General features: G+C 44.1%; 81 protein-coding genes, 1 tRNA gene and 1 pseudogene (1 of these 83 only partly in view). 42 read left to right on the top strand and 41 right to left on the bottom strand.

Annotation, left to right across the window (positions count from 1 at the left end; all coding sequences use genetic code 11):
* Positions 1–592: 592 nt before the first annotated feature.
* The 4 genes from L3V23_RS14945 to L3V23_RS14930 all read right to left on the bottom strand — a co-directional run bounded on the left by L3V23_RS14945 (position 593) and on the right by L3V23_RS14930 (position 6,051).
* Positions 593–1,858 carry an HD-GYP domain-containing protein gene (locus L3V23_RS14945; RefSeq protein ID WP_042490313.1) on the bottom strand — a complete coding sequence of 422 codons (1,266 nt, stop codon included), beginning with the start codon at positions 1,856–1,858 and terminating at the stop codon, positions 593–595.
* Positions 1,859–2,114: 256 nt separating this feature from the next.
* A complete protein-coding gene (locus L3V23_RS14940) occupies positions 2,115–4,523 on the bottom strand; it encodes an EAL domain-containing protein (protein ID WP_237292445.1) in 2,409 nt (802 codons plus the stop codon).
* A gap of 155 nt (positions 4,524–4,678) precedes the next feature.
* The gene (locus L3V23_RS14935) at positions 4,679–5,647 is read right to left on the bottom strand and encodes a 2-oxoglutarate and iron-dependent oxygenase domain-containing protein (RefSeq protein ID WP_102954036.1); all 969 of its coding nucleotides are present in this window, start codon (positions 5,645–5,647) and stop codon (positions 4,679–4,681) included.
* A 319-nt stretch (positions 5,648–5,966) separates the two neighbouring features.
* Positions 5,967–6,051 (bottom strand) — tRNA-Leu (locus tag L3V23_RS14930).
* A 727-nt stretch (positions 6,052–6,778) separates the two neighbouring features.
* On the opposite strand from L3V23_RS14930, the gene L3V23_RS14925 reads away from it, so the two are divergent.
* The 4 genes and pseudogenes from L3V23_RS14925 to L3V23_RS14910 all read left to right on the top strand — a co-directional run bounded on the left by L3V23_RS14925 (position 6,779) and on the right by L3V23_RS14910 (position 8,949).
* Positions 6,779–7,531 carry an EAL domain-containing protein gene (locus L3V23_RS14925; RefSeq protein WP_180980318.1) on the top strand — a complete coding sequence of 251 codons (753 nt, stop codon included), beginning with the start codon at positions 6,779–6,781 and terminating at the stop codon, positions 7,529–7,531.
* Positions 7,518–8,222 (top strand): helix-turn-helix transcriptional regulator, encoded by a 705-nt coding sequence (locus tag L3V23_RS14920; protein ID WP_102954034.1) that lies wholly within the window; start codon positions 7,518–7,520, stop codon positions 8,220–8,222. The genes L3V23_RS14925 and L3V23_RS14920 overlap by 14 nt, the downstream gene beginning before the upstream one ends.
* Positions 8,223–8,280: 58 nt before the next feature.
* A pseudogene (locus tag L3V23_RS14915) lies at positions 8,281–8,415 on the top strand (IS3 family transposase); the annotation flags it as partial.
* A gap of 63 nt (positions 8,416–8,478) precedes the next feature.
* Positions 8,479–8,949, top strand: a complete 471-nt coding sequence (locus L3V23_RS14910; protein WP_042485412.1) for an RDD family protein — start codon at positions 8,479–8,481, stop codon at positions 8,947–8,949.
* A gap of 54 nt (positions 8,950–9,003) precedes the next feature.
* On the opposite strand, the gene lptG is transcribed toward L3V23_RS14910, so the two are convergent.
* Entirely contained in the window at positions 9,004–10,074 is a 1,071-nt protein-coding gene (gene lptG / locus L3V23_RS14905; protein ID WP_102962916.1) for an LPS export ABC transporter permease LptG, read from the bottom strand.
* A gap of 3 nt (positions 10,075–10,077) precedes the next feature.
* Positions 10,078–11,181, bottom strand: a complete 1,104-nt coding sequence (gene lptF / locus L3V23_RS14900) for an LPS export ABC transporter permease LptF (RefSeq protein WP_042485407.1) — start codon at positions 11,179–11,181, stop codon at positions 10,078–10,080.
* A 191-nt stretch (positions 11,182–11,372) separates the two neighbouring features.
* Here lptF and pepA point away from each other — a divergent pair, with 191 nt between their 5' ends.
* From pepA to L3V23_RS14885, 3 genes are all read left to right on the top strand, one after another.
* Positions 11,373–12,881 (top strand): leucyl aminopeptidase, encoded by a 1,509-nt coding sequence (pepA, locus tag L3V23_RS14895; RefSeq protein ID WP_042485404.1) that lies wholly within the window; start codon positions 11,373–11,375, stop codon positions 12,879–12,881.
* A 65-nt stretch (positions 12,882–12,946) separates the two neighbouring features.
* Complete coding sequence (locus L3V23_RS14890; protein WP_102966272.1) at positions 12,947–13,396, top strand: DNA polymerase III subunit chi; 450 nt, start codon at positions 12,947–12,949, stop codon at positions 13,394–13,396.
* A gap of 114 nt (positions 13,397–13,510) precedes the next feature.
* Positions 13,511–16,372: a valine--tRNA ligase gene (locus L3V23_RS14885; RefSeq protein ID WP_237292443.1), complete on the top strand. Its 2,862-nt coding sequence runs from the start codon at positions 13,511–13,513 to the stop codon at positions 16,370–16,372.
* A 63-nt stretch (positions 16,373–16,435) separates the two neighbouring features.
* Here L3V23_RS14885 and L3V23_RS14880 read toward each other — a convergent pair whose 3' ends face one another.
* Both L3V23_RS14880 and L3V23_RS14875 read right to left on the bottom strand, forming a co-directional pair.
* Positions 16,436–17,398 carry a D-2-hydroxyacid dehydrogenase gene (locus L3V23_RS14880; protein WP_102954031.1) on the bottom strand — a complete coding sequence of 321 codons (963 nt, stop codon included), beginning with the start codon at positions 17,396–17,398 and terminating at the stop codon, positions 16,436–16,438.
* Positions 17,399–17,479: 81 nt separating this feature from the next.
* Positions 17,480–18,217, bottom strand: a complete 738-nt coding sequence (locus L3V23_RS14875; RefSeq protein WP_102954030.1) for a pseudouridine synthase — start codon at positions 18,215–18,217, stop codon at positions 17,480–17,482.
* Positions 18,218–18,484: 267 nt separating this feature from the next.
* On the opposite strand from L3V23_RS14875, the gene L3V23_RS14870 reads away from it, so the two are divergent.
* Entirely contained in the window at positions 18,485–19,759 is a 1,275-nt protein-coding gene (locus L3V23_RS14870) for an Nramp family divalent metal transporter (RefSeq protein ID WP_042485388.1), read from the top strand.
* A gap of 125 nt (positions 19,760–19,884) precedes the next feature.
* Here the strand turns inward: L3V23_RS14870 and rapA are convergent, their stop codons facing one another.
* Positions 19,885–22,794 (bottom strand): RNA polymerase-associated protein RapA, encoded by a 2,910-nt coding sequence (gene rapA / locus L3V23_RS14865; protein WP_102966275.1) that lies wholly within the window; start codon positions 22,792–22,794, stop codon positions 19,885–19,887.
* Positions 22,795–23,216: 422 nt separating this feature from the next.
* Here rapA and L3V23_RS14860 point away from each other — a divergent pair, with 422 nt between their 5' ends.
* The 5 genes from L3V23_RS14860 to L3V23_RS14840 all read left to right on the top strand — a co-directional run bounded on the left by L3V23_RS14860 (position 23,217) and on the right by L3V23_RS14840 (position 28,026).
* Positions 23,217–24,593: a PhoH family protein gene (locus L3V23_RS14860; protein ID WP_042485383.1), complete on the top strand. Its 1,377-nt coding sequence runs from the start codon at positions 23,217–23,219 to the stop codon at positions 24,591–24,593.
* Positions 24,594–24,709: 116 nt separating this feature from the next.
* Positions 24,710–25,714, top strand: a complete 1,005-nt coding sequence (argF, locus tag L3V23_RS14855; protein ID WP_042485381.1) for an ornithine carbamoyltransferase — start codon at positions 24,710–24,712, stop codon at positions 25,712–25,714.
* 395 nt (positions 25,715–26,109) lie between these two features.
* The gene (gene pyrB, locus L3V23_RS14850; protein WP_042485378.1) at positions 26,110–27,039 is read left to right on the top strand and encodes an aspartate carbamoyltransferase; all 930 of its coding nucleotides are present in this window, start codon (positions 26,110–26,112) and stop codon (positions 27,037–27,039) included.
* A 12-nt stretch (positions 27,040–27,051) separates the two neighbouring features.
* Positions 27,052–27,519 (top strand): aspartate carbamoyltransferase regulatory subunit, encoded by a 468-nt coding sequence (gene pyrI / locus L3V23_RS14845; RefSeq protein WP_237292441.1) that lies wholly within the window; start codon positions 27,052–27,054, stop codon positions 27,517–27,519.
* A 117-nt stretch (positions 27,520–27,636) separates the two neighbouring features.
* Positions 27,637–28,026 carry a RidA family protein gene (locus tag L3V23_RS14840; protein WP_042485372.1) on the top strand — a complete coding sequence of 130 codons (390 nt, stop codon included), beginning with the start codon at positions 27,637–27,639 and terminating at the stop codon, positions 28,024–28,026.
* A 95-nt stretch (positions 28,027–28,121) separates the two neighbouring features.
* Here L3V23_RS14840 and L3V23_RS14835 read toward each other — a convergent pair whose 3' ends face one another.
* The 8 genes from L3V23_RS14835 to mlaF form a co-directional block, all read right to left on the bottom strand.
* Positions 28,122–28,850: a 1-acylglycerol-3-phosphate O-acyltransferase gene (locus tag L3V23_RS14835; RefSeq protein WP_102962908.1), complete on the bottom strand. Its 729-nt coding sequence runs from the start codon at positions 28,848–28,850 to the stop codon at positions 28,122–28,124.
* 109 nt (positions 28,851–28,959) lie between these two features.
* Positions 28,960–30,225, bottom strand: coding sequence for a UDP-N-acetylglucosamine 1-carboxyvinyltransferase (murA, locus tag L3V23_RS14830; protein WP_042485368.1), 1,266 nt, complete (start codon positions 30,223–30,225; stop codon positions 28,960–28,962).
* Positions 30,226–30,234: 9 nt separating this feature from the next.
* The gene (ibaG, locus tag L3V23_RS14825) at positions 30,235–30,489 is read right to left on the bottom strand and encodes a BolA family iron metabolism protein IbaG (RefSeq protein ID WP_042485365.1); all 255 of its coding nucleotides are present in this window, start codon (positions 30,487–30,489) and stop codon (positions 30,235–30,237) included.
* Positions 30,482–30,811, bottom strand: coding sequence for a lipid asymmetry maintenance protein MlaB (locus L3V23_RS14820; protein ID WP_102962906.1), 330 nt, complete (start codon positions 30,809–30,811; stop codon positions 30,482–30,484). The genes ibaG and L3V23_RS14820 overlap by 8 nt, the downstream gene beginning before the upstream one ends.
* Positions 30,808–31,446 (bottom strand): phospholipid-binding protein MlaC, encoded by a 639-nt coding sequence (gene mlaC / locus L3V23_RS14815; protein WP_102962905.1) that lies wholly within the window; start codon positions 31,444–31,446, stop codon positions 30,808–30,810. The genes L3V23_RS14820 and mlaC overlap by 4 nt, the downstream gene beginning before the upstream one ends.
* A 3-nt stretch (positions 31,447–31,449) precedes the next feature.
* Complete coding sequence (gene mlaD, locus L3V23_RS14810; RefSeq protein ID WP_042485358.1) at positions 31,450–31,941, bottom strand: outer membrane lipid asymmetry maintenance protein MlaD; 492 nt, start codon at positions 31,939–31,941, stop codon at positions 31,450–31,452.
* A 2-nt stretch (positions 31,942–31,943) separates the two neighbouring features.
* Complete coding sequence (mlaE, locus tag L3V23_RS14805; protein ID WP_042485357.1) at positions 31,944–32,735, bottom strand: lipid asymmetry maintenance ABC transporter permease subunit MlaE; 792 nt, start codon at positions 32,733–32,735, stop codon at positions 31,944–31,946.
* Entirely contained in the window at positions 32,725–33,528 is an 804-nt protein-coding gene (mlaF, locus tag L3V23_RS14800) for a phospholipid ABC transporter ATP-binding protein MlaF (RefSeq protein WP_042485354.1), read from the bottom strand. Before mlaF ends, mlaE begins: the two co-directional genes overlap by 11 nt.
* 328 nt (positions 33,529–33,856) lie before the next feature.
* On the opposite strand from mlaF, the gene L3V23_RS14795 reads away from it, so the two are divergent.
* The 12 genes from L3V23_RS14795 to mgtE all read left to right on the top strand — a co-directional run bounded on the left by L3V23_RS14795 (position 33,857) and on the right by mgtE (position 43,162).
* On the top strand, positions 33,857–34,822 hold the full coding sequence (locus L3V23_RS14795) for a calcium/sodium antiporter (RefSeq protein ID WP_102954019.1): 966 nt from the start codon (positions 33,857–33,859) through the stop codon (positions 34,820–34,822).
* 12 nt (positions 34,823–34,834) lie between these two features.
* Positions 34,835–35,809: a KpsF/GutQ family sugar-phosphate isomerase gene (locus L3V23_RS14790; protein ID WP_102962902.1), complete on the top strand. Its 975-nt coding sequence runs from the start codon at positions 34,835–34,837 to the stop codon at positions 35,807–35,809.
* A complete protein-coding gene (gene kdsC / locus L3V23_RS14785) occupies positions 35,809–36,366 on the top strand; it encodes a 3-deoxy-manno-octulosonate-8-phosphatase KdsC (protein ID WP_102954017.1) in 558 nt (185 codons plus the stop codon). Before L3V23_RS14790 ends, kdsC begins: the two co-directional genes overlap by 1 nt.
* Positions 36,363–36,926 carry an LPS export ABC transporter periplasmic protein LptC gene (gene lptC, locus L3V23_RS14780; protein WP_042485343.1) on the top strand — a complete coding sequence of 188 codons (564 nt, stop codon included), beginning with the start codon at positions 36,363–36,365 and terminating at the stop codon, positions 36,924–36,926. Before kdsC ends, lptC begins: the two co-directional genes overlap by 4 nt.
* Positions 36,907–37,404 (top strand): lipopolysaccharide transport periplasmic protein LptA, encoded by a 498-nt coding sequence (gene lptA, locus L3V23_RS14775; RefSeq protein ID WP_102941123.1) that lies wholly within the window; start codon positions 36,907–36,909, stop codon positions 37,402–37,404. The genes lptC and lptA overlap by 20 nt, the downstream gene beginning before the upstream one ends.
* A 2-nt stretch (positions 37,405–37,406) precedes the next feature.
* On the top strand, positions 37,407–38,132 hold the full coding sequence (gene lptB / locus L3V23_RS14770) for an LPS export ABC transporter ATP-binding protein (protein WP_042485337.1): 726 nt from the start codon (positions 37,407–37,409) through the stop codon (positions 38,130–38,132).
* Between the two features lie 43 nt (positions 38,133–38,175).
* Positions 38,176–39,639 (top strand): RNA polymerase factor sigma-54, encoded by a 1,464-nt coding sequence (locus L3V23_RS14765; RefSeq protein ID WP_042485335.1) that lies wholly within the window; start codon positions 38,176–38,178, stop codon positions 39,637–39,639.
* Positions 39,640–39,662: 23 nt separating this feature from the next.
* Positions 39,663–39,950 (top strand): ribosome hibernation promoting factor, encoded by a 288-nt coding sequence (gene hpf, locus L3V23_RS14760; protein ID WP_042485332.1) that lies wholly within the window; start codon positions 39,663–39,665, stop codon positions 39,948–39,950.
* A 2-nt stretch (positions 39,951–39,952) separates the two neighbouring features.
* Positions 39,953–40,411 carry a PTS IIA-like nitrogen regulatory protein PtsN gene (gene ptsN / locus L3V23_RS14755; protein ID WP_042485329.1) on the top strand — a complete coding sequence of 153 codons (459 nt, stop codon included), beginning with the start codon at positions 39,953–39,955 and terminating at the stop codon, positions 40,409–40,411.
* 19 nt (positions 40,412–40,430) lie between these two features.
* On the top strand, positions 40,431–41,291 hold the full coding sequence (gene rapZ / locus L3V23_RS14750) for an RNase adapter RapZ (protein WP_102954016.1): 861 nt from the start codon (positions 40,431–40,433) through the stop codon (positions 41,289–41,291).
* Between the two features lie 10 nt (positions 41,292–41,301).
* A complete protein-coding gene (locus tag L3V23_RS14745) occupies positions 41,302–41,580 on the top strand; it encodes an HPr family phosphocarrier protein (RefSeq protein WP_042485320.1) in 279 nt (92 codons plus the stop codon).
* A 226-nt stretch (positions 41,581–41,806) separates the two neighbouring features.
* Entirely contained in the window at positions 41,807–43,162 is a 1,356-nt protein-coding gene (gene mgtE / locus L3V23_RS14740; RefSeq protein ID WP_102966279.1) for a magnesium transporter, read from the top strand.
* Between the two features lie 56 nt (positions 43,163–43,218).
* Here the strand turns inward: mgtE and pmbA are convergent, their stop codons facing one another.
* Positions 43,219–44,562: a metalloprotease PmbA gene (pmbA, locus tag L3V23_RS14735; RefSeq protein ID WP_102966280.1), complete on the bottom strand. Its 1,344-nt coding sequence runs from the start codon at positions 44,560–44,562 to the stop codon at positions 43,219–43,221.
* 120 nt (positions 44,563–44,682) lie between these two features.
* On the opposite strand from pmbA, the gene yjgA reads away from it, so the two are divergent.
* Positions 44,683–45,213, top strand: a complete 531-nt coding sequence (gene yjgA, locus L3V23_RS14730; RefSeq protein WP_042485309.1) for a ribosome biogenesis factor YjgA — start codon at positions 44,683–44,685, stop codon at positions 45,211–45,213.
* A 46-nt stretch (positions 45,214–45,259) separates the two neighbouring features.
* On the opposite strand, the gene thiQ is transcribed toward yjgA, so the two are convergent.
* The 5 genes from thiQ to mpl form a co-directional block, all read right to left on the bottom strand.
* A complete protein-coding gene (thiQ, locus tag L3V23_RS14725; protein WP_102966281.1) occupies positions 45,260–45,964 on the bottom strand; it encodes a thiamine ABC transporter ATP-binding protein in 705 nt (234 codons plus the stop codon).
* Positions 45,958–47,556 carry a thiamine/thiamine pyrophosphate ABC transporter permease ThiP gene (thiP, locus tag L3V23_RS14720; protein ID WP_102966363.1) on the bottom strand — a complete coding sequence of 533 codons (1,599 nt, stop codon included), beginning with the start codon at positions 47,554–47,556 and terminating at the stop codon, positions 45,958–45,960. Before thiP ends, thiQ begins: the two co-directional genes overlap by 7 nt.
* Positions 47,557–47,576: 20 nt before the next feature.
* Positions 47,577–48,563 (bottom strand): thiamine ABC transporter substrate binding subunit, encoded by a 987-nt coding sequence (gene thiB, locus L3V23_RS14715; protein WP_237292449.1) that lies wholly within the window; start codon positions 48,561–48,563, stop codon positions 47,577–47,579.
* A gap of 267 nt (positions 48,564–48,830) precedes the next feature.
* Positions 48,831–49,451, bottom strand: coding sequence for a flavin prenyltransferase UbiX (locus L3V23_RS14710; RefSeq protein ID WP_102966283.1), 621 nt, complete (start codon positions 49,449–49,451; stop codon positions 48,831–48,833).
* Between the two features lie 14 nt (positions 49,452–49,465).
* A complete protein-coding gene (mpl, locus tag L3V23_RS14705) occupies positions 49,466–50,824 on the bottom strand; it encodes a UDP-N-acetylmuramate:L-alanyl-gamma-D-glutamyl-meso-diaminopimelate ligase (RefSeq protein WP_102966284.1) in 1,359 nt (452 codons plus the stop codon).
* Positions 50,825–51,084: 260 nt separating this feature from the next.
* Between mpl and fbp the strand changes: the two genes are divergently transcribed.
* Positions 51,085–52,095 (top strand): class 1 fructose-bisphosphatase, encoded by a 1,011-nt coding sequence (gene fbp, locus L3V23_RS14700; RefSeq protein WP_042485297.1) that lies wholly within the window; start codon positions 51,085–51,087, stop codon positions 52,093–52,095.
* 259 nt (positions 52,096–52,354) lie between these two features.
* Positions 52,355–52,885: an inorganic diphosphatase gene (gene ppa, locus L3V23_RS14695; protein ID WP_042485295.1), complete on the top strand. Its 531-nt coding sequence runs from the start codon at positions 52,355–52,357 to the stop codon at positions 52,883–52,885.
* Between the two features lie 91 nt (positions 52,886–52,976).
* Here ppa and L3V23_RS14690 read toward each other — a convergent pair whose 3' ends face one another.
* From L3V23_RS14690 to L3V23_RS14680, 3 genes are read right to left on the bottom strand one after another with little or no spacing between them, the layout of a single operon-like run.
* Positions 52,977–53,324 (bottom strand): gamma-glutamylcyclotransferase, encoded by a 348-nt coding sequence (locus tag L3V23_RS14690; RefSeq protein ID WP_042485292.1) that lies wholly within the window; start codon positions 53,322–53,324, stop codon positions 52,977–52,979.
* A 57-nt stretch (positions 53,325–53,381) separates the two neighbouring features.
* Positions 53,382–57,164: a translocation/assembly module TamB domain-containing protein gene (locus tag L3V23_RS14685; RefSeq protein ID WP_102966285.1), complete on the bottom strand. Its 3,783-nt coding sequence runs from the start codon at positions 57,162–57,164 to the stop codon at positions 53,382–53,384.
* Complete coding sequence (locus tag L3V23_RS14680) at positions 57,161–58,876, bottom strand: autotransporter assembly complex family protein (RefSeq protein WP_102966286.1); 1,716 nt, start codon at positions 58,874–58,876, stop codon at positions 57,161–57,163. The genes L3V23_RS14685 and L3V23_RS14680 overlap by 4 nt, the downstream gene beginning before the upstream one ends.
* Before the next feature lie 178 nt (positions 58,877–59,054).
* Between L3V23_RS14680 and msrA the strand changes: the two genes are divergently transcribed.
* From msrA to L3V23_RS14640, 8 genes are all read left to right on the top strand, one after another.
* Positions 59,055–59,693: a peptide-methionine (S)-S-oxide reductase MsrA gene (msrA, locus tag L3V23_RS14675; protein WP_102966287.1), complete on the top strand. Its 639-nt coding sequence runs from the start codon at positions 59,055–59,057 to the stop codon at positions 59,691–59,693.
* A gap of 116 nt (positions 59,694–59,809) precedes the next feature.
* Positions 59,810–60,361, top strand: coding sequence for a YtfJ family protein (locus L3V23_RS14670; RefSeq protein WP_042485280.1), 552 nt, complete (start codon positions 59,810–59,812; stop codon positions 60,359–60,361).
* A 126-nt stretch (positions 60,362–60,487) separates the two neighbouring features.
* A complete protein-coding gene (locus tag L3V23_RS14665) occupies positions 60,488–60,784 on the top strand; it encodes a DUF2607 family protein (protein WP_102966288.1) in 297 nt (98 codons plus the stop codon).
* 57 nt (positions 60,785–60,841) lie between these two features.
* Positions 60,842–61,498, top strand: a complete 657-nt coding sequence (locus L3V23_RS14660; protein ID WP_102966289.1) for a DUF2796 domain-containing protein — start codon at positions 60,842–60,844, stop codon at positions 61,496–61,498.
* A gap of 65 nt (positions 61,499–61,563) precedes the next feature.
* Entirely contained in the window at positions 61,564–62,280 is a 717-nt protein-coding gene (locus L3V23_RS14655; protein WP_102966290.1) for an ABC transporter ATP-binding protein, read from the top strand.
* A complete protein-coding gene (locus L3V23_RS14650) occupies positions 62,277–63,536 on the top strand; it encodes an ABC transporter permease (RefSeq protein WP_102966291.1) in 1,260 nt (419 codons plus the stop codon). Before L3V23_RS14655 ends, L3V23_RS14650 begins: the two co-directional genes overlap by 4 nt.
* 13 nt (positions 63,537–63,549) lie before the next feature.
* Positions 63,550–64,050 (top strand): DUF3299 domain-containing protein, encoded by a 501-nt coding sequence (locus L3V23_RS14645; RefSeq protein WP_102954002.1) that lies wholly within the window; start codon positions 63,550–63,552, stop codon positions 64,048–64,050.
* A gap of 298 nt (positions 64,051–64,348) precedes the next feature.
* A complete protein-coding gene (locus L3V23_RS14640; protein WP_102966292.1) occupies positions 64,349–65,245 on the top strand; it encodes a TIGR03899 family protein in 897 nt (298 codons plus the stop codon).
* Between the two features lie 46 nt (positions 65,246–65,291).
* Here L3V23_RS14640 and cysC read toward each other — a convergent pair whose 3' ends face one another.
* From cysC to cobA, 4 genes are all read right to left on the bottom strand, one after another.
* Positions 65,292–65,912: an adenylyl-sulfate kinase gene (gene cysC, locus L3V23_RS14635; protein ID WP_102966293.1), complete on the bottom strand. Its 621-nt coding sequence runs from the start codon at positions 65,910–65,912 to the stop codon at positions 65,292–65,294.
* Positions 65,913–65,937: 25 nt separating this feature from the next.
* Entirely contained in the window at positions 65,938–67,368 is a 1,431-nt protein-coding gene (cysN, locus tag L3V23_RS14630) for a sulfate adenylyltransferase subunit CysN (protein ID WP_237292439.1), read from the bottom strand.
* Positions 67,369–67,385: 17 nt separating this feature from the next.
* Positions 67,386–68,294: a sulfate adenylyltransferase subunit CysD gene (gene cysD / locus L3V23_RS14625; protein WP_042485256.1), complete on the bottom strand. Its 909-nt coding sequence runs from the start codon at positions 68,292–68,294 to the stop codon at positions 67,386–67,388.
* Between the two features lie 81 nt (positions 68,295–68,375).
* The gene (cobA, locus tag L3V23_RS14620) at positions 68,376–69,257 is read right to left on the bottom strand and encodes a uroporphyrinogen-III C-methyltransferase (protein WP_237292437.1); all 882 of its coding nucleotides are present in this window, start codon (positions 69,255–69,257) and stop codon (positions 68,376–68,378) included.
* A 361-nt stretch (positions 69,258–69,618) separates the two neighbouring features.
* On the opposite strand from cobA, the gene cpdB reads away from it, so the two are divergent.
* Both cpdB and L3V23_RS14610 read left to right on the top strand, forming a co-directional pair.
* A complete protein-coding gene (gene cpdB / locus L3V23_RS14615) occupies positions 69,619–71,526 on the top strand; it encodes a 2',3'-cyclic-nucleotide 2'-phosphodiesterase (protein WP_237292448.1) in 1,908 nt (635 codons plus the stop codon).
* An 87-nt stretch (positions 71,527–71,613) separates the two neighbouring features.
* On the top strand, positions 71,614–72,186 hold the full coding sequence (locus L3V23_RS14610) for a Crp/Fnr family transcriptional regulator (RefSeq protein ID WP_102966298.1): 573 nt from the start codon (positions 71,614–71,616) through the stop codon (positions 72,184–72,186).
* Between the two features lie 16 nt (positions 72,187–72,202).
* Here the strand turns inward: L3V23_RS14610 and dbpA are convergent, their stop codons facing one another.
* Positions 72,203–73,585, bottom strand: coding sequence for an ATP-dependent RNA helicase DbpA (gene dbpA / locus L3V23_RS14605; RefSeq protein WP_102966299.1), 1,383 nt, complete (start codon positions 73,583–73,585; stop codon positions 72,203–72,205).
* Positions 73,586–73,759: 174 nt separating this feature from the next.
* On the opposite strand from dbpA, the gene L3V23_RS14600 reads away from it, so the two are divergent.
* Complete coding sequence (locus tag L3V23_RS14600; RefSeq protein WP_102966300.1) at positions 73,760–74,221, top strand: GNAT family N-acetyltransferase; 462 nt, start codon at positions 73,760–73,762, stop codon at positions 74,219–74,221.
* Positions 74,222–74,243: 22 nt separating this feature from the next.
* On the opposite strand, the gene L3V23_RS14595 is transcribed toward L3V23_RS14600, so the two are convergent.
* On the bottom strand, positions 74,244–74,807 hold the full coding sequence (locus tag L3V23_RS14595) for a LysM-like peptidoglycan-binding domain-containing protein (RefSeq protein ID WP_102966301.1): 564 nt from the start codon (positions 74,805–74,807) through the stop codon (positions 74,244–74,246).
* A 265-nt stretch (positions 74,808–75,072) separates the two neighbouring features.
* On the opposite strand from L3V23_RS14595, the gene L3V23_RS14590 reads away from it, so the two are divergent.
* The 3 genes from L3V23_RS14590 (at position 75,073) to L3V23_RS14580 (ending at position 77,678) form a co-directional block, all read left to right on the top strand.
* A complete protein-coding gene (locus L3V23_RS14590; protein WP_042485236.1) occupies positions 75,073–75,693 on the top strand; it encodes an FKBP-type peptidyl-prolyl cis-trans isomerase in 621 nt (206 codons plus the stop codon).
* Positions 75,694–75,792: 99 nt separating this feature from the next.
* Entirely contained in the window at positions 75,793–76,272 is a 480-nt protein-coding gene (locus L3V23_RS14585; RefSeq protein WP_102953991.1) for a DUF2780 domain-containing protein, read from the top strand.
* 137 nt (positions 76,273–76,409) lie between these two features.
* On the top strand, positions 76,410–77,678 hold the full coding sequence (locus tag L3V23_RS14580; RefSeq protein WP_102966302.1) for an O-acetylhomoserine aminocarboxypropyltransferase/cysteine synthase: 1,269 nt from the start codon (positions 76,410–76,412) through the stop codon (positions 77,676–77,678).
* A gap of 226 nt (positions 77,679–77,904) precedes the next feature.
* Here L3V23_RS14580 and rplQ read toward each other — a convergent pair whose 3' ends face one another.
* The 9 genes from rplQ to rpmD form a co-directional block, all read right to left on the bottom strand.
* Complete coding sequence (gene rplQ / locus L3V23_RS14575; RefSeq protein WP_042485229.1) at positions 77,905–78,285, bottom strand: 50S ribosomal protein L17; 381 nt, start codon at positions 78,283–78,285, stop codon at positions 77,905–77,907.
* A gap of 26 nt (positions 78,286–78,311) precedes the next feature.
* Positions 78,312–79,304, bottom strand: a complete 993-nt coding sequence (gene rpoA / locus L3V23_RS14570) for a DNA-directed RNA polymerase subunit alpha (RefSeq protein WP_102941158.1) — start codon at positions 79,302–79,304, stop codon at positions 78,312–78,314.
* A gap of 24 nt (positions 79,305–79,328) precedes the next feature.
* Positions 79,329–79,949, bottom strand: a complete 621-nt coding sequence (gene rpsD / locus L3V23_RS14565; RefSeq protein WP_042485224.1) for a 30S ribosomal protein S4 — start codon at positions 79,947–79,949, stop codon at positions 79,329–79,331.
* A gap of 27 nt (positions 79,950–79,976) precedes the next feature.
* Positions 79,977–80,366 (bottom strand): 30S ribosomal protein S11, encoded by a 390-nt coding sequence (rpsK, locus tag L3V23_RS14560; RefSeq protein ID WP_001118870.1) that lies wholly within the window; start codon positions 80,364–80,366, stop codon positions 79,977–79,979.
* Between the two features lie 18 nt (positions 80,367–80,384).
* Positions 80,385–80,741 (bottom strand): 30S ribosomal protein S13, encoded by a 357-nt coding sequence (gene rpsM / locus L3V23_RS14555; protein WP_005450559.1) that lies wholly within the window; start codon positions 80,739–80,741, stop codon positions 80,385–80,387.
* Between the two features lie 149 nt (positions 80,742–80,890).
* Positions 80,891–81,004 carry a 50S ribosomal protein L36 gene (rpmJ, locus tag L3V23_RS14550; protein ID WP_000868186.1) on the bottom strand — a complete coding sequence of 38 codons (114 nt, stop codon included), beginning with the start codon at positions 81,002–81,004 and terminating at the stop codon, positions 80,891–80,893.
* A 42-nt stretch (positions 81,005–81,046) separates the two neighbouring features.
* On the bottom strand, positions 81,047–82,381 hold the full coding sequence (gene secY, locus L3V23_RS14545; RefSeq protein WP_042485221.1) for a preprotein translocase subunit SecY: 1,335 nt from the start codon (positions 82,379–82,381) through the stop codon (positions 81,047–81,049).
* A 20-nt stretch (positions 82,382–82,401) separates the two neighbouring features.
* Positions 82,402–82,836 (bottom strand): 50S ribosomal protein L15, encoded by a 435-nt coding sequence (rplO, locus tag L3V23_RS14540; RefSeq protein ID WP_042485219.1) that lies wholly within the window; start codon positions 82,834–82,836, stop codon positions 82,402–82,404.
* Positions 82,837–82,841: 5 nt separating this feature from the next.
* Positions 82,842–82,871, bottom strand: the end of a protein-coding gene (gene rpmD, locus L3V23_RS14535) for a 50S ribosomal protein L30 (RefSeq protein WP_000201159.1). Its footprint extends 147 nt past the window's final position; only the last 30 of its 177 coding nucleotides appear in the window; its start codon lies beyond the right edge, outside the window; the stop codon is at positions 82,842–82,844.

Here is an 82,871-nt window from a genome sequence, read left to right as displayed (position 1 = left end):
GGCCTGCCGCCAGCGTTCAATCTGAGCCATGATCAAACTCTTCAATTTAAGATTTTGTCGGCTCAACGAATACTGACTTCAAAACTGCTCTTACTCGAAAGTAAGACGTAATTTTAAAGCTATTACCATTCCAACAGAATGATAATGAATTGACTGTGCCAAGACCGAAGTCTTGATTGGTCACTCAGTTCATTGAAACCTAAGTTGCTTTGTTACTAGAACAAAGACTTAACTTTGATTTTCATCAACGAGTGCCCACACAGATTGATAGGTTTAAATTGTTAAAGAGCGTTGCTTTGCAGAAACTTTCTTCTCAAAGCGGAGGTGCATTCTAGCTAGATAACTGTCAGTGTCAAACACTTTTTCAATTTTTCTTTTTAGAAGTCTTATCCTCTACCAACACCTGCTGAAGCCTTGCGACGTCTGCCGTGTCAGTGAGGCGGCATTATAGGGAGATGGATAAACTTAGCAAGCGAAAAAGGTGAATTTATTTAAAAAAAACGTTCGTTTGTTTAAATAAACAACGAACGTCATTTTATGTACTCTTCACCCTCAAGAAAGGAACAGGTTACTCACAAAATGCTGTGGATAACTATTCTTCACTATCAAAGAAGTAAGAGATCCTTGAGCGTGGATTTAAATACTCTCTCACTTTATCGGGAAGTTTATGAGGCAGAATAGCATTAACGATTTTTATATCTTTATCTGCTAAGTCAATAATAGGTGCTTGAGTTCTAGGTACCGACGGATCGTAAATAAGGACATTAGGATATAAAAGGCTGTTCGCATTCACTGAAATTACCAGACCAACCATTTCATTAGACAACTGCACTACTGTCCCCGGCGGGAACACACCCATAAACTTAACTAAAATGTTCAAGTTCTCATTGTTATAAATGTGCTTACAGTTCTTATATAGATAAGAAAGAGCGACATAAGGGATTTTTTGCTCACTTGGTACATTAGGGTGACACAAGTTATCAAAGGCATTAGCAACAGCAATAACTTGAGCGAGTTCGTCAATATCATCCCCTTTCAAACCTAGAGGGTACCCAGAGCCATCAAGCAGCTCGTGATGCTGTTCAATCACTCTTCTTGCACTATCAGGAAACTCTTTAATGTTCTGAGAGATTTCCAATCCGTATTTGGTGTGCATTTTTAGGTAGTTTTTTTCAGGCTCAGTTAAAGGTGTTTGTTTACGAACGATAGCTGTAGGAATTCGGATTTTACCGATATCGTGAAAGAGAGAGGCAAAAGCTATCTCTTTTATCTTATCTGCAGGATATCCTTTCGCTCTGCCTATCATCATCGCGATTACTGATACGTTTAACGAATGGAAGTAAATATCTTCAAACTCACTTTTACCATTCATTAAATGTAAGGTGACGCTATCATCACCGAGCAGCTTATCAACAATATCATCGACCAACTGAGCAGCCTCATCGACAGCATCCATTGGTCGGTTGCGAATCTTGTTCATTACCGCACGCATGCGAGCAAGTGAACGTTCGAATTCTTTTTCACAACTGATCACCCGACGACGATAGGCACTGAGTTTTTCAATTCTGTTTTGTTTTTCTTGCCACAATTTATCAGCTTCACTATTGATATCGCTTTCGACTTCATTTTCTTGATCATCAACAGGAGCAGTATTCGTTACAGGTGGAAGTGGTTGGGTATCACTTTGGCTAGGATTGAGAAACACATGTTGTATTCCCAAGTGTTTAATCAAGCGAATTTGTTCTTGGTCTTTAATCTTAAAACTATTGAATAAAAATGGATGCTCGTTCCACTTTACTGGCAAGCGTATATGTAACCCTGGTTGTAATCTATCGACCGTAATTTTTATGCTCGCCACAATTTACTAAAACCTCTGATAACTTCAGGTACTCTTACTTAGAAGTTGATATTTGAACAACGTCTATAAAGGTACAACTTTTAACACTATTTATTAGCGACAATTATAGACACTATCCTTAGCGAGAGAAAATAGTCACAAGATAGTGGTATCAGCCTTTGTGACTACTTTTGCCTAAATTTGCGAGCTCTTTATGCAATATTGAGCGATAGAAACTCAAATAAATGCGCTATTGCATTGCAAAAACGAACATTCATTAGGAATTACGCTTTAAATATGAAGAAGCAAAATGCTGAATAACACAGTTTGGAGTAACAATACCTTTAAAGATTTTACCTTCAGTAAGAACCCATGGAAATGCCAGTTCCTCTTCTTCAATCAAAGAACTCACGTTACTGATATCCATTTTTGCGTCCAATTTGGTGAATGAGAGCTGCATAATTTGACTAACTGGTCGATGCCACATTAAGTTTTCCTGAGTAGTTTCAAGATCAGTCCCCATGCGTGGCGTAAGGTGTAGGTTCAAGCAGGCCCGGTCAATAATACCGACACATTCTCGGTGGTTAATGACCGGAAGGACTTCAATTTCTGATGACAAAAAATACTGCTGTGCTGCAGCTACGGTATCACTTGGGTCTAGGTGTGGCATCTGTGCATGACACAGGTTTTGTAAGGTGCTGATATTTTTCCCAACAACACCCTCATCCTTAAGTAATGATGGCTTTAACGATTCAATCTTCTTAATCACTGTCGGAATAGCATCCACGCTTTCTGGACCAGAAAAGCATCCACCACTCATATAATCAAGACCCAAATAAGCCAGCAATTTTGCATCATTAATGGCTGCAACTGTGTCTATTGCTACAGACACATTCAGCGAATGACATTCATCCACCAAGGTTTTAATGACTTTATGAATCATTTGTGAGTGAGCCAGTGACTCTAGATAGTTAGGATTGATTTTGAACAAATTATAACGTTCGGTTGGTAGGCTAGTTGAGATAGTGTTACTTATCTCAACATTATCCATCACAAATTTGATTCCTAACTGCTGCCACATATTTATATCTTGAGTAGCTATAGAACGAAGTGCATCAGGAGCAACTTGCAAATAAAACTGATGGGGGTCCACTTTATAATCCCGCATCTGGCGAACCAAGCAGTACAAGACATCGACAAAATTTTTAGCTTCGTGCTGGCACAGAATGTTTAAAGTTACCGTTATTGGTGACGAATGATAAGACTGAAGCAACGCCTGTTCTTTAAATACCTTTTCCTGAACGATGACATCTAACTCTGCCGACAAATTTAGGTCCTGAATAATACTTTCTAATTCCACACGAGTTGAAGATAGAGCCGGAGGTAAAGGAAGTTCAAATCGAGCTTCGTATCCGGAGATGTTCCATGATTGAGTATCTAGTATAGGTTGATATTTTATTTCTACTTGCTTTGTTTCAATAAGATCAGAGATCAATTCTTCCAGTAGCTTCCTTTTCTTTATTTGACGATGTAAATCACTATCAAAAAAACGAATATGCTGTCCGCGATCCTCTGAATGCTGTTCTAGTATCGCCTGAACAGAATGAGTAACAGCCATTTTTGCATTGCTGGCGTCTACGCCAAGAACAGAAATACCAACTCTACCTTTTGCAACAGATTGATAAATTTCTGAATGTGACGATTTCAATTCCTGAAAGAAATAGTTTATCTGTCGATGAAGGTAGCGATATGGCTTTTCGTTCACAGGCGCAGAGCACTCAATACAAGCCAAATAGAAATTGTCTTTTATTTTGCCAAACATCCGACACTTTTTGAGTCGAGCCATAACATCATTAAGTGTGTTTTCGAAATTGGAAATGCGGCTTTCAATACTCAACGTCATTACCACATAGATAGTATTGGCGATTTGTCGCTGATAAATAACATCCAATTGATCACCAAATGCTTTTTTCGTCAGTATACTGCTTTCAATTGAATGCTTAATGCTAGGCAACAAAGAGAATATCGTAAAAGAAATATCAGGATGCTGTAAAAAGGCGAGCGAAATAGATGCAGCTCTGCACTGTCTAAGCTCCCCTGACGAATGCTTAATTAAGAAATTTCTGCTAGCTGAAGGTTTAGGTGTTTTTAGTGAGCTAGGATCTTCTTCAAACAGCAGAATACTATTCAAACTCACAAGATCGCCCAAACCAAACCCAGATAATTGCTCGAACTTTTTATTACAGGCTAAGATCTTGTTTTCACTATTGGTAATCAATACCCCGCAATTATCCTGCCTCAACATAAAATCAAACCAATGCATGGTCTGTCGATCTTGCTTCACTTCAAAAATTAGTTGCGTTTCTCCCTGAACAACATACTGAGAGAGTTTTTCAGCAGAAAACGAGGCATAAAAACCATGATGCCTATCTTCCCAAAGAGCAACAACACACGTACGTTTGTGTTGGTCTTGACACACAGATTCAAGCAGTTGCTCAATATCGTGCCGATAAGAAGGACTCATTAATGCAAGCCATTCACCAAAGCTATTTATAGAATGATTGGGGAATAAAAAAGGATGAGTTGCCTCTCTGTCGTAACTAAACTCCTGAGTAGCAATATTTAAAGTCCAATTAAAAGGCACCGCTTTTCTTTGCTCAGCCGCTGAACCAAGACCTTCTTGCATACATTCACCTTAAGTTGCAAAAACTTCAGCCAAGATAGCCACTCATAATCTGAGTGGCTTTACTTAACTATAGTTGACCAGCGCTTTAGATTGATTGAGCAAATTCAATTTCGTGACATTAAACTCTGCTTCAAAAGAACAAAGAAGCTTGCAAATCAAACCTCGACTACACCGTCTTCGACTTGTCGACGATACGAATAGGTATCTTCAAAGCGGGATAATATCCAGTCCCCTGCTGTAATCGGTGGATATCCACCTTGTCCTTGTTTTTCAGCCAAACATGAATCTAAAGTTACAATAGGAGTGTCATAGTTAGGCTCAACAAAAAAAGGCATAGAAAAGCGTGTCTTACCTGAAGTAGGACTAGCCACCCTATGTTTTGTCGAACGGTATATATCATTCGTCCAACGCTGCATTAAATCACCGATATTAACAACGAAAGATCCCTCAACAGGAGTTGCGTCAACCCACTTTTCTTGCTTATTCAAGACTTGTAAACCACCACTCTGATCTTGATACAGCAACGTAATACATCCGTAATCAGTATGAGCTCCCGCTCCATTCGTCTCCTCAGTTTGACTGGGGTAATGGAGCATTCTTAACACTGAAATTGGCAAACTGAAGCTTTGAGAAAAGAAGTTTTCCTTTTCACCTAATGCCAATGCCATCGCTTTCAAGATTTTTAATCCTACATCAAGAGTGAGGGAATAATGCTGTCCCACAGCCTGAGCAAAACCCTCAATATTAGGATATTGGTTTGGACCATATAATTTGGCACAACGGCCTACTTGAGAATGATATGGGGAAAGATCCAAAGCCATATCAAATGATTCTTTGCAATCCAGTTCTCCTAACGGATCAAGTTTTTCTGCACTCAGCCGTCCCCAACCTCGGTGGTTAGAACTCTTTTCGATAGAAATTTTTTGTTTCTCTTCCTCGGGCAAACTAAACAATAAATTGGCCATTGATTGAATATGGTCGAACTGCTGTTGAGGGATGCCGTGACCAATAACATAGAAAAAGCCAAGTTCACGGCAAGCACTGTCTATCTGTTGAATAACAGGCTGCCAATCTTTTTTATTGTCAGAATTCAGTGGGGAAATATCGATAATCGGTAGCGTCATACTTTCTCCTTGTAGACAACTCTCTTCTACGAGCAACTTTCTAATTTGTAACCAAATAAGCAAAAAGCCGACCAAGTAGACAAGTAGACAAGTAGACAAGTAGACAAGTAGACAAGTAGACAAGTAGTATCAATCGAGAACCAATAAAGCTTGGAGTAAATATTGAGTAGTGAGAAGAGGGAATACTGCACTAGATTAATGCAAGTGAATGAAGGGATGCACCAACCTAGCCTGTAGAGAGCGAATGAGTAGGGATGAGACTTTCCTGAACCAGATACAACAAAGCCCCGACTTTCGTCGAGGCTTTGTTGTTTAAATATGGTACCGGTAGGCGGACTTGAACCGCCACGCCCGAAGGCAACGGATTTTGAATCCGTCGTGTATACCAATTTCACCATACCGGCATCTAGGCTATCGCCTTTGATGGTTGGATTATACGGAAGAAACTAACGGGTGCAATAGCAATATACTGAAAACAAAATCGTTTGCTGAATATTTCGCCATATAGTGTGACAAAGCTAAGCTCAGAAGAGAAAATTAAATCCATATCCCCAAAAAGCCTCCCATCTAGAAAGTTTTAAAGGCTATTCACCGTAATATCCGAAGCCTAGCCGTTAACAATGTTAGCTAGAACACCATATATCATTTCTGCTCGTCTTCTGCGTTCATGAAGCTGCCAGTATCCAAAATCTTCCAACTCGCTTCTCTGAACTCACCAAAGATCCGTAGATTTCATCCAGTTGTTAGATACGACACCAGTAACATACAAGAATCAATTAAAGAGACAAAAATCACATTTAATACAATCCTCTACTGCTTTAAAAAAAATATTCGTGATATTCTGCGCAAAATTTTCAACAAAGCATTGCAGTTTTAAGTTTTGACCTAAACCTCATCTGACACGATATGAGACAAAACTCATAAAAGAATGGAGAGATGCTCACACTACGAAGTCGGATTCGAGTCGCAATACAATTACCGGAGTATTAACAATACAGAATATTGACACTTTTATTGTGTGTATAAAAAAATATCCAATTTATTGTAATTTTGTTGTGTTTTGTAGATGTACGCTTGTTTGAGGGTTAGTATTGGTCACTCTGATAACATCTAATGATAATGGAGCTCATCATGTTTTCAGTTGAAAATGTAAAAAGTGGAATAATAATAAAAAAAGGCTCTACTTATGCAGAATTAGATTTTTTAGTACAACCAATCGTTGATACCGAAAGTTCAGAGATTAAATATTTTGAAGTTTTATCTCGAGTAAGTAAACATTCGGGGGAACAGTTAAATAGCGAAGACTTCTTTAGTGAAATTGATGATGAATTTATAAAGCTAGTATCCATTCATCAGATTTATTACTTTCAGAGACATGGTATAGGTAAAGAATTTTCTATTAACTTAACAATGTCAACCCTACTTGACGAACAGTTTATATTGAGCTTGTTGAGTTTCAAAAAGAAGAACTTCATTTTAGAAATAAATGACGTAAACCATGATGTTAGATGTACCATCCTACTTAACAATATCGCTAAACTACAGAGATCTGGAATAAAGATATGGTTAGATGATTATTACCATGAGTACAATAGTGCAAATCTCACATTTGGTTTAATTACGTGGGATAGAATTAAAATCGACAAAAGTGTTTTACATCATAACTCAGACGTTAGTTTATTGGCCGATTCTATATACTATGTATTGCAGCCATACTGCAAAGATGGCTTGATTTTTGAAGGGATCGAGAGCTCATTTCAACACAATGTTGTCAAAGGAGAGAATATTTTAGGTCAGGGGTATTATTACGCCTATCCTGATACATTGAACTCATTCGAAGATAATACATTTCAGCTGAAAAAAGATAAAAATGCTACTTACTAGAAAAATCAAAATATATAACAGCAATTTTAAAGTTAGATTTTTTTCAAAGCATTATCACATAGTGTCAATTCAAGGTGCTATAGGATACATCTCTTATATAGGGAATGTAATAAAAATCCCTAATAATGGATGTGTACTTGTTCCTAAAAACAGTTTAGTTAATTGCGCTATTGTACCTATAAATGGGTGTGAGTTTTATATAAACATTTATAAAATACATAGAGTCCGACGAGACATATTTTTAAAAATAAACTTTGAAAACATATCTGCATTAGCTGAGGTTGAAAATTCAAATTTATTATCAAAGTCAGTTTTAATAGATGCTCTACATGAAAAAATTTATCATTCACTATCTAATGAAAACCGGATATCTGACCGTTCTTATTCTGGAAAAGTATTTAGTGTTATTCGAAAGGATTTATGTAGGCGTTGGGAGCTTGAAGATATATGTTGTATTCTCTATCTATCTAAAACAACTTTATGTAGAAGATTAAAAGAAGAAAATACTTCTCTTTCACAACTTCTAACGACAGCAAGGATGGCTAAAGCAGCGCATTTATTGAAACATAGCTATTTACCTATATCTACCATATCGGATAAGTGCGGGTTCAATAGTAGCTCGTATTTTTGCAAAAAGTTTAAAGACTCTTATGGGTTCCCTCCAAAAGTGTATCGAACTCTAGATGATTAAATACTCTTGACCAACTCCTTTTAATCTAGACTAGTCTGCACTTACCGTTGACCTTGCCGAGGATATGAAGACCAGAGACGATATGTATCAAACGATATTTTAGTATATTGAGGTTGATTATCATCGGACGAGAAGGCAAAGTGCTGTTGGATATCCAAGCCCTGTTAACTTTGAAAAACAAAATGACGCTTAATGAAGTGTCCAATCTGGCTGGATCAATATCCTGCGGCTATCTAATAAGGAATACTCGTTCGCTATGAATACTACTTTGCCACCCGCTGGCTTTTTTCGCCGTTTAGGCGCTTTAATTTATGACTCGTTGATCGTGCTGGCCATTCTAATGATAGCAGGTGGCGTTGTCGTGGCCTTGATGGAAGCTTTGGTTGCCGCTGGTTTAGTGAGCTACGCACCCTATCAAGATGCCAGTGATCTATTAACAGGCCATCCCATTTGGAGCCCTGTTTATACACTTTACCTTGCGCTAGCTTGGTTATCTTTCTTTGTTTATTTTTGGACTCGAGCTGGACAAACACTCGGAATGAGAGCTTGGAAAATTGTTGTTCGAAATACTGACGGCAATAGAATCACGGTCACGCAAGCGCTAATTCGTCTAGCGACGGCATGTTTTGGTTTAGGCAATCTGACGGTATTAATTGACCCACAGAAACGCAGTTTCCAAGATATGTGGGCAAAGACAGAAGTGGTGGTGTTACCAAAGGTTCGCTAATACCAATTCACGATTTACAGACAATAAAAAGGAAGGCTTAGCCTTCCTTTTTATTTAGAGTTTTCTTCTTAACAACAACAGAGCAATGGTCAAGAACACCAAACTTGGAGCTATAGCGCCAAACACAGGCGGTATGTTGTATACCAAGCTAAGAGGTCCAAAGAATTCGCTGGAAATGTAGAAGGTGAAACCTGCAATTACACCAGACAAAATTCGAGCCCCCATTGTCACACTTCGTAGTGGACCAAAAATAAATGAGAGCGCCATCAGCATCATTACTGCAATAGAAAACGGCTGAGAAATCTTACGCCAGAACGCCAGCTCATAACGGGATGAGTCTTGTTCTGATGCTTTAAGGTAGTGAACATAATCATAAAGCCCACTTAACGCTAACTCTTCTGGTTTTACCGTCACCACAGCCAACTTATCCGGTGCTAAAGCGGTTTTCCAGCGGTATTCCGGCAATGAGTGTTTTGAAATCACGATGTCGTCATTCATATCTGTCACAACAACATCTTTCATTAACCAGTTATTTTCACCAATATAGTCCACTTGCTTTGCGTTATACACCTGACGCAGATGCTTGTTCTCATCAAAACGCCACATGTTCATACCGTAAAGTCGGTTGTCATTGATCTTACCAATAAAGATAAAATCATTGGCATCTCTAGCCCAGACACCCGTTCGAACAGATAAAATCTGTCCACCTGACGTCGCAAAAGAACGTAAATCACGAGCCATTTTCTGCGCTTGTGGAGCACCCCACTCCCCTAAAAGAGTAATGATGATCATGAGAGGGACTGCTGTCTTAAGAACAGATAAACCGATATCCAGCTTAGAGAAACCCGCCGCTTGCATAACTACAAGCTCCGAACTTGCCGCTAATGCACCTAAACCAATCAAAGCACCGAGCAAGGCAGCCATCGGGAAGAACATCTCAATGTCGCGAGGTACGCTAAGCAGGACGAAAATCAGTGCCTGAATCAAATCATACGTTCCTTCACCAACTTTACGCAGCTGTTCAACGTATTTGATAATTCCAGACAAACCGACAAAAGTAATCAGTACCAAGGTGCTCGTGGCTATGATTGTTCGTCCGATATACCAATCTAAAATCTTAAACACGACTTAAGCTACCCTTTTCTTTTGTTTGAATTTGTCTTTCAATCTTCTCACTGCAACACTGTCCATCAGGTTGGCCATAATCGCTGCTAATAACAGAGCTGCATTTATCGGCCACATACCGACAATGGTAGGAATGCTGCCATCTTCAATCGCCGATTTCGTTGCACTGATTGCCAAGAAGTAAGTGAGATAAATTAATATTGCTGGCCCCATCTTGGCAAAACGTCCTTGGCGCGGGTTAACTGCAGATAAAGGAACAACCAACATAGTTAGCAATGGAATACAGACAACCAGAGAAATACGCCACTGAAGCTCGGCTTGTGCTTGTCTGCTTGAATTCTTCACCAGTTCAAGAGTCGGTATCGCTTCCCAGTCTCGACCACGATCTTTGACTTCGCGTTGTCCAATCAAACCTTCATATTCATCAAACTTGGTCACCATATAATCGACGCGAGTTGGCACACCTTCGTAACGGGTACCTTCGTACATGGTGATCACTTGTCGACCATCACTTAACTCTTTCACATTTCCATAATTTGAAAACATCACACTTGGAAGAATCGACTCACGCGGCGCCAATTGTGCTACAAACACATTTGAGAGTTTACGGTTTTCAATATTATCAATGAAAACAACCGAAGAACCGTCTGGTGAACGTTGAAACTGTCCTTTTTGCAACAAATCAACACTATTTTCAGACGCAAGTTTCTCCATCAAATGTGCTTCTCTATCTTGACTCCAAGGAGATAACCACATCGAGTTAAAAGCAGCCACACTTGCGGTAATAACAGCAAGATACAAGGCAGCGCGTACCAAGAACTTATTCCCGATACCCGTTGCATTCATGACTGTTATTTCACTTTCAGCGTATAAACGGCCAAAAGTAAGCAAAATCCCGATATAGAGACTTAAAGGCAGCATTAATAAACCCATTGCCGGCATGTTTAGACCAACAATGGATAAAATCATTCGAGCTGGAATTTCACCGTCGGAAGCATCAGCCAAAACGCGAATAAACTTTTGGCTTAAAAACACTAAAAAAAGTACGAAAAATATCGCAAATTGGCTCTTTAGTGTCTCGCGGATCAAATATCTAACAATAATCACGCTGAAATTACCTATACAAAACTTGTTTTTTTGATGGAATCACTATAATTTCTCGTTGAATCTTTTATTTTTTTAATTTTTGACTAACTGTTAGTACACTTAACAAAGATGTAATCCTGATAAGGATTCAACAAGTGTAGATGCATTATCTAACATTTAGTTCTATTTGTCTTCAAGATGTAGGAGTACGCATGGAGTTCAGTGTTAAAAGTGGTAGCCCTGAAAAACAACGCAGTGCATGTATTGTTGTTGGGGTATTCGAACCACGTCGCCTTTCTCCAGTCGCAGAACAGCTCGATAAAATCAGCGACGGCTATATTAGTTCACTACTTCGTCGTGGTGACCTAGAAGGTAAACCAGGTCAGATGCTTCTTCTGCATCAAGTACCAGGTGTTCTTTCTGAGCGCGTATTACTAGTTGGTTGCGGTAAAGAGCGCGAACTAGGTGAGCGACAATACAAAGAAATCATCCAAAAAACCATCAGTACTTTGAACGAAACAGGTTCAATGGAAGCGGTGTGCTTTTTGACTGAGTTACACGTAAAAGGTCGTGATACTTACTGGAAAGTTCGTCAAGCTGTTGAAGCAACCAAAGACGGCCTATACACCTTTGATCAGTTCAAAACCATCAAGCCTGAAACTCGCCGTCCACTGCGTAAATTGGTATTTAACGTACCAACTCGTCGTGAATTAAGCCTAGGTGAACGCGCAATTTCTCACGGTTTGGCTGTTTCATCGGGTGTTAAAGCTTGTAAAGATTTGGGTAACATGCCGCCAAACGTAGCAAACCCAGCTTACTTAGCTTCTCAAGCACGTCGCCTTGCGGATGATTACCAAACCGTAACCACCAAGATTATTGGTGAAGAAGAGATGGAAAAACTGGGTATGAGTTCATACCTAGCGGTTGGTCGTGGTTCGAAAAACGAATCCATGATGTCCATCATTGAGTACAAGGGTAATCCTGACTCAGAAGCAAAACCGATCGTTCTTGTTGGTAAAGGTCTGACTTTCGATTCAGGCGGTATTTCTCTTAAACCAGGCGAAGGCATGGATGAGATGAAATACGACATGTGTGGTGCAGCTTCAGTATTCGGCACTATGAAAGCATTGGCGAAACTGAACCTACCACTAAACGTTATCGGTGTTCTGGCTGGCTGTGAAAACATGCCGGGTAGCAACGCTTACCGCCCTGGCGACATCCTAACAACCATGTCTGGTCAAACCGTTGAAGTACTGAACACAGATGCTGAAGGCCGTTTGGTTCTTTGTGATGCACTGACTTATGTTGAGCGCTTCGAACCAGACTGTGTTGTTGATGTAGCAACGCTAACTGGCGCATGTGTTATCGCATTGGGTCACCACATCAGTGGCGTGGTTTCTAACCACAACCCTCTAGCTCATGAACTTGTGAATGCTTCCGAGCAAGCAAGTGACCGTGCATGGCGTCTACCAATGGCTGACGAATACCACGAACAGCTAAAGAGCCCATTTGCTGACATGGCAAACATCGGTGGTCGCCCTGGTGGCGCAATTACCGCAGGTTGTTTCCTGTCTAAATTCGCTAAGAAATATAACTGGGCACACCTAGATATCGCTGGTACCGCTTGGAAATCTGGCGCAGCGAAAGGTTCAACGGGCCGTCCGGTCTCAATGCTTGTCCAATTCTTGCTAAACCGCAGTGGCCAAGAGACCGAGGAATAATCCTCATAGATAAAAAGGGCCGAAAGGCCCTTTTTTAGTAATACGGTTCGATATACAGAAACACTATGTCTACAGCAACGTTCTACATCGTCAAAGAAGATAGCCCGCAAAGCTCTGCACAAGGGTTCAATGATTACGTGGTTTATCTCTGCCAGCACTTTTCCCGTCAAGGCGCAAAAGTGTACCTACAATGTGGCGATAAAGCGCATGCCGAAAGAATTGCGGAATGTTTTTGGCAAGTGGAAGCGAATGATTTTGTTGCACATAATCTAGTGGGAGAAGGTCCGAAATACGGCACTCACATTGAAATTGGCCATGTAGGAGTGAAACCTTCTTGGAACCGCCAACTGGTAATAAATTTGGCCGATAATCATACAACCTTTGCGAACGCCTTCACAGAGGTGGTAGACTTCGTCCCCTGCGAAGAAAAAGCAAAACAATTGGCGCGTGAACGTTACAAAATGTACCGCCAAGCCGGTTATCAGTTGCAGACAATTGAAATCCAGTATCCTTAACACCAACTGGATAAGAACACATGTTCATCCTTATAGTTAAGCTCTCTTGCAAAAGAGAACTCACTTATAGCGATAGACTTAAATTAACCATCAAAGTATCCATTTAAGAGCACTATGGAAAAGACATACAACCCAACATCAATCGAACAAGATCTGTATAAGACTTGGGAAGAAAAAGGCTACTTTAAGCCTCACGGTGACACATCAAAAGACGCATACAGCATCATGATCCCGCCACCGAACGTCACTGGTAGCCTTCACATGGGTCACGCATTCCAAGATACCATTATGGATACCTTGATTCGTTGCCAACGCATGAAGGGCAAAAACACCCTTTGGCAAGTGGGTACTGACCACGCAGGTATCGCAACTCAAATGGTTGTTGAGCGTAAGATCGCTGCAGAAGAAGGCAAAACTAAGCACGATTACGGCCGTGATGCATTCATCGATAAAATTTGGGAATGGAAAAACGAGTCTGGTGGCACCATCACTAAGCAGCTTCGTCGCTTAGGTGCATCGGTTGACTGGGATCGTGAACGTTTCACTATGGATGACGGCTTCTACAAAGCGGTTCAGGAAGTGTTCGTTCGTCTATACAAAGATGATCTTATCTATCGTGGTAAACGTCTTGTTAACTGGGATCCAAAACTGCACACAGCAATTTCTGATCTTGAAGTTGAAAACAAAGATGTTAAAGGCAACATGTGGCACTTCCGCTACCCTCTAGCTGATGGTGTTAAGACTGCTGACGGTAAAGACTATATTGTTGTAGCAACCACTCGTCCAGAAACCATGCTTGGTGATACGGGTGTTGCGGTAAACCCAGAAGATCCTCGTTACAAAGATCTTATCGGTAAAGAAATTATCCTTCCTATCGTTGGTCGTCGCATCCTTATCGTGGGTGACGAGCACGCCGATATGGAAAAAGGTACAGGTTGTGTGAAAATCACACCTGCGCACGACTTCAACGACTATGAAGTTGGTAAGCGCCACCAGCTACCAATGATCAACATATTCACTTTTGATGCTAACGTGCGTAATGCTGCGGAAGTATTCAACTCAAACGGTGAAGCGAGCGAAGCATACAGCACAGAACTTCCGGCTAAATACCAAGGTATGGAGCGTTTTGCTGCACGTAAAGCTATCATTGCTGAATTTGAAGAGCTTGGCTTACTAGACGAAATCAAAGATCACGATCTAACTGTTCCTTACGGTGACCGTGGTGGTGTGGTTATCGAACCAATGCTGACAGACCAATGGTACGTGCGCGCAGGTATTCTTGCCAAGCCAGCGGTTGAAGCGGTTGAAAACGGAGACATTCAGTTCGTACCTAAGCAATACGAAAACATGTACTTCTCTTGGATGCGTGATATTCAAGACTGGTGTATCTCTCGCCAACTATGGTGGGGTCACCGTATCCCTGCTTGGTATGACGCTGAAGGCAACGTATACGTAGGTCGTACTGAAGAAGAAGTTCGCGCAGACAACAATATTCCTGCTGAAGTAGCACTAAACCAAGATGAAGACGTTCTGGATACTTGGTTCTCTTCTGCGCTTTGGACGTTCGGCACTCTTGGCTGGCCAGAGAAAACAGACGCACTGAAAGTATTCCACCCATCAGAAGTATTGGTGACAGGCTTTGACATCATCTTCTTCTGGGTTGCTCGTATGATCATGATGACCATGCACTTCATCAAAGATGAAGACGGCAAACCTCAAGTACCATTTAAGACTGTTTACGTTACCGGTCTAATTCGTGACGAAAACGGCGACAAGATGTCGAAATCGAAAGGTAACGTACTGGATCCTATCGATATGATCGATGGTATTGATCTTGAGTCACTAGTAACTAAGCGTACTGGTAACATGATGCAGCCGCAACTTGCTGCGAAGATCGAGAAAAACACACGTAAAACATTCGAAAACGGTATCGAACCATACGGTACTGACGCACTACGCTTTACTCTAGCAGCAATGGCTTCAACAGGTCGCGATATCAACTGGGATATGAAGCGTCTTGAAGGTTACCGCAACTTCTGTAACAAACTATGGAACGCAAGCCGTTACGTAATGATGAATACAGAAGAGCAAGATTGTGGTTTCGCAGCAGGTGCAGAGCTTGAATACTCTCTAGCGGATAAGTGGATCGAGTCTCAATTTGAACTAGCAGCAAAAGCGTTCAACGAGCACATCGACAACTACCGTCTAGATATGGCAGCAAACACGCTGTACGAATTCATCTGGAACCAATTCTGTGACTGGTACCTAGAGCTAACCAAACCTGTATTGTGGAAAGGTACTGAAGCACAGCAACGCGCAACACGTCGCACGCTAATCACAGTACTAGAGAAAACGCTTCGTCTGGCTCACCCAGTATTGCCATACATCACTGAAACTATCTGGCAAAGCATCAAGCCGCTAGTAGACGGTGTTGAAGGCGACACTATCATGCTACAGGCGCTACCTCAGTACGATGCTGCGAACTTCAACCAAGAAGCGCTAGATGATATCGAATGGGTGAAAACCTTTATTACTGCGATTCGTAACCTACGTGCAGAGTACGACATCAACCCAGGTAAACCACTTGAAGTGATGTTGAAAGTTGCTAACGAGCAAGATGCTGCGCGTCTTGAAGCGAACAAACAAGTACTGGTTTCTCTAGCGAAACTGGAAAGTGTTCGCGTGCTTGCAGCGGGTGAAACCACACCTGCATGTGCAACGGCACTGGTAGCGAAATCTGAGCTGATGATCCCAATGGCTGGTCTAATCGATAAAGATGCAGAATTGGCTCGTCTAGCGAAAGAAGTGGCGAAAACCGAAGGCGAAATCAAACGCATCGAAGGTAAGCTAGGTAACGAAGGCTTCGTTGCTAAAGCGCCTGAAGCAGTTATCGCGAAAGAGCGTGAAAAGCTTGAAGGTTACAAAGACACTCTAGCGAAGTTAGAAGAGCAGAAAGCAACAATTGCTGCGCTTTAATCTAAGCTAACAACCAAACTAAAAAGGCAGCCTAGGCTGCCTTTTGTTTCTCTGGTAACGATATCAAACCACTCTGTTTTGCTCTTTGCCAGCCACAAACGCTTCAATGTTGCTGATCAGAATCTGTGCAAGCTGGCTGATTGCGGAATCACTGCCCCACGCGACATGAGGGGTCAGTAGCAAGTTTGGCAGATCCATATTCGCTAACAGCGGATTATCAATATCGGCAGGCTCTTGGGTAAAGACATCCACGCCTGCCCCTGCAATTTGACGCTTCTTCAGCGCATCCACCAGCGCAATTTCATCAACCAATCCACCACGACCAGTATTAATAAGAATCGCGTTAGGCTTCATCAGGGCAAATTCTTGCTCAGCAACCATATTGCGCGTCTCTTCACTTAACGGGCAATGCAGTGATATCACATCCGCCTGCTTTAAAACCGTTTCAAATGGCAGGTAGCCATCTCGGCATTCTGCTGTACCTTTACGCTCTGCAAATACAACATTCATACCCAAGGCTTTAGCCAACTCAGCCGTTGCTCGACCTAAGGCTCCACCACCAATAATGCCCATTGTTGAGCCCGCAATATCACCAATAGGATGGGTAAAGAAACAGAACTGCTTATTACGCTGCCATTCTCCAGCAGCAATATCATGGTGATAGCCCATCAGATTACGACGAAGGGCAAACATCATTCCAATGACATGCTCTGGTACAGAACGAGTGGCATATCCTTGAACATTACTAACCGCGATGTTGTTGGCTCGGCAATGCTCAAGATCTACGTTATTCACACCTGTGGCTGAAACCGCAATCAGCTTAATATTTGGCAGCTGCGCCAATACATCACCAGTGAGGACGACTTTGTTAGTTATAACGATATCTGCGTTGTAAATGCGCTCAAATACCTGTTCTGGGCTGGTAAAGTCGTATTCTTGCCACTCATGTTCTACGGTAAGGCGAGGTAACTCGATATGCTTGGGAATGGTTGCACGATCTAGGAAGACAATTTTTGGGGCTGACATAGTTTCTCCTTTATTACCCTTTCTCGTTGAACTGCAGCAATCGAGCCTGCAACGCCAACGAGTTAGGGTAGCTACCTAGATTCAAGTTTTAGGTAGCGTTTTATAATCCGGCAATTTTCTCTCAGGATCGAAGTGCTGCAAAATTTCTTCCTGTGCTTCGGGATAAAAGTCACAAGGTACAAAAATACTTCGTAGCCAGTGGCTGCGAGGGTGATAGAAACTCAACTCAGCAGCGTGTAGCTCCAAGCGGTCGGTATAATCAATGGCTTCTTGAGGCGCGTAAAACTCGTCGCCAACAATAGGGTGACCTAATGCCATCATATGAACGCGCAATTGATGAGAACGACCAGTGATAGGAAGCAAACGCACAACTGTGGTTTTTTCTTCACGCTTAACCACATGGAACATAGTTTGTGACGGTTTACCATTTTCAAAGCAAACCATCTGTTTAGGACGATTTGGCCAGTCGCAAATTAATGGAAGGTCAATCATACCTTCGTCCTGCTCAACAATACCCCACACGCGGGCATAATAGATTTTATGCGTAAGGCGATATTGGAACTGCTTTTTCAATGCCGATTCCATATAGGTGTTTTTGCCAAACAGCATCAAACCGGATGTCGACATATCTAAACGATGTACGACTTTCACGTCTGGGTATTGTTCAACTAGGCGACTCCACATGCTGTCATAGTGCTCTTCCAGTCTCCCCGGAACAGACAGCAATCCAGACGGTTTATTAACCGCAATAATGTAGTCATCCTCATATACCACATCAATCCACGGATCCCTTGGTGGGTGGTACTCAGTCATCGCCATGAAAGTCATCTCAAATAAAAAAATCGCCGCATTATAGCAGCTAAACAGCCCACTGTTAGCTGCAAAATGGAGTAACAATTTTCACGCAAGATATCTCACCCATACGGAATCCGAAAAAAGATCAGAATGATTTGTAAATATAAATTGACACAATAAGCAACTATGATATTGATGTGTAGTATTGACATTAAAGTCATCCTGACCGGTTCAGCTGGCAGGCTATAAAAAATATTGAACACAACATCATAATTCGAAGGAATAACAAGAATGGAAAACGCCGTATCATATCCATCAGAACAACGGCTATCTTTATCTCAATTACTACGCTCTTTAGGGCCTGGGATAATGATGGCTGCAGCGGCTGTTGGTGGCTCACATCTCGTTGCATCAACCAAAGCTGGCGCTATTTATGGCTGGCAATTAGCGATACTGATTCTGCTGGTAAACTTATTTAAATACCCATTTTTTAAAGCAGGTGTTCAGTACACCATGGGCACAGGTGAAAGCCTTGTCGAAGGTTATGCAAAGCTCGGTAAACCTTACCTATGGGTATTCACAATCCTTGCTGTATTCTCCGCAGTAGTAAACACAGCAGCACTTCTGATGTTCAGCGCGAGTTTACTTGGCTACTTCGTACCGTTTGATCTTTCGCTTCCTGTGTTATGCGGCATTGTATTAGTCACCTGCTTAGTGATTCTATTTGCTGGTCATTACAAGGCTTTGGACACGTTATCTAAAGTGATCATGGCAGTGCTGACCATTGCAACATTGCTGGCTGTCGTTATTGCGGCGGCAAACGCTGCACCAGTAAGCTCTGTAGCCGCAGAAACACCTTCTCCATGGACGATCGCTGCGATTGGTTTCCTAGTAGTAACAATGGGTTGGATGCCTGCACCTATTGAAATATCTAGCCTGACTTCTGTATGGCTAAAATCTCAATGCCGCCATCAAAAAGTAACAGCTCAATCTGCATTGTTTGACTTCAATGTTGGTTATATCGGTACAGCAATTCTAGCGATAGTTTTCCTAGCATTGGGTGCATTGGTATTGAACGGTACAGGTGTGGAACTATCAAAATCAGGTATTGGTTTCTCGCATCAGCTTGTGGGTCTTTACGCGTCAACCATCGGTGAATGGTCTCGCTACCTAATCGCGGTTATCGCCTTCTTCTGTATCTTCGGTAGTACGATTACGGTTATTGATGGCTACTCACGTGTAATCGCAGAATCACAACGCTTGATCAAAGAAGACAAAGAGCAAAACCCGAAAGTACTTCAAACTTGGATGATTGTGGTTTCTGCAGCTTCGTTAGCAATTATTGTGTTCTACGCGTCAGCGCTATTACCAATGCTGGACTTCGCTATGGTCATGGCGTTTATGACGACACCAATTTTCGCTCTACTGAACTACATCCTAGTCACTAAAACTGTACTGCCAAAAGAGCTAGCGGTTGGTCCGAAACTGAAAGCACTGTCTATCCTAGGTCTGGTGTACTTGTTTGGTTTCCTAGCACTGTTCATCTGGTGGAAGTGGATTATGTAATTTAGCCTGCGCCTTGAATTTCAAGTCGTTTGGATGTACCAATAGATAAACAAAAGGCCTTCAGATGAAGGCCTTTTTACTATTTAGTGTTTTACTACTCAGCTTTTTACTACTGAAAATGCTGCTTAGTTGTGTGCAACCACAATCAGACGAAGCGAATCTAGCTGATATTGCGCTTGTGTGATGTAGCCAGAAAGCTCATTAACTTGCTGCTCTATGACTTCAATCTCTTCATCACGAATGTTCGGGTTGACCGCTTTCAGCGCCTGCAAACGCTCTAGTTCAGAGTTTAAGCTGTGCTCCATCTCTTTCTGTGCTTGTTCACGAATCGCTTTCACTTCTTCAACAGCAAAAACTTCACTTGCTGTGATCAGGCGATGTACATCGTTTTGTACACTGCTAACCAGTTTGCTCGCCAAATGACGATTCACAGGGCTTAACTGACGGTTAAAGCCTTCAAACTCAACTTGGCTTGAAAGGTTATTACCACGAGCATCCAATAGAATACGAATCGGTGTTTGCGGTAAGAAACGAGAAATGCCGCTGCGCTTAGGTGCTTGAGCATCCACTAGGTACACCAGCTCCAACAAAATCGTACCTACTGGCAAAGATTTGTTCTTCAGCAGAGATACCGCAGACGTACCCACACCTTCACTCATCAGCAGATCAATACCACCTTGGATCATTGGGTGTTCCCAACTGATAAAGTGCATATCTTCACGCGACAAAGCAGTATCGCGATCAAAAGTGATCGTCGCGCCCTCGTAAGGTAAACCTGGATAGCTTGGCACCATCATATGTTCGGATGGCGTCACAACAAGCGCATTTTCACCGTGGTCATCTTGGTTCAAACCAATGGTATCAAACAGGCTTAAAGCAAAAGTCACTAGGTTAGTATCACCGTCTGTCGAAGCAATCTTCTCTGCGATTTCCAACGCTTTTTCACCGCCATTCGAATGCATTTCTAGCAGACGATCGCGCCCATGCTCTAATTGAGATTTTAGCGTTTTGTTCATCTTTGCTGACTCTTCGATGATCTCTTCCAGATCATCACCGCCACCAGCAGCCAACACAGGAACTAAGCGTGATACAAATGCATCATAAACCGCTCGACCCGTCGGACAAGTTTCAGCAAAAGCATTCAGACCTTCATCGTACCAACGAGCCAGAATGCCTTGAGATGTGCCTTCAAGATAAGGAACAAAAATATCAATGTCGCGCTGTTGACCAATACGATCCAAACGACCAATACGTTGCTCAAGCAAGTCAGGGTTAAATGGCAAATCAAACATCACCAGCTGACTAGCAAACTGGAAGTTACGACCTTCAGAGCCGATTTCGCTACAGATAAGAACCTGAGCCCCACCCTCTTCCTGTGCAAAATACGCAGCCGCTTTATCTCGCTCAATGATCGACATTCCTTCATGGAATACCGTTGCGCGGATGCCTTCGCGTTCACGAAGCGCTTGCTCTAGTTGCAATGCGGTACTCGCGCGTGAAGCAATCACTAGGATCTTCTCGCTGCGTTTTTCTTTTACTTTTTCAATCAGCCAGTTCACACGTGAATCAAACTGCCACCAGCTTGAGTTCTCACCTTCAAACTCTTGGAAGATCTCTTCTGGATAAAGCATTTTCATCGCGCGAGCTTCAGGAGTGATCTTGCCGCCAATCAGTCCAGACACACGCATAGACGTTTCATACTGAGATGGAATTTGCATCGGCATCAAATGCACATTACGCGTTGGGAAACCTTTCACCGCTGCACGTGTATTTCTAAACAGAACACGCCCCGTTCCGTGACGATCCATTAAGTTATCAACCAACTCTTGGCTGGCAGAAGCTTTCTCTTCATCGCTTGCCTGACTTTCCAGAACGCGGAATAGCGGTTCTACGTCTTGTTCAGATAGCAGTTCGGTGATTTGGTTTTTCGCTTCATCACTGAGCTTTTGCCCTGAAAGCAGTGCGCTTACCGCATCGGCAACAGGCGCATACTGCTCTTCTTCTTGAACAAAAGCGTCATAATCGTAAAAACGGTCAGAATCCAGCAGACGTAGACGTGCAAAGTGACTCTCACGACCAAGCTGCTCAGGTGTTGCGGTTAGAAGAAGCACACCCGGTGTACGTTCAGCTAAACCTTCAATTACCTGATATTCACGGCTTGGGTTATCCTGAGACCACTCAAGGTGGTGCGCTTCATCGACAACCAGTAAATCCCACTCAGCTTCTAATGCTTGTTCAAAACGCTGACGGCTCTTACGTAAAAAGCCCAACGAACATAATACGTATTGTTGCGTTTCGAATGGGTTGTCAGCTTCCGCGAAAGCTTCAACGCAACGCTCTTCATCAAAGATAGAGAAATGCAGGTTAAAGCGGCGCATCATCTCTACCAGCCATTGGTGCTGCAGTGTTTCAGGAACCACAATCAGAATGCGTTCCGCGCGACCAGAAAGTACCTGTTGGTGGGTGATCATGCCTGCTTCGATGGTTTTACCCAAACCCACCTCATCAGCCAACAAAACACGCGGCGCATAGCGGCGACCCACTTCATGAGCAATATAAAGCTGGTGAGGAATCAAACCTGCACGCATACCACACAAGCCACGCATTGGGCTCTTGTGTTGCTGAAATTGGTTAGTCAAAGAACGGTAGCGCAACACGAAGTTATCCATGCGATCAATCTGACCTGCGAACAACTTGTCTTGTGGCTTGTTGAATCGAATTTGGTTGCTCAGGAAGATTTCACGTAGAGCCACACCTGACTCTTGCGAATCTTCACGAGTTCCGAGGTAGGTAAGCAAGCCCTGATCTTCAACCACTTGCTCAACTTTGAGTGACCAGCCTTCTTGGCTATCAATAACGTCGCCGACATTAAATGTCACTCGTGTTACCGGAGCGTCATTGCGAGCGTACACTCGGTTTTCTTCTGACGCTGCAAACATAAGAGTAACAGTTCGCGCATCCATTGCTACGACGGTACCTAAACCTAAATCGCTTTCCGTATCGCTAATCCAGCGTTGCCCCAAAGCAAAAGTCATTAATCGACTACCTCATCAATTTGGATTGGATAATTATAAGTAGAAATCTGCCGCATAGAGAATTCAGCTCCTAATTATGATCGCTTTAGGAGGGTGCAGCAGAAAAAGGTCGCTAATCTTACTTGATGGCGTGATACAGGTCACGTTGATTCCCAGCATTTTTTCTTCAAATGTCAGATGACATCAAACTGTAAGAAACCAGTGGCATTTCTTAGATAAGACGTTGCTATACTCAACTCAGATAAACAGATAAAACCGAGTGAAAATTTGGCACAAAGTCTGCTTATCAAAACAGTGAGTATCAACTCGGGTTTGCAGTAAGTCGCAATAGATCGAAAGCCTACCCAAAGCGTACGATTCGTTGCGACCTCTGGCTGCAGACATCCTCTGATAGCAAGCTATGCGATAGCAAGGAGACGCTTATGGGCGATACCGATCGGAAACTGTTTGTACTGGATACCAATATCCTACTTCATGAACCTCTAGCCATTTACTCCTTCCAAGAACATGATGTGGTCATCCCCATGACCGTCCTCGAAGAGCTCGACCGAATCAAAGACAGCAAACGCGACGTTGCGCGTGATGCTCGTGTGGCGATTCGTGCGTTAGAGAATTTGTTTCACGATGCAACACCAGATGAGATATCAGAAGGGATCCCTTTTACCAAACAAAGCAGTGCGACCGGCACCATTTCAATCTTAGCCGACTATGATGTCCACGAAAGCGTAAAAGCTTTCACCGACAAAGAAGGCGACAACCGTATACTTAACGCTGTGCTCCACTTGCAGAACAAACGTGCTCCTCGCTCGGTTGTGCTGATCACCAAAGACATCAACATGCGTCTGCGTGCCAAAGGCGCTGGCGTACGTTATGTTGAAGACTATCGTACCGACCAACTGATCGATGACGTCCAGTACCTCACCAAAGGTTTCCAAACTCGACCGGGAAACTTCTGGGATGACATTGAGAATGTAGATAGTTATGCACTCGAAGGCAAAACCTACCACAAACTCGACCGTGAACCATTTGAACCCACTTACATCAACCAATATGTGATTGACGAAGAGAGTGATTTTGCTGCGCGAGTAGAAACCATCTCAGAAGACAAAATTACCCTGCGAGACCTGAGCCGAGAGCGCATGATGCACCGCAAAGCTTGGGATATCACACCAAAGAATATCTATCAGGCCATGGCGTTAGATGCTCTACTCGACCCTGAAATTGATTTGGTAATTCTCACCGGTGCTGCCGGTAGTGGTAAAACCTTGCTCGCGATGGCGGCAGCACTAGAGCAAACCGTAGAGAAAAAGATGTTCGATAAGATCATCGTCACTCGTAACACACCAGATATCGGTGAGTCTATTGGTTTCCTTCCGGGTACGGAAGAAGAAAAAATGATGCCTTGGCTGGCAGCCGTTACAGATACACTGGAAGCTCTACATAAGAACGACCACTGCACTGAAGGCTCTTTGAAATACATCGTCGATAAGGCCAATATTCAGTTCAAATCGATTAACTTTATGCGTGGACGCTCAATACAAGACGCCTTTGTGTTGCTTGATGAGTGTCAGAACCTGACGGCTTCACAAATCAAAACCATCATCACACGCTGTGGTGAAGGCACCAAGATTGTGTGTTCAGGTAACCTTGCACAGATCGATTCACCATACCTAACTCCTGTTACATCTGGTTTAACCTATATGGTTGAGCGCTTCAAAAACTTTGAAGGCAGCGCCAACATCCATCTCAACGGTGTGGTTCGCAGTCGCTTGGCTGAATTCGCCGAAGAGAATTTATAAGCACATTTGGCGAGATGTTAAGCACATCTCGCCTTTTATTTAAAATAATTATTCACTTTCATAGCATTTCTATGTTTAACTAGCCCTACTCGTTATTTGTATTTAAGGACTGAGTCATGGCTTTCAATTTACGTCACCGCAATTATCTAAAACTGCTTGATTTTACGCAGAAAGAAATCCAATTCTTACTGGATCTCTCTGCTGATTTAAAACGAGCAAAAAAAGCGGGCACTGAGCAAAAAAAACTAATCGGTAAAAACATCGCGCTCATTTTTGAAAAAGCCTCTACTCGTACCCGCTGTGCCTTTGAAGTGGCCGCTTTTGATCAAGGCGCACAGGTCAGCTACCTTGGCCCTTCAGGCTCGCAAATTGGCGACAAAGAATCGATGAAAGATACCGCACGCGTATTGGGCCGTATGTACGATGGCATTCAATATCGCGGCTTCGGCCAGGAAATAGTAGAAGAATTGGGTAAATATGCTGGCGTACCAGTCTGGAACGGCTTAACTGATGAATTTCACCCAACTCAAATTCTGGCAGACTTCTTAACCATGCAAGAATACTCTCGCGGCAAACCACTCAGCGAAGTTAAGTTCGCTTACCTAGGAGATGCCCGTAACAACATGGGTAATTCCCTCATGGTTGGCGCGGCGAAGATGGGTATGGATATCCGCTTGGTTGCACCAAAAGCGTACTGGCCGGATGCCGAGTTGGTGCAAACATGCCAAGAATTAGCCAAAGAGAGCGGCGCAAAAATCACCCTCACGGAAAATGTTGCGGAGGGCGTCACAGGTTGTGATTTTCTTTACACCGACGTTTGGGTCTCTATGGGTGAAGCACCAGAAGCTTGGGATGAGCGTGTTGCTCTAATGAAGCCTTATCAGGTCAATATGGATGTGATCAAAGCCACTGGTAACCCACATGTGAAGTTCATGCACTGCTTACCAGCGTTCCATAACGATGAAACCACTATTGGTAAGCAAGTGGCTGAAAAGTTTGGTATGAAAGGCTTGGAAGTGACAGAAGATGTGTTTGAATCCGACTATTCAATTGTGTTTGATGAAGCAGAAAACCGCATGCACACCATTAAAGCAGTGATGGTTGCAACGCTGGGCGATTAGCGAGGAGATAAATTACGTAATCGCTTGCGTCACTAAAAACAAAGCGTATAATTCCCAGCAATTTGTCTAGGGGGGCCCAATGAAATTGATGCATATTGACTATCGTGCAGCTAAAAATTTCGGTAAGCAATTACGCTTACAGGGTAAACTGTTTTCCCCCGTTGTTGAATTTTAAAGCCTCCCTTATTGGGGGGCTTTTTTGTACCAATACCGATAATTAGATATTCAAAATATTGCGCAGATAAAATCACTGAGAGCAAGGCAGAATTTGTGTAACTAGTCATGCTAATTACACAAATTCTAACGTAGCTATCGGTGATTTTAGCAAGTAAGAATGATTAGATAATTGTTGGTATTGGTACCGTCACTTTAAGAAAATGATAGGGAAGAAGATCATGGCTAACTCGCTTTATAAAAAGCACATCATCTCCATTTCTGAGCTTTCAAGACAAGAATTGGAATTGATTGTTCAAACTGCCGGCCAGCTTAAAGCTGAACCAAAACCTGAGCTGATAAAGAACAAAGTCGTTGCAAGCTGTTTCTTTGAGCCGTCGACTCGTACGCGCTTATCATTTGAGACGGCGATTCAGCGTATCGGTGGCAGCGTCATTGGCTTTGATAATGGCGGTAACACCTCGTTAGCAAACAAAGGGGAAACACTGGCGGATTCCGTTCAGATTATTACCTCTTATGTGGATGCGTTTGTTATGCGTCACCCACAAGAAGGTGCAGCACGTCTTGCTTCTGAGTTTTCGAATGGCGTTCCTGTCATCAATGCGGGCGACGGTTCAAACCAACACCCGACTCAAACTCTTCTCGATTTGTTTACTCTGTATGAAACTCAAGGTCGACTAGACAATCTGAACGTTGCTTTTGTCGGTGACTTAAAATACGGACGCACCGTGCATTCACTTGCTCAAGCTTTGGCTAAGTTTGATAACAACCGTTTCTTCTTTGTTGCTCCAGACGCATTAGCAATGCCTGATTACATCTGTGAAGAACTGGATGAAGCGGGTGTGGAATACAGCTTACACAGTGATATGGAAAGCGTGATCCCAGAACTCGATATCCTGTACATGACTCGCGTACAGAAAGAACGTTTTGACCCATCTGAATACTTACATATTAAGTCAGCTTTCGTTCTGACCGCTTCTATGCTTGAAAATGCCCGTGAAAATATGAAGGTTCTTCACCCGCTTCCTCGTGTTGACGAAATCACTACCGACGTTGATAAAACACCTCACGCTTACTTCTTCCAGCAAGCGAACAACGGTGTTTATGCACGTGAAGCACTGTTAGCCCTAGTTTTAAACGAATCACTGTAATCGGAGACTGTCATGAGTAAAGAAACCAAACTACAAGTCGAAGCCATCAAAAACGGCACAGTGATTGACCATATTCCGGCACAAGTGGGCATCAAAGTTCTCAAACTGTTTGATATGCACAATACCCAGCAGCGAGTGACTATTGGTTTAAATTTGCCATCGTCTGCTCTTGGGCATAAAGATCTGCTAAAGATTGAAAACGTGTTCATCAACGAAGAACAAGCGAACAAGCTTGCACTTTACGCTCCACACGCAACGGTAAACCAAATCGAAAACTACGAAGTGGTGAAAAAGCTTGCTCTGGAGCTGCCTGAGAAGATCAACAGCGTGTTTGCTTGTCCAAACAGCAACTGTATTTCTCACGATGAACCTGTAGAAAGCAGCTTCCGTATTGTCGAAAAAAATAACGATATTCGCCTGAAATGTAAGTACTGTGAGAAAGTGTTCTCCCGCGAAATCGTGACCGAACGCGAGAGCTAATCAAGGCTTTACGTTCTAGGGTATAAAAGGCAAACTGCTAGGGTCTGTTATTTGAGTGTTGATCGCACCGCAAGTAAACAGACCTTTTTAATTCGAATAATGAATGGAATAAGAACCATGACAAAAGTTTTGCACACAGAATCTGCTCCAGCGGCAATTGGTCCATACATTCAAGGTGTTGACCTTGGCAATATGGTTTTAACTTCTGGTCAAATCCCAGTAAACCCAGTAACTGGTGAAGTTTCTGACGATATCGCAGTCCAAGCGCGTCAATCTCTAGACAACGTAAAAGCTGTGGTTGAAGCTTCTGGCTTAACTGTTGGCGATATCGTAAAAATGACTGTATTCGTAAAAGACCTAAACGACTTCGGTACAGTGAACGAAGTTTACGGTAAATTCTTTGACGAGCACAATGTCGCTCACTACCCAGCACGTTCATGTGTGGAAGTGGCACGCCTACCAAAAGATGTAGGTATCGAAATCGAAGCGATTGCTGTTCGTAAATAATTTGATTTGAGCAATCAGAGCTGCTCTATAGCGTATGATTGAACAAACAAAAAGGGTTGCCTCAGCAACCCTTTTTTATTCCCAAAGAATAAACGCTATTTTTTCGCGTTGCGCTGAGCGACTTCTTTATCAAGCTCTTCCAGCTTCACTTTCATCGCTTCATGACACTGATTTGAAAGTTCACGTACTGACTTATCTTTGTATTCTTCTACAGATACAGGAGGCAGCATTTCAACAATCACGTGGCCGTTATTCCAACGATTTAAGCGTAGCTTATAGGTTGAACTACAAACGATAGGAATAACAGGAACTTGAGCGCCCATTGCTGCATGGAAAGCGCCGGTTTTAAATGGTAATAAGCCTCGACCACGAGAACGAGTACCTTCAGGGAACATCCACACTGATACATCACTGTTTTTAATGCTATCAACGACTTGGTTGATTGTACCTTTCGCTTTTGTTTTGTTTGCTCGGTCAATCAGAATGTTACCCGTCAACCAGTACAACTGACCAAACAGTGGCATCCACGCTAAGCTTTTCTTACCTACAGTAACCACTTTCGGTGTCACTGCTGCCGACACAGTGAAAAGGTCCCAGTTGTTTTGGTGGTTCGCAATGTAAATCGCCTGTCCACGCTTGTAAGCATCTTCTGGAATACGAAGTTCCAACTTAATGCCAAACACTTTCGACATCGCTGCAAACATGCGACCAAAAGTGAATACATGCTTCGGGTTACGCGGGCTTAACAAGCAGTAACCACATCCGAATACAAACATCACCACCGCAAAGATAGCGACAGCAATGATACGAAATAATGCAATCATCTGTTTTCTCCAAAGGAGCTTTACAACCCTAGTTCAGACAAAAATCAAAACTCAGGTCAAAATAAAAAGCCGAAATCAAGAGACTTCGGCCTATATACCAAATTAAAAATTAACTTGCTGCATGCACGCGCTGAATATTTGCGCCAAGTGCCGAAAGCTTATCTTCAATACGCTCGTAACCACGATCAATATGGTAAATACGGTCAACAATGGTTTCGCCGTGAGCAATGCAGCCAGCAATCACTAAGCTTGCAGACGCGCGTAGATCTGTCGCCATCACTTGTGCACCACTTAATGATTCCACATCACCGCAAATTACTGTATTACCTTCGATTTCCGCTTTCGCACCCATACGCATAAGTTCTGGAACGTGCATAAATCGGTTTTCAAAAATGGTTTCAGTAATCACACCGCCACCTTTTGCCATCATATTAAGCAAGGTGAACTGAGCTTGCATATCGGTTGGGAAACCCGGATGCGGAGCCGTGCGAATAGATACCGCTTTCAACTCACGTTCCGTCATATCCAAGCTGATCCAATCTTCACCAGTTTCGATATCTGCACCTGCTTCTTCAAGCTTAGCGATAACTGCTTCCAGTAATTTGGCGTTGGTTTTGCGACAAACGATTTTGCCTTTAGAAACCGCAGCAGCCACTAGGAAAGTACCGGTTTCAATTCGGTCTGCCACAACCGTATGCTTACCACCACCAAGAGACTCAACGCCTTCGATAGTAATAGTGTCAGTACCTGCGCCCGAAATTTTCGCACCAAGTTGGTTTAAGAACTTAGCGGTATCGACGATTTCTGGCTCACGCGCTGCGTTATCTAGAATAGTTTTACCTTCAGCTAATGTAGCTGCACACATGATAGTGATCGTTGCACCAACACTCACTTTGTCCATCACAATGTGCGCACCTTTAAGGCGACCATCAACGCTGGCTTTTACATAACCGTCTTCTAAAACAATCGTTGCACCTAACTGCTCTAGACCGTGAATATGAAGATCCACAGGACGAGCACCGATAGCACAACCGCCAGGTAGCGATACCTGACCTTCACCAAAACGAGCAACCAGTGGACCTAAAGCCCAAATAGAAGCGCGCATTGTTTTTACTAAATCGTATGGAGCACAGAATTGATTTATCTGGCTAGGATCAACGTGAACTGAACCATTACGTTCTACCTTTGCACCTAAGCGCTTAAGCAATTCCATTGTGGTATCAATATCACGCAGGTGAGGAACATTGCCCACCTCTACTGGCTCAGTTGCCAGAATAGACGCAAATAAAATTGGTAGTGCTGCGTTTTTAGCACCAGAAATGGTCACTTCACCTTGTAGCGGCTTGTCTGACCCAATTACTCGAAACTTATCCATTCACTAACCTTAAAGTGACATCAATTTTTTATCGCGAGCCCACTCTGCAGGCGTGAACGCTTTAATAGAAACGGCATGAACATCGTTGCGCTTAATATATTCCATTAATGGGCCGTATATTAGCTGTTGTTTCTTCACACGGCTCATTGATTCAAAGCATTCATCCACAGCGATAACTTCGTAGTGGCTACCTTCACCTTTACAATGGATCTCTTGAAGGTTGAGTGCTTGATCTAAGATTTCTTTAAGTTGTGTGCTATCCACAATTCACCCCGTTGGAAATTTGTATATGTTGAGACATCAACTCTTCAATATTGCTCAACTGAATTAGTGTGCGCAGCTCTTCTGGCACAAAGCTGAGCATTATATGGCAATTTCGTTTTTTTGCATGCTCTATTAGGTGAATCAACATCACCATACCAGCAGAATCAATACGTTCAACGTTCTGTAAAGAGACTTCAAACTGTTCTGTTTCCGGCTGCCATTGCTGCAACGTTTGCCACAAGAGCGGCACCTTATCACGATCCAGCGCTCCGGTCAGCTTCGCTATCGCGGAATTAACCATCTGCCATTGCGGATGCGTCATTGGGTTTTGCTCTCAAATCGAATCGGTTGTTTCGACAAATCCTGCAATTCTTTTGCAACAGCCAAAATGCCTTCTTGGCGAATTTTGCCATTCCATTCAGATTGTTTACTCGTCAGGAAACTGATGCCTTCGGCTATCATGTCGAACGCTTTCCAATCACCGGATTTTTCTTTGCGTAACTTAAATTCCAGCTTAATGTTTGGACGAGGTGAATCAATGATGTCCACCTTAATGCTCGAAATTCGGCGGTCATCTTCAAGCAAAGGCTCTGGACCAAACTCGATTTCTTGGTTGGTGTACTGAGTCAAAACTTGCGCGTAGTTTGTTACTAAATAAGCACGGAATGCTGAAACAAACTCACCCACATCTTCTCTTTTTGCACCTTTCAAATTTGAGCCAAGCAGTTTTAGTGCCGCATATTGATCATTGACGTAAGGCATTAGCTCTTCTTCAACGATCACTTTTAAGTAATCTGGGTTTTCTTGAATTTTGGGTTGCTCTGCTTTCAAACGCTTAAATGATCGCTCTGCAACTTGCTTCATCATTTTGTACGGGTCAGTGCGGTCAATTTCTTGTGCGTTCACTGTCCATGAAAAAAGCAATACCAACAATATGGTGACATAACGTTTCAACATGGTTTACTCCTTACTAGCCTTACTTTCTGAACCGCCCACGCTATACAGCACCTGACCAATCAAATCTTCTAAAATGAGTGCTGATTTCGTATCTTCAATGAGATCGCCATCTTTCAGCATCTCTTCATCTTCAAACACAAAGCCAGGAATAAGGCTGATGTACTGTTCACCGATCAATCCAGCAGTTAAAATGTGTAAGCTCGAATTGTCAGGAAACTGATTGTATTGGCTATCAATAGCCATAGTTACAACCGGAAGTAAGCTATTCTTGTTCAAAACGATGGATGAGACTCGTCCCACCACGACCCCACCAACTTTGACTGGTGCTCGGACTTTTAAGCTACCAATGTTGTCAAACTCTGCTCGGAGTGAGTAAGTATCGTTTGTTCCCAACCCTTTCACGTCAGCGACTTGAAAAATCATTACCAGAATTGCGCAAATCCCCGCTAGCACAAAACTGCCTACCCAAAATTCTAGTTTACGTGTCTGTTGCATGATTAGTTCCCAAACATCAATGCAGTCAATACAAAGTCTAGCCCCAACACAGCTAGAGACGAATGCACAACAGTTCTTGTCGTTGCTCGACTGATCCCTTCCGAAGTTGGAACCGCGTCATAACCATTAAACAGTGAGATCCAAGTGACAGTGATGGCAAACACCACGCATTTAATCAAACTGTTACCAATATCTTCACCCAGTTCCACCGATGCCTGCATCGTGGACCAGAAGCTACCGTGATCGATGCCTTTCCAGTCAACACCAACCAACTGACCGCCCCATATGCCTACGGCCATAAAAATCATGGCGAGTAGCGGCATAGAAATCAAACCAGCCCATAATCTTGGCGCAATAACGCGCTTTAGAGGATCTACGGCCATCATTTCCAAGCTGGAAATTTGTTCTGTGGCTTTCATCAATCCGATTTCAGCCGTTAGCGCTGAGCCCGCTCGACCAGCAAATAAAAGTGCGGTCACCACTGGCCCAAGCTCACGTAATAATGAAAGAGCGACCATTTGCCCTAAGCTGGTTTCGGCCCCGTAATCAACAAGGATCACGTAGCCTTGCAGACTCAGAACCATGCCAATAAACAACCCTGATACGATAATGATCGCTAAAGATTGGACACCAATGCTGTAGAGCTGTTTAACGAGAAGAGGAAAATTTTTGATGGGATGAGGAGGCCCAAACAGCGCCCCAGAAACCATTAAGCTTGCTCGGCCAAATGATTCACAAATGGCAAAAAAGCGACGCCCTAATAGGCTAACCCGTTGTAATAAATCAGCCAACATGGAAAAGATCCTTTTCGATTGGTTGAACAGGATAACGAAACGGCACAGGGCCATCCGCTTCACCTTTTAAGAATTGTTGAACGCGAGGATCTTCAGTCTTATACAAATCTTGTGGTGTACCTTGAGCGATCACTTTACCTTCCGCCAATAAGTACACCCAGTCAGCAATGCTCATGACTTCCGGCACATCATGGGAAACCACAACAGAAGTGACACCGAGTGCTTGGTTTAAGTTTCGAATCAATTCAACCAATACACCCATAGTGATAGGGTCCTGACCAACAAAAGGTTCGTCATACATGATAAGTTCAGGATCGAGAGCAATCGCGCGAGCCAGTGCTGCTCGTCTTGCCATACCACCGGAAAGTTCACTAGGCATCAAATAAGCGGCGCCACGGAGTCCTACCGCTTCAAGCTTTAAAAGTACTAAAGTGCGGATCAAAGACTCATCAAGGTCAGTGTGTTCTCGGATAGGAAAAGCAACGTTGTCGAATACGTTGAGATCTGTAAACAGAGCACCAGACTGAAAAAGCATGCTCATTTTTTTGCGCGCTTTATATAACTTGTTTCGACTTAACGCTGGAATATTACTGCCATCAAACCAGATCTCCCCTGTTTCAGGATACAGCTGACCACCAATAAGTCGTAAAAGCGTCGTTTTACCAATTCCAGATGGTCCCATGATGGCGGTAATTTTACCTTTAGGGACACGAAGGCTGATGTCATCAAAAATGATTCGGTTAGATCGGGAAAAGGTTAGATTATTTATAGTGACTAAGTCAGTGTCAGACATACTGGCTATTCGCTGCTGTAAGATTCTCATCCATGTGATAGGCCATAATAAGCATATTCATCCCAAATTAAAAGCACTGTTCAATTGCAGCCACATTGAAACTAAAATCTGACTTTAGTTCCAGTTTTATCGGTCAATTTATTGATAAAAGGCCCATCTTTACGTTTTACATCAAGCGTAGGCGCATTTTTTCATTACCTCTACATTTGTATACAAATTTGCCCAAGACTAAAAACAATAAATTGGAACTTCGACTTCCCTTTTCCCTATCAAAGCGTCAAAATCGGCGGTTAAACATTTTAGTCGCTGATTAAGTATAGGAATCACCATGATCGAAGCTGTTGCGTTTCTAATTGTAGGTCTCATTATTTTAGTTTGGAGTGCCGATAAACTTGTCTTCGGTTCTGCAGCTTTAGCACGCAACTTCGGAATCTCACCACTTGTTATCGGTATGACAATTCTGGCCATGGGCTCTTCTGCTCCTGAAATGATGGTTTCAGCAACAGCAGCACTCGATGGCAAAACAGATACCGCCGTGGGCAACGTACTGGGTTCCAATATTGCGAACATCGCCCTTATTTTAGGTATTACAGCATTGATTAAACCACTTGCTATCAGTTCTCCAGTGCTTCGCAGAGAGTTCCCTCTGATGATCGCTGTGACTCTGTTAGCGGGTGTGATTATGTGGAATAACCACCTAGGCTTCTATGAAGGCGTATTGCTGTTCGCTCTGTTCGGGGTATTTATCCTCGCAATGCTAAAAATCAGCCGCAACGAACAGACAAATGACGATCTTCTATTAAAAGAGCAAGAGTCGGAAATACCAGATGGCGTAAGCAATTCTAAAGCAGCCATTTGGATCGCGGTTGGTTTGATTCTGCTCCCAGTCTCTGCTGGTTTGCTTGTCGACAATGCCGTCATTATCGCTAAGTATTTCGGAATGAGCGATCTTGTGATCGGTTTGACGATTATCGCAGTCGGTACCAGTCTTCCTGAACTTGCCGCTTCTGTTGCTGGTGTTCTAAAAGGTGAAGATGACATGGCGGTTGGTAATATTGTCGGTTCAAACGTATTTAATATCTTAGCCGTGATGGGTATTCCGGGTATTTTGAACCCTTCGATCCTGAGTGAACACGCGATGGGACGAGACTTTTGGGTCATGCTTGGCGTCTCTCTTCTGCTAGTGGTGATGGCGTTGGGTAAATCGCGCAGCATAAATCGCATTGAAGGTGCGATTCTGTGCATCACCTTTTTGGCGTACCAAACTTATCTATTTATGAATATGGCAGCGTAATTGGAGCGTAATATGTCTAATAACTTTGACTACCGCAGTGTTGCTCAGCAAGTGCTGACAACGGAAATCGAAGCATTACAGCAGCTAGACCAATATATCAATGACGACTTTGTCCACGCCTGTGAAATGATGCTGGATAACAAAAATGGCAAAGTTGTAGTTATGGGTATTGGTAAATCGGGCCATATTGGTAAAAAAATAGCGGCGACACTGGCCAGTACTGGCACTTCAGCATTTTTTGTTCATCCCGGGGAAGCGTCTCACGGCGATTTGGGTATGATCGAACACGGTGACATCGTTTTAGCAATATCGAACTCAGGAGAATCAGCTGAAATTCTCTCTCTATTTCCAGTATTGAAACGATTAAACAATCGCATTATCAGTATGACTGGCAACCCTCAGTCAAACATGGCAAAACTGTCCGATATCCATTTACAAATTACGGTTCCGAAAGAGGCTTGCCCTCTTGGTCTAGCTCCGACATCCAGTACCACAGCAACCTTGGTAATGGGTGATGCATTAGCTGTCGCATTATTGCAGGCTCGTGGATTTACTGCGGAAGACTTTGCGCTTTCTCACCCGGGTGGTGCCTTAGGCCGTAAACTGCTAATGAAACTCGCCGACATCATGCATTTCGGTGAAGCTCTGCCAAAAGTAAAACCAACAGCATTGGTCAGAGAAGCACTGTTAGAAATTAGCCAGAAAGGCTTAGGAATGACAGCGGTAACCGATGAAGACGATCATCTGATCGGCATTTTTACTGATGGCGATTTACGTCGAATTCTTGATAAACGCATTGATATCCATACCGCAACCATCAGTGAAGTAATGACGAAGAACCCGACTGTGGCTTCACCAAACTTGCTGGCTGTTGAAGGTCTAAACCTGATGCAGGAAAAGCGCATTAACGGCTTAATGCTGGTGGAAGATGGTAAAGTGGTGGGCGCATTAAACATGCATGACTTGCTTAAAGCAGGGGTGATGTAATGGCTCAGACTGTCGAAACGCTTTATGGCGAGGTTGACACTTCTATTCTTGCTATCGCAAAAGAGATAAAACTGCTAATTTGCGATGTTGATGGTGTGTTTTCCGATGGCTTAGTCTACATGGGCAATGACGGCGAAGAACTGAAGACATTCCACACCCGTGATGGCTATGGCGTAAAATCACTGATGAATGCGGGAATTGAAGTCGCCATCATCACTGGTCGCCAATCAAAAATCGTTGAAAACCGCATGAATGCGCTTGGTATAAAACTTATTTACCAAGGCCAAGACGATAAAGTGAAAGCGTACAACGATATTTGCCAAAAATTAGCCATAGAACCGCAACATACAGGCTATATTGGTGATGACTTAATCGATTGGCCAGTAATGGAAAAAGTAGCGCTTAAAGTCTGTGTTGCAGACGGGCATCCGCTGCTTGCCAAACGCGCTAACTATGTAACAACAATTAACGGTGGACGTGGCGCAGTACGTGAAGTGTGTGATTTGATTCTACAAGCACGTAACGAGTTGGACGTTCATAAAGGCTTAAGTATATGAGTTTGTCTCGTATTCTTTATACGATACTTCTGTTTGTCGCTTCATGGTCAGCTTATTACCTGTTCGACAAAGAACAAACGGCTGACATCCAAGTAGCTCCTAATTTGGAACTACCGATGTTTAGCGGAATCAATTTAGATAACGTCTCTTACAACGAGAGTGGCGTAAGAAGTTATGTGATCACATCGACACATTTGGATCACTATGCCAAGAGTGGCAATACCATTTTTGATACTCCGATATTAAAAATCTATCGAGAAGGAAGCAATCAAGAGTGGGAGATCACAGCAAAGCGCGGTATTTTAGCTAAAGATAACGTCTTAACGCTGTATGATGACGTTATCGTGAAGAATTTACTCGATGATTCTGGTTTTGATAAGCTCACGACAACAAGAATGAGCATTCATCTCAAGAACCGTGATTTTTGGGCTGATAATCCAGTAGATTTGAACGGTCCGCAATTTGAAACAAATGGACAGGCGATGAAAGGTAACTTTGGTGACCATTCGGCTGTTCTTTATAACCATGTACAAGGTAGATATGAAACTCTCACACCTTAGTCTTATTGCTTGCTTACTGACTTCTGGTCAGGCTCTTGCTCTATCAACCGATAGCCAGCAACCTGTGTACATTGACTCTGACAGCCAACAGTTAGATATGAAAAGTAACCGAGTTACTTTCCTTGGCGATGTAAAGCTGAAGCAGGGCAGCATTAATATCAACGCTGATAAGTTGATCGTCATTCGTAATGCAAAAACCGGACAAATTGAAGAAATAGAAGGCTATGGTGATGTAGCTACTTTTTCTCAACTGACTGACGATGGAAAAACACTGTACGGTGAAGCAAAAGAGCTGTATTACAAAATGGCTGCCGATGAGTTGACCATGGTAGATAAAGCCTTACTGTCTCAAGATGACAGTGAAATTCGTGGTAACAAAATTCGCTACCAAATTTCATCGCAAAAACTTATTGCTGACGGCAATGGCGGTGGCCGAGTATCCACTGTTCTTCAGCCACAAGCAGCACCAAAAGAATAACTATGGCGATCCTAAAAGCAGAACATTTAGCGAAAAGCTACAAAAAAAGAAAAGTCGTCTCTGACGTAAGCCTAAAAGTAGAATCAGGCCAGATTGTTGGATTACTAGGGCCAAACGGCGCAGGAAAAACCACCTCTTTCTACATGATTGTAGGCTTGGTAGCTCGTGACGAAGGTACCATCAGTATTGATGATAAAGACATCAGTATTTTACCAATGCATAGCCGTTCTCGTATGGGGATTGGTTATTTGCCACAAGAAGCGTCCATCTTCCGCAAACTTTCAGTGGAAGATAACATCATGGCCGTACTGCAAACACGTGAAGAATTAAGCCGAGAAGAACGTCAAGACAAGCTTGAAGATCTGCTCGACGAATTCCACATTCAGCATATCCGAAGCAGTGCAGGTATGGCATTGTCTGGTGGTGAGCGTCGTCGTGTTGAAATTGCCCGTGCTTTGGCTGCGAATCCGCAATTTATTTTGCTGGATGAACCCTTCGCCGGTGTTGACCCTATTTCCGTTATCGACATTAAAAAAATCATTGAACACTTAAGAGATCGTGGACTGGGAGTCCTGATCACTGACCACAACGTACGGGAAACTCTGGACGTATGTGAAAAGGCTTATATTGTAAGTCAAGGGCAGCTCATCGCTGAAGGAACGCCGCAGGAAGTGCTGAACAACGAACAAGTTAAGCAGGTATATCTCGGTGAACAATTCCGTCTATGATTAATATCATGGGCAATTCTAACAACAAGGTAGTCGTTACTGAATGAAACCCTCATTACAGCTTAAGTTAGGCCAACAGTTAGCTATGACACCACAGTTGCAGCAAGCCATTCGCTTATTGCAACTGTCAACACTCGATCTGCAACAAGAGATCCAAGAGGCGTTGGATTCAAATCCCCTATTGGATGTTGAAGAACCAGGAGATGAGCTGTCATCGGTTGAAAGCTTGACGAACAGTCATGAGGAAAAAGATAACAGTGCCGATATCTTAGAGATTGAACCTCAAGATAGTTCTGAACTGATTGAAAAATCCGAAATCAGCGCAGAATTGGAAATCGACACTACGTGGGATGACGTATACAGCGCGAATACAGGTAGCACAGGTATCGCATTAGATGATGATATGCCTGTGTACCAAGGTGAAACGACACAAACACTGCAAGACTATCTTTTGTGGCAACTTGACCTTACCCCTTTTAGCGAAAACGATCACTCAATTGCTCTCGCGTTAATCGATGCCATTGACGACTACGGTTATCTCACCGTTTCTTTAGAAGATATCCAAGAGAACTTCCACAGCGAAGAAATTGAACTAGACGAAATTGAAGCAGTACGAAAGCGTATTCAACAGTTTGATCCACTCGGCGTTGCTTCTCTAAACCTCCAAGATTGCCTACTCTTACAATTGGCAACCTACCCTAAAGATACTCCTTGGTTAGACAGTGCTAAACAAATATTGGCTAATCATATCGATCAACTTGGTAATCGCGATTACAAACTCATATTGAAAGAGACTAAACTCAAAGAAGAGGACTTACGCGAAGTGCTTCAACTGATTCAACAGTTGGATCCACGACCAGGTAGCCGCATTGCCACTGAGCACGCAGAGTACGTAATTCCAGACGTTTCAGTGTACAAAGAGCATGGCAAATGGATTGTCACCATCAATCCAGACAGCGTTCCAAAATTGAAAGTGAACCAGCAGTACGCAAACCTTGGACGCGGTAACAGTGCAGACAGCAACTATATCCGCACCAATTTGCAAGAGGCAAAATGGTTAATCAAAAGCTTAGAAAGTCGAAACGAGACTTTGCTCAAAGTTGCCAAATGCATAGTTGAACACCAGCGTGATTTCTTTGAATATGGCGAAGAAGCCATGAAGCCGATGGTCCTAAATGACGTCGCTTTAGCCGTGGAAATGCATGAATCAACCATTTCTCGTGTTACGACACAGAAATACATGCATACCCCACGAGGTATATTTGAACTGAAGTACTTTTTCTCTAGTCACGTCAGCACTGACAATGGTGGAGAATGTTCATCTACCGCGATTCGTGCACTGATCAAAAAACTGGTTGCTGCGGAAACCCCAGCAAAACCGTTGAGTGACAGTAAGATCGCGGCTCTACTTGCTGATCAGGGGATTCAGGTCGCAAGACGAACGATTGCGAAATACCGTGAATCTTTGGGAATAGCCCCCTCTAGTCAGCGTAAACGCCTGCTTTAAGGCCAAACAGAGAAGGAAAGTCTATGCAAATCAATATCCAAGGCCATCACATTGATCTTACCGATTCAATGCAAGACTATGTTCACTCCAAATTCGAAAAACTAGAACGCTTTTTTGATCATATAAACAGCATTCAAGTGATTTTACGTGTTGAAAAATTGCACCAGATCGCCGAAGCTACGCTCCACGTAAATCAAGGGGAAATCCACGCCACTGCGGACAACGAAAATATGTACGCAGCGATAGATGGCCTGGTGGATAAACTCGTTAGACAACTCAACAAGCATAAAGAAAAGCTAAGTAGCCATTAATCATGCAATTAAGCGAAGTACTTTCATTGAGCTGCACAAAAAGTGCAGTTCAATGCTCTAGTAAAAAAAGAGCCCTAGAAATCATCAGCGAAATCGCTGCAGAATACACCGGACAAAATGCAACTGAACTATTCGAATGCATGCTCAGCCGTGAAAAGATGGGCAGTACCGGTATTGGTAATGGCATAGCTATTCCACATGCCCGAATGGCATCAAGTGATAACGCTGTTGCGGTATTACTTCAATGTGAAGAACCTATCGAATTTGATTCTATCGATAATCGTCCTGTTGACCTTCTATTTGCACTACTTGTTCCTGAAGAACAATGCAAAGAGCATTTGAAAACCCTTTCCTGCATGGCGGAGCGCTTGAACGACAAACAAACGTTAAAGCAGCTTCGCAACGCTCAAAGCGACGAAGAGCTGTACAACATAATGGTTCAGCCACCAATGGTTCAATAACCACCCTAAGGTATGCCTTATGCGTTTAATCGTTGTTAGTGGTCAATCCGGCGCAGGCAAAAGCGTTGCGCTGAGAGTTCTGGAAGATTTGGGTTATTACTGCGTTGATAACCTGCCTGTGGTGCTGTTGGACTCATTTATCCAATCGGTCAAAGGCAGTAAACAAAACGTTGCCGTCAGTATCGACATTCGTAACCTGCCAAAAGAACCAACACTGGTTGAAGATATCCTTCAGCAACTCAAGCAAAACAACGATGTGAGCGTATTGTTTCTTGATGCAAGCAAAGAGACGTTACTCAAACGCTATAGCGAAACTCGCCGTATCCATCCCCTTTCACTCAGTGACAAGAAGCCAACATTAGAACAAGCCATTGAGCTTGAAAAACGCTTGTTGGAGCCTCTGAAAGAACAAGCAGATTTACTGTTAGACAGCACAGGTAAATCGCTGCACGATCTGAGTGAAACGGTCAGAATGCGTATCGAAGGCCGAGGTCGTAAAGACCTAGTGATGGTGTTTGAGTCTTTTGGCTTTAAATACGGCTTACCGAGTGATGCCGATTACGTGTTCGACGTTCGCTTTTTACCGAACCCTCATTGGCAGCCTGAGCTTCGCCCGTTGACAGGGTTAGATGCTCCGATTAAATCTTTTTTAGAGAGCCATAAAGAAGTGATTGAACTAAAACAGCAGATTCAGCACTTCTTTGAGTATTGGCTTCCACTGTTAGAGAAAAATAACCGCAGTTACCTAACCATTGCCATTGGTTGTACTGGCGGTAAACACCGCTCCGTTTATTTGACGCAACAACTGGGAGAATACTTCTCACTGTTGGGTCATCAAGTACAAATTCGCCATACTTCACTGGAAAAAAATCACTCATAGAGGATGCCCTATGCCGCAATCTAGCCGTACTGTTCTTATCCAGAATCGCCTTGGTTTACACGCACGAGCGGCAGTCAAGCTAGTAGAGTTGGCGCAGTCCTTTGATGCAATTCTGACCATTCAAAGCCAAGAAGGTAAAGAAGCGACAGCAGACAGCGTCATGGGTCTACTAATGCTCGAATCGGCTCAAGGGCAGAACGTAACCATTTCAGCCGAAGGTTCACAAGCAGAACAAGCCCTCGATGCCGTTTGCCATCTAATTGAAGATAAATTCGACGAAGACGAATAACACGCCACAATGAATGTTATCTGCACAAGTGCAGGAGTATTCAGTCAAGACACCGATAAGTGAATGCAATTCATGATCGCGATGAATAGAATTACCCCATCGAATGTCATCGTTAAGTTATGGAGAGACAAATAATTAATCTTTGCCAACAAGTTACTATTAAATAAGGCATAGAATTAAGTTACTATGCTGCGCATTGTAAGTATTCATTCACGAGGAGGAAGCCATGGCCGAGCAAATCGAGTTTGACCAAGCACATAACACCCTCCAAGAAATCACAGAAGCATTAGAAAATGGTCGCTTCGTCCATGTCCGTAGACAACTACAAGACATGGAGCCAGAAGACATTGCACATCTACTTGAAGCCTCGCCTCGCAAAGCACGTAACGTACTGTGGCAACTGACCGATCCTGAAGATTACGGTGAAATTCTTGATGAACTAAACGAAGACGTCAAAGATGCCCTCGTATCGAAAATGGCGCCTGAGAAACTGGCAGAAGCAACCGAAGGCATGGACACTGATGATGTTGCCTATGTTCTTCGTAGCTTACCTGACGATCTCTCTCGCGAAGTTCTCGATCAGATGGACTCCGCTGACCGTCTGCGTGTAGAAACGGCGCTGTCCTATCCTGAAGATACCGCTGGCGGCTTGATGAACACCGACGTTATCACCATCCGTGGTGATGTTGATGTCGATGTTGTATTACGTTACCTGAGAATGAAAGGTGAACTTCCAGAAGCCACCGATGCTCTTTATGTTATCGACGCGGAAAGCCGTCTGATTGGTCATCTATCGTTAACAGCGCTGATCACCGCTCAGGTGGATGTTTCTGTCAGCGACATCATGGAAGACGCAGACGAAGCAATTAAAGTCGATACCAAAGACTCAGACGTTGCTAGCCTGTTCGAACGTCGTAACTGGATCTCAGCACCTGTAGTTGATGAAAACCAGCATCTTGTTGGCCGTATCACTATCGATGACGTGGTTGACGTTATCCGTGAAGATGCAGAACACTCGATGATGAGTATGGCCGGTATGGATGATGACGAAGATACCTTCGCTCCTGTTGTTCAATCCGCTCGTAAACGCAGTATATGGCTTGGTGCGAACGTGTTAGCGGCATTAGCGGCCGCTTCTGTATCAAACATGTTTGAAGCCACTCTGGACCAAATGGCGGCGATTGCCGTGTTGATGACCATTGTGCCCTCAATGGGCGGTGTAGCTGGTAACCAGACAGTCGCACTGGTCATTCGAGGCTTAGCTTTAGGTCATATCGGTGACAGTAACAAACGCGAGTTGTTACTCAAAGAAGCCTCTATCGGATTTCTAAACGGTATCCTTTGGGCTCTGATCATTGGTGCTATTGTCGTTGCTTGGAAAGGTGAATGGATGTTGGGTGGCATTATCTCAGCAGCTATGATGACCAATCTCTTCGTGGCAGGTGTCGCAGGTGTAATGATTCCAGTCATACTGAAGAAAATGAACATCGACCCCGCACTGGCTGGCGGTATGGCACTGACTACCATTACCGATGTGGTTGGCTTATCGGTATTTTTAGGTTTAGCTACCCTTTTTATCTGAAAAACAAGCATAAAAAAAGCGCTGAAATTTCATCAGCGCTTTTTTGTTCTCGCAATTTACTCGCCTGCGACTTTCATCGACTCCAGCAAAATAGAACCCGTCTGGATTTGCGAACGCGTTTCTACATCGCTACCGACAGCCACAATCTGATTGAACATATCTTTCAGATTGCCAGCGATGGTGATTTCCGATACCGGATACTGAATCACTCCGTTTTCAACCCAAAAACCCGCCGCACCGCGAGAATAGTCACCAGTGACAACATTCACGCCTTGCCCCATGACTTCTGTCACTAGCAGACCGGTACCAAGCTCTTTCAGCATTTGCTCGAAATTCTGCCCTGTCGATTTCACAAAGCAGTTGTGAATGCCACCAGCATGCCCTGTTGGTGTCATACCCATTTTTCTCGCCGCATAGCTGGTAAGAAGATAAGTTGAAAGCACACCGTCAGTAATGATTTCAGTATCAACGGTTCTCACCCCTTCACTGTCAAACGGACTCGACGCAAGGCCTCGCAGAATATGAGGGCGTTCTGAAACGTTAAACCAGCTAGGAAGAATTTGTTTACCTAAGTGATCAAGTAAGAATGATGACTTACGGTATAGATTGCCGCCGCTGATGGCCATCACTAAGTGGCCAAGCAGTCCCGTAGCCACATCGGCTGCAAACATCACAGGGAACTTACCTGTTTTCAATTTCTGCGCATCTAGTCGGCTTACGGTTTTCTCAGCTGCGTCTTTACCCACGACTTCTGGAGACCACAAATCATCGCAATGACGAGCTACGGTGTAGCTGTAATCGCGTTCCATCTCACCATTTTTGCCTTCACCAATCACACAGCAACTAATACTGTGACGACTGGACGCATAACTACCCAGCAGGCCGTGACTGTTTCCGTACACTTTAACGCCGTAATGGCTGTCATAACTTGCACCATCACTTTGTTTGATTCTGTCGCTAACATTCAGTGCGGCTTGCTCAGCGGCTATTGCAATCTTAGCTGCGCTGTCTGGATCAATCGCATTGGGGTAAAACAGATCTAAATCCGGGATCTCTTTTACCATCAGCTCTTTAGGCGCTGGTCCAGCGAATGGATCTTCCGACGTGTATTTCGCGATATCTAACGCTGCCATTACCGTCTGCTGAATCGCTTTTTCACTTAAGTCAGAAGTTGAGGCGCTGCCTTTACGTTGCCCACGATATACAGTGATACCTAAAGCACCATCACTATTAAATTCAACATTCTCTACTTCGCACATGCGAGTAGAAACACTTAAACCAGTGCTCTTGGTAATGGCAACTTCAGCTGCATCTGCACTGGCTGATGCCATCTCTAGCGCTTTCGCAACTGCGGCTTCAAGTTCGGTACGCTGCATAGCGACTTGCTGTTTTACATCCATATCTCATCCAACTATTGAGCTTTCGAAATAATTACTTAGCTATAGAGTAACAAGAATTTCGCTTTCTCCCCACGATTCTTGCTAAAATAGCTGACATATACACCTCAATAGTTGAAGAAAATGGCACGTAAAAACCAAAAAGCTCCTTGGGAAGAAGAAGAGGAGATCATTTGGGTTAGTAAAACCGAAATGAAAAATGACATGACTGCGCTGCAAAAGCTCGGTGAAGAACTGGTTGGTTTGAAATCATCACAGTTATCAAAAATACCGATGCCTGAAGATTTGCTACTGGCAATCAAAGATGCGCAACGTTTCAACATGGAAGCTAGACGTCGTCAACTGCAATACATCGGTAAAATGATGCGTACTATCGATCCTGAGCCAATCCAAGCGGCGCTGGACAAATTACGCAACAAACACTCACAAAATACGGCGGTATTACACAAGCTTGAACAGATGCGTGACCGTATCGTTGAGCAAGGTGATGATGCTATTAACGACGCAATGGTTTTATATCCAGAAATGGATCGCCAACGCTTACGTCAACTTGCTCGCCAAGCGAAGAAAGAGAAAGAAGCGAATAAGCCACCAAAAGCGTCTCGTGAAATCTTCCAAGTATTGAAAGAACATAACGACGCATCAATTTTGTAACGCGATTTCTTGCATTAAAAAAGCCTCACCAATGTGAGGCTTTTTATTATTCTCCGGCTCTGACGAAGTCACTGAGCAATGGATGCGAATGCGAAGATGACAACGCATCAACCTCATCAAACACTTGCACCTGTCCCTCAGCCAGAAATGCAAAATGTGAAGCTATCGCTTTCGCATCACTCAGATGGTGAGTCACCATCACCACGGTAATATTGCGCTCTGTTGCTAAGCGTTTGACTAAGCTGAGCATCTCCTCTCGTAGCAGAGGATCCAACGCTGAAAACGGTTCATCAAGCAACCAAATGGGATGCGACTGAACAAAACATCGAGCGAGAGCCACTCTCTGACGCTGACCACCTGAAAGACTTTGAGGCAGACGATTCATGAACTCCTCTACCCCTACCTGTTTTGCCGCAATATCAACTTGTTCTTTTTGCTGCGCGGTTAACTTCAGGCTTGGATTCAAACCCAACGCGATGTTTTCTCGTACAGTCAAATGGGCAAACAAGTTGTGCTCTTGGAACAACATTGAGAATGGGCGCTGATAGGGTTCTTTACCCAGAAGTGACTCGCCTGCAACACTCACGTTTCCACTGTCCGGCTCAATGAATCCAGCCACCAAACTGAGCAAAGTCGATTTGCCTGCACCACTTGGTCCCATCAAAGAAACAATCATGCCTTGAGTGATATTCAAACAAAACTCAAACCACTCATTTTGATATTCATAGCGTACGTTTTCTAAAACTAACATTCACGACCTCTGGAAGAATGAGCAATAAAGAGTTTTTCGATCACAACAAAACAGCCGACACTCATAAGTAACAAGGTGAGTGATACCACCGCAGCAGACTCCATTTGGTAACTGCCGAGTAGCTGGAATAAATACAGTGGCAGAGTTCGGAAATCTTGGCTGCCAAATAAAGCTATCGCGCTGAGATCACCCATAGAGAGCAAGAAGCTGATTGCAAACGCATGCGCCATCGGCTTACTCAACGCTTTTCCTTCAATTAATCTGATTCGATGCCAGCCGCGAATACCCAACGACGCACAAAGAAACTGATACTGTTGCTCAATATGCAGCATAGGCTGAGCCAGTGTTTTCAACACATAAGGTAAAGCCATCAGAGCATTAACGGCCACTACAACCCAAAATGCAAAACTGAACGCATCGGTAAAACTGCGCAGCAACAAAAACAACCCTGTACTGACGACTAATCCCGGAGTAACAAGAATGATGGTTCCGGTTAGTTCAAGCGTGGTCGCTTTTGCTGTTTGATATCGGATACGCCAAAAACGAGTAGTCATCAGAATAGCAATGCCCGCAACCAAAGCGAATGAAGACGCAAGAGCCGCCACCTGTATGGATGCAGAAAACGCATTCCAGAACAGGCTATCCGATAACACTGAGAGAGCCTGCCAGTTAATACCACTTAACACCACCATCAATAGCGGCGGTACCACAAGCACAATAACGAACAGAATCCAGAACCCGTCCCAACAACGTGCCTTGGTTGAATCTCTACTAACCACGGTGTGCGTTGCCACATTACCCGCGGTTACGGCTACCGGCTTGGCGAGTTTCTGAATCGACAAATACAAAACGCTGCAAAGAATGATCTGCCATAACGCCAATAGAGCACCAGCTTGCAGGTCGAAATCAAACTTAATCGCTTGGTAGATAGCAAGCTCTATGGTGGTTGACTTAGGTCCTCCTCCCAGTGCCATTACGGTGGCAAAACTGGTGAAGCACAACATAAACACTAATCCACAAACATGAGGTAATTGCTGACGAATTCGTGGCCACTCCACCCAACGAAACTTATGCCAGTGGCTCATCCCCAAATGCGCGCACAACTTATGCTGCTCATCAGGAATGGATTCTAATGCTTGCAGTAACAAACGACTGGCGTAGGGAAGGTTAAAGAAAAAATGTGCCAGTAAAATGCCGTTCAATCCGTAGATAGAAAAAGGCAGGTTCAGTTCAAACCAACTCAGTACTTCCGCCAGCAATCCACTGTTGCCGTATATTGCCAACAGGCCAAACACACCCACCAGCACCGGAAGCACCAGTGTTGTGGCAAACAGTTTGATCAGCAGGCTTCTCCCCCAGAATCGCCGTCTGTATAACGCATGGGCGACCGGAACCGCGAAGCCGACACTGAGCAACATCGATAGGCTGGCTTGATAAAAGCTAAACTGAGTGACGTGGCGATAATACGGATCCTGCCAGACCTGAGCGAAGTTCAGGCTAGGTGCGTGAAGAAGTAACGCGCACAATGCAGAAATGACAAAGGTCGCGACCAGTATCGCGACCCCAATGCCTATTTTAGGTACAGAGTTCAAACTCACTTAAACCTTAGACGTTAAAAAGTTAAGGCGTTTTGCCATTCACGAACCCAAGCTTTACGCTCTTTTGCCACTTCGTCTGCGGTGAAAGTTAACGATTTTTGCGGTACTGAAAGTGAATCAAACCCTTCTGGTAGTTCCGTGTTTGTCACCGGATACATCCAGTTGCCTGTTGGAATCACAGACTGAAAATCATTGCTAAGAATAAAGCTCATAAACTCATCAGCGAGTTTTTGATGCTGGCTGGTTTTCACCTTCGCAGCAACTTCAACTTGCATATAATGGCCTTCAGAGAAATCAGCTGTTGCAAAGCGAGCGTCATTTTCAGCAATCAGGTGGTATGCAGGAGAAGTAGTGTAGGAAAGAACTAAGTCCGACTCGCCTTTCAAGAACATAGAATAAGACTCAGACCAACCTTTAGTCACAGTCACCGTTTTCTTCGCTAAGCTCTTCCATGCTTCTGTGGCGTTGTCGCCATAAACAGACTTAATCCAAAGCAACAGGCCTTGACCCGGTGTCGAAGTACGTGGGTCTTGATAAATCACTTTCAGATCATCACGGCTTTCAACCAGTTCTTTTAGGCTTTTCGGTGGATTGGCCAATTTTTCTTTGTTGTAAACAAAAGCAAAGTAGCCATAGTCGTAAGGAACGAAAGTGTCATCGCTCCAGCCGTTCGGCACTTGAAGAGACTGTGTATCAACAGAGTGTGGTGCCAACAAACCGGTTTGCTTCGCTTCTACCATAAGGTTGTTGTCTAAACCTAATACGATGTCTGCTTTGGTTTTATCGCCCTCTAGACGCAGGCGGTTCAAGATAGACACACCGTCATCCAGAGCGACAAAATTCAAATCACAGCCACATTGAGCTTCAAATGCTTTCTCAATAGCAGGACCAGGCCCCCACTCAGCAGCAAATGAGTCATAGGTATAGACAGTTAGAGTGTTATCGGCAGCGAAAGCTGTACTAGATGATGTTGCAATAAACGATAAAGTTGCCAAAGCAATGGCAGAAAATTTGGTGTTCAAGGCTCGCTCTCCTCAGAGCTGACAGGCTTGAGGGAGGACAGGAATAATCGGATGTTTGATTATCACATTCCCAACTCAATTCCTACGCCAGCATTATCTGGTTCAGGTAAATACCACTATTAAAATAATAATGGACTGCGGGTCCCAAGCTCAGCTTGATCTCAGCGCCATTCATCTGGTGAATGGTTAGCCCCCCGTGAGTAAAGTGGATTGTAAATGTAAATGAAAATAGATGCTACTTATACGTTACTTGCGCGAATCATAGCCCCAGCGTGGCACTAAAGTTTGCTCAATGCCCAGATGATCCAATATACGAGCGACCATAAAATCAACCAGATCATCAATCGATTTAGGCTGATGATAGAAACCCGGAGCAGCAGGCATAATCGTGACGCCCATTTGCGAAAGCTTATGCATGTTCTCCAGATGCAACGTCGAAAATGGCGTTTCTCGCACCACCAGCAGAAGCTGACCACGCTCTTTCATCACCACGTCCGCAGCACGCTCAATAAGATTGTCCGACATGCCATGAGCAATAGCGGCCACACTACCTGTAGAGCAAGGACAAACGATCATCTGTTTTGGTGCCGCAGAGCCTGACGCGACAGGAGAGAACCAATCTTCCTTACCACAAACGATCAACTTCTCAGCATCGCACTGAAGATGTTCGACTAGTGCCGCTTTCGCTGCATCAGGACCACTTGGCAGTTTCAGATCGTGCTCTGTCGCCAACACCACGCGTGCCGCAGACGAAATCAACAGATACACGGTGTAATCCGCAGCGAGTAGACATTGCAACAGACGCAGCCCGTACGGAGCACCTGATGCCCCTGTCCACGCTAAGGTAATCGCTTTGCTTTGATTCATATCGTTCTCATATTCTACTGTTTAGCTTTGAGTGCTGTGAGTAACTTATCGTGAATACCGTTAAAACCACCGTTACTCATCACCAGAATCTGATCGCCGGCTTGTGCTTCAGAACAGATCATTGCAACGAATTCATCAATATTATCGCTGACCTGAGCCGGTTGTGCACACTGCTCAGCCACATCCTGAACAGACCAAGGGATCGTTGCTGGCTGGAACAAGTAAACCGAATCTGCCGCGTGAAGTGACTGAGCCAAGGTTTCTTTATGTACACCCAGCTTCATTGTCGCTGAACGAGGTTCCAATACCGCGATGATTTTCTTGTCACCCACTTTATTGCGCAGACCATCTAAAGTCAGTTCAATCGCCGTTGGATGATGAGCAAAATCGTCATACACAGTCACCCCCGCAGCTTCGCCTTTGAGCTCTAGGCGGCGTTTGGTGTTGATAAAAGACCCTAAGGCTTCACAAGCCAGATCAGGCGTGACTCCCACATGACGTGCCGCTGCTACAGCCATCAGAGCATTGCTGACGTTATGATCACCCACTAAATCCCACTTAACCGTTCCAACACGTGTATTTTTAAACAGAATATGGAATTGAGAACCATCTTTAGTGATTTTTTCTGCTTGCCAGTCAGCATTATCACCACTGAACTCAGTTTCACTCCAACAACCACGCTGTAAAACATCTTGTAATGCTTCATCTTGCATTGGTGCGAAGATACGACCGTTGCCCGGCACAGTTCTGACTAAATGATGGAATTGACGCTTGATCGCTTCAAGATTATCGAAGATATCTGCATGATCAAACTCCAGATTATTCATCACCAATGTTCTAGGATGGTAATGAACAAACTTAGAACGCTTGTCGAAAAAAGCACTGTCATATTCATCAGCTTCCACTACAAAAAACATGCTTTCGCCCAAACGCGCTGAAATTCCGAAATTACCCAGTACTCCGCCAACCAAAAAACCCGGTTGGTAGCCACAGTGCTCAAGCACCCATGTCAGCATACTGGACGTGGTCGTTTTACCGTGTGTTCCTGAAACAGCCAGTATCCAACGATCATGCAAAAGAAACTCTTGTAACCACTGCGGTCCTGAAACATAACGTAAATTGTTGTTCAGCACATATTCAACACATGGATTACCACGACTCATCGCGTTACCAATCACCACCAAGTCAGGCTTCGGCTCAAACTGGGTAGTGTCAAAACCTTCAATTATTTCGATCCCTTGCGACTCGAGCATGGTGCTCATTGGCGGATAAACATTGGCATCGCTACCGGTAACTTTGTGACCCAACTGACGCGCCAACATCGCAACGCCCCCCATGAATGTGCCACAAATTCCTAAGATATGAATATGCATAGAGCTTAATCTCTTCACGCTTTACTGTATTGGCTCCCATTATCCTCATTCGCATCGTAAAAGCGAGCATCGAAGATCAGAGCAATGTAATTTGTAATAAGTCGACATAAAAAATGAGATATCAAACAGTTAGTTCAGTACCCGTAAAAAGATAAAAGACCTAAACTCTTTGCGGGCGCGCGTGTCAAAAAAGTTCCAACAGAGAACACCTCACAGCCCCACTAAAAATCCCCCCGAAAATATAGTGTTAAGGAAATAACATGTCTGAGATGCGCACCCTTGGTGAGTTCATTGTTGAGAAACAACACGACTTCCCCCATGCAAGTGGTGAACTATCGTCCCTACTGGCTTCTATTCGTCTTGCCGCGAAGATTGTAAACCGTGAAATCAACAAGGCTGGCCTTGCTGATATCACAGGTGCATCTGGTCAGGATAATGTGCAAGGTGAAGAGCAGCAAAAACTGGATGTTTATGCCAACGACAAATTTAAAGCCGCGCTTGAAGCGCGTGACCAAGTTTGTGGCGTAGCCAGTGAAGAGGAAGATGAAGCTGTAGCCTTTAATAAAGACCTCAACAAAAATGCGAAATACGTTGTCTTGATGGATCCGCTTGATGGCTCGTCAAACATTGATGTGAACGTGTCAGTTGGCACAATTTTCTCCATTTATCGTCGTATTTCTCCGGTCGGCGCTCCACCGACAGCAGAAGACTTCTTACAACCGGGCCACAAACAAGTTGCCGCAGGGTATGTGATTTACGGCTCTTCGACCATGTTGGTTTACACCACAGGTAACGGTGTCAATGGCTTTACCTATGATCCTTCGATTGGTTCTTTCTGTTTATCGCATGAAAATATGCGTATTCCAGAAAGCGGTAAGATTTACTCGATTAACGAAGGTAACTACATCCGCTTCCCGACTGGCGTGAAGAAATACATCAAATTCTGCCAAGAGAATGTGCCTGAAGATAATCGTCCTTATACATCACGTTATATCGGCTCTTTGGTTGCTGACTTCCACCGCAATCTGCTCAAAGGCGGCATCTACATGTACCCGAGCACAGAGAGCCATCCAAATGGAAAATTACGCCTGCTGTACGAGTGCAACCCAATGGCATTTTTGATGGAACAGGCTGGCGGTATTGCCTCTGATGGTAAGAATCGTATTCTGGATATCAAACCAACCGAACTGCACCAACGTGTGCCTTTCTTTGTTGGTAGCCCAACCATGGTCGACAAAGTCGAAGAGTTCTTAGAGAACTACCCAGACTAAGAACTATCCTGATGAATAGTAATGACTGACTGACGAGAAAGCGCCTTACAGAGGCGCTTTTTTTATCTCTCTTTCATCAATCAATTACGCATTTTTTGACCTACAATTGCATCAATTAGACTTAGGTTTGCTTGGGGATCGACTCATTTACGGGTAAACTCTAGCCTTTGCTATGTAGCGGCCCTTTGATGCCCATACATAACATGTATAACAATAAGTCTTGATTCTTGAAGTCCGGCTAACGAAAAGGAAACCTTTAATGAGCTTAAACAATGTGCCAGCAGGCAAATCTCTTCCAGACGATATCTACGTTATCATCGAAATTCCAGCTAACGCAGACCCAATCAAATACGAAGTAGACAAAGATTCTGGCGCTGTATTCGTAGACCGTTTCATGTCTGCTCCTATGTTCTACCCATGTAACTACGGTTACGTGAACCACACTCTATCTCTAGACGGTGACCCAGTAGACGTATTAGTACCAACGCCATTCCCACTAATGCCTGGTTCAGTAATTCGCTGTCGTCCAGTTGGCGTACTAAAAATGAGCGATGAGTCTGGTGAAGATGCGAAAGTTATCGCTGTACCACACGAGAAACTTTCTAAAGAATACAACCACATTCAAGATGTGAACGACCTTCCAGAGCTTCTAAAAGCACAAATCACTCACTTCTTCGAGCGTTACAAAGACCTTGAAGCTGGCAAATGGGTAAAAGTTGAAGGTTGGGAAGACGCAGCTGCAGCTCGCGAAGAGATCAAAACTTCATACGAGCGCGCACAACAAAAATAAGCGTACCGAACGAATGGAAAAGCCAGCATTTCGCTGGCTTTTTTTTGAGCTAAAACATGGCTGAGGTAAACATCTCCAAAGGTGAAGAAGCTTACACTCGTTGACACCAGTCTCCAGAATCAATCAGAGCTTCTTGTGACGTTACTTCTTGGTAAATGTATATCCATGCAGTGCCAAAAGGAGTTTCAATGGTATCTCGGCGATATTCCACTGGAACGTCTTCCAAAATATCCAACTTAGCCAACGTCTCTTCATCCACCAAATACACTTCTCCAGAAATGGTATGGTGCCCCTCGATTAAGCCCGGATAAGGACCTAAGTCATAAAGAGCATACTCTGGCTTGGTAACGTATTGCCCCAGCAATTGACTACTTTCCAAAAAGCTATGATTGCTTTCTCCTTGGCGTAAAGTGCCATAAACAAAAACTAAATGTTGCACTTACTTCTCCTTTAGATATACACCCGAGTCATCGCAAGACTCATGGGCATAACAGCCTCAATTCAATTCAAATTGATACAGCAGATCAACCGCACTATCTAAGCCAGATACCGCTTCCACATACAAATCTGTCATTAAACGATAGCGGACTGTAAATTCCCCTACCGAGTTAAAAATACCTACGCCGTATTTTACTTGCAGCCCCGGCCGAATGTAACCACTCACCGTCACCTGAGATTCATCACCGGATCCAGCGGTGTCCAGCTTCAAGTCTTGTACACCAAAAGCACTACCGATTTCACTCACTACTTTACCGCTTTTCGCAAGGCTCAAACCTATCAATGTGGTGGTCATGGCATCACCACTTGTTTCACTGTCGATATCTTGCCCGCGTAGCAAGTATGACAGAGCATTTGCTTGAGGCATGCTCGGTTCTGAGAATATCGAAACAAGAGGCTCGTTCGCAGGGCCGGTAACCTGTACACCTGCTATCACATTATCCTGAGTATTCTCTGGATTTCGAATCGCTTTGATCGACAGATAAGGCTGATCGACAGGGCCATTCATTAAAATCTTCCCTTCTTGAATAACCAGATCCTGACCAAAGGAGCGATATTTACCGTTCAGGATATTGATCTCACCGTTTACCAGTGGCCCCTTATCCTTTTGAACAACGTTGACACGGCCAACCAAATCGCCTTCCAGACCAAACGCCTCTAGCTTGAAGTCGTCGCCAATAGTAATCGACACATCTGTTTCAATATCAAACGGCAGCGTATTCTGATCACTCACTGGCGTTAAGTCCTCGTTCAGTAATACCTGATCTTTTGACACACTCACCGCACTTGGTGGTAGTTCTTCGACAACAATGCGTCCCCAAGGCAACGCGATATTCCCAGTAACTTTAGCCAACTTTGGCTGCATGTTCAGTGTCAGATCTGGTACAACTTTAACTTTGACTATCGGTGGTAAATCCACCAGCAATGATTTGGCAAATACGTGGCTATTCACTCTCCAATCATCGATGTTTTGCCAGTCTGCATCCCCTGTGATCTCAAGTTCACCATCTTGTGTCAGCACATTGGCATTTAAACTTGCCTGATAACCTTTGAAAGTCAAAGTGACGAGACCTGATTCAACTTCTACCGGAGAGATATCCCCTTTCACCTGAATACCATTGACGCTGACCACACCATCCACCTGCGGATGAAGCATGTCGCCTTTAAATTTGAGGTCAGATTCAATATTCGATTTCAGAGAGCTGTATTCACCCACCAAAGGTGCAAGAAAATCTAAGTTAAACGTGGATAGCTTAAGATCCCCTTCCATGCGTTTGTTTTCTTTGGTGACGTCCGCAATGATAACTTTCCCAGACAAGTCGCCATTATCCGTCATATCGACATTCCAATAAGCTTGCAGACGATTACGAATCAGAGAGGCTTGCAGGGAAACTTTATCCCACCCCACCGTTAACGGCTGATCTAGATTTTGTCTTACAGAGCCCTTAGGTAAATTCAATTCTAGCTTAGCCTGAGGAGGCTGGTTTGCTTGCCATTTTGCCCAAACTTTCGCATTCGCCTCGCCATCAATCTCGGTATCTGGCGGCATGAATGCTTTCACTTGAGAGAAATTAAACTGATTTACAGAAAGCTGAACTTCACCGCTTTCACCAACGGTAGATGGCTTGTCGAGACATACTGACGCGCCAGACTGAATCCAGCAGTGAGCAGCAAGAGTGGCGTTTTGTTTATCAACATCCACATTAATGCTCATCGGTTTATCCAATGCCCAGACACCTTGCTCAGTTTCCAGCGTCATACGGTTTAACTGACCATCCCACAACAATGAGGGCTTATCTTTAAGACCGCCTTGAATGTTTAAACTGGTCGATACAATGTCAGACTGCACGTCCAGAGTGAGTTCATGCTCTTTCTGCTCACCGCTAAAACGCATCACAACGGAATTGATCAATTGATCTTGATAAGACGCTTCAGTCACCTTTAGGCGTAAGTCAGCTTGCGGCTTAGGCAATGGCGTCACATTGCCCGTTAAAGTAACGTGCTTCACCTTGGCGTCTTTCTGCCAAGCGATAGAGTCTGCATCCAAAGAGAGTTTGATTTGCGGCTCGCTCATTGCGCCACGCAGCAATACATCACCAATCACTTTGCCTTTAAGATCCGGCACGCTTTTAGACAAATCCGGTAAATTAAGTGACAAAGACATTCGCCACTCTTTATCTAGCTTACCCTTAGCCGTGACCTTATTTGGACCATGAGCAAGATTGATTCCCTGCGTAGTAACCTCATATCGCCCTTTACCTGAAATATCAGAAGCATCAATCTGACCATTTAAATGCAACGGATAATCACGCACTAAACCATTGACGGAGAGTTGCGGAACTTTCACTATCCAACCGCCTTGGCTAGTCAATTCGCCTGAGGTTTCGATTTCACCACTGACAATGCCTTCCGCTTCTGGCCATTGCAGACCAGGCTGAATTAGATTCATGTCCAGCTTTGCTTGCCAGTTAATCGGCTCGTTCCAATTGGCTTTTATCTCTCCGAGAATACGTCCGCCGAGTGTATCAATCTGGATATCACTTAAGGCGATTTCACTTAGATTCCCCTCACCTTTGGTGTCAATCGCAACATCTGGCAGATCTTTCCCTTTCAGTTGCCCGACTAAGCCAAGCTGATAGTGCTTTAGCGAACCTTTACCATAGAAATGGGAAGCATCAATAAAGTAATCCCCTTTGCCAACCAGCGGCCATTGTCCGTGCAGATCTTTTATGTCGATATCAAACGGAAATTGAGGATCAAGCGGCTGCAATTTGGCTTTAATGCTAGCTTTTGCCAGATCGGTCAGTTCAGCTTGTACACTTAAATCCGCCACACTGCCTGATGCATTCAAACTGAGCGCTTGCCCCTTGGCTTCAGCTAACTTGACTTTCGAGGTCAAATCTAACGACAGAGGATAGTTATCTTTGAGTTTTACTTTGGTTTTTAGCAGAGCATCCACTTCTGGGGTATCAAGTTCCAGCGTATCAACCGACACATCGTATTGATAAGCCTTAGCTGTGAGGCCGAGATGATTTACCACCACAGGTGTTTCTTGGTGAAGCGTGAAGTCATTGATATCTAGCCGTGCTAAATTAATTCTCAGCGGAATCAATACATCCGGTAACACTATCGCCTGAGGTTCACTTTGGGCTATAGGCTCTGCTTTTTGTTGGGGTTCAGCTTTTTCAGCCTGAGACTCGTCTTGGCTTTGCTCCAACGTGACTTCAATCTTATTCCATAAGGTTTTCCCTATAGTGAGGTTGTTGCCTTGAAACGAAGCTTGAGTAGAGAAATGCTGCCAAACCACACGATTGCCTAAGATATCGAGATCAATGTCATTTAGCGTTAGACGATTGAGACGGATAGGCACTGGTGTCGTAATGCTGGTCAGTGGCTCTGAACTTGGTTCATCTGTTGTGGTTGTCGTTTCTGGAAGAGACGGCAAAGAGAACTTCAGCCCCGAAAGACTAATGTCATTAATACAAACTGAAGGTTCTAAAAAGCAGTTGCCATTGATCGCCAGAGTTGCACTTTGCAACTGCATATCAACATTCAAAGAAGGATCAACAAAGCTCACTTCATTTAAAGTGAATCTTGGGAACAAAGAGCCTTGGGTTGATTTCACTTCGAGCTGTGGAACAAATTGATTCACACCCCACAAGGCAAAATTAAGCCCTGTATTGGTAAACAAAAGCCCAGCAACAGACAACACTAAGACGACCAGCAGTGCTATCACCCCCAGAGAAATCCATTTGCTCCATTTCAAAGCCAGCTTAATCATAGCTCTGGCCCTAATGAGAAGTGAATTCGGAAACGCTCACCGGGGTCAGACTCCAGTCCCCATGCAAAATCAAGACGAAGTGGCCCCACTGGAGATACCCAGCGAACACCAAAACCCGTACCCGTTTTCCATCTGGGCGTGTAATCAAACGCATCACCGCCATCGACGAATACCGCTCCCCACCAGTTTCCCGCGAGACGATATTGATATTCCACCGAGCCAGTTGCCATATATTTCGCACCAGCCAATGCACCACTGGAGTCCCGAGGTGAAATCGACTCATATTCATAACCACGTAAGTTGTTGTCACCACCCGCGAAGAAACGTAAAGAAGGCGGCAGTTTATCGAAGTCCTCGACAAAGTTAGCCCCCCCACCCATTCGGAACACGCCACGATGATTTTCACCAGCGGTACGAATCCAAGACGTTCCCGCTAAAACACGTACCACATTCGTTTCTGACACAAACGAGTCTGAGCCATATTCAATAGTAACGGTTTGCTTGTCACCCCAAGTAATCAGTGAACCACTATTTCGGGCTCTGGTACGACTAAAGGTAAAACCGGGCAACACGAATTGGCCAACATCATCAAGCACACCTTGTTCATAGCTTTCGATAAGATAACGAACAAACATGGTTCGGTGCCAACCGCTGTCCACTAACCAATGCCTTTCTACAGATAGATTGGACTCCAGACTTTGCGTATCGCGGTTATCGACTTTCTTCAAGCCATACTGAACTCGGTAATACTCATGCAGAACATCTTCCAACGGAATTTTATAGCCGGCAGTAATGTACTGCTCAGGCTCTGAAATAGAAAAGCTGCTGTCAAAGCTGTGTCCGCGCGAGTTGATCCAAGGTTTCTTCCATTTAAACGTGCCTCGGGGCCCAACGTCTGTGGAATAGCCAAGACCCGTTTCAAATTTATTGCGCGCCTGTGGTGCCACAGAGACTTTCATCGGCAGCTCACGACCACCGTCCAAGTTGTTTAAGTCCGGCTCGACAAATACTGAAGAAAACCATTCGGTACTCGACAGGTTCTGGTTATGTTCGCCGACTTTAGACACCAAATATGGGTCGCCTTCTTTATATGGCTGCAACGAAGCAACACGATTCTCATCAATTTGACTTCCTTCTACGCTCGTCGCGCCAAATTGATATCGAATGCCACTGTCGTAATGAAGTCGCACAAAGGCTTGATTGAGTTCAGGTGCAACTTCAAGGCGGCTAGTTATATACGTACCGTTAAAATAGCCTTTTTGCAGAGCAAGATTACGTAACGACGATTTTAAGCTGTCGTATTGACCGTGATTGAGCGGCTCGCCCTGTTTAAGACCACTTTGACCAATCACTCGGATAAAATCGGGGTCATTTTCAGCTTCACCTGTGATCACTATGTCAACCAGCTCTAGTCGCGTCACTTCACCAGCATCGACATGAACAGCCAGAACATCTCCGGACTCTTTCACTTCAAAATCAATTTGCGGATGGTAATAGCCAAGGGCATTGAGCGCTTCAACGATATTTTTTTGCAAACGCGATTGAAAGCGTAACTGAGTGGAATAATCAGATTCGGGAATCGAAGAGAGGTAAGCATCGACGTTATCTTTCAGCTCTTTTTCTAAACCATCAATCTCCAAGCTAACCTTGGCGAAAGAAGCAGCAGAAAAGAGTAAAGCGGCGAATAGCACTGGTAATGATTTTCGTCTCATGCTTAATTATGGCGTCGTTATACTAGGCTTATTGTTGAGAGTTAGTGAAATCATAACGCCAATGCTCATAATAGTCTGTACGAAATCAGTCAATTATCAGGTCTATAGCTATTAATTAAAAAAATAATCATCGCAAGCCTGTATTTTCAAACCCAGCTTTTAAAACAAAGGAAGTTCCATGTTAGATAAACAAACTATGGTTACGGCAGACTCCGCACTGCCTGGACGTGATACTCCAATGGCTATCGAAGACACTCACTTTGTCAATCAATCAAGCCTGAGCGCAGCGCCAAAAAACGGTGAAGAGCAAATCTTAATTGGTATGGGCTGCTTTTGGGGCGCTGAACGCCTGTTTTGGGGACTGGAAGGTGTCGTTTCGACTTCCGTGGGCTATTCAGGTGGTTTCACTCCAAACCCAACCTATGAAGAAGTCTGCACAGGACACACAGGTCACACTGAAGTCGTTCGTGTAATTTACAACCCTAGTGTCCTTCCACTAAAACAGTTGCTTAACCATTTCTGGGAGCGTCATGACCCAACTCAAGGTATGCGCCAAGGCGGAGACTTAGGCACTCAATACCGTTCAGCACTCTATGTGTACGATGAAGAGCAAAAGTCTATCGTTGAACAGAGCAAAGCAGAATATCAGGCACTTCTTTCACAACAGGAGAAGGCGCAGATCACCACTGAGATTCTTCCAGCAGGTCCTTACTACTTTGCTGAAACTTACCACCAGCAATACCTAGCTAAAAACCCTCAAGGCTACTGTGGTTTGGGTGGTACTGGTGTTTGTTTCCCGCCAAGTTTGAGTGAGTAATCACTCTATTCAGAGCAAAAAATTGCAGGCACCGTCCTGCAATTTTTACTTCTCCTTAAAATACACTCAAAATTCTGTGCTATACATTCTGTGCTTATTATAAAGGAATCAAACACATGAAAATGAAAGCACTACTGCCGTTTATCCTAGCTTGCTCTCCAGCGATCGCGTTCGCACACAACATTCAACTGAATAGTTCTGTGCCAAACGTGAAGGTTGAAACATACGGCGAAATACTGGTTGAAGGTAAAGACACAACTTTCCAAGCTTGGAATAGCGAACAAATGAAAGGCAAAGTTCGAATCATCCAAGCCATCGCAGGTCGCAGCGCGGCGAAAGCAATGAACGCTGATCTTATGGCGGCAATTACTGCTGCTCATTTTCCAGAGCAGGAGTATCAAACAACGACCATCATCAATCAGGATGATGCTATCTGGGGAACAGGCTCTTTTGTTAAGTCGTCAGCACAAGACAGCAAACTTGAATTTCCTTGGTCGTCGATTGTTTTGGACGAATCTGGCAACGTAGCGAAGGGTTGGGATCTTCAACCTGAGTCTTCCGCTATCATTGTTCAGGACAAGCAAGGTAACGTGCTGTTCGTTAAAGAGGGCGCGTTAAATGAACAAGAGATCCAACAAGTTTTAGAGCTTGTAAAAGCCTCTCTCTAGTTCTCTTTCAACTTGAAAATCTCCCTACAGTTAGGTGAGAAGATCGTCTTCTCACCTAAATCATCTCTTGCCTGATTTTTTTACTGTTATATTATAACAATTCTTTATTTTAACTCTGTGATGTCAATGTTTTCGAACCTGCACTCTTTACGCGCTAAAGCTAAGATAGTCGCTATTCCTGCTATCTTGTTGATGGTGTGGCTAAATATTGCATTTATTGAACATCAGCTCGACGCCTCTCCAGTTCATCACAGCGAGCATCATTGCCAACTTTTTTATAGTGCCAACCAAGCGTTAGCGCAGCATATTCCTGAGTTACCGATTTGGGTTTCGCATAACTACCTTGATCCTGTAACTCAAATCGCCAACATCTCGACTTTGTACTTGGCTTATCTCGCACGCTCACCGCCAACTCCAGTGTAATCACTTACGTTCAAATCAATTGATAACCAGTATTACTATTTTTATTTGGAGTTTCCGATGTTTACTAAACCACTATTAGCCCTCAGCATTACTGCTGCTTTCGCCACTTCTGCATTTGCTCAGGATGAATTTCGCCAACATGAAGCACATGTTCATGGCCATGTTGAATTTAACATTGCACAGGATGGTCACGAGCTACTGATGGAAATTACTGCTCCGGGTGCCGATGTTGTGGGCTTTGAGCATGCCCCTGAGAACGATGAGCAGCAAGCAGTTCTCTCTAAAGCATTAGAAACATTAAATCAGGCCGATTCTGTTTTCACTTTATCAGCCGCGGCAAAATGTCATATCGAAAGTGCCAGCGTTAAGCACAATTTGGGTGGTGAACACGAAGAGCATGAAGGTCACGATCACGAAGACCACGACCACGATGATCATAAATCACATGATGACCATGAGCATAAAGACCATGATGACCACGCAAACCATGATCATGACTCGCACGAAGGTCATGAGCATGAAGAAGGCAGCTCACACGGTTCATTCACCGTTCAATACAGCTTCCACTGTGATGACATTGTTAAACTGAGCCAGATCGAAACTCAGTGGTTTAAGCAGTTCCCTGCAACTCAGGAAATTGATGTGAACTTACTGACAGACAAAGCACAGACCGCTTTGGAACTAAAACCGAGTAACACCATCATTTCTTTGTAAAGAATCCTTTATAAAATTCGACCTATGGGTAAGCACTCACTTACCCATTTTTATAGGGAGCAGTGATGTCCAGTTTTCAAATCGATTCAAACCAAGCAGTAATTGAACTGAATAAAGTGATCTTTCAGTGGCCGAATAGCGATAGCGCAACACTCGACATTGAACACTTAAGCGTAAAAGCAAATGAGCACGTATTTATCAAAGGCCCTAGTGGCTGCGGCAAGTCCACTCTGCTCAGCCTGTTAACAGGAATCAATGTCGCGACTCAAGGTGAAGTGCAGCTACTTGATAGCAACCTTACCCAGCTCTCTTCGAGTCAAAGAGACCGCTTTCGCGCCGATAATATTGGTTATATTTTTCAACAATTTAATTTACTGCCTTATCTCTCTGTAGTGGAAAACATTGTTCTTCCCTGCCAGTTTTCCAGCCAACGTAAAAGCAATGTCACCGGCAGCCTCGCTCAAAGAGCCCATGAGTTATTAGACAAACTTCATTTACCTAAATCGGTACGAGAAAAGCCGGTCATTGACCTCAGTATTGGTCAGCAGCAGCGCGTTGCAGCGGCAAGAGCATTAATTGGTGAGCCTAAAATTGTTATTGCTGACGAGCCAACGTCTGCACTCGATTACGATAATCGCAGCGCTTTCATTGAACTGCTGATGGAAGAAGCTAACCGTGTTGGTTCAACGCTGGTGTTTGTCAGCCATGATCCAACATTGGAGAGTCTGTTTGAGCGAGTTATACACCTGCCAACACTCAACCTAGCAGGAGACCAACAATGAAAGTGATCGCCAGTTTAGCGTGGAAAAGTTTACTTAATCGTAAAACCACCGCTCTGCTAACCATTATGACTGTGGCTATTTCCGTTATTCTGCTCATGGGTGTTGAACGTATTCGTACTCAGGCAAAAAGCCGTTTCGCCAATACCGTATCAGGAACCGATCTTATCGTCGGTGGTCGTTCTGGTCAGGTGAACTTACTACTCTACTCAGTATTCCGCATTGGCAACGCCACCAACAATATTGACTGGAAAAGCTACCAAGAATTTAGTCAGTATAAATCCGTCAAGTGGGCGATTCCTATTTCACTGGGTGACTCGCACAAAGGTTTCCGAGTAATGGGAACTAACCAGAGTTATTTTGAACACTTCCGTTATGGAAGTAAGCAACCACTCACTTTTACTCAAGGTAAAGAATTTAAAGGCTTATTTGAGACGGTTTTGGGTTCTGATGTTGCCAAGAAACTGGGGTATCACATCGGTAGTGAAATTATTATTGCTCACGGTATCAGTGATGTCGGTTTCAGCCGTCACGACAACTTGCCTTTTAAAGTGGTAGGGATTCTTGCGCCAACCGGCACTCCGGTAGACAAAACTGTGCACGTTTCTCTGCAAGCCATTGAAGCGATCCATGTTGGTTGGGAATCTGGCGCACACCTAGGTCATTCACCAGACCAAGCTCAACTGGAGCATCACCAATTTGAACCTAAACAGATCACTGCCATGATGATCGGTTTAAAATCCAAAATTCAGACCTTTGCTTTGCAAAGACAAATCAATGAGTACCGTAAAGAGCCGCTTAGCGCGATTATGCCGGGTGTCGCGTTACACGAGTTATGGGGCATGATGTCCGTAGCTGAGCAAGCGTTGATGGCGGTATCGATTTTCGTTGTTGTCGCAGGCTTACTTGGTATGCTCAGCAGCCTGTTAACCAGCTTGCAAGAACGCAGACGTGAAATGTCGATACTGAGGGCTATGGGCGCAAGGCCAAAACATGTATTCTCCCTGCTAGTCAGTGAAGCAAGCGTCTTAACTTTACTCGGAATTACTGTTGGTCTTGTCGGTTTATATGGCTTGCTGGGTATCGCCGCGCCATTGATTGAAAGCCAATACGGTATTCAGATCGAACTCAATGGAATTACCCGCTACGAATGGCAGCTTCTGGCTTATGTGCAGAGCGCTGGCATCTTAATTGGGTTTATTCCAGCAATCAGAGCTTACAGACAGTCGCTCAGCGATGGTATGACGATCAGGCTCTAGTCTAGGAACAAATATGAAACAACTGCTTTTAAGTTTTATGCTGGTACTGCTACCAGCTTTTACAGCAACAGCTCAAAGCGCTGAGGATGTTCTAACTTTAGATTGGATTGACTTGGTTCCAGAGAGTGAGCGCAACCAGTTCAATCAGCAAGGCATGCCTGCGGCGAATCATGATGGTGAGGCTCCGGCACAGCAGTCCCAGCTAGGGGCGGTTCGCCCGGAGTTAAATGGCAGCACGGTAAAAATTCCGGGCTTTGTGATCCCTTTAGAAGGAGATGAGAATACAGTGACCGAGTTTTTGTTGGTCCCGTATTTTGGAGCCTGTATTCATGTGCCACCGCCGCCGCCAAATCAAATTATTTACGTGAAATTCCCACAAGGAGCGCCAATCCAACAACTTTGGGATGTGGTATACGTGATAGGAACGCTCAAGACAGAGTCTATGAGCGTTGAACTGGCGGACACAGGTTATGTCATTGAAGGCACAGAAATAGCCGAATACGATGACATGTAAATTTTGTTAAAAAATTGAGCACCTGTTTAGTGACTAAACTCTAGGAAATGTAGGTAGACAAATATCCCAATACCGATATGTATACCGCAAAGAGTAAAGCTGTCGACAGGTGCTTTTTAAATCTATTATCTTTCCAATACTTCATAAGCACCTCACAAACGCGATAACAATTTTAACAACTTATTATCATTTGTGGTAGCGCAAATTTATGCACATTATTCAATAGTTTCACTAGCCGACTCTACTTTTACAGAGTACATTTTATTCCATGTCTGAAAGTAGCATCCTCAGGGACCCCATGGCCGAACAGAAACAACCTGTTGTTATTGAACACGAAGCAGCAACGGAAAACAGCCAAGACAACAAATCTAACTATGTAAAAGACAGCGCAAGCCGTATATACGCGATCGCTCAACAACATGGTATTGATGCTCTGCTACACAAAGTTCCTCCGCAAAAAACACCTTTAGAACGCGCATTAAAGCGTGAACAAGAGATCAAAGCTCAGAAGCAGAAGAATCTGGAACAAATTGTAAAGCTGGCGCATGTTTCTTGTAGAAACGAAACCGCTGGCGATCCCGATCAGGATTGGCTCTACCGTTTTTTCGAAATGGCACAAGACATCCACAACTCCTCGATGCAACGTCTTTGGGCTCAAGTGCTAAAACGCGAAACCACCAATCCGGGGTTCACCTCAATGAAGGCGTTAAAAATACTCAAAGATATGACGCCGAAAGAGGCGCAAATTCTTCAGCGAGCAGCGGCACTTGCATGCAGTTTTGGTACGGATTCGAGCTTGAAGCTTCTGTTTGGGATGAAGGTACCCAGTGGTATGTTCAGCCTCAGTAAAAGAGACTCAGTGACAACGATTAATATCGGTAACCACCAGCTTCCCTACTCCAGTTTACTGGTGTTAATCGAGCTGGGACTTGTGCACGCCACAGAGTTGGAATCTGGTGAGATTGAACTGGACCCGCCACTATTGCTCACTTATCAAGGTACGAGCTTATCCTTGCAAGCGTCAACTAAAGGCGTGAGATTGCTCTACTACCGTTTTAGTCCAACGGGTAATGAGCTGTGTCGATTGCTCGGCCACAAACCGAACTCTCAGTATTACGATCAAGTGGTCGCGATGTTGAATCAGAAATTTACAGTACATACCGACGTGAAAAGTTCCATTCACCACACCGTATAAAAGAAAAGGTCAGGCTCTAGGCCTGACTTTTTACTTAATGCGATTTCTATTGAAAGATGATTTTGCGTTTTGCCATCTCAGCAATGCATAAATCGACCAGCGTATCGATATTCTCGTCACCTGCGGGTAAGTCAATTTCTGGATCTAAAGGCGCTTCATAAGCAGAATCAATGCCTGTGAAGTTGGCAATTTCTCCTGCTCGGGCTTTTTTGTACAAGCCTTTCGGGTCACGCTGTTCACACACTTCCAGAGAGGTGTTCACATACACTTCCATAAATTCACTTTCAGGCAATAAATCACGTACCATTTGACGCTCTGCCCGATGAGGTGAAATAAACGCCGTCAACACGATAAGTCCTGCATCCGCCATCAGCTTTGCCAGTTCACCGATGCGACGAATGTTCTCACGGCGGTCTTGCTCAGAAAAGCCAAGATCAGAGCACAAACCGTGACGGACATTGTCGCCATCCAGTAAGTAGGTGTGATAGCCCAACTGAGCGAGACGCGTCTCAAGTGCGCCCGCAATCGTCGATTTACCCGCGCCAGAAAGTCCGGTAAACCAAAGTACAGCGGGCTTTTGCTGCTTTAACTCCGCACGCAGTTTTTTATCTACCGAGTGCTGATGCCAAACGATATTCTCATCTTTAGCACTTGATGAAGAATCCATAACCTTTTCCTTATTCTTCTGACTGTTATGACTTTAGCAGCTGAGTTAAATCTTTCGCATCCCAATGTGGGAAATGTTTGCGAATCAATGCATTGAGTTCTACTTCAAATGCAGAGAACTGACCTTGTTGTTGCGCTACATTCTGTAAACTGTCACGAACTAATCCAGCACCAACGGTAACGTTAGTCAGACGGTCAATCACGATGAAGCCACCGGTATCCGCACAATCCAGATATTTGTCTAAAGCAATCGGAGCATTAAATGTCCATTCACACAGGCCAATACCATTCAGTGGTAATTCTTCAGTCTGGAAAGTAGACAGGTTATTGATATCGTACTGATGACGAATAGAGGTAATCTGACCGACGCTCTTCTTACCTGCGATCTTAATGTCGTACTCACGGCCAACTTTGAGTGGCTGCTCAGTCATCCACACCACATCAGCAAGCAGATGGTTGGTTGATTCAACCTGTGCGTTTTCAAACACGATCAAATCACCACGGCTGATATCAATTTCATCAGCCAGAGTCAGCGTGACCGCTAAACCTGCCTGTGCAGTCTCTAAATCACCATCAAAGGTTACAATGCGCTTAACGGTAGAAGTTTTTCCTGATGGCAACGCTTTGATTTTGTCACCAACACTGACTGAGCCAGACGAAATAGTCCCTGCAAAACCACGGAAATCGAGATTTGGGCGGTTAACGTACTGTACAGGGAAACGAAATTCACCGCTGCCTTTTTCATGGTCGATATCTACCGTTTCCAATAGCTCAAGCAGTGCAGGACCTTTATGCCAGCCGAGGTTTTCACCTTTCTCAACAACGTTATCTCCCTCTAGAGCAGAGATAGGAATGATTTGAATATCTGTCTCGCCTTGCAGATGTTTAGAAAACTCCAGATATTCTGCGCGAATCTCTTCAAAGCGTTGCTGTGAGTAATCCACGAGATCCATCTTGTTTACTGCAACGATGAAATGTTTCAAGCCCAGCAGGTTAGAGATAAACGAGTGGCGACGAGTCTGATCCAAAACGCCTTTACGCGCATCAATCAAGATAACCGCCAAATCACAGGTTGAAGCACCTGTAGCCATATTGCGGGTGTATTGCTCATGTCCCGGAGTATCTGCAATGATGAACTTACGTTTCTGCGTTGAGAAATAACGGTAAGCCACATCAATGGTAATGCCTTGCTCACGCTCTGCTTGCAGACCATCCACCAGCAATGCGAGATCAGGACGGGAACCAGTTGTGCCAACGCGCTGGCTGTCAGAGTGAACCGCCGCAAGTTGATCTTCATAAATCTGTTTTGAGTCGTGTAGCAGACGACCAATTAAAGTACTTTTGCCATCATCTACTGAACCACAGGTTAGGAATCTAAGTAGCGATTTGTGTTGGTGTTGACTCAGGTAACCTTCGATACCGAGCTCTAAAAGCTCTGCTTGAACTGCACTATTCATTCTATTTCCTTAGATCCTTAGAAATAACCTTGGCGTTTTTTCAATTCCATTGATCCAGACTGATCATGGTCGATCGCACGTCCCTGACGTTCACTAGACGTTGCGACTAACATCTCTTCGATGATCTCAGTCAACGTGTTGGCTTCTGATTCGATAGCCCCCGTTAATGGGTAACAACCTAAAGTACGGAATCGAACACTCTTATGTTGGACTTCTTCATGAGGTTGGATTTCCATACGCTCGTCATCCACCATGATCAACATGCCATCTCTTTCCACGACAGGGCGAACCGCAGCGAGATACAGCGGAACGATTTCAATATTTTCCAGATAGATATATTGCCAGATATCCAGCTCAGTCCAGTTTGAAAGCGGGAACACACGGATGCTCTCACCTTTGTTGATCTGGCCGTTATAGGTTTTCCACAGCTCTGGGCGCTGATTTTTAGGGTCCCAGGTATGGTTCTTATCGCGGAACGAATACACGCGCTCTTTTGCACGAGACTTCTCTTCATCACGGCGGGCACCACCAAATGCAGCATCAAAGCCGTACTTGTTTAAGGCTTGTTTTAAGCCCTGAGTTTTCATGATGTCAGTGTGCTTTGAAGAACCGTGTACGAACGGGCTGATGCCCATTTCAATACCTTCTGGGTTCTTATGTACCAAAAGCTCAAAACCATACTTTTTCGCTGTCGCGTCACGGAACGCGATCATGTCGCGGAATTTCCAGTCAGTATCAACATGGAGAAGAGGGAATGGGATTTTGCCCGGATAAAACGCTTTACGTGCCAAATGAAGCATCACGGATGAGTCTTTACCGATGGAATACATCATCACTGGGTTTGCAAACTCCGCAGCAACTTCACGAATAATGTGAATGCTTTCGGCCTCAAGCTGTTTTAAATGGGTTAAGCGTTGTTGATCCATTTTGCGTGCTTCCTTTTAGCTGCCTTATGGCTTGGCGGGCTTTTGGTTTATAAAATTAATAAGCCCAACCAATAAATGTATTTATGCGTATTGATACTGTTCTTGACGTGTTGAGCTGTCGTTGAACCATTGAAGTTTGTCTGCCAAGGCCACAACTTCACCAATCACAATCAGTGACGGAGACTCGGCATGAGCTGCAAGCTGGGGTAATTCACTAAGCTGACCACGGAACACCTTCTGGGATGACTGAGTACCACGTTCAATAATCGCAATCGGTGTTGATGCACTTCGTCCATGCTCGATAAGCTGCTGAGCGATGGTGCTCGATTTCATCAAACCCATATAAATCACTAAAGTCTGATTACCACGCGCCAGCGTAGACCAGTCCATATCCGCCGCTTCAGCTTTGAGGTGACCAGTGACAAACAGAGCAGACTGAGCAAAATCACGATGAGTGAGAGGTATACCAGCATAAGCGGTCGCCCCTGCGGCAGCGGTAATTCCCGGAATGACCTGAAACTTAATACCCGCATCAAACAACACTTCCAGCTCTTCACCACCGCGACCAAACATAAATGGATCGCCACCTTTAATGCGAACCACTCGATGACCTTGCTTAGCAAAATCCACTAATAGTTGATTGGTTTTTTCCTGAGGAACGCTGTGGTGACCTGCTCGCTTACCGACACAAACCAAAATAGTGTCCGTTGGAACCAGAGCCATGATGTCGTCAGAGACGAGGTAGTCGTACAAAACCACATCCGCCTGTTGCAGCAAGTTAAGCGCTTTAATCGTCAGCAGTTCTGGGTCTCCCGGTCCTGCTCCGACTAATGCAACTTCACCCGCCTGAAGCTGGCTGCGAGAAAGACTCGTCCATTTGCTTTCTGGTGCAGCGCCATCAACAGCGACTAAGCGTGTTTTTTTCTGCTTTGGCAGCGTTGAAACGTTTTCTGAGCCAGCCATGATTGTCATCCTTTACCAATTGATGAAAGCATTATGGTGTCTTCTTCTTATTACCTGAAATTCTAAAATTTCATTTTTTATTCGAAAAGCTGATAAGTAGTTGGCATGGGGAGGCAGCAAAGGGAAAAAGAGCTTCTATATTAAGAAACTAGGAGTGTGACATCTTGGGGCGAAATAGTGACAACTGGCACCAAATCGGACCATTTGAACGCCTAACATCACACTTTTATAGAATATGAAATCATTGTTTCATAATAACTTGATACATTTATCGAGTTATCACTTTCCCTATCAATTGGAGTACACAATGACAGTTGCAGTCAAACCTCTATCGATTGCCATTTTAGGTGGTTTGTTGACCATGGCCGGTCCCTCTATGGCGGATACGATCAAACTACGTATTATCGAGACAACTGATATTCACACTAACGTGATGGATTATGACTATTACAAAGACAAGCCATCAGAACAAATTGGTTTGACTCGTGCAGCAACGTTAGTAAAACAAGCACGCGAAGAAGCAACCAACAGTATTCTGGTTGATAACGGTGACTTGATCCAAGGTAGCCCAATGGGTGACTACATGGCAGCGAAAGGTATTAAAGCTGGCGAAGTTCACCCTGTCTACAAAGCAATGAACCAACTCTCTTACGATGTAGGTAACATTGGTAACCACGAATTTAACTATGGTTTGGATTTCCTCCAAGAAACCATCAATGATGCGAAGTTCCCTTACGTCAACGCCAACGTTTACAACGCATCAACTGGTGAGCACCTATTCCAGCCTTACATCATTAAAACTCACACCTTCAAAGATACTGACGGCAAAGCGCACGAAGTTAAAGTCGGTTACATCGGTTTCGTTCCACCTCAAATCATGGTGTGGGATAAGAAGAACCTTGATGGCCGTGTGATTGCCCGCGACATAAAGAAGACCGCTGAAAAGCTGATCCCAGAAATGAAAGCGAAAGGCGCTGACGTCATTGTGGCGATTCCACACTCTGGTATCTCAACCGAAGAGTATCAATCAGGTGCGGAAAACTCGGTTTACTACTTAACAAAAGTAGCAGGCATTGACGCTATCGCATTCGGTCACTCGCACGCGGTATTCCCAAGTAAAGAATTTGCAAAAGTTGCTGGTGCAGACATTGAGAAAGGCACTATCAATGGTGTAACAGCTGTGATGCCGGGACGTTGGGGTAGCCACGTTGGTGTAATGGATCTGACTCTTGAGCAAAAAGATGGCAAATGGGCAGTCACCAATGGTCAATCTGAAGCTCGTCCAATCTTTGACAAAGCGAACAAGAAAGCTCTGGTTGAAGCGGATGCGAGTATCGTAAAAGCACTTGAAGCAGACCATAAAGGCACTCGTGAGTTCGTTAACCAACCGATTGGTAAATCGAATGACGTGATGTACAGCTTCCTAGCGTTAGTACAAGATGACCCAACAGTTCAAATCGTAAGCTTGGCACAAAAAGATTACGTAGAACGCTTTATTCAAGGCGATCCAAACCTAGACGGTTTGCCGGTGCTTTCAGCAGCTGCGCCGTTCAAAGCGGGCGGTCGTAAGAATGACCCATCAAACTTTACTGAAGTAGAATCGGGTGAACTTACTTTCCGTAACGCAGCGGACTTATACCTATACCCTAATACGCTAGTCACTTTGAAAGTGTCAGGTAAAGAAGTTAAAGAGTGGCTGGAATGTTCAGCAGGTCAGTTTAAACAAATTGATGTGAACTCAAGTGAGCCGCAATCGCTTATCGATTGGGATGGCTTCCGCACTTATAACTTCGACGTTATCGATGGCGTAAACTACCAAATCGATATCACTAAACCAGCGAAGTACGACGGCGACTGTAAAGTTATCAATCCTGATTCTCAGCGTATTGTTAACCTGACTTACAAAGGTAAGCCAATTGATACTGCGCAGACGTTCCTGATTGCGACTAACAACTACCGTGCTTACAGCAACAAGTTCCCGGGCACAGGTTCAGATTTCATCGCGTTTGATTCACCAGATGAAAACCGTACTGTAGTCGCAGATTACATTGCTCGCGTAAGTAAAGAGCAAGGTGAAGTGACACCAAGTGCAGACAATAACTGGTCATTTGCGCCAATTAAGTCTAAGACCAAACTGGATATTCGTTTCGAAACTTCACCAAGTGAAAAAGCAGCGAAGTTCATCAAAGATAAAGGTCAGTACCCAATGGAACTGATAGGAACGGATGATGTAGGTTTCGGTATTTACCGTATAGACCTACAAAAATAAATCCAGATTCCGTAAAGTATCAGCCGCAGCATCCGCTGCGGCTTTTTTATTCGCCTCGAATAAGCGATGGCAAGATAAGGACAAGGCATGACTCCACAAGAACAAGCTATCTACCAAGAATTTATCCTTCAGATGCAGGATTACGGACTGAATGAAAATGAGACTCTAGAGTTATTCGAAGCATCATCGATACTTGAACTGCCGACGCGCCATATTTTGGTCAATCAAGGAGAGCAACCAAGTCATATCTATTTTGTATTTGAAGGCGTGTGTCACGCCAGTTACCTGACATCTCAAGGTGACACTCTAAGTAAAGAGTTCTTCTGGGGACAAGAGTGGATTTTAGATTGTGAAGCTATCACCAAGCTTTCGCCCACGCCTTATTTGTTGGAAACCCTAAGCCCTGTGACTCTCCTTTGTTTACCTATAGAGGTCATTCAGCATTGGCGAGCGATACTGCACCCAATGTACGTAAAGCTACTGGAAGCACAGCTGATCCATAAAGAGAATAAAGAAAGGTTTTCGTTGCTCTATACACCCGAACAACGTTATCAAATCATTGCCCAGCAATTTCCGGATTTGATAGAGCGGCTTAGTGACCATCACCTCGCCGCCTATTTAGGTATTACGCCAGAGGAATTAAGCGACCTAAGCGCTTAATTCGCGTAAAGGAAGGTTACTTAACGAAACGAGCGCGGAACTGACGGCCTTTCATTTTGCCGTTAGACAACTTGCTCAATGCCTTTTTGGCGATACCTTTCTCAACTGCCACATAAGAACGCATGGCAGATAAGTTAATTTTGCCGATATGAGCGGCAGAGAGTTCACCGTCAGATGTCAGGGCACCTAAAATGTCTCCGGCACGCACTTTCTGCTTCTTCCCGCCATCAATCTGGATTGTCACCATAGACGCTTGATACGGAGCTACACCCGATGGCTTCTGCGGCAGAGTTGCAGGTTCGATCGCGATATCCATGTACTCATCAATCTGAGCTACACGGTACATCTCTTTCTCACTGAAGAAGCTAAACGCCAAACCTTTACTTCCTGCGCGGCCAGTACGCCCAATACGATGCACGTGCACTTCTGGGTCACGAGAAAGCTCAAAGTTAAATACCGCATCTAGATTATCTACGTCTAAACCACGAGCCGCCACATCCGTTGCAACCAGAATTGAAATACTCTTGTTAGCAAACTGCACTAGCGCTTGGTCACGTTCACGTTGTTCCATATCGCCATGCAATTCAATCACGCTGAACCCATGGTGATGGAGTTCGTCAGCAACATGCTGAACTTCTCGCTTAGTGTTGCAAAATACAACGGCAGACTCAGGTTGATGTTTCAGCAACAAGGTTTCTAGTGCTTCATCACGCGCTTCACTGCCTTCTACTTTGTAGAAGTACTGCTTAATACTGGAAGTATCGAGAGCAGCTGCCACTTTAATCATCAACGCATCTTTTGTTACGCGCTGAGCTATCTGCTGAATTGATACAGGGTAAGTCGCGCTAAATAATAGCGTCTGACGCTGTGTTGGTGCCTCATCAATAATGGCTTCAAGCGCATCTTGAAATCCCATATCCAGCATACGGTCGGCTTCATCCAGAACTAATGTATTCATCTCACTCAGATCAATACGTCCTTTACCCAAGTGATCGAGTATCCGGCCCGGAGTACCAACCAGTATATGCGCACCGTGCTCTAAAGAACCAATTTGAGGCCCCATAGGCATACCACCACAAAGCGTCAGCACTTTAATATTGTGAATAGCACGAGCAAGGGTACGAATATCCGTTGCCACTTGGTCAGCCAGTTCACGAGTCGGACACAGTACCAATGCCTGAACACGGAAACGTTTTACGTCTAAGTTTGACAAAACACCCAGTCCAAACGCTGCGGTTTTACCAGATCCTGTTTTTCCTTGGCCAATGACATCCTGTCCTTTAAGAATCGCTGGCAACGATTGTGCTTGTATCGGCGTCATTTTTGTAAAGCCGATAGTTTCTAGGTTAGAAAGCAATTCTGGCTTTAGGTTTAAAGCCGAAAATGAAGTATCACTCAAGGGGACGTCCTTTGGTTATACGAAAAATTAAGGCGCCTATTATCAATGTTTTTGTGACAAGCACCAATGAATATTCGATTAATTTCAATTACCGAGCTGGCACATCTGTAATGCTTTCTCCGCTTCTAACTGATAAATTGTCAAACACCAACCATAACAAGGAGTTTGTTGTAGATGCTTACTTGGCAATGCCTTCCATTTTCACAACTAACAACGCAACAACTGTATGAGCTTTTGAAGTTAAGAGTTGATGTCTTCGTCGTAGAACAAAATTGCCCTTATCCTGAGCTGGACAGCAAAGATAATCTTGATGGTGTATTTCATCTTCTGGGTTACGACCACGATGAAATCGTTGCCTGTGCGAGACTGCTAGAAAAAGGCGTCAGTTACCCGAGTATCAGTATCGGACGAGTGGCAACCAAATCGGCAAAACGAGGTTCTGGGTTAGGCCATAAGCTACTGGAAGAAGCATTGTTTCAATGCCAGAAAATATGGCCGAATGAAGAAATAGAAATCGGCGCGCAAGAACATTTGGCGGAATTCTATCAACGACATGGATTTGTCAAAACATCGGATATGTATTTGGAAGATGGGATCCCACATATCGATATGAAACGAGCAGTTATCCCATCTTAGAGAGCAGATGCCGCAGTTAGCTTTATTTACTGCGGCCGAATCCACCTTCAGATAGCTTGAAGAACATTACTGACTGACCATTACGCTCAAGCTGCAATATATCCAGATTGCCATCCTCCGCTAATTTGAAACGGATTAACTGACCTTGTTGGATATGGCTTAACGGCTTGTCTGAGCCTTCAATCTTAACCAGCGAGTTTAAATCACTCATTGGCAGTTCATTAATACGGAAAACCTGAGAAAGCGTATCCCCTTTCTGTACCGTGTATTCGCGCCAAGCGTTCGATTCCAAAGGCGAACTGTTCGATGCTTTCTGTTCGCTTAATCCACGAGTATTGATATCAAGTTCGACACGCTTATTCACGGGTTCAGGAGAATTTGAGCTTGCGTTATCTGGGAATGGAATCAAACCAATAACAAGCACTAGAGGTACCAATACCATCAGTGCTTTTTGGTGAAACTTCGGTAATAGCGACCATAAACGCTTCACATTGTCGAGATAAGCCTGCCAATCAATAGCGTTCCACTTATCCTGAGCCAATGCGATGTAATCTGTCTGCTGCTTTTTCTTATGTCGACGGTTCATTTTTATCCGTTCCTTTACTTCGTAGACTCAGTATAAAAACTCAAGAGCCATGAGTATAGAGCCTCACCTTGTTATCTAATAAAGCTTTACACAATCTTGAAGATTTTTCTTTGGGATCTGCGCTTAGTCACACCTTATATGCAGAAGTCACCTCAACACAACGGTTCAGTTAGAGTTTATCAAACGAATTGGGTTCTGGCGTTTCATCACTAGCTCGAAACTGGTATCCTTTGGACTTTGTTTTATCTTAAAAAGAGTGACATTTATGTCTGAAGTTAAATTTGAAACCGTTGAGCAGAAAGCTAGCTACGGTATCGGTCTACAAATGGGCCAGCAACTAGCAGGTAGTGGCCTTGAAGGTCTAAACGTTGACGCTATTGCTGCTGGTATCGCAACAGCGCTAGTGGGCGACATGCCAGCTATCGAAGTAGACGAAATCAACAAAGCTCTACAAGCGATGCACACTCGTGCAGAAGAAGCTCGCCAAGAAGCGGCTAAAGTAGCGGCAGCTGAAGGCGAAACGTTCCTTCAAGATAACGCGCTACGTTCAGAAGTTACTGTTCTAGATTCAGGTCTACAATACGAAGTGATTACTGAAGGTACTGGTGAAATCCCATCAGCAGACAAATCTGTACGTGTTCACTACCACGGTGAGTTAGTAGACGGTACTGTATTTGACAGCTCTGTATCTCGCGGTCAGCCAGCTGAATTCCCTGTAACTGGCGTAATCAAAGGTTGGGTTGAAGCTCTACAATTGATGCCTGTTGGTTCTAAGTGGAAACTGTACATCCCACACGACCTTGCATATGGCGAGCGTGGCGCAGGTGCAGCGATTCCTCCATTCGCAGCTCTAGTATTCGAAGTAGAACTACTTGCTATTCTGTAATTCAGAATTTTGCGAAATTTGATGATTAAAGCGGCGCTCAGCGTCGCTTTTTTTATCTAGACTTAAGATATTCAACTTTATTCGTCCGTGAGAATCAGAATGAAAAAATCCATCATAGTCACTGTGCTTGCTAGCACCATTTTTACCGCTCCCAGCTACGCATTCTTGAGCAAACTCAGTGAAAGTAACGATCTCTCAAGTATGGTTAGCAGTACTTTATCTCAAACTGAATCTAACTCGGCGTTACTGACCCAAATTACCAGTCAGCTTCCTGTTTCTCAGACGCAAGCAGCCGGTGGTGTTGGTAGCTTATTGGCTCTTGCTCAAAACCAGCTTTCTGACTCTAACAGCTCTGAACTGGAAACCTTATTGCCCGGGCTAAATCAACTGACCAGCCTGTCTGAATCAAGCAGTGCAATAGCCAAAATTGCCGATATGGAAGCGGTGAATAATGTGTTCAATAAACTTGGATTAGATTCGAGTATGGTTTCCCAATTTGCTCCGCTGGTCTTGCAGTACTTAACCAGCCAAGGCGCATCTTCAGATTTGTTGGGTTCACTAAGCTCTTTGTGGCAATAACCCTTCGCACTAGCGCGTCACATAAACACATTTGTGACGCGTTTATTACTGCATAAAAAACAAACACACTTCTTCTTGTCTGTTGCCTAATCTGTGTGCAATTCTTTTATTTTTCCCCAAGGACGAGTAAAAGAGTAATGAGAGACGAGACTTTAGCTATACATTTCGGCTACGAGACCGATCCCACCACTAAATCTGTGGCAACACCTATATATCAAACAGTTGCCTACGAGTTTGATAATGCTCAGCACGGCGCTGACCTGTTTAACCTCGCCGTCGCGGGTAACATCTATACTCGGATCATGAACCCAACTAATGATGTGCTAGAAAAGCGTATGGCTGCATTAGAAGGTGGCATTGCAGGTCTGGCTGTTAGTGCAGGAAGCGCAGCGATTCATTACGCAATTCTAACTTTGGCTCAAGCTGGCGATAATATTGTTTCCACACCGCAACTCTATGGTGGTACTTACACTTTGTTTGCCCACATGTTCCCTAACATGGGCATTGAAGTACGCTTTGCCAAAGATGACCGTCCTGAAAGCCTAGCGGCATTGATTGATGAAAAAACCAAGGCCGTTTATTGTGAATCTATTGGTAACCCAGCAGGTAATATTGTTGATTTAGAACGAGTGGCTGAGCTAGCACACGCGCAAGGGGTTCCAGTTATTGTAGATAACACCGTTGCTTCACCAGCAGTATGTAAACCGATTGAGTTTGGTGCAGATATCGTGGTGCATTCATTAACCAAGTATGTAGGTGGTCATGGCACAACACTTGGTGGAATGATCGTTGATTCAGGTAAGTTTCCTTGGACTGAACACAAAGAACGCTTCCCAACCTTAAACAGCCCTGAACCGTCATATCATGATGTGGTTTATACCGAAGCTTTCGGACCTGCTGCATTTATTGGTCGTGCTCGTACCGTACCACTTCGCAACACCGGTTCTGCCATGTCACCAATGAACGCATTTATGTTAATGCAAGGTTTGGAAACTTTATCACTGCGCATGGAACGTCATTGTGAAAACGCCCTCAAAGTCGCTCAGTATCTGCAAAACCACGACAAAGTGAGTTGGGTGAGCTATGCAGGGTTAGAAGACTCAAAATTCTATCCACTTGCCCAGAAATACATGAAAGGCAAACCTTCCGGAATTTTATCTTTCGGCCTTAAGGATGGATACGACGCCGGTGTTCGCTTTTACGATGCTCTGAATATATTTAAACGTTTAGTGAACATCGGTGATGCAAAATCACTGGCTTGTCATCCTGCCTCAACGACACACCGTCAGCTATCTGAAACAGAGCAGAAACAAGCAGGCGTTTCTCCAGAAATGATTCGTCTGTCGGTGGGTATTGAGCACATTGATGACATTCTTGAAGATTTGGAACAAGCGTTAAACGCTTAACAGAAGTACAGCAAGATAGCCTATATCCCTGTGAAAGCGGGGATACGGTTCATTTACGCAGGCTTGTTTATTCGATTCAGACATTTTCAGCAGTGACAACATCTAAACCTGTAGATGGGAGAATTACGGCTATTCTAGTGCGATTAACGAAGAACAAGCATCTCAAATTTCAGATACAAAAAAACCGAGCATAAATGCTCGGCTTTCTGTTTAGCGAACTTACTGATTACTCAGCAGCAACTTCTGCTTCTGGACGATCTACAAGCTCAATGTAAGCCATTGGAGCTTTATCGCCAGCACGGAAGCCAGCTTTTAGGATACGAGTGTAACCGCCCTGACGAGCAGCAAAACGTGGACCTAGTTCGTTAAATAATTTTGCTACAACTTCGTTATCACGAGTGCGAGCAAATGCAAGACGACGGTTAGCAACGCTGTCAGTCTTAGCTAGTGTAATCAATGGCTCAACTACGCGACGTAGCTCTTTTGCTTTTGGCAATGTAGTCTTGATAACTTCATGACGTACAAGAGAGCTAGCCATATTGCTGAACATCGCTTTACGATGTGAGCTGTTGCGGTTGAGTTGACGACCACTCTTACGATGGCGCATGACCTAATCCTTCTAACTAATATCGATTAATCTTCAGCGATAGACGCTGGCGGCCAGTTTTCTAGGCGCATGCCCAGAGAAAGACCACGTGATGCAAGCACGTCTTTAATCTCAGTAAGAGATTTTTTACCAAGGTTAGGCGTTTTAAGTAGCTCAACCTCAGTGCGCTGTACTAGATCACCGATGTAGTGAATCGCTTCTGCTTTCAGACAGTTAGCAGAGCGAACTGTTAGTTCAAGATCGTCTACAGGACGGAGTAGGATCGGATCGAATTCCGGCTTCTCTTCTTTCTCCTCAGGTACACGTACATCACGTAGATCTACGAACGCATCCAATTGTTCAGCAAGAATAGTTGCTGCACGACGGATTGCTTCCTCAGGTTCTAAAGTTCCGTTTGTTTCCATATCGATAACAAGCTTGTCTAAGTCAGTACGCTGTTCAACACGAGCTGCATCAACCGAATAAGCAATTTTGTCTACTGGGCTGAAAGTCGCATCTACAAGCAAACGACCGATTGGACGCTCATCTTCTTCAGTATGGATACGGGCTGAAGCTGGAACATAACCACGACCACGTTCTACTTTAATACGCATAGCGATTTCAGCATTGCTATCTGTAAGATGGCAAATAACGTGTTCTGGGTTAGCGATCTCTACATCACCATCATGGGTGATGTCACCTGCAACCACAGGGCCCGAGCCTGATTTGTTTAGTGTAATGAACACTTCATCTTTGCCTTCGGCAACGCGAACAGCCAAACCTTTAAGGTTTAGTAGGATCTCAAGAATATCTTCCTGAACGCCTTCTTTAGTGCTGTACTCATGAAGTACGCCTTCAATTTCTACTTCTGTTACGGCACAACCCGGCATAGAAGATAGTAAAATACGGCGAAGTGCATTACCAAGAGTGTGGCCAAAACCACGCTCTAATGGCTCAAGAGTTACTTTTGCGTGTGTCGTGCTGATCTGTTCGATGTCAACAAGACGTGGCTTAAGAAATTCTGTTACAGAACCCTGCATTGTGTCCTCTCTTTAGTTTAAACCTTACTTAGAGTAAAGCTCGACGATCAATTGTTCGTTGATGTCAGCTGATAGATCAGAACGTTCAGGCAAACGCTTGAAAGTACCTTCCATCTTGCTCGCATCTACTTCAATCCAAGTTGGTTTTTCGCGTTGTTCTGCAACTTCTAAAGCAGCAGCGATACGTGATTGCTTTTTAGCTTTTTCACGGATTGTAACAACGTCGTTAGCCGCAACATTGAAAGAAGGAACGTTTACAACTTTACCGTTAACTAGGATAGCTTTGTGGCTAACTAGCTGACGTGCTTCTGCGCGAGTTGCGCCAAAGCCCATGCGGTAAACTACGTTGTCTAGACGACCTTCTAGAAGCTGAAGTAGGTTTTCACCCGTGTTGCCTTTAAGGCGAGCAGCTTCTTTGTAGTAGTTACGGAATTGTTTTTCTAGTACGCCGTAGATACGACGAACTTTTTGCTTCTCACGAAGCTGAACGCCATACTCAGATAGACGACCGCGACGAGCGCCGTGTACACCTGGTGCGTTCTCAATTTTACACTTGGTATCGATCGCGCGTACACCAGACTTAAGAAATAAGTCAGTGCCTTCGCGACGGCTAAGCTTAAGCTTAGGACCCAAATATCTTGCCATGATCTTTCTCCAATGTTCCCAGAAACGTTATACGCGGCGTTTCTTAGGTGGACGACAACCGTTATGAGGGATTGGTGTCGCATCAACGATGTTAGTGATACGGAAACCAGCTGCGTTCAGTGCGCGAACAGTAGATTCACGACCTGGACCAGGACCCTTAACCATAACTTCCAAGTTCTTTAGACCGTATTCTTTAGCCATTTCAGCACAACGTTCTGCAGCAACCTGTGCAGCGAACGGAGTAGACTTACGAGAACCACGGAAACCTGAACCACCTGCAGTAGCCCATGCTAGAGCGTTACCTTGACGGTCAGTAATAGTCACGATTGTGTTGTTGAAAGATGCGTGGATATGCGCTACGCCATCAGCAACTTGCTTGCGTACGCGCTTACGTGCGCGTGTTGGTTGTTTAGCCATTGTACTTACCCTTCCCGATTATTTCTTGATCGGCTTACGCGGACCCTTACGGGTGCGAGCATTGGTTTTAGTACGCTGTCCACGTAGTGGTAGACTGCGACGATGACGAAGACCACGGTAACAACCAAGGTCCATAAGACGCTTGATGTTCATGGAAACTTCACGACGTAGATCACCCTCTACAGTGTATTTAGCTACACCATCACGCAGTTGATCGATCTGCTCTTCAGTTAGTTCACTGATCTTAACATCTTCAGCAATACCCACTTCAGCAAGAATAGCTTGCGAGCGAGTTTTACCGATGCCGTAGATCGCAGTTAATGCGATAACAGCATGCTTTTGATCAGGAATGTTAATGCCTGCTATACGGGCCACTATTCACTCCTAGGTACTTTATATAAAGAATTATCCGCAGCAAAGCCCGTAGAGGATACGCTGCGGCATACTACTTCTTTTGCACGCAAAAGGTAGGCCGAGGAATATACTCGACCAACCTTTAATTTTCAAGTAAAAATTTCTGCTAATTAGCCTTGGCGTTGCTTGTGCTTTGGCTCACTGCAAATCACGCGAACGACACCGTTACGCTTGATAACTTTACAGTTACGGCAGATTTTTTTAACGGAAGCACGAACTTTCATTGCTAAACTCCGTAAATCTGACCTGAAGGTAGTATAGTCGAATTATCGACCGTAGCCTTTCAGGTTCGCTTTTTTCAACACAGACTCATATTGATTGGACATCATATGTGTCTGAACCTGTGCCATAAAGTCCATGATTACAACAACTACGATAAGTAGTGATGTTCCGCCGAAATAGAAACGTACGTTCCATGCGACCATCATGAACTCAGGGATCAGACAGATAAAGGTAATGTATAACGCACCCGCTAAGGTTAAACGTGTCATCACTTTATCGATATATTTCGCTGTCTGTTCTCCTGGGCGGATACCGGGTACGAATGCACCTGACTTCTTCAAGTTATCTGCTGTTTCACGTGGGTTAAATACCAACGCTGTGTAGAAGAAACAGAAGAATATAATCGCTGCAGCATAAAGCATTACATACAGAGGTTGACCTGGGCTAAGAGCCAAAGACACATCAGTTAACCAACCAAATGTGCTGCTCTCACCGTTCTGACCAAACCACTGAGCCAGTGTTCCTGGGAACAGGATAATACTTGATGCAAAAATCGCAGGTATCACACCAGCCATATTAATTTTCAATGGCAAGTGCGTGCTTTGCGCTGCAAAGACTTTACGACCTTGTTGACGTTTCGCATAGTTAACGACGATTCGACGCTGACCACGCTCCATGAAAACAACGAAGTAAATAACAGCAAAAGCAACTACCGCAATCAACAACAGAAGAAGTACATGCAGTTCACCTTGACGCGCTTGCTCGATAGTATGTCCGATTGCTGAAGGCAATCCAGCAACAATACCTGCAAAGATAAGTAACGAAATACCGTTACCAATTCCGCGCTCTGTAATTTGTTCACCTAACCACATCAAAAACATGGTGCCAGTTACTAAACTCACGGTAGCAATTAGGGTAAACATGGTTTGGTCGATAACAACCAGATTGTTGACCATGTTTGGTAGACCTGTTGCGATACCAATAGCTTGGAATGTTGCAAGTACAAGCGTGCCATAACGCGTATATTGGCTAATCTTACGACGGCCTGCTTCACCCTCTTTCTTGAGTTCCGCTAACGCTGGATGAACTACTGTAAGCAATTGAACAACAATAGATGCCGAAATATACGGCATGATGCCCAATGCAAAGATAGATGCACGCGAAAGAGCACCACCGGAGAACATGTTAAACATTTCAACGATGGTACCTTTTTGCTGTTCGAACAAATCGGCAAGTACAGCTGCGTCAATACCAGGAATCGGCACAAAAGAGCCCGCTCGGAATACTAAAAGTGCACCAATTACGAATAATAAGCGCGATTTTAACTCACCCAAGCCGCCCTGAGCACTACGAAAATCTTGTCCTGGTTTCTTAGCCATCTGTACCTCAATCCTCGAGATTATGCCTCGATTTTACCGCCTGCAGCTTCGATTGCAGCTTGCGCGCCTTTAGTTACACGCAGACCTTTTACAGTCACTGCCTTGCTGATCTCGCCAGAAAGAACAACTTTAACAAACTCGATGTTCTTTGTAACAACGTTTGCAGCTTTCAAGCTGTTTAGATCAACCACGTCACCTGTTACTTTCGCTAGCTCAGCTAGACGAACTTCAGCTGTCACTAGGCTCTTACGAGAAGTGAAACCGAATTTTGGTAGACGTTGTTTCAATGGCATCTGACCGCCTTCGAAACCTGGACGAACTTTACCGCCTGAACGCGACTTTTGACCTTTATGGCCACGGCCACCAGTTTTACCTAGGCCTGAACCAATACCACGGCCAACGCGCTTCTTAGAAGGCTTTGAACCCGCAGCTGGTGCTAGAGTATTCAAAAACATTATGATTACTCCTCAACTTTAACCATGTAGTAAAC

Source organism: Vibrio sp. A1-b2 (assembly GCF_021726015.1).
GTDB lineage: Bacteria > Pseudomonadota > Gammaproteobacteria > Enterobacterales > Vibrionaceae > Vibrio > Vibrio diazotrophicus.
The sequence above is the reverse complement of the archived record's forward strand: the minus strand, read 5'-3'. Positions and strand labels throughout refer to the sequence as shown.

Coding starts and splice junctions, on each gene's coding strand:
- L3V23_RS14940 (WP_237292445.1), bottom strand. CDS start 4,523: ATGCAAGAAGGTCTTGGTTCAGCGGCTGAGCAAAGAAAAGCGGTGCCT.
- L3V23_RS14935 (WP_102954036.1), bottom strand. CDS start 5,647: ATGACGCTACCGATTATCGATATTTCCCCACTGAATTCTGACAATAAA.
- L3V23_RS14925 (WP_180980318.1), top strand. CDS start 6,779: ATGTTTTCAGTTGAAAATGTAAAAAGTGGAATAATAATAAAAAAAGGC.
- L3V23_RS14920 (WP_102954034.1), top strand. CDS start 7,518: ATGCTACTTACTAGAAAAATCAAAATATATAACAGCAATTTTAAAGTT.
- L3V23_RS14910 (WP_042485412.1), top strand. CDS start 8,479: ATGAATACTACTTTGCCACCCGCTGGCTTTTTTCGCCGTTTAGGCGCT.
- pepA (WP_042485404.1), top strand. CDS start 11,373: ATGGAGTTCAGTGTTAAAAGTGGTAGCCCTGAAAAACAACGCAGTGCA.
- L3V23_RS14890 (WP_102966272.1), top strand. CDS start 12,947: ATGTCTACAGCAACGTTCTACATCGTCAAAGAAGATAGCCCGCAAAGC.
- L3V23_RS14885 (WP_237292443.1), top strand. CDS start 13,511: ATGGAAAAGACATACAACCCAACATCAATCGAACAAGATCTGTATAAG.
- L3V23_RS14880 (WP_102954031.1), bottom strand. CDS start 17,398: ATGTCAGCCCCAAAAATTGTCTTCCTAGATCGTGCAACCATTCCCAAG.
- L3V23_RS14875 (WP_102954030.1), bottom strand. CDS start 18,217: ATGGCGATGACTGAGTACCACCCACCAAGGGATCCGTGGATTGATGTG.
- L3V23_RS14870 (WP_042485388.1), top strand. CDS start 18,485: ATGGAAAACGCCGTATCATATCCATCAGAACAACGGCTATCTTTATCT.
- rapA (WP_102966275.1), bottom strand. CDS start 22,794: ATGACTTTTGCTTTGGGGCAACGCTGGATTAGCGATACGGAAAGCGAT.
- L3V23_RS14860 (WP_042485383.1), top strand. CDS start 23,217: ATGGGCGATACCGATCGGAAACTGTTTGTACTGGATACCAATATCCTA.
- argF (WP_042485381.1), top strand. CDS start 24,710: ATGGCTTTCAATTTACGTCACCGCAATTATCTAAAACTGCTTGATTTT.
- pyrB (WP_042485378.1), top strand. CDS start 26,110: ATGGCTAACTCGCTTTATAAAAAGCACATCATCTCCATTTCTGAGCTT.
- pyrI (WP_237292441.1), top strand. CDS start 27,052: ATGAGTAAAGAAACCAAACTACAAGTCGAAGCCATCAAAAACGGCACA.
- L3V23_RS14840 (WP_042485372.1), top strand. CDS start 27,637: ATGACAAAAGTTTTGCACACAGAATCTGCTCCAGCGGCAATTGGTCCA.
- L3V23_RS14835 (WP_102962908.1), bottom strand. CDS start 28,850: ATGATTGCATTATTTCGTATCATTGCTGTCGCTATCTTTGCGGTGGTG.
- murA (WP_042485368.1), bottom strand. CDS start 30,225: ATGGATAAGTTTCGAGTAATTGGGTCAGACAAGCCGCTACAAGGTGAA.
- L3V23_RS14820 (WP_102962906.1), bottom strand. CDS start 30,811: ATGACGCATCCGCAATGGCAGATGGTTAATTCCGCGATAGCGAAGCTG.
- mlaC (WP_102962905.1), bottom strand. CDS start 31,446: ATGTTGAAACGTTATGTCACCATATTGTTGGTATTGCTTTTTTCATGG.
- mlaD (WP_042485358.1), bottom strand. CDS start 31,941: ATGCAACAGACACGTAAACTAGAATTTTGGGTAGGCAGTTTTGTGCTA.
- mlaE (WP_042485357.1), bottom strand. CDS start 32,735: ATGTTGGCTGATTTATTACAACGGGTTAGCCTATTAGGGCGTCGCTTT.
- mlaF (WP_042485354.1), bottom strand. CDS start 33,528: ATGTCTGACACTGACTTAGTCACTATAAATAATCTAACCTTTTCCCGA.
- L3V23_RS14795 (WP_102954019.1), top strand. CDS start 33,857: ATGATCGAAGCTGTTGCGTTTCTAATTGTAGGTCTCATTATTTTAGTT.
- L3V23_RS14790 (WP_102962902.1), top strand. CDS start 34,835: ATGTCTAATAACTTTGACTACCGCAGTGTTGCTCAGCAAGTGCTGACA.
- kdsC (WP_102954017.1), top strand. CDS start 35,809: ATGGCTCAGACTGTCGAAACGCTTTATGGCGAGGTTGACACTTCTATT.
- lptC (WP_042485343.1), top strand. CDS start 36,363: ATGAGTTTGTCTCGTATTCTTTATACGATACTTCTGTTTGTCGCTTCA.
- lptA (WP_102941123.1), top strand. CDS start 36,907: ATGAAACTCTCACACCTTAGTCTTATTGCTTGCTTACTGACTTCTGGT.
- lptB (WP_042485337.1), top strand. CDS start 37,407: ATGGCGATCCTAAAAGCAGAACATTTAGCGAAAAGCTACAAAAAAAGA.
- L3V23_RS14765 (WP_042485335.1), top strand. CDS start 38,176: ATGAAACCCTCATTACAGCTTAAGTTAGGCCAACAGTTAGCTATGACA.
- hpf (WP_042485332.1), top strand. CDS start 39,663: ATGCAAATCAATATCCAAGGCCATCACATTGATCTTACCGATTCAATG.
- ptsN (WP_042485329.1), top strand. CDS start 39,953: ATGCAATTAAGCGAAGTACTTTCATTGAGCTGCACAAAAAGTGCAGTT.
- rapZ (WP_102954016.1), top strand. CDS start 40,431: ATGCGTTTAATCGTTGTTAGTGGTCAATCCGGCGCAGGCAAAAGCGTT.
- L3V23_RS14745 (WP_042485320.1), top strand. CDS start 41,302: ATGCCGCAATCTAGCCGTACTGTTCTTATCCAGAATCGCCTTGGTTTA.
- mgtE (WP_102966279.1), top strand. CDS start 41,807: ATGGCCGAGCAAATCGAGTTTGACCAAGCACATAACACCCTCCAAGAA.
- pmbA (WP_102966280.1), bottom strand. CDS start 44,562: ATGGATGTAAAACAGCAAGTCGCTATGCAGCGTACCGAACTTGAAGCC.
- yjgA (WP_042485309.1), top strand. CDS start 44,683: ATGGCACGTAAAAACCAAAAAGCTCCTTGGGAAGAAGAAGAGGAGATC.
- thiQ (WP_102966281.1), bottom strand. CDS start 45,964: ATGTTAGTTTTAGAAAACGTACGCTATGAATATCAAAATGAGTGGTTT.
- L3V23_RS14710 (WP_102966283.1), bottom strand. CDS start 49,451: ATGAATCAAAGCAAAGCGATTACCTTAGCGTGGACAGGGGCATCAGGT.
- mpl (WP_102966284.1), bottom strand. CDS start 50,824: ATGCATATTCATATCTTAGGAATTTGTGGCACATTCATGGGGGGCGTT.
- fbp (WP_042485297.1), top strand. CDS start 51,085: ATGTCTGAGATGCGCACCCTTGGTGAGTTCATTGTTGAGAAACAACAC.
- ppa (WP_042485295.1), top strand. CDS start 52,355: ATGAGCTTAAACAATGTGCCAGCAGGCAAATCTCTTCCAGACGATATC.
- L3V23_RS14685 (WP_102966285.1), bottom strand. CDS start 57,164: ATGATTAAGCTGGCTTTGAAATGGAGCAAATGGATTTCTCTGGGGGTG.
- L3V23_RS14680 (WP_102966286.1), bottom strand. CDS start 58,876: ATGAGACGAAAATCATTACCAGTGCTATTCGCCGCTTTACTCTTTTCT.
- msrA (WP_102966287.1), top strand. CDS start 59,055: ATGTTAGATAAACAAACTATGGTTACGGCAGACTCCGCACTGCCTGGA.
- L3V23_RS14670 (WP_042485280.1), top strand. CDS start 59,810: ATGAAAATGAAAGCACTACTGCCGTTTATCCTAGCTTGCTCTCCAGCG.
- L3V23_RS14665 (WP_102966288.1), top strand. CDS start 60,488: ATGTTTTCGAACCTGCACTCTTTACGCGCTAAAGCTAAGATAGTCGCT.
- L3V23_RS14660 (WP_102966289.1), top strand. CDS start 60,842: ATGTTTACTAAACCACTATTAGCCCTCAGCATTACTGCTGCTTTCGCC.
- L3V23_RS14655 (WP_102966290.1), top strand. CDS start 61,564: ATGTCCAGTTTTCAAATCGATTCAAACCAAGCAGTAATTGAACTGAAT.
- L3V23_RS14650 (WP_102966291.1), top strand. CDS start 62,277: ATGAAAGTGATCGCCAGTTTAGCGTGGAAAAGTTTACTTAATCGTAAA.
- L3V23_RS14645 (WP_102954002.1), top strand. CDS start 63,550: ATGAAACAACTGCTTTTAAGTTTTATGCTGGTACTGCTACCAGCTTTT.
- L3V23_RS14640 (WP_102966292.1), top strand. CDS start 64,349: ATGGCCGAACAGAAACAACCTGTTGTTATTGAACACGAAGCAGCAACG.
- cysC (WP_102966293.1), bottom strand. CDS start 65,912: ATGGATTCTTCATCAAGTGCTAAAGATGAGAATATCGTTTGGCATCAG.
- cysN (WP_237292439.1), bottom strand. CDS start 67,368: ATGAATAGTGCAGTTCAAGCAGAGCTTTTAGAGCTCGGTATCGAAGGT.
- cysD (WP_042485256.1), bottom strand. CDS start 68,294: ATGGATCAACAACGCTTAACCCATTTAAAACAGCTTGAGGCCGAAAGC.
- cobA (WP_237292437.1), bottom strand. CDS start 69,257: ATGGCTGGCTCAGAAAACGTTTCAACGCTGCCAAAGCAGAAAAAAACA.
- cpdB (WP_237292448.1), top strand. CDS start 69,619: ATGGCCGGTCCCTCTATGGCGGATACGATCAAACTACGTATTATCGAG.
- L3V23_RS14610 (WP_102966298.1), top strand. CDS start 71,614: ATGACTCCACAAGAACAAGCTATCTACCAAGAATTTATCCTTCAGATG.
- L3V23_RS14600 (WP_102966300.1), top strand. CDS start 73,760: ATGCTTACTTGGCAATGCCTTCCATTTTCACAACTAACAACGCAACAA.
- L3V23_RS14595 (WP_102966301.1), bottom strand. CDS start 74,807: ATGAACCGTCGACATAAGAAAAAGCAGCAGACAGATTACATCGCATTG.
- L3V23_RS14590 (WP_042485236.1), top strand. CDS start 75,073: ATGTCTGAAGTTAAATTTGAAACCGTTGAGCAGAAAGCTAGCTACGGT.
- L3V23_RS14585 (WP_102953991.1), top strand. CDS start 75,793: ATGAAAAAATCCATCATAGTCACTGTGCTTGCTAGCACCATTTTTACC.
- L3V23_RS14580 (WP_102966302.1), top strand. CDS start 76,410: ATGAGAGACGAGACTTTAGCTATACATTTCGGCTACGAGACCGATCCC.
- rplQ (WP_042485229.1), bottom strand. CDS start 78,285: ATGCGCCATCGTAAGAGTGGTCGTCAACTCAACCGCAACAGCTCACAT.
- rpoA (WP_102941158.1), bottom strand. CDS start 79,304: ATGCAGGGTTCTGTAACAGAATTTCTTAAGCCACGTCTTGTTGACATC.
- rpsD (WP_042485224.1), bottom strand. CDS start 79,949: ATGGCAAGATATTTGGGTCCTAAGCTTAAGCTTAGCCGTCGCGAAGGC.
- rpsK (WP_001118870.1), bottom strand. CDS start 80,366: ATGGCTAAACAACCAACACGCGCACGTAAGCGCGTACGCAAGCAAGTT.
- rpmJ (WP_000868186.1), bottom strand. CDS start 81,004: ATGAAAGTTCGTGCTTCCGTTAAAAAAATCTGCCGTAACTGTAAAGTT.
- secY (WP_042485221.1), bottom strand. CDS start 82,381: ATGGCTAAGAAACCAGGACAAGATTTTCGTAGTGCTCAGGGCGGCTTG.
- rplO (WP_042485219.1), bottom strand. CDS start 82,836: ATGTTTTTGAATACTCTAGCACCAGCTGCGGGTTCAAAGCCTTCTAAG.